Here is a 110,042-nt window from a genome sequence, read left to right as displayed (position 1 = left end):
TCCCGGTGGAGCTGGCCGAGGACGAGGTGGACCGCTACTACGAGGGCATGTCGAACGCGTCGCTGTGGCCGCTCTACCACGACGTCGTCGAGAAGCCCGAGTACCACCGGAACTGGTGGGACACCTACGTCCAGGTCAACAAGCGCTTCGCGGAGCGGACCGCCGCCGTGGCCGCGGAGAACGCGATCGTGTGGGTGCACGACTACCAGCTGCAGCTGGTACCGGCACTGCTCCGCCAGCAGCGACCCGATCTGACGATCGGGTTCTTCCTGCACATCCCCTTCCCGCCCTACGAGCTGTTCACCCAGCTGCCGTGGCGCTCGGCGATCGTCGAAGGGCTGCTCGGCGCGGACCTGGTCGGCTTCCAGCGGCCCTCGGCGGCGACGAACTTCGTCCAGCTGGCCCGCCGCCTGCACGACCTGCCGGCCCGCAAGAACACCATCGAGTACGACGGCCGCACGGTGGCAGCGAAGGCCTTCCCCATCTCGATCGACGTCGCCGCCTTCGACGAGCTGGCCCGCTCCCCGAGGTGCTGGCCCGCGCCGAGGAGATCCGCAAGGAGCTCGGCAACCCGGAGAAGATCATCCTGGGGGTCGACCGGCTCGACTACACCAAGGGCATCAGCCTCCGGCTCAACGCCTTCGAGGAGCTCCTCGAGGACGGCGCCGTCGAGGCGCCCGGCACCGTGCTGGTCCAGGTGGCCACGCCGAGCCGCGAGCGGGTGGAGCACTACGTGCACATGCGCGAGACCATCGAGCAGCAGGTGGGGCACATCAACGGCGTCTTCGGCTCCATCGCCGGTCCGGCGGTGCACTACTTCAACCAGTCGATGCCGCGGGAGGAGCTCGCCGCGCTGTACCGGGCGGCCGACGTCATGCTCGTGACGCCCTACCGCGACGGGATGAACCTCGTGGCCAAGGAGTACGTCGCCGCCCGCTCCGACCTCGGCGGGGCGCTCGTGCTGTCGGAGTTCGCCGGCGCCGCGGCGGAGCTCAAGCAGGCGTTCCTGGTCAACCCGCACGACATCGCGGGCGTGAAGACCCAGCTGGTGCGGGCGCTCCGGGTCGACCCCAGCGAGGCCGCCTCCCGCATGCGGGCCATGCGCCGGCACCTGGCCAAGAACGACCTGGACCACTGGGCGACCTCCTTCTTCGACGCTCTGAAGGCCCAGGACGGCGGTCAGACGAGCGGGCGGGCCGCCGGCCGGTCGGCCACGCCGCTCTCCGACGGCCGGGGCGGAGCACAGGGATGACCACCTCCACCGGCTCGCTGCCGGCCGACCTCGGCGAGGCCCTCGCCGAGCTTCCCGGACGGCGCCCCTGCTCGTCGCCTCCGACTACGACGGCGTCCTCGCCCCGTTGGTGGACGACCCGTCCGCAGCATTCCCTGCGCCAGGCGTCGCCGAGGCCCTCGAGCGCCTCGGGGCCGTCGAGGAGTCACCGTCGCCCTGGTGAGCGGCCGCGGCGTGGCCGACCTCCGGGTGACCAGCGGCTTCAGTGGCCCGTACCGATGGGTGGGCAGTCACGGTGCCGAGTTCGACGGACCGCTCGCAGGGGAACTCGCCGCCCGCCGCGACGCGCTGGCCGCGGAGCTGGAGCCCGTCGTCTCCCGGGTGTCGGGCGCGCGGCTGGAGGTCAAGCCGGCGAGCGTGGCCGTCCACGTGCGACAGGTCGTCGACCGCGATGCCGCCGCCGCGCTGCTCGACGAGGCGAGGTCGATCGCTGATTCGTCACTGACGATGAAGCCGGGCAAGGACGTCCTCGAGCTGGCCGTGACCGATGCGGACAAGGGCAGCGCGCTGCTCCGTCTGGCCGGCGAGCTCGGTGCGGCGGCGATCGTCTACGTCGGTGACGACCTCACGGACGAGGATGCCTTCCGCGCGCTCGGCGCCTCGGACGTCACGGTCAAGGTGGGCGAGGGCGACACCGCAGCGCGGTACCGGGTGCCCGACACGTCCGGTGCTCTCGCCGTCCTGGAGCGCCTGGCCGATCTGCTGGCCTGAGGCGACCGGTCCGTGTCGCCGATGACGAAAGAGGACGAAAGTCCTGGGTGCCCGGTCGACGTCCCGCAGTTGTCGACAATTCGTGCATCCGCCCAGGTCGCGGCTTTCTGAAACCATTCCGTAGAGCGCATCGCCGGATCGGCCGAATCGACACATGGCCGATCGGAAGTAGTTGACCCGCCGTGCACATCACGTTTCGCCTGACCTCGGGTACGGAGACCCGCGCGGGAGCCTGGAGTCACAACAATGACCGCGTCAGCACATCCGACGCGTGCATCACCACTTCCACCTCCAGGACGGTCGTCAGTGAATCCCACCCCCTCTCCCCTGCTACCGGGCGGCGAGCCGGCTGGTTCGCCGACCGTCCGCTCGCCGTCAAGTTCGGCGTCCTGCTGGGCGTCGTCGTCCTCGCCCTCGGCGGCGTCCTCGGCGCCGTCCTGATCGGCAACGCCGACGTGCGCGAGGCCAACACGTCGCTCGAGCAGCTCAACCAGGCCGAGAAGCTCGTGCTCCAGCTGGACACCCGGGCCAGCGAGCTCAAGGTCGACGGCTTCAAAACGATCACGCGGGAGGACCCCGCGGCGCAGCTGCCGGAGCTGGCCGACGACATCGCCACGCCCCAGGCGATGCTGGCCGAGCTCGCGACGATCCCGCTGACCGGCCGCGCGGCCGAGTCGGTGGCCGGGCTCTCCGACGCCTTCGGGGCCTACACCGACGCGATCTCCGCCTGGGTGGACCTGGCGGTGGCAGATCCGGTGACGATGCGTGGCCGCTGGGAGGAGATCCAGACGGCGAACGACCTGTCCGACGGCGCCGTGGGTGCGGCGAAGGACGCGCTCGCGGCCGAGAGCACCCTGGCCCAGGAGCGGCTGGACGACGCGATTGCCCGCTCCCAGCTGATCGGCAGCTCGATCACGCTCGGCGGGCTCGTGCTCATCGCCCTCGTCTGCTGGGGCACCATGCGCTCCATCACCCGGCCGGTGCAGCTGGTCAAGGCATCCCTGGAGGCGCTGGCCGCCGGTGACCTCACCAAGGGAACCGGGGTCACCGCCAAGGACGAGGTCGGTCAGATGGCCGCCGCCCTGGACGCGGCGCAGGCCAGCCTGCGTGAGGTGCTGTCCGGCGTCGCCTCCTCCGCCCACGCCGTCGCCTCCTCCTCGGAGGAGCTGAGCGCCAGCTCCGCCCAGATCGCCGCCTCGGCGGAGGAGACCTCGACGCAGTCCGGCGTGGTCGCCTCCGCGGCCGAGGAGGTCTCGCGCAGCGTGGAGACCGTCGCCGCGGGCGCCGAGCAGATGGGCGCCTCCATCCGGGAGATCTCCCAGAACGCCGCGGAGGCCAGCGAGGTCGCCAACCGTGCCGTCGACGCCGCCGCGACGACGAAGGTGACGGTCGACAAGCTGGGCGCGTCGTCGGCGGAGATCGGCAACGTCGTGAAGGTGATCACCAGCATCGCCGAGCAGACCAACCTGCTGGCGCTGAACGCCACCATCGAGGCCGCCCGGGCGGGCGAGGCCGGCAAGGGCTTCGCCGTGGTCGCGAACGAGGTGAAGGAGCTGGCGCAGGAGACGGCGAAGGCGACCGAGGACATCGCCAAGCGGGTGCTCGCGATCCAGGGCGACACCACCGCGGCGGTGGCCGCGATCGACGAGATCTCCAGCATCGTGGCGCAGATCTCCGACCGGCAGACCACGATCGCCAGTGCGGTGGAGGAGCAGACGGCCACGACCAGCGAGATGTCGCGGTCGGTGCAGGAGGCGGCCGGTGGCACCGGGGAGATCGCCGCGAACATCACCGGTGTCTCTACGGCCGCGGACTCCACCACGCAGGCGCTGACGCAGACCCGGACGGCCGTCGACGAGCTGTCCCGCATGGCCGCCGACCTGCGCACCACCGTCGGGAGGTTCACCTACTGAGCGGACTCCCCGCGGATGCCCGGGGGAGTTCGGGACGACGGCGCACACCGGCGCCGACCGGACGATGGCGAGGAGCGCACGACCTTCGGGTCGTGCGCTCCTCGCCATTCGCGGTGCGATCCCGTTTCCCCGGAACGGCTGGCGATTGTCGACAAGGGCATCGAGAAAGGTCGCTCGCCCGCCTTTCTGGAGTGGTTGCCGCGACACGCGTTTGATCCTGTCTCGAATCATTTTTCGATCAGTCATTCTTCCCATGTCGGGCGTCCGCCTCCGACGTCCACCTGATCGCGAAGCCCCGCGTCCATCCCAGGAGTCCTCATGACCGTCCCCGCCCGCACCACTCGATCCGGGCGTCCGGGTGGATGGTTCGCCGATCGCCCGATCAGCGCGAAGATCGGTGCCGTCGTCGGGCTCCTCGTGGTGGTCCTGTCGGGCACCACGGCCCTCTCCGTCTCCCGCATGACGGAGATGGCCGACGACCAGCAGCGGATCTACGACGAGAACCTGCTGCCGCTGAACGCCCTGTCCGCCGTCCAGCGCGCCACGGCCGCCCACCGCGCGCGGGTGCTGGAGTACGCCGTCTCCGACCCGGCTCGCCGCGTGGAGCTGCTCGGTGAGATGGACGAGAAGCAGGCCGACGTCGAGACCGCTCTGGCCGAGTACCAGCCCTTCATCGTGGACCAGGCGGCGATCGACAAGTACCTCGGTGCGCGGGAGCAGTTCCTGGCGTCGAACGCCGCGCAGCTCTTCCCCGCGGCGGACGCCGGTGACCTCGTCACCTACGCGCAGACCTACCGCGAGGTGTCCAGCCCGCTGCTCACCGACATCGCCGACGGACTCGAGGAGGAGGGCGTCGCCCAGTCCACCGAGGCCGCAGAGCGCAACGAGGAGGCACGGGACGACGCCTCCTCGGCCACCCGGATGCTGCTCCTGGCCACGGTCCTCTCGGCCCTCGTCGCTGTCGGTCTCGCGGTCTACGTCGTCCGCCGGATCACCCGCACGGTGCGGGCCGTCCAGGCCTCCGCCGAGGCGATGGCGGCCGGCGACCTGACGGTGAGCACCGGCGTCACCTCCCAGGACGAGCTCGGCCGGATGGCGTCCGCCCTCGACTCCGCGCAGGACAGCCTGCGCGGTGTGCTGTCCTCGGTGGTCGCTTCCGCGGACGCCGTCGCGGCGTCCTCGGAGGAGCTGAGCGCGAGCTCGGCGCAGATCTCGGCGTCGGCGGAGGAGACCTCGGCGCAGTCCGGGGTGGTGTCCTCGGCGGCCGAGGAGGTCAGCCGGAACGTGCAGACCGTCGCCGCGGGCGCGGAGCAGATGGGTGCGTCCATCCGGGAGATCGCGAGCAACGCGGCCGAGGCCAGCGACGTCGCAGCCCGGGCCGTGACGGCGGCCGAGACCACCACCGCGACGGTGGCGAAGCTGGGCGACTCCTCGGCGGAGATCGGCAACGTCGTCAAGGTGATCACCAGCATCGCCGAGCAGACGAACCTGCTGGCGCTGAACGCCACCATCGAGGCCGCCCGCGCCGGCGAGGCCGGCAAGGGCTTCGCCGTGGTCGCGAACGAGGTGAAGGAGCTGGCGCAGGAGACGGCGAAGGCGACCGAGGACATCGCCAAGCGGGTGCTCGCGATCCAGGGCGACACCACCGCGGCGGTGGCCGCGATCGACGAGATCTCCAGCATCGTGGCGCAGATCTCCGACCGGCAGACCACGATCGCCAGTGCGGTGGAGGAGCAGACGGCCACGACCAGCGAGATGTCGCGGTCGGTGCAGGAGGCGGCCAACGGCACCGGGGAGATCGCCACCAACATCACCGGGGTCTCCTCGGCCGCCGACTCCACCACGCAGGCGCTGACGCAGACCCGCACGGCCGTCGACGAGCTGTCCCGCATGGCCGCGGACCTGCGCACGGCCGTCGGGACGTTCACCTACTGAGAAATCTCAGAGACCCCACGGGGCGGTGGCCGGTTTCGACCGGTCGCCGCCCCGTCGGCGTCCGTGGCGCAGCTGCGGCACCGAATGGTCAAGTCGACGTGTCCGAAATGGTCGCCGCGCTATTCGAGACAGTGGGTGCGACACGCGCGATCGGTAACAGTCCGTTCATCTTCGGTTCGTAGCTTCGCCGTCGCGTTCCGCTCGTGCGGTCATTCCGGCGGAGCGTGCGACCGACCATCCAGTGCTGACCTAGGAGTTCAACCGTGCCCGAATCCGTCGAACACCCGCGGCCGAGCCGCAGCCGCTGGTTCACCGATCGCCCGGTGGGGGTGAAGATCCTGGCGGCCGTGACGGTCGCCTCCCTGACCGCCGTCGGCGTCGGCGCCCTGGCGGTGGCCGACCTCGACAGCTTGCGGGAGACCCGCGCGCAGGAACTCGCCACCTCGATGCCGCACACCAACGCGCTGCACGCGATCGGCCTGACCGCGAAGGCAACGGCCAACGACGAGCGGGGCTACCTCCTCAGTGGGGATCCGGAGTTCCTCGCCGAGGTGGAGGAGCGACTGGCCAAGGTCGGCGTCCTCGTCGAGGAGGCTCGTGCGACGGCTCCGAACGAGGAGCAGACGGCCCTGGTCGACGACCTCGGGGTCGCCATCGACGCCTGGGCGGTCAGCCTGGAGTCGGAGTTCGCGCTGTACGGCACTGACCGGGACGCGGCGGTGTCCCTGGCCATGTCCGAGACGCGTGATCTGCGCAAGATCTACGAGACCGTCCTGGCCGAAGCGGTCGAGGGCGCTGACGCGTTCGTCATGGCAGGCGCCTCCTACGACGACGCGGTCGACACCGCCATCCGCGACATGGTGGTCGTCTGCATCCTGGGCGTGGGCTTCGCGGTCGGGCTGGGTGTCGTGGTGAGCCGGTCGATGGCCCGTGCGGCCGGCCGGCTCCGGACCGCCGCCGGGCGTCTCGCCTCGGGTGATCTGACCGGCGAGACCGGTGTGCGCCAGGGGACGAGATCGGCCAGGCGGCCTCGTCCTCGACGCCGCGCTGACCAACCTCCGTGCGGTGATGGCGTCGGTCGGCGGCTCGGCCGATGCGGTGGCCGCCTCCTCCGAGGAGCTCAGTGCGTCGTCGGCGCAGATCTCGGCGTCGGCGGAGGAGACCTCGACGCAGTCCGGCGTGGTCGCCTCCGCGGCCGAGGAGGTCTCGCGCAGCGTGGAGACCGTCGCCGCCGGCGCCGAGCAGATGGGCGCCTCCATCCGGGAGATCTCCCAGAACGCCGCCGAGGCCAGCGAGGTCGCCAACCGTGCCGTCGACGCCGCCGCGACGACGAAGGTGACGGTCGACAAGCTGGGTGCGTCGTCGGCGGAGATCGGCAACGTCGTCAAGGTGATCACCTCGATCGCGGAGCAGACGAACCTGCTGGCGCTGAACGCCACCATCGAGGCCGCCCGGGCGGGCGAGGCCGGCAAGGGCTTCGCCGTGGTCGCGAACGAGGTGAAGGAGCTGGCGCAGGAGACGGCGAAGGCGACCGAGGACATCGCCAAGCGGGTGCTCGCGATCCAGGGCGACACCACCGCGGCGGTGGCCGCGATCGACGAGATCTCCAGCATCGTGGCGCAGATCTCCGACCGGCAGACCACGATCGCCAGTGCGGTGGAGGAGCAGACGGCCACGACCAGCGAGATGTCGCGGTCGGTGCAGGAGGCGGCCAACGGCACCGGGGAGATCGCCACCAACATCACCGGGGTCTCTACGGCAGCCGACTCCACCACGCAGGCGCTGACGCAGACCCGCACGGCCGTCGACGAGCTGTCCCGCATGGCCGCGGACCTGCGCACCACCGTCGGGAGGTTCACCTACTGACACCGGTGGGGAGCGATCCATGAACGGCGGTGGCGACCGGACGATGTCCCGGTCGCCACCGCCGTTCTCGTCGCTGTCCGCCCGATCCGTGGTCGCCGGAAAGGCGCCATGTCGACTTCCGGATTGCGGTCACCGACCAATCTTCTGCACGGGTCCAGACACGCCGGGAATACGGACGAATCGGATTCGGACGTGCCCTACCTTTCCTCGTGTCACGAACCCCGCTCGGCCTGATGGACCGACGTGGTCGCCACCATTCCGGCGAGGCGAAGCCCCGTCCGCCGCGTACGTCGCCCTTTATCAGGAGAACCACGATGACTGTCCCCGCCAACACCACCCGGTCCGGACGGGCGGGCTGGTTCACCGATCGCCCGATCAGCGTCAAGATCGGCGCCGCCCTCGCGGTCCTGGCGATCGTCGCGTTCGGGCTGACCGCCCTGGCCGTCCAGCGGATCGGCACCTCGCCGACGCCGGGGACACCCTGTACAGCGACTCGATCGTGCCGCTCAACAAGCTGGCCGGGGCGCAGCGCACCTTCCAGGGTGACCGCTCGCGCAACAACATCATCGGCTTCGTCGACGAGGCCACCCGCGCCGACCTCCACACCCAGCTGACCGAGCGCCGCGCGCAGTTCCGCGAGCAGATGGACGCCTACACCGCGACGCTGAACGATCCGGCCGACTTCGCGCCGGTCCTGGAGGCGGCCGACACCTACTACGCCACCGTCGACCAGCAGCTGTACCCCGCCGCGGACGCCGGCAACGTGCCCGCTGTCCAGCAGCTCGTGAGCGGCTCGCTCGCTGAGGCCGGACGCGGGCTCTCGGACGCCTTCGGGGCCGAGCAGGAGCGCCAGGCCGCCGACGCGCAGGTGGACGCCGCCGCCGGTCAGGACCTGGCGTCGTCGGCGCGCTTCACCCTGTGGATCGCGCTCGCCATCGGCATCAGCGCCGCAGCCCTGCTGGCGCTCTTCGTCGTCCGCCAGATCGTCTCCACGGTGCGGTCGGTGCAGAAGTCGGTGGACGCCCTGGCCACGGGCGACCTGACCGTCGTCCCCGACGTGCGCTCGGGTGACGAGCTCGGCCGGATGGCCGCCTCGCTCGGCACGGCGCAGGAGAGCCTGCGGTCCGTCATGGCCGGTGTCGCTGCCTCGGCGGACGCGGTGGCGGCGTCGTCGGAGGAGCTGAGTGCCAGCTCGGCGCAGATCTCGGCGTCGGCGGAGGAGACCGCCGCGCAGTCGGGTGTGGTGTCCAGTGCCGCCGAGGAGGTCAGCCGCAGCGTGCAGACGGTTGCTGCCGGTGCCGAGGAGATGGGCGCGTCGATCCGGGAGATCGCCAGCAACGCCGCCGAGGCCAGCGAGGTCGCCGCCCGTGCCGTGACCGCCGCGGAGACCACCACCGCGACCGTCGCCAAGCTCGGCGAGTCGTCGGCGGAGATCGGCAACGTCGTCAAGGTGATCACGAGCATCGCGGAGCAGACGAACCTGCTGGCGCTGAACGCCACCATCGAGGCCGCCCGGGCCGGCGAGGCCGGCAAGGGCTTCGCGGTCGTCGCCAACGAGGTCAAGGAGTTGGCGCAGGAGACGGCGAAGGCCACCGAGGACATCGCCCGGCGGGTCCTGTCCATCCAGGGTGACACGACGGCCGCCGTGGCCGCCATCGAGGAGATCAGCTCGATCGTCGCCCAAATCTCCGACCGTCAGACCACGATCGCCTCGGCGGTCGAGGAGCAGACGGCCACGACGAACGAGATGTCGCGGTCGGTGCAGGAGGCGGCCGGTGGGACGACGGAGATCGCCAGCAACATCACCGGCGTCTCCACCGCGGCCGACTCCACCACGCAGGCACTCACCCAGACCCGCACCGCGGTCGACGAGCTCTCCCGCATGGCCGCCGACCTGCGGACCACGGTCGGCAACTTCACCTACTGAGCACCAGCCTCCGGACGGGCGGGTCTCCGCCCGTCCGGAGGGTCGGTTCCAGCACCGCGGGTGCCGATAACTGCACCGACGGCCATGCCGGCGGGGTTCACCTTGACTCCGCCCGGCACCGGTCGAAGACCCAACCGGGCGGGCTCCCAGCCCGGTCGCAACGTGAGAGAGAAGGCACCAACGGTGGACGGTCTGGACGACATCGTCGAGGAGTTCCTGGTCGAGAGCCACGAGAACCTCGACCAGCTGGACTCGGACCTGGTGGCGCTCGAGCAGGACCCGAACTCCCGCGAACGGCTCTCCAGCATCTTCCGGACGATCCACACCATCAAGGGCACGAGCGGCTTCCTGGCGTTCAACCGCCTGGAAGAGGTCACCCACGTCGGGGAGAACATGCTCTCCCGCCTGCGGGACGGCGAGCTCGACCTGACCCCGGCACGCACCAGCGTCCTGCTGCAGATGGTCGACACCGTGCGCGCCCTGCTCACCTCGATCGAGGCCAGCGGCGGGGAGGGTGCCGTCGAGGTGTCCGGCGTCGTGGCCGCCATCACGGCCGCCATGGAGGACGCCCCGGCAGCCCCGGTCATCCCGGCCCCCGCGCCGCTGCGCCGGCGAAGGCCCCCGCGGCCGCCCCCGCCAAGACCTCCGCCAAGGCCCCCGCCAAGGCCCCCGCCAAGGCCCCCGCCAAGGCCTCCGCCAAGGCCCCCACGAAGGCCTCCGCCAAGGCCCCCGCCAAGGCCGCCTCTGCCACGACGCCTGCGAAGGCCGCCGTCACGGCCCCGGCCGCGAAGACCACAGCGCGCACGACGCCTGCGCGCGCGAAGACCACCCCGGCGGCGCCCGCCACCGGCCCGCAGGACGACGCCCCGGTGGCCGTCCTCGCCGACGAGCTGCACGAGGGAGCGAACGCAGTCATGCCCGAGCCCACCGTCGAGGAGCCGGTCGTGCCGGCGCCCGCCGCCGACCAGGCCGAGACCGAAGCCGCCCCCAGCGGCGGGGACGGGCAGGCGCGGCGCGGGGTCGCCGACAGCACCATCCGCGTCGACGTCGACCTGCTGGACGAGCTCATGCTGCTGGTGGGCGAGCTGGTCCTCACCCGCAACCAGATCGTGCAGAACGTCGCACGCCAGACCGACACGGACCTGATCCGCGCCTCCCAGCGGCTGAACCTGATCGCCAGCGAGCTGCAGGAAGGCGTCATGAAGACGCGGATGCAGCCGATCGACCACATCTGGTCCAAGCTGCCGCGCGTCGTCCGCGATCTCGGCCTGCAGTGCGGCAAGAACGTCCGCCTGGAGATGGAGGGCCGGGAGACCGAGCTCGACAAGACGCTGCTCGAGGCCGTCAAGGACCCGTTGACCCACCTGGTCCGCAACTCCGTGGACCACGGCATCGAGGCGCCCGACGCCCGCAAGCAGGCCGGCAAGCCGGCGGAGGGCGTGCTGACCCTGCGGGCGCGGCACGAGAGCGGCCAGGTCGTCGTCGAGGTGGCCGACGACGGCGCGGGAATCGACCCGGTCAAGCTGGGCGCCAAGGCCGTCCAGCGCGGCCTGGTCACCCCCGACGCCCTGGCCCGCATGAGCCCGGCCGACATCCTGCAGCTGATCTTCCTGCCCGGCTTCTCCACCGCTGCGGCCGTCACCAACGTCTCCGGCCGCGGCGTCGGCATGGACGTGGTCAAGACCAACATCGAGTCCATCGGCGGCACCATCGAGGTCGAGTCCGACGCGGGGGTGGGCACCGTCTGCCGGCTGCGCATCCCCTGACGCTGGCGATCGTCCCGGCGCTGACGGTCGAGTGCGCCGGCGACCGCTACGCCATCCCGCAGATCAGCCTCCAGGAGCTGGTCAGCCTGGACGCCGAGAAGGCTGCGAACGCCGTCGAGGAGGTCGGCGGCGCGCAGGTCTACCGCCTCCGCGGTGAGCTGCTGCCCTCGTCCGGCTCACCGACGTCCTGGGCCTGACCTCCGAGCGGCACGACGGCCACGTGGTCATCGCCGTGCTGCGGTCGGAGGGACGGCGTTTCGGTCTCGTCGTCGACCGCGTCATCAACACCGAGGAGATCGTCGTCAAGGCGGTCGGCGGCCAGATGAAGGCGATCGGCCTCTACTCGGGTGCGACGGTCCTCGGAGACGGCACCGTCGCCCTCATCCTCGACGTCCAGGCCCTGGCGCGCCGGGCCCTGCGCGCCGAGACCAACGAGCGCCAGGACTCGCAGAAGGCGGCCGCGCACGCGGCGGCGGCCAGCGAGACCGAGCGCCAGCGCATGCTGCTGGCCGCGATCGGCGGCGGCCGGCGCGTGGCCATCCCGCTGGACACGGTCACCCGCCTGGAGCAGGTGCGCACCGAGTCGGTGGAGAAGGTCGGCAACCGCGAGGTCGTCCAGTACCGCGGCGCGATCCTGCCGATCGTCCGGCTCGACCGGCACCTGGGCGCATACGGCGAGACTGACCGAGAGGTCCTCGAGGTGATCGTCTACGCCGACCACGGGCGCAGCGTCGCGATCGTCGTCGAGGAGATCCTCGACATCGTCGACGGCGAGGCCGCGGTCCGCAGCGACATCGACGACCTCGGCCTGCTCGGCTCCGCCGTCCTGGGCGACAAGGTGACCGAGCTGCTCGACGTGCGTGCCGCGATCCTGGCCGCCGACCCGCAGTTCTACTCGGGCCACCCCACCGCTCTCCACTCCTCCTCGACGCCGACCGGCGTCTCCGACTCCTTGCTGGAGGTCTGACGTGACCGCCCCTTCCCTGACCAGCACCGCGCCCGCCACCAGCGGGCAGCTGGCCACCTTCCGGCTGGACGGTGACCTCTACGGCATCGAGGTCGAGCACGTGCAGGAGGTGCTGCGCAGCCAGCAGCTCACCCGCGTGCCGCTGGCCCCGACCGCCGTCGCCGGGCTGATCAACCTCCGTGGCCAGGTGGTGACCGCGATCGAGCTGCGCGAGCGCCTCGGCCGGCCGCCGCGGCCGGAGGGCACCGACCCCGTCGTCATCGTCGTCCGGCTGCACGGCGAGGCCGTCAGCATGCTGGTCGACTCCATCGCGGACGTCGTCGACGTCCAGGCGGGCGACTTCGAGGCGCCGCCGGACACGCTCGAGGGCCCGGCCCGCGAGCTGATCCGCGGGGCGTACAAGCTGCACGGCCAGCTGCTGCTGGCCCTCGACGTCCAGAAGGCGGTCAGCGCCTGAGCGTTCGACCGACGTCCGGCCCCTGTCCTCCGTCTCGCGCGGAGGGTGGGGGCCGGCGGCATTTCACGGGTGATCGTCACAGAGAGCGATGCGTCCTACACGCAGATAGACCGAACACGCGATCCACCCCCGGCCCGTCTCCCGCAAAGGGGTGACGGTCGCATGGCGTTCCGGCCCGATCACCGCCAGCATGGTCTGACCCACCTCTGGAGGCGACCGTGCCCTACTCCCTGGTCAGTGCCGCAACGCTCGGCTTCGACCTGGTCCGCCTGCCCGCGGGCCGTGCCGTCGCCGGGGTCCTGCTGACCGGGCTGGGGGCCGACGCCGTGGGCCTGTCGGGCGTCGCGGCCATGAACCCGGACCGTGGGCTCTCCCGCGACGAGCGCGGGGTGCACGCCGTCCGCGGCCGCCGCGCCCGCGAGATGGCGGCCTCCGTCCCGCACGTGCGCAGCGCGGCGGCCGCGGGGATCGCGCCGCCGTCCTGGTCACCCAGCTCGAGCAGGGCACGATCGGTGACGCGCCGACGCTCGAACGGCTGCTGCGCGACGACGTCCTCGGCCCCGAGCACCCGGCGGCGGCCCAGCTGCCCGCTGACGAGCGGGACGAGGCCGTGGCCGTCCTGGCCGACGCCGCCGTCGGCTACTGGGCCGCAGGTGTCCTGCCCCCGCTGGTCCGCCGGGAGCTGACCGGCCCCTACGACCGCGCCGTGGAGCGCGCCCTGGTCGCCGTGCCGGCGGTGGGTGACGACCTCGGCCCGGCCGCCGCCGAGCTCGCGGACCTGCTGGACGCGATCAGCTCGTTGGACGAGGCCGGCCGGTCCGCGTGGCGGGCGGCCGTCGACGAGGGCGTGCCGAGCGCCGCCCCTGGGCCACCGCCATGCACGAGGCGTCCTGGGCCGCGCACGTCTCCGGTCGCACCCGCTCCCTGGCGACCGCCCAGCTGCACGCCGTCCAGGCGTTCCTCGACGGCGGCTTCGACCTGCACGACGGGGCCGCCGGGGTCTGGAACGCCGTCGCGGGCTGCGTGCAGGCGTGCGCCATGGGTGATCTGCTGGACGAGGCCTCTCAGGCCGTCCTGCAGGCGCCGTGGCGTCGCGTCACCGGCGCCTGAAGGGGCGCTCCGGGACCTGACGTCCCCAGCGGCGGGGCAGAGGCGTCGCGGGTGGGGTGACGACCGCGTCGCCCTCTGGCGGCGGACGGCGCACCGGGGCCGGCCCGGCGACGGCGGCCCGTGACGGCGTCTCCCTGACCTGCACTTTCGAGGACGATCCGGCGACCGTTCCGCTCGAGTCGACACATGGACGAAATGCCATTCCGACTCCGCTGGAACGGTCGCCGATGAATTGTGTAACGAGTTCTGCGCGACCCTTTCCTTTTCTCTGCTGCCACCCGAAGCTCATCCTTGTCGGCATCCCGGCGGCACCGTTCGGAGCCGCCTCCGGAAAAGGATCACCGCCCGCCCGCTCAAGGGTCGAGGGCAGGTGCCGATAAGGAAGTGGCAGCCTGCCGGGCTGAGCCTGTGCAGGGAAACTGGAGGACACACGTGAACCCGATCAGGGTGATGGTCGTCGACGATTCCGTCGTCGTCCGGAAGATCGTGACCGACGTCCTCTCCGCCGACCCGGACATCGAGGTCGTCGGCACCGCGGTCAACGGCCGGATCGCGGTGGGCAAGCTCGAGCAGCTCAAGCCGGATCTCGTGACGATGGACATCGAGATGCCGGAGATGAACGGCATCGAAGCGGTCCGTGCGATCCGCAGCGGTTCCGGCGGCCAGCCGCACAGCCGGGTGCCGATCGTCATGTTCAGCACGCTGACCGAGCGTGGCGCCTCCTCCACCCTGGACGCCCTCTCCGCCGGCGCCAACGACTACGTCACGAAGCCGGCCAACGTCGGCAGCGTGGGGCAGTCGATGGAGAGCGTCCGCGAGCAGCTGATCCCGAAGATCAAGGCGCTCACCGGGCGCCCGGTCGGCCTGAGCCCGGCCCGCGCCGCCGCACCCGTCCCCCTCCGCCCCCGCCGCACCCCGGACCGGCCCCGGCAAGAAGCCGGCCGTGCTGGTGATCGGGTGCTCCACCGGCGGGCCCGAGGCCCTGGCCAAGGTGCTCCCCAGCTGCCCGCCTCCCTGCCCGTGCCGGTGCTCCTGGTGCAGCACATGCCGCCGGTGTTCACCCGGCAGTTCGCCCAGCGCCTCGACCGGCTGTGCCAGCTCCGCGTGGTGGAGGCCTCCGACGGCACTCCGCTCCTGCCGGGGACCGTTTACCTGGCGCCGGGTGACCACCACCTCGTCGTCCGTGCAGCCGGGCCCCGGAGCAGCCGGCAGGGCCTGAGCACCGGGCTCAACCAGGGCCCCCCGAGAACTTCTGCCGTCCGGCCGTCGATCCGCTCTTCCGTTCGGCCGTGACCGCGTTCGACGGTGCCGTGCTGGCCGTCGTCCTGACCGGCATGGGTTCCGACGGACGCAACGGCGCCGGGGAGATCCGCGCCGCTGGAGGCACCGTGCTCGTGCAGGACCAGCACAGCTCCGTCGTCTGGGGATGCCCGGCGCCGTCAGCCAGGCCGGCTACGCCGACGAGGTGCTGCCCTCGACCGCATCCCCGAGGCGATCAACCGGCACCTGTCCGGCGTTCCGGCCGCCCGCCCGGTCGCGACCTTCGCGGGCGGTGCGCGATGACCCTCACGGCCACCAGCTTCGACTGGGTGCGCGCGCTCGTGCACAAGGAGAGCGCGATCGTCCTCCAGCCGGGGAAGGAGTACCTCGTCGAGGCGCGGCTGCTGCCCATCGCCCGGGAGAAGGGCATCCCGGACGTCTCCCAGTTCGTGGACTCGGTCCGCACCCGGCCCGACGCAGACTGCAACCGCCGCATCGTCGAGGCGCTGACGACGAACGAGACGTCGTGGTTCCGTGACGGGGACCCGTTCACGGCGCTCACCTCGACGGTGATGCCGTCCCTGCTGGCCGCACGCGGGCCGAACGAGCGCCTGCAGATCTGGTCGGCCGCCTGCTCCAGCGGGCAGGAGCCGTACACGATCGCGATGCTCCTCGAGGACGCTATCCCCAACGCCGCGACGCGGGTCGCCATCACCGCGACCGATCTCTCCCGCGAGATGGTCACGCGGACCCGGGCGGGTCGCTTCTCCCAGCTCGAGGTCAACCGTGGCCTGCCCGCGCCGATGCTCGTCCGGCACTTCGTGCGGGCCGGCAACGAGTGGGAGGTGGCTCCCCAGCTGCGCCGGATGGTGACCGCCACCGAGTGCAACCTGGCAGCACCGCTGCCGCGGATGGGCCCGTTCGACGTGGTCTACCTGCGCAACGTCCTCATCTACTTCGACCTGCCCACCAAGCAGGCGATCCTCCGCCGCGTGCGCGACCTCATGCGCCCCGACGGATGGCTGTTCCTCGGTGCGGCAGAGACGACGCTCGGGGTGGACGACTCCTGGGAGCGGGTCGTCGTCGGCCGTAGCTCCGCCTACCGCCCGCTGAAGGGAAAGTGATCGTGCGCGCTCTGGTGATCGACGATTCGAAGGTCATGCGCCGGATCGTCGCCGGGATCCTCGAGGGTCTCGGGTACGAGGTGCAGCAGGCCGGCCACGGCCGCGAAGGGCTCGACGTCCTCGAGGGCGGCTACGTGCCGGACCTGGTCTGCGTCGACTGGAACATGCCGGTCATGGACGGGCTCCAGTTCGTCTCCGCCGTCCGTTCCAACCCGGCCTGGCGGCAGGTGACGATCATGATGGTCACCTCCGAGAGCGAGCACGGCCAGATCGTGCGGGCCCTGGCGGCCGGCGCACACGAGTACGTCATCAAGCCGTTCACCGCCGATGCGATCCGCGACAAGCTCGCGCTCCTCGGCCTGCTCCCCAGGAGGTCGTCCTGTGAGTGCGCTGCCCACGGACTTCGGCGACACCGGCGAGCGCCGTCGCACCAGCGACGCACCGCTGCTGATCACCGGGCTCATCGACGAGGAGACCGTCCAGAGCATCACGCAGGAGGCCTGGTCTGCCCTCATCGGGGACGACGAGTTCCTGGTGCCGCTGCCCGGCGGCCTGCCCGACGACGCGATCAGCTCGTGGGTCGAGATCGTGGGGCCGTGGACCGGCGCCGTCGTCCTCACCTGCGGTCGCGCGACGGCGGAGGAGCTCTCCCGCTGCCTCCTGGCCCAGCACGCCCCTCCCGTGCTCGACGACGAGGACGTCCAGGACTCCCTGGGCGAGCTCGCCAACGTCCTCGGAGGAAACGTGAAGGCCCTCCTCCCCGGCCCGTCGGTCCTCGGCCTTCCCGAGGTGGGGACCGACTCCCCGGCCGCCCACCCCGCCGCAGACCCGGCCGACACCTGCCGCGTCGACGTCCTGTGGCGAGGCCAGTCCCTGACCGTCACCGTCCAGGGCTCCGCCGGAGCCCCGTCCGTCCCCGAGAACAACCAGTACGAGAATGAGGTGCCGCTGTGAAGATCCTGGTCGCCGACGACAGCCGCGTCATGCGGCAGATCGTCATCCGCACCCTGCGCCAGGCCGGTTACGACGATCACGACATCGTCGAGGCGGAGGACGGCGCCGACGCGCTGGCCAAGGTCTCGTCGGAGAAGCCGGATCTGGTCCTGTCCGACTGGAACATGCCGAACATGACCGGCATCGAGTGCCTGCAGGCCATGCGCGCCTCCGGCTCCGCCGTGCCGTTCGGCTTCGTGACCTCGGAAGGTTCCCCCGAAATGCGGGAGAAGGCGGCCAACGCCGGCGCGATCTTCCTGATCGCCAAGCCCTTCACCGAGGACACCTTCAAGGAGCACCTGGACGGGGTGATCGCATGACCACCGGCACGGTGCAGCTGCCCGCTGCCAAGGACGTCCGCGACATGCTCTCGGGTCTGGTCGGCAAGCCGGTGGCGGTGAACCCCGGCGCGCCCGTCACGCCCACCCCCGACAAGCCGGTGTCCGTGGCGGTCTACGTCGACCCGCACATGGCCATCAATGCCCTCTGCGTCATGGACCTGGGAGCGTCGGCCTACACCGGCGCCTCCCTGGCCCTGCTGCCGCCCGGCGGTGCGCAGGACGCGGTCGAGGAGGACGGCGAGCTCAGCGGCATGCTGGTCGAGGCGCTGCACGAGGTGGTGAACGTGCTCTCCGCGCTGTTCAACACCCCGGGAGCGCCGCACTCCAAGCTGCACAAGCTCTACGCCCCCGGCGAGGACCTGCCGGGCGACATCGTGGGCATGCTCGCCAACTTCAACCGGATCGACCTCGCCATCGAGGTCCCCGGCTACGGCAAGGGCGGACTCTCCCTCGTCCTGCCGTGACAACGATCAGCTGACCTGATCACGATGGGACGCTCCTATGACGTGTCAAGGCGTCGTGGGGACTGTTTCGAGGCGGCGGTAGAGCTCGCGGGCGATGTAGCGCTTGAGGATGCGTTTGATCTCTCGGTCGGTCTTGCCCTGGGCGCGGCGGCGGTCGGCGTAGGCGCGGGTGCGTGCGTCGCGTTGTAGCCGGACGAGGGCCACGGTGTGCAGGGCGCGGTTGAGCTGTCGGTCGCCTGCTCGGTTGAGTCGGTAGCGGACGGTCTTGCCCGAGGACGCCGGGATCGGTGCGGTGCCGGCGAGCATGGCGAAGGCGCCATCGTCGCGGCAGCGGCCGGGGTGGGACCAGGCGGTGAGCGCGGTGGCGGCGACGATCGGGCCGACTCCGGTCAGCTCGAGCAGATCGGGCCGCCAGGACCGCACGATGGCGCGGATCTGGGTCTCGTGCCCGCGGGCTTCTTTCTCCATGAACCGGATCCGGCGGGCCAGATCGCGCAGCACCGTCAACGCCGTGATCACCTCCAGCTCCCCGGTGGCCGCCGTCGGTCGCAGCCGGGCAGCGGTGGTGATCATGGTGCGGGTGGACTGTCCGCGGAACTTGCCCCGGACCACCTCGGGGGCGGTGGTGACCAGCGCGTGCAGCTGCCGCTGGGCGGCTGTGGCGGCCTCGATCGCGGCCCGGCGGGCGGTCAGTCGCATCTGCAGCGCCGCGCGCTGGCCACCGGTCTTGGGCTGGGCCAGGTGGGTGCGGGCCAGCGCATCCCGGGCGGCGCGTTCGGCGTCGATCGGATCAGACTTCGCTCCGGCCTTGCGCGCCGGGCGCTTGGGGCGGTCCAGTTCGATGACCAGTTCACCGAGCTCGGCCAGGTGCCGGGCCAGGCCGGCGCCGTAGCCGCCAGAGCCTTCCATCGCCCAGGCCCGCAGCCCGGGTGCTCCTGCGCCACCGCGCTGAGCCGGGCATAACCGTCCGGGTCAGCCGGCACGGTGATCCGGGCCAGCACCCCGCCGGTGCCGGTGTCGATCACGGCAGCGGTGTGGGTGTCTTTGTGCGTGTCGACGCCGATGACGACCTCGACCAGTTCTGCCAGCATGGACATGCGTTCTTCTCCTTGACCGGGGGACGCGGCAGGTCCCGGTCCGGTGCGGAGATGGCAGGACTGTGATGAGACACGCCAGCAGCTACTGGCGGTCAAGCTCCTGATCAGGCCAACGTCTCCCGCCGGGCCGGTGCCGACAGCAGCAGGCGGACAGGTCCCATGCAAGGCACGAAGCCAGTCCTCCCTGGAGTCACACCCACTGCTGTCGGCCGTCAGCCCATCACCGATGTACCGACCCGGCCACACTCACAGTCCTGATCCGAAAATGACTGGGGTAGGGCGAACGGGACCGTCGGCTCGGGGTAGGGCTGCGCCGAGTCGGGGACGGGCGAACGGTTGTGGGTCAGGCGGCCGGGGTGAGGGTGACGGTGTAGCCGAGCGCTTGGAGTTGGTGAACGTAGGCGCGGCGGCGGCGGTCGGGGTCGGTGCGTTTGGCGTGGAAGTCCGAGCCGAGGTCGATGAAGTGTGCGTCGGGATCGGACAGCAGATGCCAGATGATCACCAGCATGGAGCGGCCGACGGCGACGACGGCCCTCTTCCCTCCTCGGCGGCGGGCCAGGCGGCGATATCGCTCACCGAGGAAGGTGTCGGTCTTCGCCGCGCCAGCGACGGCCTCGCCGATGACCTTGGCCAGATAGCGGTTGCCGTGGCCGGTGCTGCCCGGTCCCTTCTTCTTGCCGGCCGATTCCTTGGTGGCCGGAGCGAAACGGGCCCAGGCGCACAGGTGTCCGGGGTGGGGAACCTGCCCATGTCCAAGCCGATCTCGGCCACGATCGCGCTGGCGGCGGCGCGGCCGATGCCCGGAATCTCATCCAGCTTCGCCACCGCGTGGCCGAAAGGGGCGACCATCTCCTCGATCATCGCCTCGAGCCCAGCAATATCGGCGGTCAGACCGTCGATGCGAGCCAGCATCGTGGTCAGCAGCCGCGCGTGGTGATCGGTGAAGTAGCCGGTGAACGCCTCTTCCAGATCGGTGAGCTTGCCCCGCATCCGCCCCCGGGCCAGCTGGGCCAGCACCTTGGGGTCCCGCTGCCCGCCGATCAGCGCGGCGAGCATGTCTCGCCCGGAGACGCCGAAGATGTCGCTGACCACCACCGACAGCTTGATCTGGGCGTCTTCGAGCAGCTTCTCCACCCGCTGCTTCTCCGCGGTACGCACCTCGACGAGATCGGCCCGGTACCGGGTGACATCCCGCAGCCGGCGGATCGGCGGCGGCGGCACGAAGCTGGGCCGCAGCATGCCGCGCTCGGCGAGCTTGCACAGCCACACCGCGTCCAGCTTGTCGGTCTTGGGCCGCCCGGGCAGGTGCTTGACGTCGCGGGCGTTGACCAGTTCAGGGTTCAGCCCGTGGGCCTCCAGCAGATAGAACGGAGGCTTCCAGTAGTCGCTGGTGGCCTCCATGACCACCTCGGTGACACCCAGCTCGGTCAGCCGGTCGACCATGACCAGCAGTGAGCGGGTCATCGTGCGGTAGGTGACCACCTCTTGCATCCGCCTGCCCGCGCGTTGCGGATGCGGCACTCGCACGCAGCACACCAGCTCGGCCTTGCCGATATCGAGCGCCGCGACCCGGGCGACGATCTCCTCGACCTGTTCGTCCTCGTTCAGCACCACGGCCTCCTCACCGGCGCCACCGTCACGGCGTCACCCGCGAGGACCGCTGGGCAAGAACTGCAATCTGATCCGCGTGCTCGAAGCGACAAGGAAGCGCCCACGACGCGGCCCTCGGCACCCTGCTCCCTCACGACCTCCCACGATCAAGGACAACCGGCGTCAGCGGGTGACCGACACATTTTCAGCGCGGAACGCGCGGCCGCCAAGGCCACCGATGCTCCCTCGTGGTCGACCGTGAGGGGGACCCTTCGTGATCAGGAGACCTGGTCATCCAGGGCCGGGGCTCACGCCATCGCGGGCTGGCGGTCTCCCATCGTGGTGGGCAGGCAGGCCCACACGTGCTTGCAGCCCTGGTCGACGTACCAGCCGTGGGCGACCGAGAGCCGCGCGACGAGGTGCAGCCCCATCCCGCCCTTGGCGGGATCGCGGTCGACCGCCGGCGCGGGCATGGTCTCCGGAGCCCGGTCGCTCACGTCCAGCAGCCACCCGCCGCTCCCGGCCACGACGGTCGCCACCACCGGTGACTCACCGTGCCGCAGCGCGTTCGAGGCGAGCTCGTCGAAGGCCAGGACCAGCCGCTCCCCGCGGTGTCCTCCTCCGCCGGCGGAAAGCCGGCCACGCCCAGCCGGTTGCGCAGGGCCGCGCGCGCCTTCGGCAGCTCGGAGAGCCCGCCGAGGTCCCAGCGCCACACCTCGCCGCGCCCGTCCGGCAGCGGGCGCAGTGGCCATGCGAGTCGACCCATCGACCTCTCCCCGGTTCGGCGCATCCAGGGCCAGGGGTGCCCAGCCGATACCGGCGTCAACCCTGCGGCGGTGGGCTTCCTGCCCCGTCGGGGTGTGCGGGGCCGGCCGGACGGCCACCAGCGCGACGTCGTCCTGCGGGGTGCCGCGCAGCATCCGGCGCAGGACGCCGTCGCACAGCTCCTCGAGCGGTGTGCCGGCGAGCTCCCGCAGGTGCCCGGCGAGCGCCGCGCTGCCCTCGTCGAGGCTGCTCCCTCGACGCTCCACCAGGCCGTCGGTGTGGAGCAGCACGGTGGCGCCGGCCGGGAGCGGCATCGTCGACTCCGTCCGGACGGCGGCGGCGTCGACGCCGAGCATCAGATCGCCGATCTCCTCGCCGAGGATCGTCACCGTGCCGTCGCCGGCGAGCACGATCGGCGGCGGGTGGCCGGCGTTGGCCCAGCGCAGCACGCCGCGCCCGCTCCCGTCGCGCTCGAACCGCGCGACGGCCGCCGTCGCGAACGTCTCGTCGTGCATCTGGGCGATGGCCTCGTCCAGCCCGCGCAGGACCTCGGCGGGCCCCCGCCGCTGTAGTGCGCGATCCCCGCAGCAGCCCGCGCAGCTGGCCCATGGCCGCGGCTGCGGCGGTGTCGTGCCCCACGACGTCGCCGATCACCACCATCAGGGACCCGTCGCGCTGGAGGAAGGCGTCGTACCAGTCGCCGCCGACACTGGCGGCCTCGGCGGCCGGGACGTACCGGACGACGACGGCGGTCTCCTCCAAGGCGGGAGGATCGGTGAGCAGGCTGCGCTGCAGCGCCTCGGCGAGCTGGGCCTGCTGGCTCTGGCGGTGCACCCGCACGATCGCCCGTGCCGCCTCCGCCGTCACCTGCCGGGCCGTGTCCATGTCCTCGTCGGACATGACCCGGCCGGCGTCCTGGTACAGCGTCAGCACCCCGACCGTGCGGGCCTCCGCCGTCAGGGGCAGAGCGACCGCGGTGACGGGGGCGAGCCGGGCGAGCAGATCGCGGGCGGGGCCGTCCTCCATCAGGTCGAGGACGGCGCCCACGGACTCGGTGACCGGTGTGCCCTCCCGCAGCGCCTGGGCCACGGGCGAGGTGCCGGGCAGCGTGTCCAGCCTGATCTGGGCGTATCGCTGGATCATCCGTCGTCGCGCCGGATCGCCGTGCCACGAGCCGACGTCGCTGGCCCGTCCTTCCCGGTCGACCAGCGTGACGATGCAGGCGTCGGCCAGGACCGGCACCACGAGCTCCGCCAGCCGGCCGAGTGCCGAGAGGGTGTCGAGCTGGCCGGACAGCTCCGCGGTGACGCGGGCGAGCAGCGAGGCACGGGCCGTGGCGCGGCGCGCGGCGTCCTCGGCGTCGCGCCGGTCGGTGACGTCGAGGACGTAGATGGCCAGCCCGTCCGAACCGGGCCACACCCGGATCTCGAACCAGCCGTCCCGGGCGCCGGGGTAGGCCGCCTCGAAGGTCGAGGGCCGCCCGGTGGCCGCTGCCGTGCGGTAGTTGGTCTCGAACACGCTCCCGACCATCCGGGGAACGCCTCCCACAGGGACTCGCCGATGAGCTGCGCCCGTGGCCGGCCCATCAGCCGCTCGGCCTCCGCGTTCACGTAGCGGAACCGCCAGCCGGCGTCCAGGAAGCAGAAGGCGGCCGGCATCGTCTCCAGGAAGCGCACGAGGTCGGTGTCCGAGCGTGGTCCGGCGCCCTCTCGCTGCCGGAGTTGCCGGTCGTCCCCCACGGTTCCCCCAGGTCGTCCTCGGTCCGGAGGTCCCGTGCGAAGCGTCCGGACCGGACCGCCTGGTCCCGACGAGTGTGATTGTGTCCATCCCCTCGGCGGCTGCCAAGGAGGCGCGGAACGGCCGCGACGGAATCCCGGCACACCGGATGGAGTGAGTCGAGGTGCTCGATCCCCGTGGTTTACGACGTAGACCCGGGCATGGGGCAGAGTGGCGCCATGATCCCGCACGAGGCGGCGCCCCCGCCCGGCGACCTCCTGGTGCAGGCCGTCGAGGGCATGGAGCGCCCGCTCTTCGTCCTGGACGAGAACTGGTGCGTCGCCTACATCAACCCCGCCGGCGCACGGGCCCTCGACCGCACGGTCGAGGGGCTGGTCGGCCGTCCCATCTGGGACGAGTTCCCGGACGCGGTGGGAGGTCCGTTCGAGCAGCTCTACCGCGGCGTCCGGGTCACTGGCGTCACGGCCTGTACGGAGGCGTGGTTCGAGCCGCTCGGCAGGTGGTTCCGGGCCGACGCCTTCCTCACCGAGGCGGGCCTGGTCGTCACCTACGACGACGTCACGGAGCGCCGCCGGGTGCTCGAGGAGCGTGCGGCGGCGATGTCCGCCCGCGAGGACGCCGCCGCGATGGCGGCGGCCGCCGAGGCCGCGGAGGAGGCCGGACGGCACCTCATGCTCCTGGGCGACATCAACCTGGCCATGACGTCGACGCTCGACACCGACGAGGCGGTCGCCCGGTTCGCGCACCTCGTGGTGCCGCTGCTGGCCGACATCTGCCTGGTCAGCGTGATCGACGCGGACGGGACCCGCCGCGACGTGGGGCGGGCGCACCGTGATCCCGCCAAGGTCGAGGCCCTGGACCGCTACACCGACGCGCGCGTCGCGTCCAACCGCGCGACCGCTCCGGTGCCGACCGCCCTGCGCGACCTGCGGCCGGTGATCATGCCCGCGCTGGCCGACGCCGACATCGACGCGATGGTCGCCGACGTCGAGAGCCGGGCTGCGCTGGCCGTGCTGGACGTCCGCGCGGTCGCGACCTTCCCGCTGGTCGCCCGGGGCGAGGCGTTCGGCGCCTTCACCCTGGCCAACACCTCCGGCCGCGGCGCGCACACCCAGGTGGAGCTGCGCACGGCCGAGATCGCCTCCCGGCGCGCTGCCCTCGCGCTGGACAACGCCCGGCTGGCCCGGGCCAACCAGCAGGTGGCCGAACGGCTGCAGCTGAGCCTGCTGTCCCCGCCGGTGCAGCCGGAGAGCCTGGAGCTCGCGGTCCGGTACCGCCCGGCGACCCAGGGCGTGTCCATCGGGGGCGACTGGTACGACGCCTTCCTGCAGCCCGACGGCGACACCGTCCTGGTGATCGGTGACGTCATGGGCCACGACATCGAGGCCGCCGCCGCCATGGGTCAGGTGAAGACGCTGGTGCGGGGATCGCCTTCGACCGGCTGGAGGAGCCGGCCGGGGTACTGCGCCGGGTGGACCACGCGCTGGTGGGTCTGGCCGTCCCGGCCATGGCCACCGCGCTCGTCTGCCGGATCGAGCAGGGGCCGGAGGACCGGGCGGCCGGAGTGCGCCGGCTGCGCTGGTCGACCGCCGGCCACCCGGAGCCGATGATGCTCCTGGCCGACGGCGCGGTCGAGGACCTGTCGGCCACCGTCGGTCCGCCGCTCGGCATCGGCTGGCTCGGGCCCCGCTCCGACGGCATCGCGGTGCTGCCCGAGGGAGCACCCTGCTGCTGTTCACCGACGGGCTGTTCGAACGCCGGGGGATGCTGCTCGACGAGGGGCGCGACCGCCTCCGCGACGTCCTCGGGGCCTGCGCCGGCCTGGACCTCGACCGGCTCTGCGACCGGCTGCTGGCCGAGATGCTCGGCGACGGCGTCGAGGACGACGTCGCGGTGCTCGCCGTCCGGGCTCACCCGGTGGGCGCCGGGCGTCCCGCGGAGGCCGGACCAGAGGTCCTCCCGCCCGCAGTGCCGCACCCGGTCTGACGGCCCCGTCCAGGGCACGGCCCCGAGCCTGCGAGCGCATGTGGCTCCGTCCAGAGGCTCGCCGCGAGCGTGCGAGCGGTGAGGAGGAGGGGTCCTTTCGCTAGTCGGGGTGGCGCAGCAGGTAGCGGCCGAAATGGGGGACCGTGAACGCGATCTGGCCCCGTTCCGCCGAGTAGACCAGTCCCTTCTTGATCAGCGAGTCGCGCGCGGGGAGAGGGACGCGGGCTTGCGGCCCAGGGAGACGGCGACCTCGGACGTCGCGACCGCGGCGCCGTGCGGGCCCCGAGCTCGGCCATCGCGTGCATGTACTCGCGCTCGGCCGGGGTGGCCCGGTCGTACCGGGAGCCGAAGAAGCCCACCGCCAGCTCGGCCTCGGCGACCGGTGCGGCCATGGCGACGTCGGCGGCGGTGATGGGGGAGGAGGCGGCGACGTCCCAGGTGACCTTGCCGTAGGCCTGCACGAAGTACGGATAGCCGTCGGCCGCCTCGTACAGGGAGTCCAGTGCGCCCGGCTCGAACTCCACGTCCTCCCGCTCGGCCGGCGCGATCAGCGCGCGGTCGGCGGCCTCGCGCTCCAGCCGGTCGATCCGCAGGTAGCGGAACAGGCGCTCCGAGTAGCTCTTCGAGGCGGACAGGACGGCGGGCAGGTGGGGAGTCCGGCGCCGACGACGATCAGCGGCGCACCCTGCTGGGAGAGCTCGTGGCAGGCGGCGCAGATGGCCGAGACGTCGTCGCTCTGCACGTCCTGCATCTCGTCGATGAACAGCGCGATGCCGCTGCCGATGTCGGCGGCCACGCCCGCGGCGTCGCTGAGCAGCTCGACCAGGTCGATCTCCATGTCGCCGGAGTCGGCCCGCCCGGTGGCCGCCGGGACGTCGATGCCGGGCTGCCAGCGGTCCCGCACCTTGGCGGCTGTGCCGTCGGAGCCCACCGATCCCCGCTGGGCGAACGCCTTGACGACGCCCAGGACCTCCTCCATCGACTCCTGGTCGCGGTGCCGGGGACCGAGCTCGCGCAGCGCCATGTGCAGGGCGGAGGACACCGGACGGCGCAGCGACTGCTCGGGTCGGGCCTCGATCTTGCCGGTGCCCCAACCGCGGGAGATGGCGGCCGAGCGCAGCTGGTTGAGGAGCACCGTCTTGCCGACCCCCGCAGGCCGGTGAGCACCAGCGACCGCTCGGGGCGACCGTGGGCGATCCGCTCGAGGACGACGTCGAAGGCCGACAGCTCGGTGTCCCGACCGGCCAGTTCGGGCGGTCGCTGGCCGGCGCCGGGCGCGTACGGGTTCCGCACGGGATCCATGTCGAGCACCGTATGGCGTTCTCTAGCCGGATCCGTAGAGATCGGTAGAACGGTGTAGCGCGTGTCGCGGAGGATCAGCGGGACGGCGGGTCGCGACCGTCGAGCCAGCAGCGGATCGCGGCGACCTGCCGGTCGAGCGTCGCCGAGGAGGGGCCGAGGAACGGCACCTCGGTGACGTCGAGGCGCAGGCGGGTGCCGTCGTCGAGCAGCAGACCGACGGCCCAGCCGCGGGTTGCTCGGTCGACCCCGACGCCGTCGATCCGGTCGCGGGGGACGACGTGGGTCGACCAGGCGTTGCGCACGGTGAGCCGCCCGTCCGCGGTGCCGACGACGCCGGCGAAGAGGAGGCGGCCGACGACGGCGGCCACGAACAGCGCGACCACTCCGCCGGCCACGAGGAAGCCGGTCGCCTGCTCCTGCAGGAAGAACACCGACAGCCAGGCGACGAGGAGGACGGGGCCCAGCACGCGCACCCAGGCCGGCGGCCGGATGCTGAGCGGCTCCTCCCTCTCCCTCACGGCGCGATCATCCCGGCGCGGGCGGTCACCTTCCATTCCCGCGCTCGGACGGCGGGACGATCGACGGCGTGCCGCGCAGGCCGGCGAGGTGCGCCTCGAGGACCGCGCGGGCCCGATCGGCCGGCAGCGCCGCCGGGCGGGTGAGCGCATGCAGGGCGAGCCCGTCCAGGACGGCGTACAGGCGTTCTGCCTCCAGCGGGACGTCCACCCCGAGGGGCTCCTCCGCCGCCTCGGTCAGGGCGACCACGACCGCCGAGCACAGGCCGTGGAGGTCCGCCGCGGCACGGTCCCGCAGCGCGGCGAGGTCGGGGTCGACGAGCGCCCGTGCGACCAGGGCGAGCCAGACCTCGGCCTCGGCGCGTCGCTCGTCGTCCAGGGGCAGGGTCTCCTCGAGCACGGCGAGCACGTGGCTGGGCAGCAGCGGGCCGTCGCCCACCACGGCCTCGATCCGGGCCCGGGCCCGTTCCGTGACCAGCAGCATGGCGAAGCGGAGCAGCGCGTCCTGGGTGGCGAACCAGTGCCGGAGAGCGCCCATCGAGGTGTCGGCCTCCCGAGCGACGGCGCGGACGGAGGCGCCGGTGACGCCGTCCCGCCGGATCACCCGCCAGACGGCTGCGGCGAGCTCCCGGCGGCGCTGCTCGGCGTCGACGATCCTGGGCACGCCTGTTGATAGCACAGTCGTGCTACTTTCCGTATGGCAGCACACCTGTGCTGCTGAGCCAGGAAGGGCTGCATGGGCATCGAGCTGCTGGTCGCGCTCGCGGGGCTGGCCCTGGTCGACAGCACGAGCATCGGCACGCTCCTCCTGCCGCTGTGGTTCATGCTCAGGCCCGGCCGGGTCCGGGTCGGCCGGATGGTGCTGCTCCTGGGCACGGTGGCCGGCTTCTACCTGGTCCTGGGCATCGCGCTCCTGCTCGGTGCGGGATGGCTGCTCGACCCGCTCGCCAGCGCCCTGGAGAGCACCGCAGGCCGCTGGGTCCAGCTCCTCGTCGGCGTGGTGCTCGTCGTCCTGGGCGTGACCATCGAGCCGTGGACCGCCGCGGGGAAGGAGCGGAAGCGGGCCGCTCGAGCCCGCCGCGGTCCCGGTCGGCTGGCCCGGATGCGGGACCGGGCGCGCGCCGACGGTCCGCTCGGGGCCGTGGTGGCTCTGGGACTCGTGGCGGCCGCCCTCGAGGCGGCCTCGATGGTCCCCTACCTCGCCGCGATCGCCCTGCTCGCGACCTCCGGCTCCGGCCCGGGTGCCTCCACGGTGGTACTCGCCGGGTACTGCCTGGTCATGGTGCTGCCGGCCCTGGTCCTGCTCGTCGTCCGGACGGCGCTCGACGAGCGGCTCACCCCGGTGCTCGCCCGGCTGGAGGCGTGGCTGTCCCGGAACTCCCGGGAGACGCTGGCCTGGGTGTTGTTCCTGCTCGGCCTGTACGTCGCCGGTGGTGCGCTCCCGCTCTCGTAGCCGCCCGGCAGGCCCGTCCGCGACGTCCGGCACCTGAGCCGGACGCGGGCAGGCGCCCCGAGGTCCCCACTCGACGGGCCGCCGCCGCTAGCGTCGCCGGCGTGATCACGTTCCTGCTCAAGGTCGTCGTCTTCGCGGCCGCCTTCTACGGGCTGACCTATTTCGACGTGCTGCCCGGTCTCGAGGTGATCCCGAACCCGGACGGGCCGATCGGTGAGTACGGCAGCTACCTGTGGATCGGGCTGATCTTCGGCGTCGTGAACGCGATCGTGGGTCCGATCCTCCGGGTGCTCTCGCTGCCGTTCGTGCTGCTCACCCTGGGGCTCTTCCTGCTGGTCATCAATGCCGCGCTGCTCGCCCTGACGGCCGGGATCACCGACCGTCTCACCATCGACGGGTTCGGCACCGCGGTCATCGGTGGCCTCATTCTGGCGGTCGTCGGCTGGGTGGCCGACCAGTTGCTCGACCGCTGAAGAACACCCCGTCCCTCCAGCCCTTCGCAGGCTCGGAGCGAGACTCTGGACGGGGCTCCGGCCACGGGTCCGTAACGAATCCGCGTCGCCAGGAGAAGTGGCCCGGATCGCAGTAGCGTGGCCTGACATGGCCAGCACCACCGTCGTACCGGCGTCGCCGGTCCGCGGACAGGACGGCGGGCCCTCGGGCGGTACCCAGACCGAGCTCGCCGCACTCGAGGCCGCCCGCGACGAGAAACGGCAGCTCCTGGAGCGGGCGGCCGCCGCCGCACGGTCGTCCGGGCGCGAGCTGCCGACGGGGTGCACCGCCGACGACCTGCCGGCCCTCCTGCAGCGCTACTACTGGAGCGAACCGGCGGCCGAGGTGCTCGGTCACGATCCCGCAGAGCTCGCCGAACTCGCGCTCGGCCACCTGCGCCTCGCCGAGGTACGGCCCCGGGATCGGCGACGGTCGGCGCGCACGCGCTGCCCGATGGTTCGGCCCGGGGCGGTGGGGTGGGTGGCAACACCGTGGTCCGGCTGGTCACCGACGACATGCCCTACCTGGTCGACTCGGTCACCGCCGAGGTCGTCCGGCAAGGCTTCGCCCTCGCCCACGTCGTGCACCCGATCGTCGTGGTCCGCCGGGATCTCCGGGGGCAGATCCTGGCGTTCTGCGACAGCGGCGTGGCCGCGGGGTGCGGCGCCGACGCGCTTACCGAGTCCTGGATGGCCGTCGTCCTGGACGGGCCGCTGGACGACGAGGCCTGCTCCGACCTGGTCTCGGGCCTGCGCACCGTGCTGGACGACGTCCGGGCGGTCGACGAGGACGCCGAGCGCCTGCGGGCCCGGCTCCTCGAGCTGGCCGGCCGGCTCGACGAGTTCGTCGGCAGCTCCTCCCGCTCCGGGGCGGACGCCGACCCCGCAGACGACCCCGTCGAGGCCGCCGAGCTGCTGCGCTGGCTGGCCGACGGCAACTTCGTCCTGCTCGGGGCGCGGGAGGTGGAGCAGACGACGGGGCGCGGGAAGCCGACCGCCGCCGTCGTCCCCGGCAGCGGACTGGGCGTGCTGCGCAGCGACACGGACATGAGCGAGCCGACGGTGCGGCTGCCCGAGGCCGTCCGGACCCTGGCCAGCGCCTGCTCACGGTGACCAAGGCCGACACCCGCTCGCCGGTCTACCGGCGGGCGTGGCTGGACCTGATCGCGGTGACCCTGCCCGCGGACCGCCAGGGACGCGGGCGGCAGTTCCGCTTCGTCGGGCTGTTCCCGTCCACGGCGTACACGACCAGCGTCATGGACGTGCCCCTGGTGCGCCGGCGGGTGGCCGAGGTCATCGCGCGCTCGGGCGTGCCGGCCGACAGCCACACCGGCAAGGAGCTGCTCGAGGTCCTGGAGACCTATCCGCGCGACGAGCTGCTCCAGGTCGGCACCGACGAACTCCTGCCCGTGGCCAACGCCGTCCTGCACCTCCAGGAGCGCCGGCAGACCCGGCTGTTCCTCCGGCAGGACCCGACCGGCCGGTTCTGGTCGGCGCTGGTCTACCTGCCCCGCGACCGGTACACGACGGAGGTCCGGCTGGCCATGCAGCAGCTGCTGCTGGAGCGGCTCGGCGGCGGCAGCATCGAGTACAGGGCGCGGTCCACCGAGTCCGTCCTCGCCCGGTTGCACTTCGTCGTCCGCGTGCCGCAGGGCCGCCGGGGCTCCTCCCCGAAGCCGATGACCGTCGACGTCGAGGCCCTGCAGGCCGAGCTGGCCGCGGCCGCCCGCAGCTGGACCGACGAGCTATCCGAGGCCCTGCACGCCCGCTACGGCGCCGAGGCCGAGAAGCTCCTCGCCCGGGTGGCCGACGCCTTTCCCTCCGGCTACCAGCAGGACTTCTCCGCCGAGCAGGCAGTCGACGACCTCGCCCGGCTGGACGGCCTCACCGCCGGGCAGCTGTCGATGCGGCTCTGGACCCCGAAGGGCGCCGCGGCGGGGAGCGGCGGCTGAGCATCTACCGGGTGGGGCAGCGGCTGCTGCTGTCGGAGGTGCTGCCGGTCCTGCAGAACATGGGCGTCGACGTCGTCGACGAGCGGCCCTACGAGATCGACCGCATCGGCGCACCGCCGACCTGGATCTACGACTTCGGCGTCGCCGTGCCGGCGGTCGAGCTGCCGCTGCTGCGCTCGCTCCCGGAGCGGTTCACCGAGGCGGTCGGCGCGGTGTGGCGCGGCGACGCCGAGGACGACGGCCTCGGGGCGCTGGTCCTCCTGGCCGGCCTGAACTGGCGGCAGGTCACCGTCGTGCGGGCCTACGTGCAGTGGCTGCGGCAGGCGGGGCTGCCGTTCGGGCAGGCCTACGTGGAGCAGACGCTGGCCGCCCATCCGGACGTCGTGGCCCGCCTGGTGCTGCTGTTCGAGACCCGGTTCTCCCCGGGCCGGGTCAACGGCCGGGCCAAGCGCCAGGAGGAGCTGGTCGAGGCGCTGCAGGCCTCGATCGGTGAGGTGGCGTCGCTGGACGCCGACCGCGTGCTCAGCTCGCTGCTCGCCGCCGTCATGGCCACCCAGCGCACCACGTACTACGCGGGCGGCCCGCTGGCGCTGAAGCTCGACCCGCACGCCGTGCCCGACCTGCCCGAGCCGCGGCCGGCCCGCGAGGTGTGGGTCAGCTCGCCGCGCGTCATGGGCATCCACCTGCGCTTCGGCGCCGTCGCCCGCGGCGGGCTGCGCTGGTCCGACCGCCGGGAGGACCTGCGGACCGAGGTGCTCGGGCTGGTCAAGGCGCAGATGGTGAAGAACACCGTCATCGTGCCGACCGGGGCCAAGGGCGGCTTCGTGGTCAAGCAGTCGCTGCCGGACGGGGCCTCCCGCGACGCCGTGCTCGCGCAGGGGCAGGCCTGCTACCGGGAGTTCATCGGCGCGCTGCTGTCGCTCACCGACAATCTGGTGGACGGGAAGGTCGCCCCGCCGGAGAAGGTCGTCCGGCACGACGGCGACGACACCTACCTCGTCGTTGCGGCGGACAAGGGGACGGCGACCTTCTCCGACCTGGCCAACTCGATCGCCATCGAGCGCGGGTTCTGGTTGGGTGACGCGTTCGCCTCGGGGGGTCGGTCGGCTACGACCACAAGGCCATGGGTATCACCGCCCGCGGGGCGTGGGAGTCGGTCACCCGGCACTTCCGCGAACTCGGGATCGACGTCCAGGAGCAGGACTTCACCGTCGTCGGCGTCGGTGACATGTCCGGCGACGTCTTCGGCAACGGGATGCTGCTGTCCGAGCACATCCGGCTGGTGGCTGCCTTCGACCACCGCCACGTCTTCGTCGACCCCGATCCGGACGCGGCGGCGTCCTTCGCCGAGCGCACGCGGCTGTTCGGGCTGCAGCGCTCCTCCTGGGCGGACTACAACCGGTCGCGGATCAGCGCCGGGGGCGGGGTGTGGCCGCGGACGTCGAAGGCGATCCCCGTCTCGGAGCCCATGCGGGCCGCGCTCGGCATCGCCGACGGCGTCGAGACGCTCACCCCGGTCGAGCTGATCCGGGCCATCCTGCTGGCGCCGGCGGATCTGCTCTTCAACGGCGGCATCGGCACCTACGTGAAGGCGTCGACCGAGAGCGCCCTCGACGTGGGAGACAAGGCCAACGACGCCGTCCGGGTGGACGGCGAGCAGCTGCGCGTGCGGGTGGTGGGCGAGGGCGGGAACCTCGGGCTGACGCAGCGCGGGCGCGTGGAGTACGCGCTCACCGGTGGCCGGGTGAACACCGACGCCATCGACAACTCGGCGGGCGTGGACACCTCCGACCACGAGGTGAACATCAAGATCGCCCTGAACCGGGTGGTGGACGACGGCGAGATCGACGCCGCCGGCCGGGCCGCGCTGCTGGGCGAGATGGCCGACGAGGTCGCCGTCGCCGTCCTCACCGACAACCACGACCAGAACGCCACCCTCGCCGTCGAGGCGTCCTCGGCACGCAGCCTGCTGGACGCCCACGAGCGCTTCCTCCGCGCGCTGGAGCGGTCCGGACGGCTGGTCCGCAGCGTCGAGGCCTTGCCCGACGACCGCGCGCTCACCGAGCGCCGGCGGGACGGGCAGGCGCTGACCAGCCCCGAGCTCTCGGTCCTGCTCGCCTACGCCAAGCTCGAGGCCGGCGACGTCGTCCTGCAGACCGACCTGCCCGACGACCCCGCGCTCGAGGACCTGCTCGCCGGGTACTTCCCCACCCGGCTGCGGGAGCGCTTCCCGGCCGCGATCACCGGTCACCCGCTGCGGCGGGAGATCGTCGGGACCGCGCTGACCAACCGCGCGGTCAACATCGCCGGCACCACCGGGTTGTTCCGGCTCTCGCAGGAGACCGGTGTGCCGCTGGACCGCGTGGTGCGGGCGCACGTCGTGGCCCGTGCGGTGTTCGACGTCGACCGGCAGTGGGATGCGGTGGGCAGGCTGGACAACGCCGTCTCGGCGACGACGCAGGTCGAGCTGCGCACCGAGGCCACCAGGCTGGCCGAGCGGACGGCGCGCTGGCTGCTGCGCCAGCCCGACCTCGTGGCCGATCCTGCGCCGCCGGTCGCCGCCGTGCGGGACCGGTTCGCCGCGTCCGTCGCGGCCGTGCGCGCCGGCCTGCCGGACTGGCTGCTCGGGAAGGAGGCCGAGGGCTACACCGCTCGCGTGGCCCGGCTGGAGGAGTCCGGGGTACCGCCCGAGCGCGCCGCCGAGGCCGCCGCGGCGCCCCTGCTGCCGGCCGCCCTCGACCTGGCCGTCGTCACCGAGCGGACCGGTGCGCCGATCACCCTGGCCGGGCCGGTCATGCAGTGCCTGTCGGAGCGACTGGGGCTCGTGCCGCTGCGCGAGCTCGTCCTCGCACTGCCGCGCGACCGACGCTGGCCGTCGATGGCGCGGGCCTCGCTGCGCGACGATCTCGCGGCGGAGACGGCGTCGCTGACCGAGGACGTCCTGGGCGCGCGCGGTTCCGACGACGACGACCCGCAGGAGCTGGTGGGCGCCTGGGCGGAGGGCTGGGACGCCACCCAGGCGCGCTCGGCCGCCCAACTGGGCGACATCGCGTCCGGTGACCGGCACGAGCTCGCCGAGCTGCTGGTCGCCGTCCGGACGCTCCGCGGACTGCGCAAGCGCCGCCAGGCCCGCCGCATCCCCCGCCCCGCCGAGAAGTGACCCGCGCGATTCGCCGACTGCGACGAACTCGTGGCCATCACCCCCTGATCGCCACGACTTCGCATGACTCGAACCCGGAACGTCCGTGCCACCCGGTGCCTGCCAGGCGAGTGGTTCCCCGGCCATGGCCGCAACGCCGGCCGGAATGGCTGGTCGTGCCTTCGCCTGGAGGGAGGAACAATTCCGTCGCCCGGTGGAGCGGGCGACGTGGCCCACGGGGCGAGGCGCGACCGCGCGGATGTGGCGTCTCGCGGACACGGGTGCTCCGTCCGTGGTGACGGCGCTGCAGACGAGCTCCGGGAACGGCGCTCCGCGGAGTCCGAGACCGGCTCAGCTGAGGAGTCTGCACGATCATCGAGTTGTCTAGGGCTTGCGCTAGAGAGCTGTAGAACACGGCATTCACGAGACCGTCACGCGGAGCGGGTTCACTCGGCCGGCACGGGTACAGGTCCGGGCGACCTGTCATCCAGCCGAGGATCTCTCTTGCCGTTGCGCCCTCTCGTCCGAACCGACGGATACCTGCCCATCGAGGACCACGGGCTGATCGGCGACGGGCTCACCTGTGCCCTCGTGGCGCGGGACGGGTCCATCCCTGGCTGTGCCTGCCGAACTTCGACAGCCGCCCGTTCCTGGCGGGGATCCTCGACGTCGACCGCGGCGGCACCCTGGACGTCACCCCGGTCGGACTCCAGGGCTCTCGGCAGCGCTACCTGCCCGACACCGGGATCCTGGTGACCGAGATGCAGGGCCCGGACGGACGGCTGGAGCTGACCGACTGCCTGACGCTGCGGTCGGGTGCCGATCTCTCCGAGCCGGTGCCTTCCGGCCGCGGCGAGCTGCTGCGCCTGGCCCGGGCGGTGGGAGGCACGGTCGAGGTCGACGTCCGGCTGACCCCCATGGACGGCGTGCTCGTGCGTTCGGAACTCGGTGCGTGGCGGATCCACTGGGCCGCCCAGCCGGCACTGGAGATCCTGTTCTCCGCCTCCCAGCCGCTCACCGTGGCAGGCGACGGGTCCATCCGCGGGCGGGTCACCCTGCGCGAGGGCGAGCAGCTGACCGTCGCGCTGCAGTGGTCGGGGCAGACCCACACCCGGATCCGCACCGAACCTGAGCGGCTCATCGAGCAGACTGCGGCCGCCTGGCGCAGCTGGGCCGACCGCCTGGAGTACGCGGGGCCGCAGACCGAGCTGGTCCGCCGGTCCGCCCTGACCCTGAAGCTGCTCGACCACGCGCCGACCGGGGCGATCATGGCGGCGGCGACGTCGTCCCTGCCCGAGGAGATCGGCGGCGTCCGGAACTGGGACTACCGCTACACCTGGGTGCGGGACGCGGCGTTCTCCAGCTACGCGTTGCGACGCATCGGTATGCAGGACGAGTCCGACGCCTTCCTCGCCTGGACGCTGCGCAACATCGAGCGCGACGACCGCGCCAGCATCGTCTACACCCTCGACGGCAAGCGCCCCGGCATGGAGTGGCAGGACCTGGCGCTGTCGGGCTACCGGGGTTCGGCGCCGGTCCGCTGGGGCAACGGCGCGGCACGGCAGGTCCAGAACGACGTCTACGGCGAGCTGCTGGACGTCGCCTACCAGTGGGTGCGCGCCGGAGGCGCGCTCGACGAGCCGCTCTGGGGTGCGCTCCAGGAGCTGACCGAACAGGCGATCGGCCAGTGGTCGACGCCGGACAACGGCATCTGGGAGATCCGGGACGCCGGGCGGCCGTTCACCTACTCGGTCGCGATGTGCCACGTCGCGGTCGACCGGGCGCTCCGCATCGGCGAGATCTGCGGTCTGCCGCATCCGCGCGAACGATGGCGCCACGAGGCCGACCGGATCCACGCGACCCTCCTCGAGTCGTCGTGGGACCCGGACCGGGGAACCTTCACCGAACACCTCACGCCTCCGGGGCAGGGCGACCGCGGCGGGCTCGACGGCTCGCTGCTCACCCTGCCGCTGCGCGGGATCGTCCGGGCGGACGATCCCCGGATGGTGGCCACGACGGAGGCCGTGCGCCGCTATCTCGATGCCGGCGACGGGCTCCTCTACCGGTACCTGCACACCGAGTCCCCCGACGGCCTGGCGGGAGGCGAAGGTGCCTTCCTGCTCTGCAGCTTCTGGCTGGTGGACAACCTCGTCGGCCAGGGACGGCTCGAGGAGGCGCACGAGCTGTACGACTCGCTGTGCGGGCGCGCCACCGAGCTCGGCCTCCTGGCCGAGGAGATCGACCCGGCGACCGGGGCGTTCCTCGGCAACTTCCCGCAGGCGTTCAGCCATGTCGGGGTGATCAGCAGCGGGTGGAACCTGGCCCGGGCCGAGGCCGCGGCAGCGGGCGGGACCGCACGATGACGCAGGCGACGTCCCGGTCGTTCGTGATCCTCGGGGGCACAGGAGACCTCACCGGCCGGCTGCTGCTGCCGGGACTGACCGAGCTTGTCGACGCGGGCGTCCTCGCCGACGGGGTGGACGTCCTCGCGGTCAGCCAGGAGGACTGGACCGACGACGAGTACCGGGCATGGGCCCGCGAGCGGCTGGCCGAGCACGCCGGCCACGTGCCCGAGGCGTCACGCGACCGGATCGTCGCGCGGCTGGGCTACCGGCACGGCGACGTGACCCTCGCGGCCGACCTGCGGGCCGCCCTGGCGCGCGTCGCGGGAGCCCCGGTCGTCTACCTGGCGTTGCCGAACACCGTGTTCCTGCCCACGTTGGAGGCGCTGGCGGAGGTCGGGCTTCCGGAAGGCGCCGTCGTCGCCGTCGAGAAGCCGTTCGGACGGAACCTCGCCGACGCGCGCCGGCTCAACGCCGTCCTGCACCGGCTCCTCCCCGAGGAGTCGGTCTTCCGCACCGATCACTTCCTCGGCATGCAGACGGTGCTCAACATCCTGGGGCTGCGGTTCGCCAACCGGGTGTTCGAGCCGCTGTGGAACGCGACGCACATCGAACGGGTCGACATCGTGTTCGACGAGACCCTCGGCCTCGAGGGGCGGGCCGGCTACTACGACACGGCCGGTGCGCTGAAGGACATGCTGCAGAACCACCTGCTGCAGATGCTGGCCGTCGTCGCGATGGAGCCGCCGGCCGCGGTGGACGCCCGCAGCCTCGCCGCGCGGAAGGCCGACGTGCTGCGGGCCGTGCGCGCACCCGAGGACATGCGGCGGGACACCGTGCGCGGCCGGTACATCGCCGGGACGGTGCAGGGTCGCCCGCTGCCCGCCTACGCGACCGAGGACGGCGTGGAGCCCGACCGCGGCACCGAGACCTACGCCGAGTACACCGTCGGCATCGACAACTGGCGGTGGGCCGGCGTCCCGTTCCGGCTGCGCTCCGGGAAGGCGCTGGGCGCCGACCGGCACGAGATCGTGCTGCGGTTCAAGCCCGTGCCGCACATGGCGTTCGGCGGCGGGGCGCCCGAGCCCGACGTCCTGCGGCTGCGGCTGGACCCCGACGGGATCGCGCTGGAGATCAACCTCAACGGCGCGGGGGACCCGTTCGACGTCGAGCGGCGCTCCCTCGACATCGCGCTGCCGCCCACCCGGCTCTCGGCCTACGGGCTCCTGCTCAAGGAGCTGCTCGACGGCAACGCCGCCCTGTCGATCAGCGACGTCGAGGCGGAGGAGTCCTGGCGGATCGTCGAGCCCATCCTGGCCGCATGGGCCGCAGACGAGGTGCCGCTGCAGGAGTACCCGGCCGGCTCCGACGGTCCCACGTCGCACCTCTGACGTCCCGCCTTCGCCGCGCCCGGCGTTCCCGCCGTCATGCGCCTGGTGGCGGTCATCCGCGCCGCATAACCGCGTCCATTCGCATATCGGCGGTTCTCGCGCCCTCTAGCGCCACGGCTAGAGAATCGTAGAACGCCTCAGAGAGCGGGACGGCGCTCGCCGAAGCGGGTGGCCTGCTCGAAGGCATGACCCACCTCGAGCACCCGGCGGTCGGCGCGCGGTGCCCCGATGACCTGCAGGCCGACGGGCAGCCCGTCCGGCGTGAAGCCGCCCGGGACCGACAGCGCCGGGCAGCCGGTCGCCGAGATGACGGTGCAGGAGCGCATCCACTCCAGGTAGTTGTCCTGGTGGACGCCGGCGATCTCGGTCGGGTACTCGATCTCCACCGGGAAGGGCAGCACCTGCGTCGTCGGCGCCAGCAGGACGTCGTACCGCTCGAAGAACGCGACCATCCGCTCGTAGAGCTTCGTGTGCAGCTGCTCGGTGCGGGCCAGGTCGGAGCCGGTGAGCTTGGCACCCAGCCCGGCGTTCCAGCGGATGGACTCCTTGACCTTGTCGGGCGACCGCCGCGAGATCTCGCCGAAGGACGCGTCGAACAGCCAGGCCCGCAGCGTCCCGAACACGTCGTCGGCGCCGGACAGATCGGGGCAGGCCTCCTCCACGGAGGCACCCAGGGACTCGAAGACGTCGACCGACGGCGCCAGCACCGCGGTGATCGCCGGGTCCACGGTCACCTGGCCACCCAGGTCCGGCGCCCAGGCCACGCGCAGGCCGTCGAGCCGGTCCGGCAGCGGAGCGGCGAAACCCGCCGGGTCGTCGGGGAGCGAGATCGGGACCCGCCGGTCGGGCCCGGCCAGCGCCGACAGCTGCAGGGCGACGTCGGCGACAGTACGGCCCATCGGCCCCTGCACGGACAGCTGCGACCAGGCCATCGGTGCCGGCCAGGTGGGCACCCGGCCCGGCGTCGGCCGCAGCCCCACCACGTTGCAGAACGCCGCAGGGTTGCGCAGCGAGCCACCCATGTCGCTGCCCTCGGCCAGCGGCACGAACCCAGCGGCAAGTGCCGCCGCCGCGCCGCCCGACGAGCCGCCCGCCGACAGGCCGTGCCGGTAGGGGTTGTGGGTTGCGCCGAACAGCGGGTTGAACGTGTGCGAGCCGGCGGCGAACTCCGGCACGTTCGTCTTGCCGACCCGGATCGCCCCTGCCCCCACGAGCCGGGCCACCACCAGCTCGTCGCGCAGCGGCACGGTGTCGGCGTGCAGGGAGAGCCCCAGGTGGTGCGCATGCCGCCCGTCGCGTGCGTGTCCTTGTGCGCGACCGGCAGCCCGTGCAGCGGGCCGACCGGGTCCCCGGCGGCCAGCGCCGCATCGGCCGCGTCGGCGGCAGCCCGGGCACCCTCGGCGTCGAGGGTGACGACGGCGTTCACGGCGGGGTTCAGCCGGTCGATGCGGTCCAGGTGGGCCTCGAGCAGTTCGCGTGCGGAGATCTCGCGGGTGCGCAGCAGTGCGGCCAGCTCGGTGGCCGGCCGGTTGCACAGGTCGTCGGTCGTCACCGGACGAGCCTGTCATGTTCTCCCCGCCCGCCCGACCGATCCCCCCAGTGGCGCGGGGGAACAGCCACGGGGAACGATGGTCGTGATGGACGGCGAACGAGACACCGGCGCGACGGCCGCGAACCAGGCCGGGACCACCTTCGAGGAACTGGGGCTGCGGCCCGAACTGCTGGCCGCCCTGGCGGGGCTGGGCTATGAGGAGGCCACCCCGATCCAGCAGGAGGCGATCCCCCGCTGGTGGAGGGGCGGGACCTGCTCGGCCAGGCCGCCACCGGCACCGGGAAGACCGCAGCCTTCGCGCTGCCGGTCCTCCAGCGGCTGACCGCCCACCGCAGGGACCGGCCACCGGTGGCCCTCGTGCTCGTCCCCACGCGCGAGCTCGCCGTCCAGGTGTCGGAGGCGCTGCACCGCTACGGCAAGGACCTCGGTGCCCGCGTCCTCCCCGTCTACGGCGGCGCCCCGATCGTGCGCCAGCTGCGCAGCCTGGAGTCCGGCGTCGACGTCGTCGTCGCCACGCCCGGCCGGGCGCTGGACCTGCTCAACCGCGGCAGCCTCCAGCTCGGCGACGTCGCCACCGTGGTCCTGGACGAGGCCGACGAGATGCTCGACATGGGTTTCGCGGAGGACCTCGAGGCGATCCTCGACGAGACGCCGCAGGACCGGCAGACGGTGCTGTTCTCGGCGACCATGCCGCGGCGGCTGGACTCCCTGGCCCGCCGCCACCTCCGCGACCCGGTCCGCATCACCATCGCCAAGGAGCAGACAGCGGCCGGGGAGGCACCGCGGGTCCGGCAGACCGCCTACGTCGTCCCCCGGGCGGCCAAGCCCGCCGCGCTCGGCCGGATCCTCGACATCGAGGCGCCGACGGCGGCGCTCGTCTTCTGCCGCACCCGGGAGGAGGTCGACTCCCTCACCGAGACTCTCAACGGCCGCGGCTACCGCGCCGAGGCGCTGCACGGCGGGATGAGCCAGGAGCAGCGGGACCGGGTGATGGGCCGGCTGCGCGGCGGGACGGCGGACCTGCTGGTCGCCACCGACGTCGCGGCCCGCGGCCTGGACATCGAGCAGCTGACGCACGTCGTCAACTACGACGTCCCGTCGGCGCCGGAGTCCTACGTGCACCGCATCGGACGGGTGGGCCGGGCCGGACGGGAGGGCGTGGCGATCACCCTCGCCGAGCCGCGCGAGCACCGGATGCTGAAGACCATCGAGCGGGTCGCCGGAAACCCGATCTCGGTGCAGACCGTCCCGACCGTCGCCGATCTCCGGGCCCGCAAGCTCGACCTCACCCGGGGTGCGCTGCGCGAGACGCTGCTGGGGAGCGACCTCGACGGGTTCCGGGTCGTCGTCGAGAGCCTGGCCGACGAGTTCGACCTCATGGAGGTCGCGCTCGCCGCGGTGAAGCTGGCCCACGAGGCGGGAGGCGGCGGGGACGACGACGAGGAGATCCCGCAGGTCACCTTCCGTCCCGACTCCGGCACGCGGCCGGGCGCCCGGGGAGCGGACGGGACGCCGGCGGCACCCGGCCGCGGCGATCGGCCGGTGGCCCGGCGGCGCGGTTGTTCGTGGGGCTGGGCCGGGAGGCAGGGATCCGCCCGGGCGACCTGGTGGGCGCGATCACCGGCGAGACCGGGCTGACCGGCCGCGACATCGGCGCGATCGAGATCCACCAGCGGTTCGCCCTGGTGGAGGTCCCCGAACCGGCCGCGAACGAGGTGATCCAGGCGTTGAAGGCCACGATGATCAAGGGCCGGAAGGCGACCGTGCGCCGCGACAAAGCCTGACACCCCGGGGCATAGGTACCTATACCTGCGTTCTGGCCCCCGATCCGCAGGTATAGGTACCTATGCCTCAGGCGGGAGTGTGCCTCAGGCGGGAGTGCGGGCGTCCGGGACGTCAGGCGGCACTCGGTTCGGGCCCGCCTCCGCCGGACGCGGCCGGTCCTGCCGGTGCAGCCGGACGGCGACCAGCGCCACGTCGTCCTCGGGTCGGCCGTGCACCAGCCGTTCGAGCAGTTCGTCGAGCATCTCCTGCAGCGGCAGGCCGGCCAGCTCGATGAGGGCGTCGCGCAGCCGGACCAGGCCCGAGTCGAGGTCGGCGTCCCGGCGCTCGATGAGCCCGTCGGTGTAGAGCAGCACCGTCGAGCCGCGGTCGAGCGTGACCACGTTCTCCCGGCGGCGGGTGTCCGCGTCCACTCCCAGCAGCAGGTCGCCCCGCCAGGTGGCGAGCTCGGCCACGGTGCCGTCCGGGTTCACCACCAGCGGCGGCAGGTGGCCGGCGTTCGCCCAGCGCATCCGGGTGAGGCCGCGCTCGTACTCCTCGGGGGTCTGCTCGAACCGGGCGATGGCCGCGGTGGCCAGGGTCCCGGTCTGCAGGGTGGCCATGGAGGCGTCCAGGCCGCGGAGGACCTCGACCGGCCCGGCGTCGCTGTAGGTCGCGATCCCGCGCAGCAGGCTCCGCAGCTGCCCCATCGCGGCGGCAGCCTCGGTGTCGTGCCCGACGACGTCGCCGATGACGAGCATGGTCGTGCCACCTGGCTGCAGGAAGGCGTCGTACCAGTCCCCGCCGACGCGCGCGGCCTCGGCGGCCGGGAGGTACCGGACGGCGATCTCCGCGTGGTCGGGCTCCGGTGGCTCGGTGAGCAGGCTGCGCTGGAGGCCCTCGGCCAGCTGTTGCTGGGCGTTGTAGAGCCGGGCGTTGTCCAGTGCGAGCCCGGCGCGGTCGGCGACGTCCTGGGCGGTGGCCAGGTTCTCGTCGGCGACCTCGGTCCCCGGCCGGAAGTAGACGGTCAGCAGGCCGAGGGTGCGTCCGCGACCCCGCATGGGGAGAACCACCGCGCTGTGCGGGTCCAGGACACGCACCACGTCCCGCGCCTCGCCGGGAGGGAGCATGGTGCGCACGGTCTCGCTGCACTCCCGGACCGCCTCGCCGCTGACCAGGGCCCGGGCGGCCGGTGAGACGGCCGGCATGGAGTCCAGCCGTACGGCGGCGTACCGCTCCAGCAAAGGGCGGGCCGCTGGGTCGGAGTGCCAGGATCCGACGTCGCGCGGCCTGCCGTCGGGGTCGACGACGGTGACGATGGCGAAGTCCGCGAGGGCCGGGACGACCACCCTCGGGAGGTGGGCGACGGCCGCGGGCACGTCGAGCGTCCGGGCGAGCTCGGCGCTGACCTGGGCGAGGATCGCCAGGCGGCTCGCCGAGCGCTCCGCCCGGTCCTGCATCCGCCGCCGTTGGGTGATCTCCAGGAAGTAGACCGACAGCCCGTCGGGAGAGGGCCAGGCGCGCAGCTCGTACCAGCCGTCGAGGGGGCGGGGTAGTAGGCGTCGAAGGACACCGGCGCACCGGTGCGGACGGCGTCGCGGTAGCTGTCCTCGAAGATGCTGTTCACCGCGGCGGGGAAGGCCTCCCAGATCACCCGGCCGAGGAGCTCGTCGCGGGTGGCCCCGAGCAGTCGCTCGCCCTCGGCGTTGACGTGGGTGAACCGCCACTCGCGGTCGAGACTGTAGAAGCCCGCGGGCATCGCCTCGAGCACCCGGGTGACCAGGGCGGCGCCCTCGCGCTCGCCGGTGGTGTCGTAGGCGGCGCCCAGGACCCGGACCGCGGTGCCGGCGGAGCCCACGAGAGCGCGGCCCCGGGCGTGCACCCAGCGGGTCTCGCCGTCCGGCCGGACGACCCGGTACTCGGCGTCGTACTCGCCGCAGGTGTCGATGCACTGCTGGAGCGCCTCGGTCACCCGCTCGAGGTCGTCCGGGTGCAGCCGCTCGTTGAACGCGTCGATGGTCTGCTCGAACGTCTCGGGCTCGTACCCGAACATCGTGATCAGCTGGTCGTCCCAGGACAGCAGCCCGCTCGTCAGTTCCCAGTCGAAGGTGCCGATCCCCGCGGCGTCGATCGCCAGGCCCCATCGCACGCGGTCGTTCTCGTACTGCTGCACGAGGGCGGAGAGCTCGAGCTCGGTCACGGTCGACTCGGCCAGCTGGTGCAGGGTGGCGATGTCTGCCTCGGACCACTCGCGGGCCGCCGGGCCGAACACGCACAGCGCGCCGATCACCAGTCCGGCGGACGTCGTCAGCGGCGTGCCGAGGTAGGCGCCGATCTGGCCGGAGGCCACCGGCGGCAGGTCGCGCACCCGCTCGTCGCCACGGGCGTCGTGGACGACGAGGGCGGTGGCGCCGGCGGCGGTCACCGTGCAGAGGGAGTTCTCGAGCGGACCCTCCTGCCCCACGGAGCCGGGCGGCAGCCCGCCGCCGGCGGCGACGACCTGGACGTCGGTGAGCAGCGAGATCTGGCTGCCGGGCGTGCCGAGCAGCCGACCGGCGAGCTCGGCCAGCCGGTCGAGGGCATTGCTCCCGCGGTGCAGGGGACGCAGTCGCCGGGCCTCGTCGAGCCGGGCGGGTTCGCGGCGCAGTTCCGCCGCCGCACGTTCACCGGATCGCGAGAGCCCGGAGAGCGTTCGGTCTGCCGTTCGGTCCACGATGCCCTTCCACCCGGAGCAGCCGGGGAGTGCAGCGGGGCGGCCCCCGAGCTGGAGACGCACCCTGTCGGGACAGTTATTGCACGTGAGTTCCGTTGGACGCAACCAACCCGGAGAAAGGTGACGTCCCCGACACCGACGGCGGCCGTCAGGGAGCAGGGACGACGAGGGTCAGGGCCCGTCCACCCTCATGTTCCACGTGCAACCCCGCCCGTCGCAGGAGCCTCCTGAGTCGCACGACGTCGTCGGGCTCGGCGGTCGTCAGGGCGAGCAACCGGGCGACCCGGCCCTTGTGCGCCTTGTTGAAGTGGCTCACCACCGACCGGGACCCGTCGGGCCGCTCGCTGAGCACCTCGAGGGTCACGGCGCCCGGAACCGGCGCGAGAGCGGCGTAGGAGCCGCTGCGCAGGTCGACCACCAGTTCTCCGATCGACGCCAGGACGGGGGACAGCGCCGGCCGCCACAGCGCCCGCAGGGTCGGCAGGCCAGGGAGCGCCGAGCCGGCGGACAGCCGGTAGGCCGGGATCGGGTCCTCGCCCCGGACGAGGCCGAACAGGGCGGAGCCGACCGCCAGTCGCCGTCCGGCCCGGGCCCGCTGCACCCGCGTCATGGCCCCGACGTCCAGGGCGTCGTAGAGGACCCCGGTGTAGCGCTCCAGTGCCGGGCGGGTGGGGCTGGTCCACAACTCGGCGTTCCTGGCGATCTCGGCGTCCTGCTTCGGCGAGAGGCCGAGGGCGGCGCGGGAGGCCGGGACGTCGCCGGCGAGCTTCACCACTGCCTCGGCGATCTCGGTCCGCACGCCGGTGAGCTCGGGCGCGGTCAGTGCGGCGAGTTCGAGCGGTCCCCTGTCGCCACCGGGGGCCTTCGTCTCCGACGGCGGCAGCAGCACGAGCACGAGAGGCGAGGTACGTGCCGCCGGCGTCCGCCCGGGAGGTTCCGCGTCGTGCAGGCGGAGAGCCAGACCATCCAGGCGACCCATCCGCCACGTTCCCGCTGTCAGGCGGCCGCAGCCAGGACGGCGGGCCCGACCGTGCTCCGGGGATGGAAGGCGAGGAAGTTGAAGCCGCGGACGGTGTCGGTCTTGATTCGCGCCACGTCGGTGAGCTGGCCGATCTCGACCGGCCCGTTCCTGGTGCAGGCGTAGACCCGGAAGCCGAGGCCCTCGAGCACCGCCCGGGTCGAGGTGTGCTCGGTGTCGCTGCCGTGGTCCTCGTAGATCAGGACGACGTCGCGGTCGGCCAGCGTGTCCTTGCCGCCGGCGAGCGCGGCGGACTCGGCGCCCTCGACATCGAGCTTGATCAGCAGCGGCCGCTCGTCCGGCCAGTAGCGGCGCGCCACGCGGTCGATCGTCGTGGTGGGGACGCGGGTCGTGTACTGCCCCGCGGACGCGCCCGTGGGCCGTGCAGCACGCGCGACCCGGCGTGCCACTGCGGATGGCTGGCCATGGTGAGGTCCACGTCGGGCTCGGACCAGAGTGCCGCCTGCTGGCACGCGAAGCGGTCGGCGTTGAGCCGGGCGTTCTCCCGCAGCCGGGCGAAGATGGCCGGCACGGGCTCGACGGCGACCACGCGCCCGGGCTCGTCGCACTCGTCGCTGGCGAGGACGCTCCAGTACCCGAGGTTCGCGCCGCCGTCGAGGAACGCGCAGCCGGCCCGCATGGCCGCGCCGAAGTACCGCTCGAGCTCAGGTTCGTAGTGATAGGTCGGATCGAGCAGCTTGACCGCGTACCCGTCGCCCAGCGGCACGAGGAACCGGCCGTGGCCGGTGTCGACCACAGCGCCGTTCTGCGGCTCGAACAGGCGGGCCAGCCGCCAGGTCACCCGGTGTGCGCCGCGTTGGCCGAGCGGCCGCGCGGCCAGGACCACCACCCGGAGGATCGCGAGCTGCACCTGCGCCTGCGCGCCACCACGGACGTCGTGCACCCGCCGCCACGGGCGCAGGACGCGCCGGATGCGGTCCAGCAGGATCCCGGAGCGCTCAGGAAAGGGTCGAGGCACGGTGCTGGGCCTCCAGCATCAACGTTCGTTCGTTCGTCCGACGACGAAGCGGCAACTCTACGGTCGATTCGCTGATCTTCGCTCGGACGGGGATCCGCCCCGTCGATCCGCACCGCCTGCCGCGGCACCGCCCGCACTGCTGGCAGGTGCTCGGTCGACCCCGCCCGGCACTCGCCCAGCCGTCGGCATCGAGGCCACCTGTGTCCCCAGCACGCCCGGCCGGTCCGCTAGTTGGTCGGCCAGTTCCACCACCACGGGGGCGTGGTCGCTTGCGCCCTTGCCCTTGCGCTCCTCGCGGTCGATGCGCGCCGCGGTCACCCGATCGGCGAAGGCGGGCGAGCCGAGCACGAAGTCGATCCGCATGCCCTCCCGGCGGGGAAGCGCAGCTGGGTGTAGTCCCAGTACGTGTAGACACCCGGACCCGGCGCGTGCGGGCGGACGACGTCGGCGAACCCCGCGTCGACGACCGCCCGGAAGGCCGCCCGCTCGGGCGGGGACACGTGCGTCGAGTGCGCGAACACCGCCATGTCCCAGACGTCGTCGTTCTCGGGGGCGATGTTCCAGTCGCCGACAAGGGCGACCGGGGCGCCGGGGTCCTCGGCCAGCCACGCCTCCCCGCGGTCCGCAGGGCCGCGAGCCAGTCGAGCTTGTACTGCAGGTGCGGGTCGGCCAGCGTGCGGCCGTTCGGCACGTAGAGGCTCCAGACCCGGACGCCGGCGCAGGTGGCGCCCAGCGCGCGCGCCTCGGGGGCCGGGTCCTGCCCTCCTTCGACGACCAGGACGGCATGCCGGGGAAGCCGACGGTCACGTCCTCGAGGCCCACCCGGGACAGGATCGCGACGCCGTTCCACTGCGAGTGCCCCACGTGCGCCACCTCGTAGCCCAGCGGGCTGAACACCATCTCCGGGAACTGGTCGTCCCGGCACTTGGTCTCCTGCAGTGCGAGTACGTCGACGTCGCTGCGCTCCAGCCAGGCCGCGACCCGGTCGGCGCGCGAGCGGATGGAGTTCACGTTCCAGGTCGCCAGGCGCATGGCAGGGCACGTTACGTGCGGAGTTCGGGCGGGCGTCGGAGTGTTGGTCGGCCGGCGCCGGGCGGGGTCCACCCCGGCACCTGACGTCCAGCCGCGTCACGGCGCGGCTGGACGTCCGTCCGGCCGGCTCAACCCGCGGCGTCGTCCCGTGAGCCGACGTCAGACCTGGACGGGGACCTGTCCCTTGGCTGCCATGCGGGCGCGCAGCCGCTCCCGGCTCTCGACGAACTTCGTCGCCTGGGCGTCGAGACCGGCGAGGAATTCGGCCAGCTTCTCCCGGGCCTGCTCGCCCTCCGGGCCGAGGTCGGTGCGCTCGAAGACCTTCCAGGCGCGCAGGATCGGGCTGACCACCTCGTCGTGGTGCAGTCGCAGGTCGTAGATGCCGGCCTTGGCGATGATCGTCGAGTTCTTCCGGAAGTTCGCCATGTTCGCGCCGGGCATCTCGAAGTTCATGACCTCCGTGGCCACGGCCTTCATCATCTCGTCGGGATCGATGTCGAACGCCGCCGTGACCAGGTTCCGGTAGAAGATCATGTGCAGGTTCTCGTCGGTGGCGATGCGTGCGAGCAGCTTGTCCGCAATCGGGTCGCCGGTGGCCTTGCCGGTGTTGCGGTGCGAGACCCGGGTGGCCAGCTCCTGGAAGGACACGTAGGCGACGGCCTCGAGCGGGCTCTTGTCGCCGGAGTCGTAGCCGGTGGTCATGTAGTCCATCCGGGCTCGCTCCAGCTCGACCGGGTCGACGCCGCGGGTGACCACCAGGTAGTCGCGCAGCGCGACGCCGTGGCGGCCCTCCTCCGCCGTCCAGCGGCCGACCCACTGGCCCCAGGCACCGTCCCGGCCGAAGCGCGTGGCGATCTCGCGGTGATAGCTGGGCAGGTTGTCCTCGGTGAGCAGGTTCACGAACATCGCGGCCTTGGCCGTCGCGTCCAGGCGGGACTGCTCGGGTGACCAGTCCTCGCCGCCGAGGAAGGCGAAGTTCCGTCCCTCGTCCCACGGGACGTAGTCGTGCGGGTGCCACTCCTTGGCGATCGCGATGTGGCGGTCCAGGTTCTCGGCGACCACGGGCTCGAGCTCGGTCAGCACGGCTGCCTGCGGGGACGTCTGGGGCATCGGGACCTCCGGATCGACTCGACCTGCGCCGACGCAACCTACGCCGCCGCGACCTCCGGTCGTGCTCGTCCGGTGAGTTCCCCGTCCGGCCCGTCGCTACCCCTCCTGCCGGCATCGGCGTCGCGGTCGTCCGGCAGCAAGAACTTGTCCAGGCGACCCTGCTCGCGCAACGGTGCGATCATGAAGCCATGACCCGGCGGTGCATGGCGACGGTCGGCGCGTGAGCGCCGGTCCCGACTCCCTGCCGACGGTCCCGCAGGCGGGTCCCGCGCGCTGCGACCACCGGTCGCCCGGCACCGCCCCGAGCGCAGCTTCGGCTCCGCGGTCGGCCTGGGCACGCTCGGTGCTCTGGTCCCCGGCACGGCGTTCCTCGCCGCGGGCCGCCGGGTGCTCGGCGCGGTCGTCCTCGTGGTCTTCGTGGTCCTGGCCGCCGGTGGCGTCTGGCTGGCGACCGGCGGACGGCGGACGGCACTGCGGACCGCGGTCGACACCGACCAGCTGCTCTGGGTCGTGGGAGGCGTGGGTCTGCTGGCCCTCCTGTGGGCGGCCGTGGTCGTCGCCGGGTTCCGGATGCTCCTGCCGCGGCGGATCTCCCGGGGTCGACGGGCGCTCGGCGCGCTGGTCGTGACGGTGCTCGTCGCGGCGGTCGTGGTGCCCGCGGTCTGGGCCGGACAGCTGCTCCTCACCCAGCGGGAGCTCATCGCCGGCGTCTTCGACGACGGGGACTCCGCCACGGTGGACGACTCCCCGACCCGTTCGGCGACCAGGAGCGGGTCAACGTCCTGCTGCTCGGCGGGGACGGTGGCGAGAACCGCGAGGGGTGCGCACCGACACGGTGATCGTGGCCAGCATCGACACCGACACCGGTGACACCACGCTGTTCAGCCTGCCCCGCAACCTGCAGGACCTGCCCTTCCCCGCGGACAGTCCGCTGCGCGAGGTCTATCCCGACGGCTTCGAGGGCGCCAACGAGTCCGACAGCCTGCTCAACGCCGTGTACCGCACCGGACCGGCGTGGTACCCGGGCATCCTGGGCCCGAGCGACGACCCGGGCGCCGACTTCCTCAAGCTCGGTGTCGGGGAGGCCCTCGGGCTGGACATCGACTACTACGTCCTGGTCAACCTCGACGGCTTCAGCCAGCTGGTCGACGCCCTCGGCGGCATCACCGTGAACGTCAACTACTACGTCCCGGTCGGCGGCGACCCCGGCACCGGGGCGCTGCCCGACGCCTACATCGCCCCGGGCCCGAACCAGGAACTGGACGGGTTCACCGCGCTGGCCTACGCCCGCGGACGGTTCAACCTCACCGACTACGACCGCATGGCCCGCCAGCGGTGCGCCATCCAGGCGATCATCGACGCGGCCGACCCGATCACCCTGCTCCGGCAGTACCAGGAGCTCGCGTCCACGACCCAGGACATCGTCAGTACCGACATCCCCCGGTCGGCCCTCGACGACTTCGTCGACCTGGCCTTCCTGGTGAAGGACGCCACGACCACCAGCGTCGTCTTCGACGACTCCCTGATCGACCCCGCCTATCCGGACTACGACCAGATCCGGGCGATCGTGGACCAGGCGATCGCCCCCGCCCCGCCGCCCGGCGGCGGTGGGACGACGGCACCCTCCGAGCCCGCCGGGGAGCCGACGGAGGAGCCGGCCGGTGAGCCGACCCAGCCCGCCGGTGATCCGGTCGCCGACATCGGGGATGCCTGCGCGTACGACCCGGAACAGGCCGAGGCCGCGCTGGCGCAGGGGCAGCCGCCCACCCGCAACGGCTGAGCCGCGGCAGGCCGGACGCTCAGCCCAGGGCGACGTCGCGACGGCGGAAGCCGGTGAAGCCGACGCCGTGCAGGACGGCGGCGACGGCGGCCAGCCCGATCAGCGGAGCCAGGGTCCACTCCTCCAGCGGCACCGTCGGGATCCAGCTGATCGGGGACAGATCGCTCACCCAGCCCGGCCACTCGAACGACTCGGCGAACATGGTGATCAGCAGGAAGAGGCCGACCGCGGTCCACGCCACGGTCGCGGCCAGCCGGGGAGCAGTCCGAACAGGGCGACCGCCACCCCGGCTACCACCCAGATCGCGGGGACGTAGGAGAGGGCGGCGCCCACCATCCGGCCGAACGCGGCGGACTCCCCGGTCTGCGCCATCCGCACCAGCCCCGTGGTCACCCCGGACGCGGCCATCGCCAGCGCCGAGCCCGCGAGGGCCACGGCGACGTGGCTGCCCAGCCAGGTAGCCCGGCTGGTCGCGGTGGCCAGCAGCACCTCGGCCCGGTCGCCCGACTCCTCGGACCTGGCTCGCAGGACCGCCGACACCGCGTAGGCCGAGGCCAGCAGGGCGGTGATGGCGAAGGTGGTGCCCAGGTAGGCGTCGACGAGCTGGTCGACGTCGGGATCGCCGAACATCGCCAGGGCCTGCTCGTTCTCCCCGATCAGCGTCTCGACCGACTCCGCGAGCGCGCCGTAGACCACCCCCAGGAGCGCCAGGCCGACCGTCCAGGCGATCAGGGCGCCGCGGTGCAGCCGGACGGCGAGCCCGAGCGGCGAGAGCAGCGCCCGCCGGGCGACCGCCCTCCCGGGCCGCGGCTGGGTGAGCCCGGAGCCGAGGTCCCTGCGGTCGAGCAACGCGAAGCCGGCGACGACGAGGACGGCGGCCACGACTGCGCACAGCAGCAGCGGGAGGACGGCGTCGTCGGTGAACGGGTGGGTGGCCTGCGCCCAGCCGACCGGCGACGTCCACACCACCCCGTTGCCCTCGATGTCACCGATCGCCCGCAGCACGAAGGCGACCGCGAACAGGCCGCCGACCAGGCCGTAGACGGCTCGGGTGTGGCCGGTCACCTGCGCGGCGACGGCGGAGATCCCGGTGAAGACCAGCCCGCACGCGCCCACCGACGCGCCGAGCACGAAGGAGCCCGTGGCCGGCAGCCCGGAGGCCGTCGTGGCGGCACCGATGGCGAGGGCGAGCGCGATGCACGCCAGCGAGGAGAGCAGGACGGCCGCCAGCAGGGGGCGTGGCGGCCGACGCGTGCCGACCGGAGCAGCTCGGTGCGGCCGGCTTCCTCGTCCGCCCGGGTGTGCCGGGTGACGGTGAACATGGCCATCAGCGCGGCGATCAGCATGACGGTCGCGGAGATCTCGAAAGCGACCGCGCCGGCGACGGTGTCCAGCCCGACCGGGGGCCCGGCCAGCGCGATCGTCGCCGCGTTGCTGCCCACCGACGCCCGGTAGGCAGCCAGGTCCGCGGACGTCTCGTACAGCGCCTGGCTGGTGACCGACTGCGTGAGGACCATGAACGTGCCGACGCCGATCCAGACCGGCAGGCGCAGCCGGTCGCGGCGCAGCGCGAAGCGGAACAGCGCGCCGGTGCCGGCGAGCGTGCCCGACCCGGTGCTCATGACCGCCCCACCTCCTGGGCCACCGTCGCGCCGTCGGCGGTGAGGCCGTCGCCCAGGTCGTCGCCCAGGTCGTCGCCCAGGTCGTCGCCGTAGTGGCGCAGGAACAGCTCCTCCAGCGTGGGCGGGGTGCTGGTCAGGCCGCGCACGCCCAAGGGGTGAGGTGCCGGAGGACCTCGTCCAGCGCCTCGGTGTCGACGTCGAAGTGCACCCGGCCGTCCTCGCGACGCAGGTCGTGCACCCCGGTGAGGAGTCCAGGCCGTCGGCGGGCCGCTCGGTCTCCACGACCATGGACATCCGCGTGAGGTGGCGTAGCTCGGCCAGGGTGCCGCTCTGCACGGTGCGCCCGAGCCGGATGATGCTGACCCGGTCGCAGAGGGCTTCGGCCTCGGCGAGGATGTGGCTGGACAGCAGCACCGTGCGGCCCTCGCCGCGCAGCTCGCGGATGCACTCCTGGAACACCGCCTCCATCAGCGGGTCCAGCCCGGAGGTGGGCTCGTCGAGGACGAACAGCTCGGCGTCGGAGGCCAGCGCCGCCACGAGGGCCACCTTCTGCCGGTTGCCCTTCGAGTAGGTGCGTGCCTTCTTCCGCGGGTCCAGGTCGAACCGCGCCAGCAGTTCCGCGCGTCGGCGGGGTCCAGGCCGCCGCGCAAGGCGCCGATCAGGTCGATCGCCTCGCCGCCGCTGATGCTCGGCCACAGGGTCACGTCGCCCGGGACGTAGGCGAGCCGGCGGTGCAGCGCGACGGCGTCGCGCCAGGGATCGCCGCCGAGCAGCTCCGTCCGGCCGGCATCCGGGCGCAGCAGGCCCAGCAGGACGCGGATGGTCGTGGATTTCCCGGAGCCGTTCGGGCCCAGGAAGCCGTGCACCTCCCCGGCGGCGACCTCGAGGTCGAGGCCGTCGAGGGCGCGCGTGGCGCCGAAGGTCTTCACCAGGCCGGAGACGGAGATGGCTGTCGTCACGCCGGAGAAAACTACATGTGTTTCACAAAGTTGTGAAGATTATTGCATCGGCAATCGCTCCGGTACCGTGGGGAAGGTGACCAGCACGGACACCACGGCGCAGGAGCGCGCCACCCTGCTGCGGTTCGTCGAGCGGTTCGCCCTGGCCCTCCGCGAGTCGGGCATGGCGCCGATGCCGGCGCGGGTCTTCGCCTACGCCCTGGCGGACGACGCCGACCGGTACACCGCCGCCGAGCTGGCCGAGGGGCTGCAGGTCAGCCCGGCCGCGATCAGCACGGCGGTCCGGCAGCTGGTGCAGGTCGGGTTCCTCGTGCGCGAACGGGAGCCGGGTACCCGCAGCGACCTCTACGTCCTCGACGACGGGAACCTGTGGACCCGCTTCACCGGCGCGGAACTGGCGGCACTGGAGCGGTTCGAGGACGTCGTCGCGGCCGGTATCGAGCTGATCGGCACCGACCGGCCCGGCGGCCGGCGGCTGGCGGAGACACGCGACTTCTTCGCCTTCCTCCGCGACGTGCTCGCCGACGCGGTCGCCCGCTGGCCAGAGGAGCGGGCCCGAAAGGCCCGGGAGGGGACACCGGCTGACCTCGTCACTGCCGGGGAGCCCTCAGCCGGCGAGGACCAAATCGTCGAGGGACGAGAGCTCCCGCCAGCCGGCGTTGACGCCGCCTGGCGCCGGCGCCTCCCCGGTGGCCGCCGCGCCCATGAGGTCGGCGAGGACGAGCCGGTCCAGAGCGAGGCCGGCGATCGCCGCGATGTCGGCCACGGGCACCTGGAACGTCCGGAACGGTCCCAGCGGCGGCAGCTGACCCGTCGGTGTCTCCGCGATCGCCGCAGCGAGGTCGTCCACCAGCGGTGTCTGGTCGAGCAGGTAGCCGGTCGCGGCGAGGGCGCCGTCCTGGACGAACGCCACCACCTTCCAGAACCGCAGCGGGACCTGGATCCCCCGGTAGGGCGGGTCGGCCGGATCGAGCACCGGGCCGGCGAGCACCACCAGCTTGCGGTCGAAGGCGCCGGCGTGGTCCTGGAGGTGCTCCTCCAGGCCCAGCCACAGTTCCCTCCCTGGTTGAACGACTTGTTCTGGGGGCGGCGTTCGGGAAGTAGAACGTGTCGGCCTCGGCCTGCCGCGCCTCCTCCTCCGTGTCGCCCCAGGTGGACGACGCCCGCATCACCAGGTGGCCGCGGTCCAGGTCGTTGTGGGCGTAGACCGGTGGGCCGGCCTGGAGCTCGGCCGCCAGCCGCGGGTCCAGGCGCCAGCTGTCGGTGCGGTCCACCTGGACCAGCCGGGCCCCGTCGAGGTCCAGCGCCGTCACGGCGGCGAACCGGCGGTCGGGTCGGAACAGCACGCTGTAGTGCAGGTAGCGCAGCAGCACCGTGGGGAGGGGCGCCGTGGGCGCGGGGATGGGCACCGGCGGGCCGAGGAAGGCGGGGTCGTGGCCGGCCCGGTCGTCCAGGTCCTGCGCCGTGGGAGCGGCGGACAGGTCTGTCATGGGGGAACGCTAGGACCCCTTCCCCGGGCCGGTAGGCAGTCGCGCGCGGGCCGCGCGGGAGGATGGGTGCGTGGGTGCCGAGGTCCGTGCCGTGTCCGACGTCGACGAGCTGCTGCGGCAGGAGCTGCTCACGTGCTGGACCGAGGTGACCAATGCCGGCGGTGCCGTCGGCTTCGTCCCCCGGTCACCGAGGACGACGTCGTCCCGCTGCTGGACAAGCTGCTCGAGGGCGTCGCCTCCGGCCGTGACGTCCTCGCACTGCTCACCGTGGACGGCGCGACGGCGGGGTTCGCCAGCGTCGTCGGCTCGCTGAGCCCGCTGCGCCGGCACTGGGGCGCGGTCCTCCGGGTGCAGGTGCACCCCTCGCGGCAGGGGCAGGGCCTCGGTCGGGTGCTCATGGCCGGCGTGCACCGCCTCGCCCGCGACCGCGGCTGGGAGTTCCTGCACCTGACCGCCCGCGACGGCACCGGCGTCGACGCGTTCTACCGCGGCCTGGGCTACGCGGAGGTCGGCCGGCTTCCCGGCGCGATCCGGGTCGCGCCGGGGACGACCGCGACGAGATCATCATGGCCTGCCGCCTCTGATCCGCGCCGTCCGGCGTTTGGCAGGCTGGGGTCATGACCGACCCGGCCCCCGGCACCCCCGTCTCCCGCAACGCCCGCCGTGAGCGGCTGATCGGACTGCTCGTCCTCGGGGTGGCTCTGGTGCTGCTGGTGTCCTCACCCACCTGGTTCGCCAGCGACTCCGTTGCTGTCGGCATCGCCCAGCTCGTGCTCGGCGTCGCCCTGGCCGGCGTGGGCGCCTTCCTGGTCCGCCGCTCCGGCCGGGGCTGACCAGCTGGGTCACTCACCGGGCTGCGTCACCGGCGCCATGACCACCGGGGCGCCGGAGTCGTCGAGAACGCGCACCTGCGCCGGTTTCTGCGGCGGCAGGACTCCTGCCCCCGCCCCCTGGACGAGGGGCACGGTGGTGAGCAGCGCTCCGGTGGCGTCGTAGACCTCCGCCCGAGTGCCCGCGACCGGCCCGCTGACGGTGAGGACCTCGGCGAGCTCCACGGCGAAGACACGGTCGAGCAATGCGGTCCCGGCCGGTGCGGTCCCGGTCGAGGTCATGCTCTGGTAGACGAGCGGAGCCTGGGGCAGGCTCGATTCGCCCGGGTACACCGCGAGGTGCCCCACGGTGGCCCCCGAGGGGAACGTCGCCCCGAGCAGCAGCGTGTTGGCAGCCAGCCCCTCCACCGGGCCGGCGGCCAGGATCGTGAGGCCCAGCTCCGACGGGGGCGCCCCGAACCTCCCGGCCAGGTGCTCCACCGACGTGCGCAACTGCGTCTCGTCGACGAGACCTCTCAGGCCGCGCGGATCGGCGAGGTCGAGCAGGTCGGCCCGTTCTGCGTCGACAGCCCGGTCGGTGAGGCGAGGGAGAACCGCTGCCCATCGTCGCCGGCCGGCGTGATCCGGAGCTCGACCCCTGCTGGACCCAGGTGATCGGGACGTCGAGGTCGAGTGCTCCGGCTCCGGCATCGGTCGGCATCGGCTCCCAGCGTTCGCGGATCTCGCCGGACGCCGTCACTTCCAGGCGGTCCGCACCTCGATGTCGTCGCCGGGAAACGCCACGACCACGAGCACGCCTCGCCCCGTGACCGGGTCAGGAACGTCGAGCAGTGCCACGGGCTCTCCCGGCGGTGCGCCGTCGAGCTCCGCCAGCACCATGTCCGTCGGGGCGGCGCCCGACGGGCCGGTGAACCAGGCCTGGAGCAGGTCGCCGTCTCGCAGCCGGGCGACGACCAGCGCCACCCGGCTCCCAGGTACATCCCCGGCGAAGGCGGTCGTCCTCAGGTCGATGGACTCCTCCGGCACAGCGTCCGTCGGCGGTTCGGCCGTCGGGTCGTCAGCCACGAGTTCGCGTGCGGCGATCCCGGAAAGCCACTCCTGGTCGTCAGCGAGCGATCCCTGGTGGGCTGCTCGGCGAGCATCCGCTCGGCCCGGCCGGGGGACTGTTCCGATCGATCCGCGGTTCCCGGGTCGGCGCACCGATCGACGACGCGACCACGGGCACGCCGATGACCAGCAGTGCTGCGGCCAGCCCGGCCGCAGCCAGCCGCCGCTGGGCACGGCGTTGTGCCCGGTGGCGGGCCCGCACCGAGGCGGCCAGCTGAGGGGAGACGGGGGCGCGGCGTCCGCGCGGACGCGGAGGTCCCGCAGCCCGCGTTCCAGTTCGTTGTCCGACAGCGTCATGTCAGCGCTCCTCCAGGAGGACGGCCGTCGCGGTTGCGCCCAGCGCGGTGCGCAGGCGGGCCAGCCCGCGGACGGTCTGGCTCTTGACGGTGGCCACGGCGCAGCCCAAGACTTCGGCGGTGGCCGCCTCGCTCAGATCCTCGGCGTAGCGGAGGACGAGGACGGTCCGCATGCGTGGCGGCAGACTCGCCAGCGCGGTGACCATCCGCGCCCGCTCGGTGACCTCGTCGGTGGGGTCCGAGGCGGCCGGCTCGCCCGCCGGCAGGGAGACGATCTCCTGCGTGGTGCGGCGGCGACGCCAACTCGCGGCGGTGGTGACCAGTGCTCGCCGGACGTAGGGATAGGGATCGTCCCCTCGATCCGGCCCCAGCGCCGGTACGCCTTGACGAGCGCGGTCTGCAGGAGGTCCTCGGCATGACCACGGTCGTGCGTCAGCAGTACCGCCGTCCGCATCAGGTCCCCGGATCGTGCGGCGACGAATGCTTCGAAGTCCGTCTCGTCCCGAGCTGCCATGGGGCACCCCTCGTCACCCTGTACGACGCCCGAGGGAGCGGAAGAGAACGCCGCCGTGACCGAAACGTGACATTCGCAGGCCGCGTGCGTTGCGGCTGGTGTCGGCTCGCACCAGACTCCGGACGACGGGTGACGGTTGGAGGACCGGTGAAGCTGGACAAGCAGGAACTGCTGCGGATGCTGCGCACTCAGGGCGACAACGACACCGCGGACGAGGCGGATCGGACGCTGCCCGACGAGGTGGACACCGACCGGGACGGCGACGCTCTCGACGCGCTGGGTCTCGATCGCACCCAGCTCATGGCGAAGCTGGCCGGCGGAGGGTTCGGCGGGACGATCGCCCCTGAGTCAGGCGTCCCACGCGCCGGCCGCGGCGGCCGTACTCCTCGCGGGGCGTGACCGGCCGGCCGGTCAGTCGGTGGACGACGTCGCCGGGGACGTCGTCGCCTCGGGCCGCCAGTGCCTGGAACGCCGCCACCTCGGCCTCGCCCTCGGCGCGCTCCCGCCCGAGGTCATCGGTGCACGGGGACGTGCTCGGTCAGCAGGGCGTCGACGTCAGGAGGGACCTCGGAACTCTCCGGCACGGCCGGATCGTGCACCCGACCACCGACGGTTCAGCCCGTGTAGGGGCGCTCCCGGGCCAGCTCCTCCTTGGCCACGCCGCGGATGTGCACGGCATCCGGTCCGTCGACGATGCGGAGGGTCCGGGCGCTCGCGTAGAAGCGGGCCAGCACCGTGTCGTTGCTGACGCCGGCGCCGCCGTGCACCTGGATGGCGCGGTCGATGACAGCCAGGGCCACCTTCGGGGCGGCCACCTTGATCGCGGAGATCTCGGTGCGGGCACCCTTGGCGCCGAACTTGTCGATCAGGTCCGCCGTCTTGAGCACGTACAGGCGGGCCTGGTCGATCTCGATGCGGGACAGGGCGATCGCCTCGCGGACGGTGCCCTGCTCGGCGAGCGGGCGGCCGAAGGCCACCCGGTTCTTGGTGCGCTCCACCATGAGCGCGAGCGCGCGCTCGGCCATGCCGATGGCGCGCATGCAGTGGTGGATGCGGCCGGGGCCGAGCCGGGCCTGGGCGATCATGAAGCCGTCGCCCTCGCCGGAGAGGATGTTCGACACCGGGACCCGCACGTCGGTGAACCGCAGCTCCGAGTGGCCGTGCTGGTCCTGGTACCCGAACACCGGGAGGTGCCGGATGATCTCCAGCCCGGGGTGTCCCGGGGGACGAGCACCATCGACTGCTGGCGGTGCGGCGCGCCTTCCGGGTCGGTCTTCCCCATGACGATGAAGATCTGGCAGCGCTCGTCGGCGGCCCCCGAGGTCCACCACTTGCGGCCGTTGATCACGTACTCGTCGCCGTCGCGGACGATCGACGTCTGGATGTTCCGTGCGTCCGACGAGGCCACATCGGGCTCGGTCATCGCGAAGCCCGAGCGGATCTCACCCTCGAGCAGCGGCTGCAGCCAGCGCTGCTTGTGCTCCTCGGTGCCGAAGAGCATGAGCGTCTCCATGTTGCCCGTGTCGGGCGCGCCCACGTTCATGGCCTCGGGGGCGATGGTCGGCGACCAGCCGGTGATCTCGGCGACGGAGGCGTACTCGAGGTTCGACAGACCGCCGACCTCGTGGTGGAAGAGGTTCCACAGCCCGCGCGTGCGGGCCTCGGCCTTGAGCTCCTCGAGCACGGGCGGGTGCTCGTGGTTGTCGTGGCCGCGCTCTGCGCGCCAGGCGTCGTAGACGGGCTCGGCGGGGAACACGTGCTCGCGCATGAAGTCCCATGCGCGGGCGCAGACGTCCTCGGCCTTGGCGGAGAGAGCGAAGTCCATGACCGCAACGTATCGCCGGACGTGACCGCCGTCGCACCGGGGTCCTTCCCCGGTCCGGCTCAGGGCCGCTGCGGCCCGGGCGGGTCGACGGTGCAGAGCCAGCAGACGGCCGGCGGTGCGGCCGCGGCCAGGAGCATCGCGAACGCACCGACCGCCACCGTCGGAGGCAGGAGGAGTGCGGCTGTTCCGACCGGGACGAGCAGCAGGAGGGCGAGCAGCGCCCGCACGCCCCGCCGCCGGACGGCGGGCGGGCTGCCCTCGAGCAGGGCGGCCAGCCGGGGGTCGTCGCGGGCGAGGTCCTCGCCCAGGGTGCGCAGGACGGGGTCTGTGTCCATCTGCTGGTCCCTCGCGTCCCCTCGGGGTCCGGGGCCGGCGGGCGCTCCGCGGCGCACCGCTCGCGGACAGTCTGCCGCCGGGGAGCCCGTTCCGGAAGACGCCGAGAGCCGGGCCCCGGCCCCCGGAGAGAGACGGGACCCGGCTCTGCGGAGCGTCCGGCCGAGGCCGGACCAGGGTCAGATCAGTGCCGGCTGTCGACGGCGTTGCGCACCGGCAGCAGGGCGATCACCAGGCCGACGAGGGCGGTGGCGATGTGCAGGACGTTGTCAGCGGCGTTGATGCTGAGGAAGTCCCAGGTCTCGCCGATGGCGATGAGGCCGTAGACGAACGCGGCGCCGTAGCCGACGGCCAGCAGCCAGCCGTAGGTACGGGCGCCGGCCAGCGTGTTGCTCAGCGCGAGCCCGGCAACACCGATCACGATGTGCACGACGTTGTGCATGCCGTTGATCTCGAACCAGAGCAGCGTCTCGTTGGTGTCGTGGGCGAAGAAGTCGTCGAAGCCGGTGATGAAGAAGCCGACGATCCCGACCAGCAGGTAGACGGCCCCGAAGGCCAGCCCCAGGATCTCCGGAACGGTCTTGCCCCGACGAGCTGCGTTGTTGCCGGTTGCGGCCATTGGTGTCCTCCCGAACGTGAGCCCACCGGTTCCCGGTGGGGGTTGATCGTTCCGGTACCCCGGCGCCCGCCGGCGTAACGGCCCCTCCCCGTCCGAGGGACAGTCGTGGCCGAATCGTCACCGGCTCGATGCCCTGCTGTGGACGGGTCCGCGAGGAGTTCGCCGTCCGGCCTCCGGGCGGTTCAGGTGCTCACCCGTTCAGCGCAGGGTCGACCGGCTCCGCCGGACGGTGAAGGGGCCGATCGCCAGCAGGTCCACCGGCGCCGAGCCGAAGCACTCGAGGGCGTCCCGCGGGTCGTCGACCATCGGCCGCCCGGCGGTGTTGAGGCTGGTGTTGACCACGATCGGCAGCCCGGTGCGCCGCTCGAAGCACTCGAGCATCCGCGCCACCAGCGGCTCTTCGGCGCGGTCGACCGTCTGGATCCGCGCCGTCCCGTCGACGTGCGTGACCGTCGGGATGCGCTCGCGCCACTCCGGAGCGACGTCGTGCACGAACAGCATGTAGGGCGACGGGATCGGGCCGCGGCTGAAGATGTCGGCCGCCCGCTCGGCCAGCACCATCGGCGCCACCGGGCGGAACTGCTCCCGGCCCTTCACGTCGTTCATCCGCTCCAGGTTGGCGTCGTGGCCGGGGTGCGCCAGCAGCGAGCGGTGCCCCAGCGCGCGTGGGCCGTACTCGCTGCGGCCCTGGAACCAGGCCACGATCCCGTTGTTCGCGAGCACCTCCGCGACGGCGTCGGCGACGTCGCGCGGGCGCTCGTACTCGATCGCCGCCGTCCGCAGGAACTGCTCGATCTCCTCGTCGGACCAGCCGCGGCCGAGATCCGCACCGGGCATCGGCTCGGTGGTCTCGCCGAGCCCGCGCGCCACGTGCAGGGCGCTGCCCAGCGCCGTGCCGGCGTCCCCGGCGGCCGGCTGCACCCAGACCTGCTCGAACGGCGTCTCGGCGAAGATGCGGGTGTTGGCCACGCAGTTGAGCGCGACCCCGCCGGCGAGGGTGAGCGTGCGGTCGCCGGTCCGCTCGTGCAGCCAGCGCGCGAGGTCGAGCAGGACCTCCTCCGTGCGCTGCTGGACACTGGCGGCGAGGTCGGCGTGGTCGGAGGTCCAGTCGTCGCCCTTCGTCAGCCGGGGCGCGAACTCGGCGAAGTCGATCTTCGGCGTCCGGAAGCCGCCGTCGTCGGTGGCCACGATCAGCTCCGACAGCTCTCCGGCGAAGCGGGGCTTGCCGTAGGAGGCCATCGCCATGACCTTGAACTCGTCGCTGCTGCGCAGGAAGCCGAGGTGGTCGGTCAGGTCCTCGTGAAGCAGGCCGAGGGAGTGGGGCAGCGTCTGGCCGGCGAGGATCTCCAGCTGCCCGTCGACGTACCGCCCGGCGAGGTGGCTGTGCGCCTCACCGCGGCCGTCGAGCACCAGCACGGAGTTGTCCTGCGTGGGCGCGGCCAGCCCGGCGGACGCGGCGTGCGCCACGTGGTGCTTCACGAAGCGGACCTTGGCCGGGTCGAGTCCGGGCAGGGCGTGCGCCAGGAACTCCGGGGCCTGCTGCGCGTACATCTTCCGCATGACGTCGCCGGGGTCGTTCAGGCCGGATTCTCCCGGCGTCCCCATCAGGGCGGGGTCGAAGGAGTAGGCGACCGCGTCGAGCTCCTCGGGATGGACGCCGGCCTCGGCCAGGCACCAGGCGGCCGACAGCTCGGGCAGCTCCCACGCGCTCCAGGGAGGGGCCGCTTGCCGTGCTTGCGCCGGCTGAAGCGCTCCTCCTCCGCGGCGGCGACGATCCTCCCGTCGACGACGAGTGCCGCCGCAGGGTCGTGGTAGATCGCGTTGATGCCCAGGACCTTCACGCGTGCTCTCCTTCGTCTGGGTCTGTTCCCGTCGGTTCCAGGCGCCGACCCGTCGTCGTGCTGATGATCAAGCCCTCGCACCGAACCCGCAGCTCGAAGCCGCGGTCCGGTCAGCCGCGGGTGCGCAGCAGGCCGTGCTCGAGGATCGCGGCCAGGCCGAGCGTCTTGTAGCCCACCTCGTCGAACAGCACGGTGACCCGGTCGTCCTCGACCCGCATGACCACCCCCGCGCCCCATTCGCTGTGCTCCACCGGGGTCTCGACCGGGAACGGGGTGTCGTGGTCGTCGGGGCCCGGGTGCTCCTGGGCGGTGCCGGCGGAGCAGGTGTCGCAGTTGCCGCACGGCTGGTCGAGCTGCTCGCCGAAGTAGCCCAGCAGGAACTGCCGGCGGCACTCGGTCGTCTCGGCGTAGCCGCGCATCATCTCCACGCGGCTCTGGTCGACCTTCTCGTGGTGCTCGGCCAGTTCCCGGGCGGCCGCGGCGGCCTCCGCGGCGCCCGGCCCGTCGTCGGCCGGGTGAGCGGCGCCGTCCTCGTCGAGGACGACGGCCGACACCTGCTCCAGCAGGTTGAGATCGCGGGCCAGCGGGGTGGCGGCGCGGCCGGTCTCCTCGCGGAGGTCCTTGACGTCGACCCCTCCTCGATGCCCGCGGCAGCGGCCGCCTGGACCAGCCCCGCGACCTGCTGCAGCTCCTCCTCCGCAGGTGTCCCGGCGGCGAAGAACCGGCGGATGCCCAGGTCCTCCTGCCGGTAGACGAGCACCGCGAGCGCGGGCTCCCCGTCCCGGCCTGCCCGGCCGATCTCCTGGTAGTAGCTGTCGACGGAATCGGCCGGCTCGGCGTGGATCACGAAACGGGTGCCCGGCTTGTCGATGCCCATGCCGAAGGCGGTCGTGGCGACGACGACGTCGAGCTCGTCGTCCATCCACGCGCGCTGGGTGTCCTCGCGGTCGACCCTGTTCAGGCCTGCGTGGTAGTGCCGGGCGCGGAGCCCGCGGTCGGTGAGCTCGCCGGCGATCTCCTCGGTGCCCCTGCGCGTGGCGCTGTAGACGATGCCCGGTCCCCGGCCGTCGCCGATCTCGGCCAGCACCCGCTCGAGCACGCCCAGCTCCTTGCCTCGCGCATCGGCGTGGTGGTCGACCTCGAGGCGGATCTCCGGCCGGTCGAAGCCCGCGACCACGATCTCGGGGTCGCGCATCTCCAGCCGTTCGACGATCTCGGCCCGCACCGGCGGGGCCGCCGTGGCGGTGAGCGCGAGCACGGTCGGGTGGCCGAGCTGCTCGATCACCCCGCCCAGGCGGAGGTAGTCCGGTCGGAAGTCGTGCCCCCACGCCGAGACGCAGTGCGCCTCGTCGACGACGAACAGCGCCGGCTTCGCCTCCGCGATCGCGTCGACGACCTCGGGCCGGGCCATCTGCTCCGGGGCGAGGAAGACGAAGCGGACCGTTCCGTCCTGCAGAGACTCCAGCACGTCGTGCTGGTCGCCGGCCGACATCGTGGAGTTGAGCTGGGCGGCGCGTCCCGCGCGGTCCGCGACCTCCGCCAGGCGTTCGACCTGGTCGCGCTGCAGGGCGATCAGCGGGGAGACCACGACGACCGGCCCGTCGAGCAGGTGCCCGGCGACTTGGTAGACCGCGGTCTTGCCCGCCCCGGAGGGCAGCACGGCGAGGGTGTCGCGGCCGGCGACGACCGACTGCATCGCTGCCTCCTGGCCGGGGCGGAACTCGTCGAAGCCGAGGACGCCGCGCGCGAACTCCCGGATGCGGCGGGTGCGCACGGCAGCGGTCGCGCCGGCGGGATTCGCGTCCCCGTCGTCGGCAGGCGTGGGGTCCTCGGAACGACCGGCGCGAGAGCGTGGTGACACCCGACCGTGGCTGCCCCTGGCCCACCAACGGCAAACGGCATGCAGCTGCGACCGCGGTCGCAGCTTCCGCCCGAGGGTGTCCGTCGAGGTCAGGGCGTGGTGCTGCGCGCGATGCCGGCGAGGGCCAGGTCGCGGGGATCCAAGTCGAACACGATGTTCGGTGGATCGCCGTTGGTCTCGGGCGGTGGTTCGCCGATCGTGATTTCGCTGCCATCGGGCCGATAGGTGTGCCATCGGCCCTGGGAATCTCGCTGGATGCGGAACCCGTGATGCACCTTCGTGTGATGGCGCTCGCACAGCAGCGCTGAGTTCTCCAGCGAGGTCGGGCCCTCGTCGAGGACCCATTCCAGGACATGGTGGACGTCGCACCAGTGGGTCGGGGCTCCGCAGCCGGTGAACACGCAGTGCCGCTGCTGCGCCTCGACGGCCCGGCGCAGGCCGGGCGGGACGATCCGCTTGGTTCGCCCGTGGTCCAGCACCTCACCGTCGGGCCCCATGACCACCCGGCTGATGTTCCCGTCGCAGGCCAGCCAGCGCGCCCGGGCGGCGGAGATGGTGGCGCCGAACCCGGTATCGGCGGCGGCCGGGCCGGTCGCGGGGTCGACCAGGTCGTCGATGCCGATCCGAACGATCACGTGCGGCTTGACGGTGCGCATGATCGGTAGATCACCGGACGCGAGAACGTTGTCGGCGAGCTGTACCAGCGCGTCGGCGGACTGTTGGGCCCTGGTGCGGTCGTCACCCGCGCACCGGCCGGCCTGCAGAATCGACTCGATCGCGGTGAGGAACTTCTCCCGCCGACGGCGTCGAGGTCGAACCGGCCGGTGACCGCGCCGTCGGCGTGCCGGGACCAGACCAGCGAGCGGCCCTCGGTGGGGTCCGGCTCGGGTCCGTCCGGGTCGAGACGCTCGAGGTAGTGGTGCACGACCTGCCGGAGATCGTCGTAGGGCCGGGTGGCGGCCATCTCGGCCAGAGCGGCGTCCACACCGGAAAGGTCCACGCTCTGCGCGGCGGCCGCGGCCAGATTCTCCGCTCTCGCCACCGGCGCGATGGCGGCCACCTGCTCGGCGGTCACCGCGCCGCGCCCGAACGCCTCCTGCACCGCAGGCAGCTGCGTCAGCGCCCGGCCGGAGCGCACCAATCGCGCGGCCGCCGGCGGGGAGAGCCGCCCGTGCCCGCGCAGCCACGACTGCATCGTCTTCAGCCCGTCGTGCTCGGCCGCCTGGGTGACCTCGCACTCGCGCACTCGCCGGGTCAGCTGTGCCGCCAGCCGGTTCTGCGCGGCAAGCAATCCGCGCAGCCCCTCGAGCAGCTGCGGCCCGAACTGGCTGGAGAGGTCCTCAGCTCCGAGGTCGTCCAGCGCGGCCGTCAGCCGGCGCAGCGCATCGACGCAACCACTCGAACACATGTACGAAGGATAGTCGAGTACACGGGACCGAGCAACCTGAAACCGCAGGTCACCAGGGGGTGGAGGCACCCGCGGGCGGTCGCGCATTCCAGCACGGGAGACGCATGAGGCAGGGGGCGGCACGGCGGCATCGTCTTCACGACCATCCAGAAGTTCGCGCCGGAGACCGCCGGCGACACGCATCCGGTGCTCAGCGACCGGCGCAACGTCGTCGTCGTCGCGGACGAGGCGCACCGCTCGCAGTACGGCTTCCAGGACGGCTACGCCAAGCACCTCCGCGAAGCCCTGCCCGGCGCCACCTATCTCGGGTTCACCGGTACGCCCATCGAGTCGCAGGACAAGTCCACGCGCAGCGTCTTCGGCGACTACATCGACGTCTACGACCTCACCCGCGCCGTCGAGGACGGTGCGACCGTGCCCATCTTCTACGAGTCGCGGCTGGTCAAGGTCGCCCTGCCGGAGGACGCGCACGAGACCCTCGACGAGCTGGCCGACGAGATCACCGCCGAGGAGCGCCTGGACCTCGTCGCCCGCGATCTCGTCGGACACTGGGAGCTGCGCCGCGGCGCCATGGTCGGCAAGGCCATGGTCGTGACGATGAGCCGCCGGATCGCCGTGGAACTGTACGAGCGGATCGTGGCGCTGCGACCCGAGTGGCACGACGACGACCCAACGCAGGGTGCCATCAAGGCGATGCACACCCTGTATGTGGACAAGCCCGTGCAGGGCGCGGGCCTGATGCAGGCAATCGCCCGGGTCAACCGCACCTTCCGCGACGAGAACGGTGGGCCGATCGTCAACTGCATCGGCGTGGCCACCAACCTGCGTCGTGCGCTGGCCGAGTACTCGCCCACCGACCGCGACCAGGCCGGCGTGCCCATCGAGCAGATGGTCGCCGTGATGCAGGAGAAGCACGGCATCGTCGGCGACCTCCTACACGCTGCGCGCACGACTCCTCCCTGCGCTCGGCCGCCGATCGGCTGGCGCAGCGCGCCGCCGTCCTGGACTTCGTGCTGGCCGAACCCGACCGCACCAGCCGGTTCCTCGCTCAGGTGCTCGCCCTGACGAAGGCGTTCGCATTGGCGGGCAGTCGTACGGAGGCTGCCGCCATCCGGGACGATGTCGCTCTGTTCGCCGACGTGCGGGCCGCCGTCCTCAATATCCAGCACCCCGACTCCAGCACCCCGACTCCGGCAGCGGCGCGCCGGAGATGGAGACGGCGATCCGTCAGCTGGTCGACGAGGCGGTGACCGGCGAGGGTGTCGTCGACGTGTACCGCCTGGTCGGCATCGAGACCCCCGAGCTGTCGATCCTCTCCGACGAGTTCCTCGACGGGCTGGCGACCAAGGAGAAGCCCAACCTGCAGATGGGCTTGCTGCGCCGCCTGCTGGCCGACCAGGTGCGCACCGTTCGCCGGACGAACGTCGTCCAGGGACGGCGGTTCTCCGAACAGCTCGACGAGGCGATCAACCGCTACACCAACCGGGCCCTGACGACGGCCGAGATCATCGCCTAGCTGGTGCGGCTCGCCAAGGAGATGCGCGGCCAGGCGCAGCGGCATGAGGAGCTGGCCCTCTCGGTCGCGGAGACGGCGTTCTACGACGCGATCGCGTCCAACGAGTCCGCCCTCCTCACCATGGGCGACGAGACGCTGAAGCAGATCTCGGTCGACCTGGTCTGGACCGTGCAGCAGAGCGCCACCATCGACTGGAACCTCGAGGACTCGGTCAAAGCGGCCATGGGGCCAAGATCCGCCGTCTGCTGGCGAAGTACGACTACCCGCCGGACCTCGAGGACGCCGCCGTCGAGCTGGTGCTCCAGCAGGCTCAGCAGTATGCGCTGGCCGCCTGACGACCGGCCCCCTCCAGGCGCTGGCGTCAGCAGCGCTCCTCACCGCCGTACCGCGTCCCGGCCGGAGCCGAGGTCGGCGTTGTCGGCGGCCAGCTGGCCCGCATACCAACCGCGGGCGTCGAGACCACGCGTCGTGCTCGCACGCGTCCGGGGAAACATCTGCGCGAAGACGTCGTCCACCGCCTCGCTGCGCGCCCGCAGCACCGGCACCAGATCCGTGCCGCGGGTCCCCGACACCTCCTCGGTCACGTGCTCGCGTGCGGCACTCAACCGCTCACCGATGCGCAGACCGTAGGAGGTGAGGAACGCCCGCCGAAACGCTGGTGACCGGGTGCGCCCCGCCCCGGCCCGGCCGGTGTCGGTCATGGCCCGGGTGGCCTGCACCAGCAGCGAGGTGAAGAGGAGATCGATGGCATCCAGATCCGCAGGCAGCCCCACCATCGTGGCGATGCCCAACTGTTCGATCCAGATGACCCGGACCGCGTTGACCCGGCCGACGGCGTCGAGGAGCTGCACCTTCGCTCCGGGGTAGGGATTGTCGAGGTGCACCCGGCGGGCCAGTACCTGATCGGTGAGCGAAGTTCCGTGTTCGGCGTCGAGCACCGCGGCATCGACGGCGTGCCGGGTCATCAGTTCCTGGGCTTTCGCGCTGAGAGCCTCGGCCTCTTCCGGGAACTCGGTGCGCTCGGCCTTGGCCAGCAGGCCGCGAATGCGGCCAAGGATCCGCGCGTCGGCCGCGGAACCCGTTCTCCTCGGTGGCGTCCGGTGCTGTCCCCACCGCGACGGCGGCGCAGACAGTTGCTGCAGCTCGCCGAGCCCGGTGAGCGCGGCGAACAACCGGAGCACGTCGCGCCAGGCGTCCCGCCCGGGCAGTCCTTCGGTGCGCCGCCAGGTGGTGACCACGGCCGGCCCCGGGCTGTCCAGGGCATCCAACGCCGCCAGCTGGGCCAGCCAGTCCTCGGGTGCCCGCGTCGCCGCCGCGACCGCGCGCGCTCCCTCGGCGATGACGCTGATCCCCAGGCGGGCCACCCGCTGCGTGGCGGACCGGCGGACCACATGGGCGACGTCCGCAGGCTGCCACCCCCGTTCCCAGAGACCGTGGACCAACCCGACGAGCAGGCTCGCGGCGAGACCGTCCTCGTCCACCCCGGGATCGAGCAGAGCCAGCTGGGCGGCGGCCTGCTCGAACGTGTACTCGTCGTCGGCGAACATGGCGGCGTGGATGAACTGCCGCCGCAGGTACTCGAACTCCTGCTCGTCTGCGCGGGCTCCGGATCCGGGCCCCGTATGGGTCCCGGTCCCGGGCCGGCGCAGGTTCCGATCCTGATGCTTGCGCTTACGGGTGGCACGCCGTTCGGCCGCGGTCTTCCCCATGGCAGCCATCGTTCCTGACGGCATCCCGTCCGCGGAGATCGGGGACATTCTGTGGATACAGCCTGATCCTCCGCATCCGCGTGGGATGGAAGCATTGAGCTTTCCGCATACGCGGATCTACAGTGCCGCACGTGCCTACCAGCTACCGCATCGCCGAGGCCGCCGCGCTGCTCGGCGTCAGCGACGACACCGTGCGCCGCTGGATCGACAGCGCGCGGCTGCCCGCGCGCCGGGAGGGCAGCGGGCCCGCCACCGTGGACGGGGCCGATCTCGCCCGGCTCGCCACCGGGCTGCGCGAGGCACCCGAGCCGGGCGCGACGCCGTCGTCCGCCCGCAACCGGCTCACCGGCATCGTCACGCGCGTCGTCCGGGACACGGTCATGGCGCAGGTGGAGATCCAGGCCGGCCCCTTCCGGCTGGTGTCGCTGATGTCGCGTGAGGCCGCCGACGAGCTGGGCCTGGAGATCGGCGTCCGGGCGGTCGCGACGGTGAAGGCGACCCAGGTCAGCGTGGACGTGCCGTGAGACGGGTGGCCGCGGTGGGCGCCATGGCGCTCGGACTGGCCGGATGCACCGGCGCTCCCGCGGCGACGAGTCCGGACGACGGGGGCTCGGCGATCGGGGGACGCTCACCGTGTTCGCCGCGGCGTCGCTCACCGATGTCTTCACCGAGCTCGGCGAGCAGCTCGAGGACGAGCACTCCGGCCCGACGTGCAGATCAACGCCGCCGGCAGCTCGGCGCTGGCCGGCCAGTTGGAGCAGGGCGCCCCGGCCGACGTGTTCGCGTCCGCCGACGAGGCCCAGATGGCCCGGTTGGAGGACGGCGGCCTGGTCGACGACGCCGTCGTCTTCGCTCGCAACCCGCTGATGCTCGCTGTCCCGCTGGACAACCCGCGGGGCATCGCCCTCCCGGAAGGGCGCGCGGGGATCCCGTCCCTGGCCGACCTGATCACGGCGGACATGACCGTCGCGGTCTGCGCCCCGGAGGTGCCGTGCGGTGCCGCCGCCGCCGAGGTGCTCGACGCCGCAGGGCTCTCGAATGCCCCGGACACCTACGAGGACGACGTCCGCGCGGTGCTGACCAAGGTGCAGTTGGACGAGGTGGACGCGGGGCTGGTCTACGTCTCCGACGTCCACGCCGCGGAGGACGCGATCCTGGCCTACGCCTTCAGCGAGAGCGAGCGGGCGATCAACTCCTATCCGGTCGGCGTCCTCACCGACGCCCCCAACCCGGCGGCTGCCCGCGCCTTCGTCGACCTCGTGCTCTCCGACGCCGGGCAGGAGGCGCTGGCCGACGCAGGTTTCCAGCCACCGGCGTGAGCAGGGCCCGGAGGGACGCGCGCATCCCGGCTCCGCTGCTGGTGCCGGCGGCGCTGGGCGTGGCGTTCCTCGTCCTCCCGCTCGTCGGACTGCTGGTCCGCGCCCCTGGTCGTCGGTGGGCGAGCAGCTCGCTGCGCCCGGGGTGGGCCAGGCCCTGCGGCTCTCGCTGGTCTCGGCCACCCTTGCCACGCTCCTGTCCCTCGTGCTGGGCGTCCCCTCGCCTGGGTCCTGGCGCGGTCGAGCATCCGCGGGCGCAGCGTGCTCAGGGCGCTGGTCACCGTCCCGCTCGTGCTGCCGCCCGTGGTCGGCGGTGTCGCGCTGTTCCTGGTGCTCGGCCGCAACGGGATCGTCGGCTCGTGGCTCGACGACGCCTTCGGGATCACCATCCCGTTCACCACCACCGCGGTCGTCATCGCCGAGACGTTCGTGGCGATGCCGTTCCTCGTGGTCAGCGTCGAGGGCGCCCTGCGGGCCGCCGACGCGCGCTTCGAGGACGTCGCCGCGACGCTGGGCGCCGACCGGTGGACGACGTTCCGCCGGGTCACCCTCCCGCTGGTGGCGCCGGGCGTGGCCGCCGGTGCGGTGCTCTGCTGGGCCCGGGCGCTCGGTGAGTTCGGCGCCACGATCACGTTCGCCGGCAATTTCCCCGGGACGACGCAGACCATGCCGCTCGCCGTCTACCTGGCGCTGCAGAGCGAGCCCGAGGCGGCGATCGTCCTCTCGCTCGTGCTGCTGGCGGTCTCGCTCGCCACGCTCCTGCTGCTGCGCGAGCGCTGGTTGGGCCGGGCGGCGCCGTGAGCCTCTCCGCGCGCGTGGTGGTCCAGCGCGGCTCCCTCGCCCTCGACGTCCCCGTGGAGGTCGCCGACGGGGAGGTCCTCGCCGTCCTCGGGCCCAACGGGGCGGGCAAGTCCACGCTCCTGCGGGCGCTCGCCGGGCTGTTGACGCCCGACGACGGGCGCGTCGCCGTCGACGGCACGACGTGGGACGACGTTCCGGCGGGAACGCACCTGCCGGCGCACCGGCGGCCGCTCGGCGTCGTCTTCCAGGATGCGCTGCTCTTCCCGCACCTGAGCGTGGGGGAGAACGTGACCTTCGGGCTCCGGACCCGCGGTGTCCGGAAGGCCGAGCGCCGGACGGCGGCGGCCGCCTGGCTGGACCGGGTGGGCCTGGACGGCCTCGGCGACCGGCGACCGGCGCAGCTCTCCGGCGGACAGGCACAGCGCGCGGCCCTGGCCCGCGCGCTGGTGGGCGACCCCGCGCTGCTGCTCCTCGACGAGCCGCTGTCGGCGCTGGACGCCCGCACCCGGCTCGTCGTGCGGGCCGAGCTCCGCCGTCATCTGGCCGCGTTCCGGGGAGCACGGTGCTGGTCACCCACGACCCCGTGGACGCGATGGCGCTGGCGGATCGTGTCGTCGTCGTGGAGGAGGGGCGCGTCGTCCAGACCGGCACCCCGGACGAGGTGAACCGGCGGCCGCGCACCGACTACGTCGCCCGCCTCGTCGGGCTGTCCCTGCTGGCCGGTGCGGGGAGGGGACCACCGTCCGGCTGGATGCCGGGGGCGTGGTCGCCGTGGCCGAGGAGGCGACCGGACCGGTGTTCGCCGCCGTCCGGCCCGAGTCGGTGGCCCTCTACCTGGCCCGGCCGGAGGGCAGCCCGCGCAACGTGTGGGCGGCCCGGCTGGCCGGCGCCACCCCGCACGGGGCGACGGTCCGGTGCGAGCTGGACGGCGAGGTGCCCCTGGTCGCCGACGTCACCGCGACCGCCTTCGCCGAGCTGGGGCTGGTCCCGGGCGCGCAGGTGTGGGCGACCGTGAAGGCCTCCGAGATCGCCGTCTACGCCCGCTGATGATCAGGAGACCTGATCGTTCGGGGTCCTCCCCACCGTCGACCGCGAGGGAGGACCCCTGATGACCAGGAGACCTGATCATCACGGCGGCCCTGAGAGGGTGGGGGATGAGCGCACCGGTCCTCGCCGCCGTCGTCCTCGCCGCGGGGGAGGCCGGCGGTACGGGATGCCCAAGGCCCTGGTGGAGTACGAGGGCAGTCTGCTGGTCGAACGGGCGGTCGGGACGGCCGCGTCGGCCTGCGACCCGGTCCTGGTCGTCCTCGGCGCGCGGGCGGTCGACGTCTGGCGGACCGCCCGGCTGGAGAACGCACTGGTCCTGGCGAACAAGGACTGGGAGACCGGCATGGCCTCCTCGCTGCGCACCGGTCTGGAAGGGCTGCGCGGCTGGCCGGGCCGGGTGGACGCCGCGCTGCTCCTGCTGGTCGACATGCCCGGCATGACGACGGCCGCACTCGCGCGGATGGCCGAGCACGCGGCACCGGACGCCCTCGCCGTCGCCACCTACGACGGGGTGCGGGCGCACCCGGTGCTGATCGGTCGGGATCACTGGGCCGGGGTGATCGAGACGGCGACCGGTGACGAGGGCGCCCGCCGCTACCTGGCGACCCACGAGGTGACCGAGGTCGACTGCACGGGGCTGGCAGATCCGACCGACCTCGACGTCCCGCCGTCCGGAGTACCTTCGGCGCCGTGATCGCCCAGGTCGTGGACGCCCCGCTGTCCGTCGCCGAGCACGAGGACGCCGTCGCCGACAAGGCCGCAGGCGCGGTCGTGTCGTTCGCCGGTGTCGTCCGCGACCACGACGGCGGCCGGTCGGTGACCGAGCTCGAGTACGTGGGCCACCCGACGGCGGCCGAGGTGATCACCCAGCTGGCCGAGGAGTTCGCGGCGCGGCCGGACGTGCACGCCGTCGCCGTCTCCCACCGCATCGGCCTGCTGGGGATCGGCGACGTCGCGCTGGCCTGCGCGGTCAGCGCCTCCCACCGCGGTCAGGCGTTCGCGGCCTGCGCCGAGCTCGTCGACGAGGTGAAGAAGCGGCTGCCGATCTGGAAGCGGCAGGTCTTCACCGACGGCGAGGAGGAATGGGTCGCCTGCCCCTAGGTCAGCCGGCGAACGCCCTGACCGGCAGTCCGCGCACACCGGTGTCCACGCGGAACAGCGCGCCGGCGAGCGGGTCGTCGCCCGGCTCCATGCCCTGGCGCGAGGTCGTGACGAAGAGCTGGTCGCGCTGCGGTCCACCGAGCGCGCAGGCGGTCACCTGCGGGGTCGGCACCTCCACCACGGCGTCCAGCCGCCCCCGGCGTCGTACCGGTGCACCGCACCCCCGCCGTAGAGAGCGACCCACACCCCTCCGTCGGCGTCCACGGTCAGCCCGTCAGGGTTGTCGTCGTCGCCGAAGGTCACGAAGGGCCGCCGGCCGGTGAGGCCGGTGTCCCGGTCGTAGTCGAAGACGTCGATCCGGTGGGTCGCGGTGTCGTTGTAGTACGCCGACGTCCCGTCGGGGCTCCAGTCCAGCCCGTTGGAGACGGTGAGGTCGCCGAAGACCGGCCGCACGCTGCCGTCGGGGTCCAGGCGGTACATCGACGCCGCGCCCGGCGTCTGGTCGTAGGCCATCGAGCCGCACCAGAGGCGCCCGTCGGGGTCGCAGCCCCGTCGTTCATCCGGACGCCGGGGTCCGTCCAGACGGCGTCGAGGTGGGTGCGCCTCCCGTCGGCGTCCTCCAGGACGAAGCCCCGCTCGACGGCGAACACCGCGCCACCGCCCCGGCGCGGGCGGACGACGGCCGCCACGGTGCCGACCGCGGTCCGGCCCACGGTTCCGTCGGCGGCGAGGGAGAGGACGTCGCCGGCGAGCATGTCCACCCAGCGCAGTCCGCTGCCGTCGGGCCACCAGACCGGACCCTCCCCGTGGACGGTGACCGCCTCGGTCAGCTGCTCTGCCTGCACCCGACGATCTGACCGCATCGGGGGCCGGTGCGCCACGCGCGGCTCAGCCGCCGGCGGACCGTTCCGGCGGGGGCGGCGGGGGCGGCGGGGGAGGGGCGCCATCCCGGCCGCCATCACGGTGCTGAGCATGCGCGCGGTCGCCTCGACCACGCGCAGGTCGCGCCCGCACTGCGCGGCTTGGCGCGGTAGGCCAACCCGCAGAGCGTCCCGAACAACGTGCCGTCGGCCCGGATCAGCGGCACCCCCACGTAGGCGGCGATGTCGCGCAGCGGGCCGGTGGTCCGCGAGGCGTAGGCGGGGACGGCGGCGGTGACCGTGGCGAGCCGGGGCGCGTTGCCCTCGATCATCTGGCGGCAGAAGCTCCGCTCCCACGGGAGCTCGATGCCGGGCCGGACGGCATCGGGTGGCTGCGCCAGGAGCACCACCTGCCGGTCGTCGACGACCTGGGTGACCAGCCAGACGTCCCAGCCGACGTGCTCGGCCAGGAACCGCAGGGCTCCCTCCGCGGCGGAGCACCAGTCCCGCCACGGCGCGACGTCGGCGACATCCGCCGGAACCATGCCGATCGTTATGCCCCCGCGGGGCGGGCCAACCGCGATCGCGGCAGGTCAACGGGCTCCGGCGAGGCCGTCGTCGTCCGGGTGCCGCCGATCGCGGTCGTGCTCGGAGCGCTCGAGCTGCTCCTCCTCGGCCTCGATGACGTGCGACTCACCGGCGACCGTGGCCGCGGCGTCGCCGTGCGACTCCCCGTAGACCTGCTCGGCCCGTCCCAGCAGTTCCTCTGCCTTGGCCTTCGCCTTGCCGAAGATGCTCATGGCGTCATCCTTCCCCAGGCCACCCGCCGGTCATCCACCGGCAAAGGGCGGCAGCACGTCGACCACCGCTCCGGGTGACAGCACCAACGACCGGTTCCGCGTCGTGGTTCCGTCCACGAGGAAGGAGCACGCGGTGAGCACCCGCTCCAGGCGCTCCCCGTGGGCGTCGACGAGCTGGCCGACCAGCTCGTCGAGGCTGCCGGCCTCTCGGGTCTCGGTGTCCACGCCAGAGGCTGCTCGCGCCCCGGCGAAGTAGCGCACGGTGACCGTCGGGGCGGTGGGGTGGGCGGACGACGGCGGGGCGGTGGGGTGGGCGGACGACGGCGAGGCGGTGGGGTGGGCGGACGACGGCGGGGCGGTGGGGTGGGTGGAAGACGGCGAGGGGCGGACACGCTCAGCCGCCGATCGCCGACATCGGCCGGCTCGGCTGCAGGAAACTCGGGTCGTCGATCCCGTGCCCGGGCAGCTTGCCGAGCGTGGCGATCCGCCAGCGATCGGCGATCTCCTCGTCGGTGGCGCCCGCGCGCATCGGCGTCCGCAGGTCGGACTCCTCGCGGGCGAACAGGCAGTTGCGGATCTGCCCGTCGGCGGTGAGCCGCGTGCGGTCGCAGGAACCGCAGAAGGACCGGGTCACCGACGCGATGACGCCGACCGTCGCCGGGCCGCCGTCGACCAGCCAGCGCTCGGCCGGGGCGGACCCGCGGGCTTCCGTGTCAGGGGTGAGCGTGTGCGCCGCCGACAGCCGCTCGAGGATGTCCTCGGCGGTGACCATCTCGCCCCGGGTCCAGGCGTGGTGGGCGTCCAGCGGCATCTGCTCGATGAAGCGCAGCTGGTACTCGTGCTCGAGGCAGAAGTCGAGCAGGGGGACGGCGTCCTCCTCGTTCATGCCGCGCAGCAGCACGGCGTTCACCTTGACCGGGGTCAGACCCGCCGCCCGCGCGGCGGCCAGGCCGGCGAGGACGTCGTCGAAGCGGTCGCGGTGGGTGAGCTGCTTGAAGCGGTCGCGGTCGACGGTGTCGAGGCTGACGTTGATCCGGTCCAGGCCGGCGGCGGCCAGCGCCGGGGCCACCCGGGCGAGCCCGATCGCGTTCGTGGTCAGGCTGACCTCGGGACGGGGCGTCAGGGCGGTCGCGCCGGCCACGATGCCGACCAGGCCGGGGCGCAGCAGCGGCTCGCCGCCGGTGAAACGGACCTCCTCGATGCCGAGCTGCTCGACGCCGATGCGCACCAGCCGGACGATCTCCTCGTCGGTGAGCACCTCGACCTTGGGCAGCCAGTCCAGCCCCTCGGGCGGCATGCAGTAGGTGCACCGCAGGTTGCAGCGGTCGGTCAGCGACACCCGGAGATCGGTGGCGACCCGGCCGTGGCGGTCGACCAGCCCACCGCTCCCAGGGGCGGCCGCGTCGGGGGCGTACCCAGGGGTCGGGCAGCGAGCTGCTGGTCATGGGCCCGAATGTAGTAGCGAGGACCGACAAATGGGGCGGGGATGTCCGACGGGCGCAGCTAGGCTCCTGACGCCACCCGAGAGACCGGCGGAGGACCACCCCGCACTCGCTCGTGGCCAGAGAGCGCGAGAGCACCGTGTCACCCCGCACCGTCTTCAGTCCCTACGCCCGCCTGTTCGCCGTCCCCGGGGCGGCAGCCTTCTCCTTCGCCGGCTGGGTCGGCCGGCTGCCGGCACCCATGCTCGGCCTCGGCGCGGTCCTCCTCGTCGAGGGCGAGACGGGGAGCTACGGCCTCGCCGGGGCGGTCTCCGGAACGCTCGCGCTCTGCTACGGCCTCGCCGGTCCGCAGTGGGCGCGAGCCATGGACCGCCGTGGTCAGGCTCGGGTGCTGCGCGTGGCGATGACGGCCTTCGCGCTGTCCGGCGTCGCCTTCGTCGCGTCGGTCGTCGCCGGCGGCCCCGGTGGAGCTGGTTCCTGCTCGCCGCACTGGCCGGCGCCAGCGGCCCGAACGTCGGCTCGATGGTCCGGGCGCGGTGGTCGGCCCTGCTGGACCCCGCCGCGCGGCAGACGGCCTACGCCTTCGAGGCGGTGGCTGACGAGGTCGTGTTCGTCCTCGGGCCGCCGCTGGTGACGCTGCTGGCCACGCTGATCGCCCCGCCGGTCGGCTTCCTCACCGGCGTCTTCTTCGGCGTCGTGGGCGGGCTCTGGCTGGCCGCGCAGCCGGCGACCGAGCCGCCCCTGCACCCCGTCGACGCCGCGGCCCCGACCCGGCGGCTCGCGGCGCTCACGCCGACGCTGCTCGTCGTCGTCGTGACCTACTTGGGCGTGGGGACGGTCTTCGGCGGCCTCGACGTCGTGGTGATCGGTTTCGCCGAGGAGCAGGGTGCCCCGCGCTGGCCGGTGCCGTGCTCGCCGTCTTCGCGGGCGGGAGCCTGGTGGCGGGGCTGGCCTACGGCCTGGCTCGGCTGCCGGGCACGCTCGCCGCCCGGTTCGTGGCGACGGCGGTCGCCTTCGGGCTGGCCGCCCAGCTGCTGTGGGGCGTCGGCTCGCTTCCGGTGCTCATCGGCTGTGGCTTCCTCGCCGGCCTCACCATCGCCCCGGTGCTGGTGTCGGGCACCTCGCTGGTCGAGTCGCGAGTGGCCCCAGGCGTGCTCACGGAGTCGCTGGCCTGGACCATCACCGGTCTGACGCTGGGAGTCACGGTGGGCTCGGCAGTGGCCGGCGCGGCCGTGGACGCCTGGGGCGCCGAGCGGGCCTTCGCCGTGCCGGCCCTGGCCGCCGGCCTGGCGGCGCTGCTCGCGCTGGCCGGGGCCGTCCTGCTGCGGTCCCCGCAGTCGGCGCCCGTGATCCCTCCGCTGATTGAGGACGACGTCAAGGGGTAGCCCGGAGCGGGGTCCATTGCGCACGACCGATCGTGCAGGACGCGGACCCCATCCCCGATCCGGAAAGGACAGCCTGTGGCTCCCGCACCCGCCCTCGGAGTGCCCACGATCACCCTGAACAACGGCGTCGAGATCCCCCAGTTGGGATTCGGCGTCTACCAGGTCCCGCCCGAGGACACCGCCGACGTCGTCGGCACCGCCCTGGAGGTCGGCTACCGGCACATCGACACCGCGCAGATGTACGGCAACGAGAAGGGCGTCGGCGAGGCGGTCGGTGCGTCCGGCATCGACCGGAGCGAGATCTTCGTGACGAGCAAGCTCAACAACGGTTTCCACCGCCGCGACGACGCGCTGCGGGCGTTCGACCGGTCGCTCGGCGACCTGGGCTTCGAGCAGCTCGACCTGTTCCTCGTCCACTGGCCGTTGCCGGGCATCGACGTCGACTACGTGGAGACCTGGAAGGCGATGGAGGAGATCTACGCCGACGGCCGGGTCCGGGCGATCGGCGTCTCCAACTTCCAGCCCGCCCACCTGCGCCGGCTGTTCGCGGAGTCGGAGATCCGGCCCGCGGTGAACCAGATCGAGGTGCACCCCTACCTCGCGCAGGACGACGTCCGGGCGTTCGACGCCGACCACGAGATCGTCACCGAGGCCTGGTCGCCCATCGCCCAGGGCAAGGTGCTCGACGACCCGGCGATCACCGCCATCGCCGAGCGGCTGGGCCGCACACCCGCCCAGGTCGTGCTGCGCTGGCACGTGCAGCGCGGCGACGTCGTCTTCCCGAAGTCGGTCTCGCGCGAGCGCATGGAGCAGAACATCGGGCTGTTCGACTTCGAGCTGGACACCGGGGGCATGGCCTCGATCAGCGGCCTGAACCGGAACGAGCGCACCGGCCCGGACCCCGACACGTTCAACTACATCCCGCGCTGAATGACGTCACCAGACCCGGCGTCGTCCGCGGCCCCCGGCGGGGAGGTCTCCCGGACCCCGAGCCGTGGGCCGCGAGCGGCGCGCCGACGGGGATGGTCTGGTCAAGGACATACCGAGTATGCATACTCCGTATCCATGTCCATCCGACACGGCCTGCTGGCGCTCCTCGAGCGCGGGCCCAGCCACGGCTACCAGCTCCGCGCCCAGTTCGACGCCGCCACCGGCGCGACCTGGCCCCTGAACGTCGGGCAGGTCTACACCACTCTCGACCGCCTCGAGCGGGACGGGTTCGTCACCCAGGACGGCCAGGCCGACGGTGACGGTCGCATCGCGTACCGGATCACCGACCTCGGGCGAGCGGAGGTGCGCTCGTGGTTCGGCTCGCCCGTGGCCCAGAAGACGGCTCCGCGCGACGAACTCGCCATCAAGCTGGCTCTCGCGGTGACGACGCCGGGCGTGGACGTCGTCTCGGTCGTCCAGACCCAGCGTTCGGCGACCATGACCTCCTTGCAGGAGTTCACCCGCCTCAAGACCCGCGCCGCCGACGGCGATCTCGCCTGGTCGCTGGTCCTGGACTCCCTGGTCTTCCGGGCCGAGGGGAGATCCGCTGGCTGGACCACTGCGAGGCGCGGGTCGCCCGGGCCGCGGCGACGCAGCCGCAGAACACGGTCGCCCCCGGTGTGCCGACCGACGTGGCGGTCCGGCGATGACCGCGCCGGTGCTGGTGCTCTCCGGCGTCACCAGGGACCACGTGCAGGGCGACGTGACCGTGCACGCCCTGCGCGGGGTCGACCTGGTCGTGCGCCCGGGCGAGCTGGTCGCGGTGATGGGCCCATCGGGATCGGGGAAGTCGACCCTCCTGCACGTCGCCGGGGGCCTGGACACGCCGACCTCGGGGCGGGTGCTGGTCGAGGAGCGTGACCTGGCCACGCTCTCGGTGGCTCAGGTGGCGGCCGTCCGGCGGCGGAGCGTGGGCTACGTCTTCCAGGACCTCAACCTCCTGCCGTCGCTGTCCGCCCTCGAGAACGTGGCGCTGCCCCTGGAGCTGGACGGCGCCCGCGGCGGGATGGCCCGGCGGGCGGCACGGGACGCGCTCGACGAGGTCGGTGTCGGGCACCTGGCCGGCCGCTTCCCCGACGAGATGTCCGGCGGCCAGCAGCAACGCGTCGCCATCGCGCGGGCCCTGGTGGGCCCGCGGCGGCTGCTGCTCGCCGACGAGCCCACCGGCGCGCTGGACTCCACCACCGGGGAAGAGGTGCTGCGGGTGCTCCGCGCCCGGTGCGAGGCGGGTGCCGCCGGTGTCCTCGTCACCCACGAGGCCCGGCACGCCGCCTGGGCCGACCGGGTGGTGTTCCTGCGGGACGGCGTCGTCGTCGACCAGAGCGGACCGGTCGCGGCGGCGGAATCCCTGCTCCCGGCCGGCGGCGCCGGGTGAGCACCTGGCTGGTGCGCTGGCGGCTGGCGCTGCGGATCGCCCGCCGCGACGCCCTCCGCTCCCGGGGCCGCACGGTCCTGGTGCTCCTGATGGTGGGACTGCCCGTCCTGACCGTCGTCACCGCCGACACGTTGTTCCGGACCGGTGAGGTCAGCGCCGTCGAGGCGCTGCCGACCACGCTCGGCGCCGCGGACGCCCGCATCGAAGGCGTCGCCCGCAGCCCGATCGAGACCGACCCGCTCTCCGGTGACCCGCTCGTCTACGAGCCGGACGACGACGTGCCGGCGTGGTCGGCGGCGGAGGTGCTGGACCGGTTGCCCGGCGGCTCGGTGATTGCCGAGCGCACCGTCGGCCGGCTGGCCTACCGGACCGGCCACGGCTACGCCGACGTCGAGGCCTACGCCGACGACCTGCGGCGGCCGATCCGGGACGGCGCCGCCGACGTCCTGGCGGGCCGGACGCCGCGGACCGACGGCGAGGTGGCCGTCAGCCTCGGCGTGGCCGACCGCGGTGTCGCGGTCGGGGACACGATGGAGGTCACCGCCGAGGACGTCGCCCTGACCGTCGTCGGGATCGTCCGGGCCGGTGCCGGCGGTCCGGAGCGATTCCTCGTCGTGTCGCCGGAGGACGCCGACCTGCTCCGCCGCCCCCGGACGGAGTTCTTCGTCTCGGTGCCGGGCGAGCTGGCCTGGCCGGCGGTGCGGGAGCTCAACGAGCAGGGTCTCGCGGTGGTGTCCCGGCCGGTGGTCGAGGATCCGCCGCCGGGCGAGGAGGTCGCGTCCGGGTACTCCGCCGAGGGCATGGGTTCCGCGCAGCTGGCCGTGCTGGCCCTCGTCGTCACCGGCGTCGTCCTCGAGGTCGTGCTGATGGCCGGTCCCGCCTTCGCTGTCGGGCTCCGCCGCCAGCGGCGCGACCTCGCCCTCCTCGCCGCCGCCGGGGCGGCCCCGCCGACCTCCGCCGCACCGTGCTGGCGTCCGGCGTCCTCCTCGGCGGTGGCGCCGCAGCGGCGGGCGCGGTGCTGGGCGTCGGGCTGGCGTGGCTCGCCGTCCCGGTGATCGACGCCTGGTGGGGTGTCCGGTTCGGGCCGTTCGACGTGCCGCTGCTCGACGTCCTCGTCGTCGTGGTCATCGGTGTCCTGGCCGGACTGGCGGCGTCCGCCGTGCCGGCGCGGCAGGCCGCTCGGACCGACGTCGTCCCGACCCTGAGCGGCCGGAGGGGCAGGTGCGCACCTCCTGGCGGCTGCCGGTCGGTGGGCTCGCCGCCGCCGTCGCGGGGCTGGTCGTCATCGCCCTGGGAGCGACCGGCGGCGAGTTCGGCGTGGCCATCGGGGCCGTCCTGCTCGTGCTCGGCGTCGTGCTGGCGACGCCGTGGCTGGTCGGACTGCTGGCCCCGCTGGCCCGCTGGCTACCGACGTCGCTGCGGCTCGCCCTCCGGGACGCCACCCGGAACCGGACCCGCACCGCCTCGGCCATCGCGGCCGTGATGGCCACCGTCGCGGGGGTGACCGCGCTGGGGATCGGCAGTGCGAGCGACAGCGCCCAGGCCCGGCGCGACTACGTCCCGCAGGCGCCGATGGGCGCTGCCGTGGTGAGCGTCTTCCAGAGCGGGACGTCCGGCTGGGACGCCGTCGAGCGGATCGCCGCCGAGCAGGTGCCCGGCCGGCCGGTCGGGCGGGTGCAGACCGTGGCGTCCACCCAGGAGGAGACGCGTTCGCTCTGGCCCGCCCGTGCCGACTGCGCCGGCGGCCTGCCGGAGTGCAGCTGGTTCCCGGACGACGGGCCCTGGATCATGCCGACCTTCGGGGGCGAGGTGGTCGTGGTGGACCCAGCCGCTGCCGTGGCCGCCACCGCCGACCCGTGGCGGGGCCAGGTGCGCACCGCGTTGGCGGAGGGCCGAGCGGTGGTCTTCGGCGAGGGAGCCGTCGACGCCGCGGGCGAGCTGACCGTGGTCGGCACCGTGTGGGACGGGTCGACGGACGTGGTCCTCGGGCGCACCCGACTGCCCGCCACCGAGGTCGCGATCAGCTCCACCGCAGATCTGCGGGTCCCCGCTCTGGTGGTGGTCCCCCGGTGCTGGCCGACCGGCTGCCGGTTCCCCTGGCGACCACGGCGATGCTGATCGGGAGCGCGGACGCGCCGATCAACCCGGCCGAGGAACGACGGCTGACCGAGGCGGTGCAGGCGATCACCGACCGCGCCTCGGTGTACGTCGAGCGGGGCTGGACCGACGAGCTGGCGATCGGACGCGTGCTGCTGTTCGTGGTCGGCGGCGTGCTGGTGCTCGTGGCGACGCTCACGGCCACCGGCCTGGCGCTGGCCGACGCTCGGCCCGATCTGGCCACCCTCGCCGCGATCGGGGCGGCGCCGCGCACCCGCCGTCTCATCGCCATGGGCGCGACGGCCGTCATCGCGGGCGTGGGGGCCGTGCTCGGTCTGCTCGTCGGGCTGGCTCCCGGTATCGCGGTGGCCTACCCGCTGACCAGCACCGACTACGGGCTGGGGGCGCGTCCCCTGGTCGACATCCCGTGGCTGCTGCTCGGCGGTGTCGCGGTGCTGGTGCCCCTGGTGGCCGTGGCGGTCACGGGCATCGTGGTCCGTTCACGGCTGCCGATGGTGGCGCGCGTCGCGGGCTGAGCCGCTATGCCCCGCGCCCGGTCGGCCGGTCGGCGTGAGTCCGGCCCGTCCGGCCGGTCCGCCTGGTTCTTCCGGCCGCTCCCTGGTCGTCAGGGGCGCATGGGTGGCGTCCTCTCCGTGCCCCCGTGCGTTGCCCTCCCCAGGGGCCCGACCCGAGCTCGCGAGGGGTGGGGAGGGAGGGTGCTTCTCAGTCGGTGGTGACGAAGTCGATGAGCTCCTCGACCCGGCCCAGGAGCGCCGGTTCCAGGTCGGTGAAGCTGTTCACCCGGGCGAGGATGCGCTGCGCCCAGACGTAGCCGGTGTCGTCCTCCCAGCCCAGCCGCTTGCAGACGCCGGTCTTCCAGTCCTCGCCCTTGGGCACGGTCGGCCAGGCCGCGATACCGACGACCGACGGCTTGACCGCCTGCCAGATGTCGATGAACGGATGACCCACGACGAGGGCGTGCGCGCCGGTGATCTGCTGGGCGATGCGGGACTCCTTGGAGCCGGTCACGAGGTGGTCGACCAGGACGCCGAGCCGTCGTCCCTGGCCGGGGCGGAACTCCTTCACGATCGCCGGCAGGTCGTCCACGCCGTGCAGCGGCTCGACGACGACGCCTTCGATGCGCAGGTCGTGGCCCCAGACCTTCTCCACCAGTTCGGCATCGTGCTTGCCCTCGACGTAGATGCGGCCGGCGCGCGCGACCCGCGCCCGGGCGTTCTCCACGTACAGCGAGCCCGATGCGCTGCGGAGCGGCCCGGAGGGAGCGGCGTGCTTGGGCCGCACGAGCACGACCGGGCGGCCGTCGACCCAGAAACCGGGACCGAGGGGATACCCTTCACGCGGCCGAAGCGGTCCTCGAGGTGGACGACGTCCTTCTCGCACCGGACCACGGCGCCCACGAATCCCGAGCTCGGGTCCTCCACGACGAGGTCCTTCTCGGCCTCGACCTGGGGGACGGGCTTCTTCTGCGTGCGCGGGTGCACGAGGTTGTCGTACGGCGAGCGGGGAGGCACCTCCCGACGCTAAGCAGACGACACCGCCGACCCGGGGAGGACGCGCCGAAGCGATCCGGGAGCGACACGCCGTGGCGACGTCCCCTCACTCAGCGTGCCCGACCTCGCGCGACAGTTGTGCTCGACAACGGCGGTGGGAGGAGGATCCGGGTGCGCTTCGTGACCAGCGCGAACACCGCCACGACGGTGGTAGGCGTGTCGGAATGTCACGCCCATACGGATGCATCGTCACCCCGCGCCCGGGCGTGGCGCAACGGCCGAGATCGTTTCGCCTCCTCGGTGTCGGTCACCCATTGACCTGACCGCACCAACCTCGTGCAGAGATAGGAGCGCAACGACGATGATCGGTACCGACACCATCAGCCGTGTGATCGGCCAGGACGTCTACGACGAGTCCGGCGACAAGATCGGCTCGGCCGCGGAGGTCTACCTGGACGACGAGACCGGCCAGCCCGAGTGGGTGACCGTGCGCACCGGCATGTTCGGCACCAAGGAGTCCTTCGTCCCCATCCGGGACGCGAACCTCACCGACGACGGCGTCCGCGTGCCCGTCAGCAAGTCCAAGGTGAAGGACGCCCCGAAGATCGACACCGACGGGCACCTCTCCCCGCAGGAGGAGCAGGAGCTCTACCGCTACTACGGCATGGGCACCGGCACGGACACCGCGCAGACCATGACGACGACCACCGAGACGACGACCGGCATGGCCGACACGGGCATGGCCGACACCGGCCGCACCGACACCGGCCGCACCGACACCGGCCGCACCGACACCGACCGCACCGACACCGACGCCCGCGGCACCGTCGGCCACGACATCTCCGGTCCCACCACGGACGACGCCATGACGCTGTCGGAGGAGCGCCTCAACGTGGGCACCCGTCAGCAGGAGGTCGGCCGTGCGCGGCTGCGCAAGTTCGTCGTGACGGAGAACGTCACCCAGACCGTTCCCACCTCCCACGAGGAGGCGCGCCTCGAGCGCGAGCCGATCACCGACGCCAACATCGACAACGCGATGGACGGGCCCGCCATCTCCGAGGAGGAGCACGAGGTCGTCCTGCACGCCGAGACCCCGGTCGTGGACAAGGAGGCCGTGCCGGTCGAGCGCGTCCGCCTGGACAAGACCACCGTCACCGACCAGGAGACGGTCAGCGAGGCCGTCCGCAAGGAAGAGGTCGAGATGGACGGCGACAACGCCCGGGACCGCGACGGCCGCATCTGAGCAAGGACCCTGCTGCCCCCACGCCTCGCTCCGCTCGGCGCGGGCCCCTGCAGCAGGGCCATGAACGGCGGCGGCCGGTCGAGGACGTGCCTCGACCGGCCGCCGCCGTTCTCCATCCGGGTGGGATGTTGGCGAGTGTGAGCGAGCCCGGCGGCCGCCCCGGCAGGAGGACTACCTCGCGGCCGACCTGGCGGGGGTCTGCGGTGGTACTCTGTATGCAACTGCATACAGAGGAGTTGACCATGAGCGTCGGCATCGCGGACGACCACGTCGACGTCCTCGTCATCGGCGGCGGGAACGCCGGCTTCTCGGCCGCCCACGCGGCGGCCGAGCGAGGTCGTGAGGTGTTGCTCCTGGAGCGGGGCAGCCCGCGGGAGGCGGGTGGCAACTCTTATTTCACCGCCGGCGCCTTCCGGATCGCCCACGAGGGTTGGACGACATCCGGGACCTCCTCGACGACGAGCCCGTCCTGGCCCGAGCGGTGCTGCCGGCCTACGGCCGAACCGCTTTCCTCGCGGACATGCAACGGGTGACCGATGGCCGCACCGACCCCGTCCTGTCCGCCGTCCTCGTCGACGAGAGCCAGGACGCCCTGCGTTGGTTGCATCGGCATGGTCTCCGCTTCCGGCTCATGGACGAGCGGCAGTCCTACCCCGATGCGCACGGTCGCCTCGTGTTCTTCGGTGGGCTGGCGGTCGGAAGTGCCGGAGGCGGCAAGGGGCTCATGGAGCAGCACGCCGAGGCCGCACGGCAGGGCGGGGTTCGCGCCCGGTACCAGGTCCGCGCCCGGTCGCTCGTCCTGAGCGACGGGCGGGTCACGGGGTAACGTGGACCGGCCCCGACGGCGAGACGGGGACGACGACTGCAGAGTCGGTCGTTCTCGCAGCAGGCGGCTTCGAGGCGAATCCGGCGCTGAGGCGGGAGCACCTCGGGCAGGGCTGGGAGCGGGCCAAGGTGCGGGGAACGGCGCTCAACACCGGTGACATGCTCCAGGCAGCGCTTGCCGCGGGGCTGCACCCGGCGGGGACTGGGGCAGCTGTCACAGCGTCGCCTGGGACGCGCGCGCGGAGAACAACGAGAGCAACCGCGAGCTGACCAACCGGCTCACCCGGCAGAGCTACCCGATCGGCATCGTCGTCAACGCCGACGGCCGCCGGTTCATCGACGAGGGGCGGACTTCCGCAACTACACGTACGCCAAGTACGGAGCAGCGATCCTCGCCCAGCCCGACGGCGTCGCGTTCCAGCTCTTCGACGCCCGCACCCGGTCCATGTTGCGGACCGAGGAGTACGACAGCCCGGGCGCCTCCGTCGTCACCGCCGACACCCTGGATGCCCTCGCCGAGGGATGGGCGTGGACGCGGCGGTGCTTCGGGAGACGGTCGCCGACTTCAACGCGTCGATCGACCCGGCCATCCCGTTCGACCCGGCCGTCAAGGACGGTCGCCGAGCCGACACCCGCCCCCGAAGAGCAATTGGGCTCTGGCCTTGGACGAGCCGCCCTACTTCGCCTTCCCGGTGACCTGCGGGATCACGTTCACCTTCGGCGGACTGCGGGCCGACGAGAACGGTCGCGTGCAGGACCGTGACGGCGCCTCCATGCCCGGCCTGTTCGTCTGCGGGGAGATGCTCGGCGGTCTGTTCAGCGGCAACTATCCCGGCGGTACAGGGCTCACGGCCGGTGCGGTCTTCGGCCGGCGGGCGGGCGCTCTGGCCTGACGAGACGCCTGCTTCACCGTCCTGCGAGCTCCCGAACGAGTACGCGACCGCTGCTGACGCCGGTGAGCTGTTCCGCCGCTTCGGACATGGATACCGCGGCTCAGGACGCGACGATGTGCGGATGCTGCCACGCTTGGCGCGACGACTGCGCTGGGTGGAATCAGCGTCAGGGAAGCCGGCCCGACGCGAACCTGGTCTGGCACGATCACACGACGGTGCCATCACTCCTCCTGCCAGAGCTGCAGTCGGATGTCACGCGCGGCCGTGAAGTGCTGCATCGCGATCTGGGCGGCAGCTTCGGCGTCACGGTCGCTGATCGCCGAGACCAGCGCCACGTGTTCTTCGAGCGCGGCCTGGTGACGACCAGGGAACGCCAGCGTCGTCAGGGGATAGCGACCCAGGTGCATGTCCAGCCGTTCCAGCAGGTCCACGAGCGCCGCGTTGTGGCTGGCCGCCCAGATGGCGCGATGGAAGTCACGGTTGCGCTCGGCCAGTGCCTCGGCATCCTGCAGATCGACCGCAGCGAAGCGATCATCGGCACGTCGCATGGCCATGAGGTCGGCAGCGGTGTGCCGTTCCGCCGCGACAGCTGCCACTTTGCTCTCCAGGACGATGCGGGCCTCGTAGATGTCCATGATCTCCCCGGGGCTGCTCTCGCGGACCACGAGTCCCCGTTCGGTGCGACGTGCCAGCCCGTCCTGCTCCAGGCGCGTCAGGGCCTCGCGGATCGGTGTGCGGCTCACCTGGCACCACTTCGCCAGAGCGATCTCGATGAGCTGCTCGCCGGGCAGCAGTTCCCCGGACATGATCGCTTGCTTCAACCGCTCGTAAGGGCTGGCGCGGCGAGCTACGGCGGCCTTCCTGGGGTGACTGATGAGCCTCGGTTCGGACATCCAAGCTCCAGGGGCCGGGGGATGGACGGTACGGCAGATCTAAGGGTGCGTAACCAATCCGTTATACCTCGTTACTGCTCCGAGGGTTCCAGCACCAGGCGGTGGCCGGCCCTCCTCGAGCTGAGCTCCTCCCAGGCGATGCGCCACTCGGAGAGCGGGCTCACGGTGCTCTCGGGCGGCTGCACGCGGCCCTCGACGCACAACCCGAACACCTCTCGGTAGCACTCCTTGACCAGCTCTGGCGCGCGCTTCCGGTAGTCGCTGATCTGCAGGCCGGAGATCTCGATGTTCTTCAGCAAGGGGTAGTTGGCCTTCAGTACGGGGATGCGCCCGGCGGCGAAGCCGACGACCACCAGACGACCGCGCCAGGCAAGCGATCTCACCGCGCCGTCGAACGCGTCACCGCCCAGTGGATCGATCACGATGTCGACCCCGGCCCCGGCCGTTGCGTCGAGGACCTCTTCGCGCACGCTGGTGCGCAGATCCGACCCGGAAAGATCCACCACCCCGTCCGCTGGACCGGTGGGACGTCCCGGGCGGGACACCCCGGCGAGCACCGTGCCTGCGCCCAAGGCGTGGGCCAACTGCACCGCAGCCTGGCCCACCGCACCGCTGGCGCCCAGGACGAGAACCGATTCGCCGGGTACGAACCGGCCCCGCTCCCGCAGCGCCATCCATGCCGTGTCGTAGGCCAGGGACATGGCCGCCGCATCGGTGAAGGTCAGCGCGTCGGGGAGGTGGTGGACCTGTCGGTGGTCGACGACGACCGCCTCGGCGTATCCCCGTACTCGGCCATCGCGAGTACGCGGTCACCCGGCGCGAAGTCGGTGACGGCCGCACCGACCGATCGCACGACGCCGGCGGGTCCCTTCCCCGGGATGTACGGCAGGTCGGGCACGAACTGGTACTCACCGCGGAACGTCACCAGGTCGACGTAGTTGACCGGGACGGCTCGGACCTCCACCAGGACGTCGTCGTCACCCGGCACCGGGTCCGGGTGGTCCTCGAGACCGACGGCGTCCAGATCACCGAACCGGTGGATCGTCACAGCTCGCACGGAATGTTCCTTCCAGCGTGTGGTCAGGCGGACGTGGTCGTGGGAGGGGATCGCACGGGTCGAGGGCTCAGCCGCCCCTCCTCGATCCATTCGAGGAGTCGCCGCTTGAGCACCTTCCCGGACGGCATGAGCGGAAGATCGTCGACCGTCGCGAGGTACTCGGGCATGTCGTACTTGGACAGACCCGCGTCCGCCAGGTGGACGAGCAGATCACCGGACGAGACGTCCCGGTCGGGCTTAGGCTGGACCACGAGGCACACCCGCTCGCCCAACCGTTCGTCGGGGACGGGCACGGCCGCTGCCTTCGCCACGTCGGGGTGCTGCATCGCGAGGTTCTCGATCTTCGCCGGGAAGATGTTGTGCCCACCCCGGATGATCACGTCCTTCTTCCGTCCGGTGATCCGGAGGTAGCCCTCCTCGTCCATCCACCCGAGATCGCCGGTGAGGAACCAGCCCGAGGCGTTGAAGCTGCCCTCGGTGGACGCCTGATCGTCGAAGTAGCCGAGCATCAGGGAGGCACCTCGGCCGCCGATCTGCCCGACCTCGCCCGCCGGCAGCTGCTTCTCGGGGTCCTCCCGGGAGAAGATCGCCACCTCGTAGCCCGCGCACGCCCGTCCCGACGTGCCCACGACGAGTTCCGTTGCGTCATCCGGACGCGTGTAGTGGTGCGACCCGGCTTCGGTCATCCCGTATCCGCTCTGCGGGATCACGCCGACGTCCAGCAGTCCCTGTGCGACGACGGACGGCACGGCCGCCCCGAGATGCGGAAGCCGCGCAGTCGCGGCAGGCGCTTTCCGGTGCCGTCGCGCAACTCGGCGAGTAGGTCGATCGCGTGGGTCGGGACGCCGAAGGCGAAGGTCGAGCCGGTGTCGCGGAGCCGGTCGGCCAGGCTGGCCCCCGCGGCAGGTCGTGGACGACCAGCTCCGCGCCGGTGGTCAGGGCCAGGATCATGGCGCCGAAGCCGAGGTTGTGGCTGAGCGGTGACAACGAGTAGATGCACGACTCCTCGGTCAGCGACCAGTCGGCGGCCAGCGCCCGGGTCGGCGACAGCAGCGTGTTGTCCGAGTGCATGACCCCTTCGGCTGGCCCGTGGTACCGGAGGTGAACGCCAGGTAGGAGACGGTGTTGGGGTCCGTCCGCTCGGTCCCGGGGGCACCCGCGGGCAGGTCAGGGAACAGTCCGCCGGCCGGTACGGGATCGAGGACCCGGATCATCCGGAGGTGCTCGAGGTCCTCGACCTCCGCGACGATTTCCTCGCCCTCCGCGTCCGCGCCGTAGCCACGCTGCACCAATAGCGCAGACGCCCGCATACGCTTTACCAGCTCCGCGATCTCCGCGACGGTGTGGTCACGGTGGAGGGACGGGCAGGCGACGTACCCGCTGCGCGAGCAGGCCAGCACCGCCACGACCGTCTCGGTCCGGCTCGGCAGCCAGACGGCGACGCGGTCACCGCTGCGCAGGCCACGGGCGGCCAGGGCGGACGCGAGGCGATCGACCGCCTCGATCAGGTCACCGTAGGTCGTGGACCGGTCCCGCTCACGCACCGCAATCTTGTCGGGACCGCGACGCGCATGGTCGCGAACGAGGCCGTAGATGGTGCGGTCGCGCCAGTGACCAGCGGCCGCGAAGGAGCGCAAGTTCTCCTCGCTCAGCAGCGTAAGCAGGGTGTTCATGGGTCTCCTAGATGTGGTCGAACATGTCCTGGAGGCGGTCGGGGTCGGATGTTCGTGGCAGGCACAGGGCCAGGAGGATCCGCGCCTTCCACGGGGGAGGTTGTCGGCGGTCACCAGGCGCCGTCGCGCCATCTCCGGTGATCTGGGCACCCGGCCGCCGCCCACCCTGCTGGCCTGGCAGACCACCACGCCGGCGGCCACCGCCCGGTCCAGGCTGAGGTCTTCGGCTGCCGTGGGGCGACCGGCCCCGGTCCCGGCGCTCACCAGGCCACGGGCACCGGCCGCGACGGCTGCGTCCACGAGCGCGCCGTCAGCCCCCACGTAGGACACGACCACGTCCACCCGCGGCAGCCCGTGGAGTTCGTCCGGGGAGAAGCGCAGGTCGGCGGGAACGGGACGCGGCCGGTGGTAGAGCACCACCCGTCCGTCCGCGTCGGCGTAGCCGAGCGGCCCGGTGTCGGGCGACCGGAAGGCGTCCACGCGGAAGGTGGCGGTCTTGGTCACCTGCCGTGCGGCGTGCACCGTGTCGTTGAGGACGACCAGGACACCGTGGTCGTGCGCTTCAGGCGCGGCGGCGACCTGGACGGCACGCAGGAGGTTGAGGGCCCCGTCGCTGCCCAGGGCCGATGCCGGGCGGAGCGCACCGACCAGGACCACCGGCTTGGGGAGCGGACTGTGAGGTGCAGGAAGAAGGCGGTCTCCTCCAGCGTGTTGGTGCCATGGGTGATCACCACGCCGTCGTGGTCCCCGTCGAGCAGATCCTGCACGGTCCGCGCGAGGCGGATCCAGTCCTCCGTGGTCAGGGCATAGCTGGGGACCCGGCGGTAGGGCACCTCGTCGACCGCTGCCACGGTGCCCAGTTCCGGGAGTGACCGGAGGAGCTCGCCGTCGTCGAGACGGGCCCGCGTCTCGGTGTAGTGGGCGAGGTCCAGACGATCCAGGCCAGTCGCGTCGATCGTCCCGCCGGTGGCGATCAGCGCGACCCTGGCCCGGTCGCTCACCGTCCCGCCTGTCTGCTGCAGTGCTCGACTACGTCCGACGGGGAGGCGAACCAGACCTCGCCGGCATCGCGGAGGTGTCGTAGAGCGCGCTCGAGCGAGGCCGCACGGAACCCCTGGCCGGAGAGCCAGGGCTGCAGGTGCAGGCTCAGCAGGCGACCACCCTCGCCGTGCAGCGTGTCGAACGCCGCGACGACGCTGTCCGCCCAGGTCTCGGGCGCGACCATCCGGTGGTACGCCGCGGCGAGGTCGCTGAGCTCCCAGGAGAGCGGGAACGCCCACAGCTGCGCGCCGGCGCCGGTCATCCGGTAGGGCAGCTCGTCGTTGGCCCAGTCCGCCTGATAATGCAGTCCCGCCTCGGCGAGGAGGGCGGGGTGCGCTGCGACTCGCTGTGCTCAGGTCCGAGCCACCCGGTCGGCCGGCGCGACAGGGCCTCGGACAGCCGGTCGAGGGAGGTGCCGATGTAGTCGCGCTCCTCGTCCTCGGTCATCAGTGACGTGATGGGTCGGCTCGCGCTGAGGCCGCCGGCGATGATCTCGGAGACAGCGGGCTGGAGATGCCGGATCAGCGGCTCGTACCGCTCGGCGGTCAGGACGTCGACCACGGCCGAGGGGAAGATGTCTGCGGCATCGAAGATCCGCAGCAGCCGGAAGATCCCGACGCGGTGACCGAACTCGCGGTGGGACATGCGGGGACGTCCGGCGGTCTGCCAACACCCCGCCCCCGGGCGGTCGCGGGCCGGTACCGGTGGTGTCCTCCCACTCGACGGCACCGAGGTGCACCACCACGCTGACCGCGGTCCGGGCGCCGCCGGGCCAGGCGACGGGCGGCCGGTCGGGCAAGGGGCTCCAGGGAAACCATTCGTGGTCGTACCCCGCACGAGCCGGCCGGCCGGCATCCTCGCGGACCACGTTGGGCGTCAGGTCAGGCACGGGAACCACCCTCGGGACGTCCCACGTCGTGGCGCTGGGTGAGGTAGTGCCCGACGATGTCGCTCGCCCGGGCGATCCAGGCGCCCTGCGCCCGGAGGTGCGCCAGCACTCGATCGAGACCGTGGACGCGGTGGGGCTGCCCGATCGCGAACGGGTGCAGGGGAGCGCCATCATCCGTCCGCTCCCTTCGCCGGCGGCGTCCTGCGCCAGTCGGTCGAACTGGGCGATGCAGCGGCGGGCGTACTCGTCGGCCTCGACGTAGGAGCGCATGAGCAGCGGTGCGTCGTTGAGCTCGTAGCTGTACGGCAGAGCGACCATCTCCCGCCCGGAGGCGGTGCGCAGCGGGGTCGGCTGCTCGTCGTGCACCCAGTCGGCGTGGTAGGTCATGCCGACTTCGGCCATGAGATCAGGCGTCCACGGGTTACCGGTGATGTTGGGGCCCAGCATGCCCGCGAAGTCCCTGCCGATATGGCGCTGGAGGACGGCGTTGCACGTGGCGAGGAACTCCCGCTCGCCTCCTTGGTCCAGCCCGGTGAGGTACCGGGTGTTGTACAAGCCGTGGCTCATGAACTCCCAGTCACGGCCGACCATCGCCTCGGCGACCTCGGGATAGTGATCGAGCACCGCCACGTTCAACGACACGGTGGCGGGCACCTCGTACCGGTCGAGGACCTCAAGCATCCGCCAGAATCCCACCCGGTTGCCATAGTCGTGGTAGGCGTACTTGCGGACGTCGGGATGCGGTGTGCGCGGATAAGGGTCCACCGCTCCGGCCGGCGGCAGGTACTCGTAGTGCTCGACGTTGGGGACGACCCACACCGCCACGCCGGCGTTCGCGGGCCAGGAGAGAGGGCCCCGGTCGATGATCGGGGAGTACGGGATGCGGTCGTGCACCGGCCGGAACGGCCGGTTGTGCGCGTAGCTCATGGCGCGCCGCACCGAACGGGGCTCTTCGACCTCACCTCGGCATCCTTTCTGGGAGGACCGATCGGCGGCGACTCCGTCGCGCCCCGTGCAGGCAGGCGCGGCGGACGTCCGCTCAGCTCGTTCCCGACACCACCTCACGCGATACCTGGACCTCGCCCCTGGTGGCTGCGGCACCCTCCCAGCTATCCGGCCGAAGACTGCGCCGTTGGTCAGGCCGCTGCCGCCGGGATAGTTGAAGTAGAAGACCCCACCGACGGCTTCGCCGGCGGCGAAGAGGCCGGGGATGGGCGCCATGTCGGTGTCGAGAACCTGCGCGGAGGTGTTGATGCGCAGGCCACCGAAGGTGAAGGTGATGCCGCACGTGACCTGGTAGGCCTCGAACGGGCCCTGGTCCAGGCGATTGGCCCAGTTGCTCTTGGGCACGTCGAGGCCCGGCGTACCGCGGCCGTCCTTGACGTTGGGGTCGAAGGGGTGGCCGTGTCGACGGCGGCGTTGTAGCGCTCCATCTCGTCCAGGAAGCCCGCGGGGTCGACCCCTTCCAGCTTGCCCGCCAGTTCCTCCAGGGTGGGCGCGGTGACCTTGGTGACCTGGCGGATCCGGTATTCGTCGCGCAGCAGGTGCACGACCTTCTGGTCGAAGACCTGCCAGGCCATCTGCCCGGGCTGCTCCAGGATGCGACGGCCGTACTTGGCGTACGTGTAGTTGCGGAAGTCGGCACCCTCGTCGACGAACCGCTGGCCCAGGGCGTTGACCATGACCCCGAACGGGTAACTGTGCTTCTGGAAGCCGTCGCCGACGGCCAGGTCACCGAACTCCGGGGCGTTGCGCTCCCAACCGACGGCGTGGCAGCCCGACCAGTTGCCGTGGGGGCTCGCGCCGGCGTCCAGGCTCATGCGGATCCCGTCGCCGGTGTTGAACATCGTGCCGCGCACCTTCGCCAGTTCCCAGCCGGGGCCCAGGTACCGGGTTCGCCACTCCGTGTTGGACTGGAATCCGCCGCTGGCCACCACGACCGCGTCGGCGCGTTCCTCACGCGTGCGCCCGCCTTGCCGCACCCGGACGCCGTGCACCCCGTCGTCGTCGCTGATCAGCGACGACACGCGGGCGCCGTACTCGATCCGGATGCCGGCCGCTTCGGCGGCAGCGCAGAGGAGTCGACCAGACCCGGCCCGCCGCCGGCGACCTCGACGGTCAGCCCACCCCAGAACTTGAATCGACCGTCGACCTTGAAGGCCTGCCGACCGTAGATGGGCATGAACCGCACGCCCTTCTCGCGCATCCACAGCAGGGTCTGATAGCTGTTGCTCACCAGCGTGTCGGCCAGCTCGGGGTCAGTGCGGTACTCGGTCACGCGGGCGAGGTCGTCGAAGAACTGCTCTTCGCTGTAGCTGCCGAAGTCGGTGACGGCCACTTCCTCGTCGCTGAGGTCGGGCATCAGGCGACGCAGGTCGTCCACTCCGGCGTACGCCACCCGGATCGCGCCGGCGGTGAACGCGCTGTTGCCTCCGCGGCGCATCCGGTCGGCGCGCTCCAGCACCAGGACCTCAGCACCTTCCTCCCGGGCGGATAGAGCCGCGCAGAGAGCCGCGTTGCCGGCCCCGACAATGATCACCCGGCGCTGATCGGGCACGTGCACCTCCGGATACCGTTGTATACAGGCGAGTGACTCATTAGACCACGCCGTCGGGCTCGACGGGAGGCCCAGTCCGCCCGGCTTCATCTTCCGCGCCGACCGAGTCGGGCTATCGGCAGCAGCAGAGCCAGGCCGACGACGCCCAATGCCGCGGCGATGCCGGCTACCTGGAGGAGCCCGGAGACCGCCAGGGGCGAGCCGAACATCGCGGCGGCACGGACCGTCCCGGTCATGGCGATGGCTTGGCCACGCTCCTCGCGGTGGACGGACTCGCTCGCAACGGAGTAGCCGAGGACCTGGAGGACTCCGGCGCCCAGCCCGCTGATCACGAGGCAGGCGCCGGCGGCGGCGCCGGACCGGCCCGCCAGTCCGAGGAGTCCGACCCCGAGGGCAACGGCGAGGCAGCTGGTGGCGAGCGTCGCCGGTGCACTCCTCACGCGAACGCGCGTGAGGGCTGCTGAAGACGCCGTGTTGGCGGCGTTCGCCAGGGCCACGAGGACGCCCACCACGCCGGCTGCATGTCCCGCTGCACCGAGGACGGCCGGCACGTAGGAGCCGAGGAGTCCCTGCCACGCTCCCGCAACGCCGGCGGCCGCGGACCCGGTCACCACGAGGGGCGGCGCCACACCGGCGATCTCGCCGGGAGATCCGCAGTCGCGAAGAGCGGTAGGCGGCGCATGCCCAGCGACAGGACGGTGGCCGTCCCGGCCAGCGCCACGCCGAGCAGGAGTGCAGCTCCTGTCGACCTCTCCAACACGAAGCCGGCGGCCACGGGGCCGAGCAGCAGGCCGAGGTTCGCGATGGTCAGGTTGCGGGCCAGGCTGCTCGTGACGGGGCGGTCGTCCCGCACCACATGCGTCTGCATGCCGGTCCAGAAGCACGCGCGAGAGACGCCTTGGGCCGCCTGTGCGAGCAGGAACAGCACGACGCCGGTGGACGCCGCCACGGCAGCGAAGGACGCGCACAGCAGTACGCCGGCGGACGTGACCAGAAGGCGGTCCGGGTAGCGCCGGAGCACGGCTCCGAGGCATGCGCGTACCGCGATCTGGGCCAGTGCCGAGACCGCGGTCAGGACGCCGACCTCTGCGAGGAGTAGCCCGCGTCCACTGCGAGGAGCGGCAGTGTGATCGAGCTGGCGCCCAGGCCGGTGCCGTAGACGATCGTCGCCGCGTCAACCGTCCGTGGTGACGACCGGCCTCCGCTCACCATGGGCGCGCACCTCCGGTTGTCGCCGCCGACGCCGTCGGCCGGCCGTCGACGCCGCGATGAGCCGCATCCCGGTGTATACACCGATGTTCGTGCACCCCTGGCCCCGGCATGGTTCCGCGGTGGTGCTGGGGGCGCCGGCGGAGGATGGTCGTCACCCCGGGAGCGTCGCGAACGGCTGCGGCGACGGATCGAATCCGAGACATGCACCCTGGCGATTTACTGCATGCTGCGGTATACAAAGCGTTCCGAGGAGGCGCCATGGAATTCAGCAGACCGGAGAGCCTGGACGAGGCGCTCCGACTACTCGCCGACGGTGGTGAGGACTGCACCGTCATCGCCGGGGGCACCGCAATCATGCTCATGATGCGCAACGGTCTTCTGCATCCGGAGCATCTGATCTCGATCGACCGCTTGCCGGAGCTCGACTTCGTCGACACGGTGGACGGAGACGTCCGGTTGGGGGGCTCACCAGGCTCCGGACGATGGAGCGATCCCCAGCCCTGCACTCGGCCCTGCCGACCCTTGGGCAGACGCTCGGACTCGTCGCCAACCACCGTGTCCGACAGCAGGCGACTATCGGCGGCAACGTGTGTGAGGCCGACTACGCCTCCGACCCGCCGGCGGTCCTGGTCACCCTGGGGTGCCGTGTTCGACTCGTCTCCGCGCGGGGGAGCGGTGGCTGCCCTCGGCGAGTTCCTCGTGGACTACTACACGACGGCCAAGGAGCCCGACGAGCTGGTCGTCGAGGTGGCCGTCCCGCGTCCCTCCCCGACGGCGCACACCACCTACATCAAGTACGTGAGCAGGTCGAGCGAGGACCGGCCCTGCGTAGGGGTGGCGGCCTACGTCGACCTGGACGAGGGAGGGCGGTGCACCGATCTGCGGGTTGCCATCGCCGGCGCCACCTCGACGCCTTTCGTGCTCTCGGAGGTCACCGACGCCTGCAAGGGCGCGACCTTCGACTCCGCGGCCCGCCGGGAGGTCGCCCGGGGTTACGAGGACGAGATCCGCCCCATCGGCGATGTCCGTGGTTCCGCCCAGTACCGCAAGCACGTGACCGGTGAACTCGTGTTCCGCGCACTGGAGGCGGCGTCGTCGGCACAACCGAACGGAGCGATGAGGCTGTGAACAACCAGGAAGTGGCCGTCGGGGTCGAGGTGGGGGACGTCGTCGGTCGTCCCGTGGACATGTTCCAGGCGCGCGCGAGGGTCGACGGCAGCCTGAACTTCGCTGTCAACGCCGAGCTGCCGAACATGGTCTTCGCCCGGCTGCTGCGCAGCCCCGTGGCTCACGCACGCATCCTCTCGGTCGACACCAGCGCGGCCCAGGCGATGGACGGCGTAGTCGCGGTCCTGACCGCCGCTGACTTCGAACGCAAGGGAGCTCCGCACCGCCACTTCGGCCCTGTGCTGCAGGACCAGCCGGTGCTCTGCGGGAGCAAGGTGCGGTTCGCCGGCGACCCCGTCGCGGCGGTCGCCGCGGAGACGGAGGAGATCGCCGAGGCCGCGCTGCTGGCCATCGACGTCGAGTACGACGAGCTGCCCGTGGTCGCCGAGCTGGACGACGCCTTGGCCGACGGGGCAGCACTGGTCCACGACCGGCCGCCGGAGCCGCGGGGCCGCGTGTACCCCGACATCAACCTCGTCGGCCGCGAAGGCAACATCTGCACCAAGTTCCAGCTGCGCAAGGGCGACCTGGAGGCCGGGTTCGCGCAGGCTGACCACATCGTCGAGAGCGTGTACGAAAGCCCCGCCGTCCAGCACGTCCCCATGGAGCCGCATGTCGTGCTCGCCTCCTTCGAGGGCAAGCGGCTGACGGTCACGACGGGGACGCAGACCCCTACGCCGTGCGTGACACGCTCGCCGAGATGTTCGGGGTGCCGTCGTCGGCCGTGCGCGTCATCGTCCCGCCCCTGGGCGGGGGCTACGGGGCCAAGACCTACGCCAAGGTCGAGCCGGTGACGGCGGCGCTCGCCTGGAAGGCGGGTCGGCCGGTCAAGCTGGTCCTGTCGCGGGAAGAAGAGTTCTTCACCATCACGAAGCATGCGGCTCGGATCCACATGCGCACCGGCGTGATGAACGACGGCCGTCTCGTCGCCCGGGACGTCCAGGTGCACTTCAACGCCGGGGCCTACGCGGACATCAGTCCACGGTTGATCAAGAACGGCGGGTACAGCTGCGTCGGGCCGTACGACATCCCGCACGTCCGAGTCGACTCCTATGCGGTCTACACCAACAGGCCGCCGGCCGGTGCCTACCGTGGATACGGGGTCTCGCAGGCGGCCTGGGCGTACGAGTCGCAGATGGACGAGATCGCCGACCTGCTCGGTATCGATCCGGTCGAGCTCCGGCACCGGAACCTCCTGACCGAGGGGTCCACCTTCGCCACCGGCGAGGTGATGCACGAGGCGCGCTGGAAGGATCTCCTGGACCGCAGCGCCGCCGCGATCGGCTGGCCGGACGACCGGCGCGTGCAGGTGAGCGACACCCGTGTCCGGGCCAAGGGCATCGCCGTCATCCTGAAGTCGACGATCACGCCGTCGACGTCGAACGCAGCGGTGCGCCTGGACGCTGACGGAAGCCTGCAGGTGCTCACCTCCTCGGTGGAGATGGGGCAGGGCGCGCACACGGTGCTCGGCCAGCTCGCGGCGGATCGGCTGGGTCTGCCGATGGGGGCGGTGAACGTCGCGGCGCCGGACACGCAGTACACGCCTTACGACCAGACCACGAGCTCCAGTCGCACCACCCGCGCCATGGGGGTGCCGTCACGCATGCGGCGAACATGGTCCGCGCGAAACTGCTCGATCTGGCCGCCGACGTGCTGGAGGCGGCGCCCGAGGACCTCGTCATCGGCAACGGGGAGATCTCCGTGCGCGGCACCCCTCGTCGAGCCTGACGATCCAGGAGGTGCTCTACCGCACCCGCACCGGCAGCATCACCGGCGACGGCGAGATCAAGACCGTCGGCGGCCTCGACCCGGAGACCGGGCAGGGGATCGCCAGCGACCACTGGCACCAGGGCGCGGTGGGAGTGGAAGCCGAGGTGGATCTCGGAACCGGCAAGGTCTATCTCCGCCGGCTCCATGCCATCGCCTACGCGGGTCGGGTCGTGAACCCGAAGATGGCCCGACTGCAGATGCACGGCAGCGTGTTCTTCGGTATCGGGCACGCGCTCTACGAGGAGATGGTCTTCGAGGACGGGATCCTCACCAACCCGAATCTCTCGGACTACGCCTTGGTCGCGATGGGGGACGTGCCCCCGAGCTCGAGGTGGAGCTGCTCGAGGACGAGGGCAGCGCACACATCCACGGCCTCGGTGAAACCGTGCTCCCGCCGGTCATCGCGGCCATCGGCAACGCCGTGAGCGCCGCAGTCGGGGCTCGCGTCAGATCCCTTCCGATGACCCCGGAGCGGGTCCTGGCAGCGAGGAGGACGTGATGCAGGAGGACGACCGCAGCAGCACGGTCACGTGCACGGTGAACGGAGCGGAGACCTCCCTGACCGGGAGGCCGGCCACCGCTGCCAGCGCGGCGCTGCGCCAGCAAGGACTGTTCAGCGTCCGCGAGACGTGCGGACTCGGCGTCTGCGGGACGTGCACCGTCCTGCTGGACGGTGAGCCGGTCAGCACCTGCATCACACCCCTCTACATGTTGGAGGGGCGCGATGTGCGCACGGTCGAGGGGCTGGAGGAGGACGGCGAGCTCAGTGACCTGCAGACCCAGTTCACCGAGTCGCAGGCGTTCCAGTGCTCCTTCTGCACGCCCGGGTTCCTGCTGAGCGCGTCCGCCCTGCTGGAGAGCAGCACCGGCGATCTGGACGACGCCGCGATCGAGGAGGGGCTGCAGGGTCACCTCTGCCGGTGCGGGTGCTACGAGAGCATCAAGGAAGCCGTCCGGTCCTGCGCCGCGCGCAGCGCGTCCCGCCGGGCTGGGTCCCTGTGACGGGCGACGAGGGTCTCGGGCGTCAGCCGAGTGCCTCTGTTCGACGTTCCGTCCCTAGTCCCGTACGCCTCGTGAGGCGGCACATCGAGAGGAACTCGTCATGATCGAGCTGCGCAACACCTTCAGCATCCCAGCAACCGTCGAGGAAGCCTGGGCGGTGCTTCTCGACATCGAGAGGGTCGCCCCGTGCATGCCGGGTGCCAAGCTCGACCCTCAACGGGGACGAGTTCGAGGGGTCGGTCAAGGTCAAGCTGGGCGCCATGGTGCTGACCTACCGGGGTACGGCCAGGATCGTGGAGCGGGACGAGGCCGCACACAGGGCCGTGATCGAGGCGGCTGCCAAGGAGTCTCGCGGAGCCGGGACGGCCAAGGCCAACGTCATCGCATCTCTGCACGCCCGGGGGATCAGACCGAGGTCGAGGTCGTCACCGAGCTGCACGTCACCGGTAAGCCGGCCCAGTTCGGTCGCGGCGTCATGGCAGACGTCTCCGAGCGGCTGATCGGCCAGTTCGCGGATCGGCTGCGCGAAGAGATGGTCGCGCCGGCACCTTCGGCGCCTTCGGAACCCTCCGCGGCCCCTGCCGACCAGCAGGCGAGCCCTGGGGATACCGCGCCGGCGAGCACGCCGGAGCCGGTCCGCCCAGCGCAGCACAGCGACGAGCCGATCGATCTGCTGGCTGTCGCAGGTGGTCCGCTCGCCAAGCGGGCGGCCGGGGCGGCTGCGGCCGTGCTCGCGCTGCTCGTCGTATTCCGCGTGGCCCTACGGCGCTCAGGCGGATCTTCTGGCCGACGGGGCGGGCTGCCGGAGGGCATCACCGTGCTGTGTTCCTGCGGGCACGAGGGCCGCGTCGTCTGAGCCCCGCCATGCGCCGCTGATGGCGGGCGGCACGGCGTGACGACCGCGGTTCTCAGCGGCTCGTGACGCGGGCGGTCCGCCGGCTGAGCGGCCCGTCCCGCCTGAACTGGCGACGACCGGGCACGCGGACGTGGGATGACCGTCGTGGATACCCCTCGCCCGGCCGCCGAGGAACGTGGAGTCGGGCGGGCGTCCTGGCCGCGTGCTGCCGGGTGGTCCGGATCGGCTGGTCGGTCCCGTCCGTCCTGATCGGCCCACCGTCCCGCCCGGTCACCGCCAACGCGCGGTCCCGGGCCGGTCGCGCGGCTCGCAGGGAGTCGGGGCGGCACGAAGCTGCGCGACCGGTGGGGATGTGTCGTGCGCTCGGCCGCGGCCCCGGTCGATCCAGTCGCGGTCCTGATCCACGGGAGCGCGAGACATCGGTCAGGAGGGCGCGGCGTGGGACTACGACGAGGCCGGCCGCGGCCCTGGCGATGCCCCGCGCTCGGAGAAGAGCCGCCCGGCGGCCTTCCTACCAGGAACCCGAGGACGTGAATCGGTGACCGCGTCGATGACGCGTCCGCGACGAGTCGCCTTCGCCGCCACGCTGACATTGACGATGGCGGGCCCACCGCTCGTCGTGATCGCGCTGAGTGCATTCGGGCCATGGGTCGTGGCCGACCTCGACCTCACGCGTGCGCAGTTCGGCTCCTTCGCGACGGTGGCCTTCGCCGTGGCCGCGGCGCTCTCGGCCGTCGGTGGTCGACTGGTGGACCGCGTGGGTGGTCGCCCCGCGGCGATGGTGGTCTGCGGGGGGCCTGCGTCGTCCTGTTGCTGGTAGCACTGGCCCGGACGTACGGGGCGGTGCTTGCAGCGGTTGCCCTGTCCGGGTTCCTGCTGGCCCTCGCCAACCCGGCGACCAACCTGCTCGTATCGACGCACGTGCCCCTGGACGGCGGGGCGCCCTCGTCGGGCTGAAGCAGAGCGGCGTGCCGTTGAGCCAGGTCGTCGGCGGCGCGCTGCTGCCGGGCCTGGCCGTGCTCACCGGCTGGCGCACTGCGGCCACGGTGGCCGCGCTCATCCTGGCGCCCACGCTGGTGATGTCGTACTTCTTCGTCCCGTGCACGTCCGTCCGTGCGAGCCGTCTCCCGGGATCGGCCCGGCGGCCGGTGCCCGCGAACGTGTGGTGGATGACCGGATACGCCTTTCTGCTGGGCTGTGCGCTACAGCCCACGATCGTCTACCTGCCACTGTTCGGGCACGAGGATCTCGGTCTCAGCGTGGGCATGGCCGGGCTGACCGTCGCTGTGATGGGAGCGATCGGACTGGTGGCCCGGGTCGCCTGGGGCCGACTCTTCGAGCGGGTGCGCCGGCCCCAGCTGCTCCTCGCGGCCCTCCCGGTCGTGGCGACAATGGCCGTGGGCGTGCTCGTCACGGCCAGCGTCGTCGAGGCTCCCGGCCTCGTCTGGATGGCCGCCGTCCTGCACGGAGCCAGCGCCGTCGCTGCGACCGCGGTGATCATGCTGGCCGTGGTCGCCACGACGGACGCGGCCGTCGTGGGGTCGGCGACGGGACTCGTCGCCACCGGCCAGTTCACCGGGTTCGCCGTGGGCCCGATCGCGTTCGGCGCACTGGTCGACGGCACGGGCGCCTACGGCCCAGGATGGCTCGTGGTAGGCGGGGTGTACCTGCTGGCGGCGCTGGTCATGGTGCTGGCGGCATGGCAACAGCGGCGTCCTGCAGGTCGCGGCTGAGAGCGTTCCCGGACTGGCCTGGTGCGCGCAGGGGTGCATCGTGGACATCGAGCGCGTTGGTGCCCTCGTCCCGCAGCGCCACCCCCGGGCTGAGTCAGCTGTAGGCGGGGGCACTGCGGCAGCTCGCCGACTGCACCGCCAGCCAGGTCTGCGGATGCCGGTGGAAGCTGGTGCACAGCAGGGGCACCACGACGTCGGTTGACGGCTGAATGACCATTCGTTACCTTCGTCGCATCCACTGGCGGGAGGCGGCAAGGTGAGCAAGAAGGCATTGGTGATCGGCGGCACGGGACCCACAGGGCTGCCGATCATCCAGGGGTTGGAGGAGCGCGGCTACGACGTCGCCATGCTCCACAGTGGCAAGCACGAGCTGCCGGAGCTCCCGGAGACCCGGTTGGAGCACATCCACGCGAGCGCTCACTTCGCCGAGACGCTGGGCGAAGCTGTCGGTTCGCGGACCTTCGACCTGGTCATCGCCACGTATGGCCGGCTCCGGGTGCTGCCCGAGGTCTTCGGCGGACGCGTCCCGCGGCTGATCACCGTCGGCGGGACAATCTATGAGACCCCGCTCTCGCGTCCTGCCGTCGAGGACTCCCCGCGCGACCTGAACCACAAGATCTACCAGAAGATCGTCGAGACCGAGCACACGCTGATGGATGCTCACGACGCCGGCGAGTTCTCGCTCACCCACCTGCGTTACCCGAACCTCTACGGACCGCGTCAGCTCGCCCCTCGGGAGTGGTCGGTGATCCGTCGCCTGCGTGACGGGCGGCGCCGGATCCCCGTGCTGGACGCCGGTCTGACGCTCGAGAGCCGCGCCTTCGTCCGGAACGCGGCCCATGCGGTGCTGCTCTGCGTGGACCACCCGGAGGCCGCGGCGGGGCAGTTCTACAGCGTCGTGGACGAGCACACGCCGTCGGACGCCGACCGGGTCCTGGCGATGGCTGAGGTGATGGGGATCGACGATGTGGAGCTCGTCTCCTTCCCGCCGCAGCTCGGTCGACCCGCCTGGTACTGGGGGATCGGTCGTAGCCTGCGGTGGGGCAGCGATGGCACGCCGCCCCCACGGGCCATCTGTTGATCTCCATGGACAAGATGAAGCAGCAGGTGGGGTACCGCGACCTGGTCGACTTCCCGGCTGCCACGAAGGAGACCGTCGACTGGTATCTCGAGAACCCGCCGGTCGCCGGTGGTGAGGAGGAGCAGCAGCTGAGCGACGCCTTCGACTACGACGGCGAGGACCAGTTCCTCGCGGCGTACGACGACTTCGCCCGCCGCTGCGCTCAGATCGAGTACACCGACGTGGAGTACCGGCACCAGTACGAACATCCGAAGAAGCCGGGAGACAGCGCGACCGGCTCCCACTGATGGACACCACCCTCGGGCGAGCAGGAAGCCCCTGGAGGGTCTGCGAGTGGTCGCCTTCGAGCAGGCGGTCGCGATGCCCTACTGCACGTTCCTGCTCGCTGAGCTCGGGGCCGACGTGGTCAAGGTCGAGCGCCCCCGCGCGGTGACGTGATCCGGGGCTGGGACGACGCGGTCAAGGGGCTCTCGACCGGCTACGTGTGGCTGAACAGCAACAAGCAGTCGGTCGGGCTCGACCTCAAGTCGGATGCCGGACGTGAGGTGCTGCTCCGGTTGGTCGCCGATGCCGACGTGTTCGTCGAGAACTTCGCGCCGGGCGTGATGCGCCGGCTCGGGCTGGACTTCGAGGCGATGCTCCAGGTGAACCCGCAACTCATCTTCTGCAGCCTCTCCGGGTACGGCCAGACGGGCCCGTACGCGGAGGCGAAGGCCTTCGACCTGCTGATCCAGGGGAGTCCGGGCTGATCAACGTCAGCGGGCAGCCGGATGCCCCTGCGAAGATCGGCATCCCGATCACCGACCTGGTCGCCGGCTCCAATGCCACGATCGCCATTCTCGCCGCACTCCAGCAGCGACAGCGGGATCGCGCCGGGCAGTACCTCGACGTGGCGATGCTCGACAGCATCATGCCCTGGTTGGGCTATTACCCCCACCACGTCTGGCACCACGACGAGGAGCCGGAACGGACGGGCATGCATCACCAGTACATCACCCCGTACGGGCCGTATCCAGCCGGCGACGGCAAGCTGGTGAACCTCGCAGTCGCCGACGACAGGCAGTGGCGCTCGTTCTGCCTCGAGGTGATCGAGGCGCCCGAACTCCTCGACGACCCCGCTTCGCGACGGTCATCTCCCGCCACCGGCATCGCGACGTGCTGCGCCCGCTGATCGAGGACGCCCTGAGCCGCGAGGACAGCGGCTTCTGGCTGGACCGGCTGGCGCGCGCCGGCATCCCGAGTGGGCGGGTGCGCTCGGTCAAGGAAGCCCTCGACCACCCTCAGGTGGTGGCCCGCGGCATGCGGGTCACGGCGGATTCCGCCGTCGGTCCGCTGCCCGTGTTCCGGGCGCCCTTCGAGGCCGCCGCGGGCGGCGAACGCCATATCCCGGAGCTCGGGGAGCACACCGACATCGTCCTCGAACAACTCCGCTACACCCCCGCCGAGATCTCGCGCCTGCGTGAGTCGGGCACGGTCTTGTGATCAGGAGAAACGCATGGCAGCCATGGAAGAACTCACGTCCGTCCGCCAGGCGGTGCGGCAGATCTGCGCCCGCTACGACGGCAGCTACTGGCAGGGTCTCGAGCGCGACGGCGGCCGCTATCCCGAGGACTTCATCCGGGAGCTGACCGAGTCGGGCTGGTTGGGCCTGCTCATCCCCGAGGAGTACGGCGGGGGCGGCGCCGGTGTCACCGAGGCCGGGGTCGTGCTCGAGGAGATCCACCGGTCGGGCGCCAACGCCAACGCCTGCCACGCGCAGATGTACACGATGGGAGTCCTGCTCCATCACGGCAGCGAGGAGCAGAAGCGCCGTTACCTGCCGGAGATCGCCAGCGGCAAGCTGCGGCTCCAGGCCTTCGCCGTCACCGAGCCGGACGCCGGGTCCGATACCAGCCGGATCCGTACCCGGGCGGTGCGCACCGACGACGGCTTCGTCGTCAACGGCCAGAAGATCTACATCTCCCGGGTGGCGTACTCCGACCTGATGATCCTGCTGGCCCGCACCAGTGACGCGCCCGAGGGCCGCGGCACCCAAGGCCTGTCGATCTTCCTGGTGGACCTGCGCGAGGCCGGCGACGCCGTCACGCTCCAGCGGATCCCCATGACGTTCAACCACCACACCTACCAGGTGTTCATCAACGACCTCCGGCTGCCGCACGACGCCCTGGTGGGCGAGATCGACAACGGTTTCCGGCACATCATCGACGGCTGGAACGTCGAGCGGATCCTGGTCAGCTCGGAGGCGATCGGCGACGCCCGCTTCTTCGTGGACCGGGCCACGGAGTACGCCAAGCAGCGTCAGGTGTTCGGCCGCCCGATCGGGATGAACCAGGGCGTGCAGTTCCCACTGGCCCAGGCATCCGCCCACCTCGAGGCGGCCGACCTGATGCGGTTCGAGGCCGCCCGGCGGTTCGACGCGGGCGAGAAGTGCGGCCCGCAGGCCAACATGGCCAAGCTCCTCGCCTCCCAGGCGTCCTGGGAGGCCGCGAACGCGGCTGTCACCACATACGGGGCAACAGCTTCGCTGTCGAGTACGACATCGAACGGAAGCTCCGCGAGACGAAGCTGCTCGAGATCGCCCCTGTGAGCAACAACCTGATCCTGTCCTACCTGGCCCAGCACGTCCTCGGGCTGGATCGCTCGTACTGAGGGAGACGACCGTGTCAACCAAGCCCATGCGCTCGTGGATGTTCGTGCCCGGGAACAGCAGCCGCTATCTGGCCAAGGCAGCCGGAAGCACCGCGGACGCGGTCTTCCTCGACCTCGAGGACGGCGTGCCGCCGGCCGACAAGGTGGCGGCCCGTGAGCTGGTCGCGCAGACCCTGCAGACTGCGGATTTCGCGCCCCAGCGCTTCGTCCGTCTCAACGCTGTGGACACCCCTGGTTCGCCGACGACGTCCAGGCGCTCCTCCGGCACCGCCCGCGCGGCTTCTGCGTGCCCAAGGTCGACGACCCCGAGACCGTGCGGGAAGTGGCGTCGATGCTCGAGACGCTCGAGGCCGAGGCCGGGGTGCCCACGGGCTCGACGGAGCTGATGCCCGCCATCGAGAGCGCCACCTCCCAGCTCAACGCTCCGGCGATCGCCGCGGCCCATCCCCGGGTGGTCGGCATCATGTTCGGCGCCGAGGACTACGCGCTGAACCTGGGCCTCGGGACGGTCCGCAAGAACGAGGCTGCACAGCTGCTCTACGCGCGCTCCGCGATCGTCGTCGCCGCTGCGGCCGCCGGCGTGATGAGCGTCGACGGGGTCTTTCCCGACCTCGACGACAACGACGGGATGCTGGCCGACATCCAGCGTTCGCGGGACCTGGGCTTCACCGGCAAGTCGACGTTCAACCCGCGCCAGCTGGAAGACATCAACCGGATGTTCAGCCCTCAGCCCGACGAGCTGGAGTACGCCGGACGCGTGGTCGCCGCCTTCGACGAGGCGCAGGCCCGTGGCGACGGTTCGGTCGCGGTGGGCGGTCAGCTCGTCGACCTGCCGATCGTGATGCGCGCCCAGCGACTGCTCGAAACCCACAAGACGCTGCAGGAGGCATGAGATGGGCACCGTGAAGCCTGGGTGGAACGGCCGGTTCCTCGAGGACTACGAGGTCGGCGACATCTACGAGTGCTCCTACGGGCGCACGATCACCGAAGCCGACAACATCCAGTTCACCCTGCTCACCAACAACTCCAACCAGATCCACTTCAACCGCGAGTACGGTGCGCAGACCGAGTGGAAGAACACGCTCGTCAACAGCGCTCTGACGCTGTCGGTCGTCGCGGGCATGAGCGTCGCGGACGTCAGTTACAACGGCTTCGCGCTGGGCTGGGACGAGATCAAGCTGCCCAACCCCGTCTTCCCCGGCGACACGCTCTACTCCGCCTCCGAAGTGCTCGAGGTGCGCGAGTCGAGGTCCCGGCCCGGCCAGGGGTGGTCAAGGTGCGCACCATCGGTCGCAAGCAGGACGGAGTCCTCGTCATCGAGTACGTCCGCTCCATCATGGTCTGGAAGCGCGATGCAGCGCCGAAGGCGCACTCCATGCCGCAGCCCGAGGTCGGCCGGTGACCCGTTGACCGGCGTCATGACGAGCACGCTCGGCGGGTTGGCGGACTACGTCGTCGGGGCCGACCTCGAGCGCGACACCGTCCTGAGGCCGGCAGCACGTGCGGTGGTGGACACGGTCTGCTCGGCGCTGGCCGGCCGGACGGAGGCCACTACGCTGGCCGCCGGCACGCTGGCCGCGGAGGCGCTCGGCGTCGAGGGTGCCCCGGTCGCGCGCGCATGGGCGACCGGGACAGAGACGATGGTCGGAGAGGCCGCGTTCGTCAACGGCGTGGCAGGTCATGCGCTCGACCTCGACGACGTCAGCATGTCGATGTGGGGCCACCCGAGCACCCTTCTGGTGCCGGTGGTCCTCGCCCTCGGGGAGGCGCAGGGACGCTCGCTCGGTGACGCGCTGACGGCCTATGCCGTCGGCCTGCACGTCGACGTGGCATTGGCGGCCGGGTTCGACCTGGTGCAGCACTACGCGAAGGGCTGGCACGCATCGGTCACGGTCGGGTCCGTCGGCGCCGTCGCGGCCGGTGCCCGCCTGATGCGGCTCAGCCGTGAGCAGACCGGGCACGCCCTGGGCATGGCGGTGTCGATGGCCTCGGGCACGCGGCAGAACTTCGGCACGATGACCAAGCCGATGCACATCGGGCTGGCCGCCGAGAACGCCGTCCGGGCGTGCCGGCTGGCGGCGCTGGGCGTGGACTCCAGCGAACAGGCCCTGGACGGCCCGATGGGGTTCTTCGCGCTGTACGGCGACTCCGAGCCGCAACCGGCCCGGGTCGGGGCGACGCTGGCGAGGCCGGAGGAGGAGTCGTTGCGCAGCCTCAACGTCAAGCGCTTTCCTGCTGCTACCAGACGCACCGGGCGATCGACGCCGCTCTGGAGCTCCGCGACGGAATGGGCTCCGTGCGAGCGGACGAGGTCGTGGAGGTGGTGGTCCACGTCAACCCCGGGAGCGACAACTCCTTGATCCATCCCTATGCCACGACCCCAGCGCAGGCCCGGTTCTGCATGCGGTACGTCGTGGCAGCGGCGCTGCTGGACGGGCGCGTGGACTTCGCGACGTTCTCGCCCGACCGCGTCCTGGCCGAGGACGTGCAGGCGCTGATGCGCAAGGTCCGGCTCGAGCACGACGCCGAGGTGCCTTACGGGGTGGGAGCTACAGCCTCGACTACGCAGCGGTCCTCGTCGAGCGCTCGGGCGGTTCTTCGTCGGAGCACCGCATCTGCACGGTGCCACGCGGCAACGCGGACAGGCCGCTGGACGACGACGAGCTGGTCGCGAAGGCCGATGCCTGCCTGGCTTACGGCGGCTTCCGGGCCGGCGGTCGCCAGCTCCTGACGGCGTTGACCGACCCCACGGCCCCGGTCTCCGCGTTCGTGGCGTCGCTCCGCGGCCTCGATCCCACCGCTGCTACCACACCTGAGAGGACGACGTCGTGACCGAAGCCCTGGAGATCTCACCGGTCGGACGTGCCGCCCTGTACGCGCGCGAGGTCCCGCAGGGATCCGCCATCGACACGATGGGCATCCGGCCGACGTGGGCCGCCGACGGGACAGCGCGGGCCGAGATGGTGGTCGAGGATCACCACCTCAACCAGGTGGGCGTGGTGCAGGGCGGCGTCTACGCGCTGCTCGCCGACGCGGTGGCCGGCTGGGCCGCGATGTCGGTGCTCCCGGAGGGCAAGTCGTTCGTGACCCTCGACCTGCGGATCAACCTGCTGCGGGCGATCCGATCCGGCAGCCGGCTCATCGCCGAGGCGCTGCCGGTCCACAGCGGGAGCACCACGCTGGTCTTCGAGGTCCGCGTGCACGCCGACTCGGCGACGGCCGCGAAGCCGGCTGCCTTCTTCGTGTGCACCCAGCTGGTGGTGAGCGGGTGAAGCTCGCGACCGTCGACTGGCGGAGCACCACCACCGCGGCCCTGGTCGAGGGTGACCGCGTTCTGCCGGTGGCCGCGCTGCCGGGCCGGGAGTCATGCCGGGACGTGCTCCCCTGATCGAGCGCCCGCTGACCCCCGCCGAGGTCGAGGCGCTGCGCGTGGGCGAGGCGCTGGGGGCCGGCGACGTGGTGTGGCGGCCGCCGATCCTGCGCACGCCCAAGAACATCTTCTGCGTCGGCGTGAACTACCACGCCCACCTCAGCGAGAGCACGACCGTGCGGGCGTCCGACGGACCCACCGTCGGGCCCTGCTGGTTCACCAAGCCGTCCACGAGCCTCGCCGGCAACGGTGTGCCGGTGACGGTGGCCGAGGGGCAGGACGAGGTCGACTTCGAAGGGAGGTGGCCGCGGTGATCGGCCGCCGGTGCAGCGGCCTGAGCGAGGCCGCGTCGCTCGACGCCGTGTTCGGCTACACGTTGATCGACGACGTTTCCAACCGTGCCCTGCAGCGCGAGCGGGAGCAGTGGTTCCTCGGCAAGGCCGCCGACGGGCATGCCCCTGCGGTCCGTGCATCGTCACCGCCGACGAGATCGGCGACCCACAGAACCTCACGCTCACCACTCGCGTGAACGGCGAGGTGCGGCAGAGCGCCTCGACCGCCCTGATGATCAACGGCTTCTCCCGGCTGATCGCCGACCTGTCCAGCGTGGTGACCCTCGAGCCAGGGGACATCGTGGCCGGTGGCACCCCTGCGGGGTGGGTATGGCCGACGGCCGGTACCTGCGCCCGGGCGACGAGGTCGTCGTGTCGGTCCCCGCGATCGGCGAGCTCCGCACGCCGATCCTGGCTCGGGGATGACGTGACGGACCGGTCCGCATGCGCCTCGCCGGGCGCGACGTGCGGCCGCCGACGACCAACCGATGACCTGATCCTGCCAAGCGAGGAGGCACGCCATGACCAGTGAGGGCTCTGCAGCGTATGTCGAGCGGCTCGAGCGGGCCCGCGAGGAGTTGGTGAGCCGTGGCCTGGAGGCGGCGGTGATCACCCGACCCGAGAACATCTTCTTCCTGACCGGCTACCGGGCCGCGGGCATCGCTGCGGCGACCGCGAAGCTGCACGCGCTGCTTCTCCCGGCGGAGGGCGAACCGAGCATGCTGGTGCGATCGCTGGAGCGCCGGACGTCGGAGGCGATGGTGTCGGTGGATCGGCTGGTCTACGACGACGCCGAGGACCCGTTCGCCCTGCTCGCGGAGCGGATGGCCGAGATCGTCCGGGGGCCGGGAGCGCCGGTCGGGGTGGAGCTCCAGCGGATCAGCGCGTACCGGCTGCAGCGGCTCCTGGACCGGCTGGACGAGTCGGGATCGGGAGTGCTCCCCGTCGACGTGTCCGGATTGATCGAGGCCCATTCGCTGATCCTCGGCACGCCCGAGATCGCCAGCATGCGCCGGGCCGCTCAGGTCAGTGCGGCCGGCCTGCGCACGGGCCTGGCGGCGAGCGGCCCGGGAGTGGCGGCCGCCGACGTCGTCGGCCAGGTGCAGGCGGCGATGTACGCCGCGGGGCAGACCGATTTCGAGAAGTCGTTCGTGGCGCTGTGGAGCGGCCCCCACGGCGGGCTCATGCACGACACCCGCCTCGACCGGACGCTCGCTTCGGGCGACGTGGCGACGGTCGAGGTGATGGGCGTGGACAACCACTACATCGCCTGCGCCCAGGCCACGGTGCCCGTCGGGAACGCGCCGGACGGTT

The 110,042-nt window shown here is 72.2% G+C and carries 118 protein-coding genes and 29 pseudogenes (2 of these 147 only partly in view); 86 read left to right on the top strand and 61 right to left on the bottom strand.

Going from position 1 to position 110,042, the window contains the following annotated elements; translation table 11 throughout:
• The 20 genes and pseudogenes from U6N30_RS34900 to U6N30_RS29245 form a co-directional block, all read left to right on the top strand.
• Positions 1-1,252: pseudogene (locus U6N30_RS34900) on the top strand (alpha,alpha-trehalose-phosphate synthase (UDP-forming)); it begins 262 nt to the left of the window's first position.
• A 198-nt stretch (positions 1,253-1,450) separates the two neighbouring features.
• Positions 1,451-2,002, top strand: a complete 552-nt coding sequence (otsB, locus tag U6N30_RS29335) for a trehalose-phosphatase (RefSeq protein ID WP_324275044.1) — start codon at positions 1,451-1,453, stop codon at positions 2,000-2,002.
• Positions 2,003-2,184: 182 nt separating this feature from the next.
• Positions 2,185-3,915, top strand: a complete 1,731-nt coding sequence (locus U6N30_RS29330; RefSeq protein ID WP_324275043.1) for a methyl-accepting chemotaxis protein — start codon at positions 2,185-2,187, stop codon at positions 3,913-3,915.
• A gap of 318 nt (positions 3,916-4,233) precedes the next feature.
• Positions 4,234-5,850, top strand: a complete 1,617-nt coding sequence (locus U6N30_RS29325) for a methyl-accepting chemotaxis protein (RefSeq protein ID WP_324275042.1) — start codon at positions 4,234-4,236, stop codon at positions 5,848-5,850.
• Between the two features lie 446 nt (positions 5,851-6,296).
• Positions 6,297-6,530 (top strand): annotated as a pseudogene (locus tag U6N30_RS29320) (CHASE3 domain-containing protein); the annotation flags it as partial.
• Between the two features lie 316 nt (positions 6,531-6,846).
• Entirely contained in the window at positions 6,847-7,716 is an 870-nt protein-coding gene (locus U6N30_RS29315; RefSeq protein WP_324275041.1) for a methyl-accepting chemotaxis protein, read from the top strand.
• Positions 7,717-8,030: 314 nt separating this feature from the next.
• Positions 8,031-8,330 (top strand): hypothetical protein, encoded by a 300-nt coding sequence (locus U6N30_RS29310; protein WP_324275040.1) that lies wholly within the window; start codon positions 8,031-8,033, stop codon positions 8,328-8,330.
• The gene (locus U6N30_RS29305) at positions 8,216-9,643 is read left to right on the top strand and encodes a methyl-accepting chemotaxis protein (protein WP_324275039.1); all 1,428 of its coding nucleotides are present in this window, start codon (positions 8,216-8,218) and stop codon (positions 9,641-9,643) included. The genes U6N30_RS29310 and U6N30_RS29305 overlap by 115 nt, the downstream gene beginning before the upstream one ends.
• 183 nt (positions 9,644-9,826) lie before the next feature.
• On the top strand, positions 9,827-10,789 hold the full coding sequence (locus tag U6N30_RS29300; protein ID WP_324275038.1) for an Hpt domain-containing protein: 963 nt from the start codon (positions 9,827-9,829) through the stop codon (positions 10,787-10,789).
• A complete protein-coding gene (locus tag U6N30_RS29295; protein ID WP_324275037.1) occupies positions 10,711-11,409 on the top strand; it encodes a chemotaxis protein CheA in 699 nt (232 codons plus the stop codon). Before U6N30_RS29300 ends, U6N30_RS29295 begins: the two co-directional genes overlap by 79 nt.
• 220 nt (positions 11,410-11,629) lie before the next feature.
• Complete coding sequence (locus U6N30_RS29290; RefSeq protein WP_324275036.1) at positions 11,630-12,376, top strand: chemotaxis protein CheW; 747 nt, start codon at positions 11,630-11,632, stop codon at positions 12,374-12,376.
• A gap of 1 nt (position 12,377) precedes the next feature.
• A complete protein-coding gene (locus U6N30_RS29285) occupies positions 12,378-12,833 on the top strand; it encodes a chemotaxis protein CheW (protein WP_324275035.1) in 456 nt (151 codons plus the stop codon).
• A 218-nt stretch (positions 12,834-13,051) separates the two neighbouring features.
• The gene (locus tag U6N30_RS29280; RefSeq protein WP_324275034.1) at positions 13,052-13,519 is read left to right on the top strand and encodes a hypothetical protein; all 468 of its coding nucleotides are present in this window, start codon (positions 13,052-13,054) and stop codon (positions 13,517-13,519) included.
• 190 nt (positions 13,520-13,709) lie between these two features.
• Positions 13,710-13,943 carry a hypothetical protein gene (locus U6N30_RS29275; protein ID WP_324275033.1) on the top strand — a complete coding sequence of 78 codons (234 nt, stop codon included), beginning with the start codon at positions 13,710-13,712 and terminating at the stop codon, positions 13,941-13,943.
• Between the two features lie 450 nt (positions 13,944-14,393).
• Positions 14,394-15,319, top strand: a pseudogene (locus tag U6N30_RS29270) (chemotaxis protein CheB); the annotation flags it as partial.
• Positions 15,320-15,502: 183 nt separating this feature from the next.
• Positions 15,503-16,327: a CheR family methyltransferase gene (locus U6N30_RS29265; RefSeq protein ID WP_422678160.1), complete on the top strand. Its 825-nt coding sequence runs from the start codon at positions 15,503-15,505 to the stop codon at positions 16,325-16,327.
• Positions 16,328-16,362: 35 nt separating this feature from the next.
• Positions 16,363-16,614 (top strand): annotated as a pseudogene (locus U6N30_RS29260) (response regulator); the annotation flags it as partial.
• A 94-nt stretch (positions 16,615-16,708) separates the two neighbouring features.
• A complete protein-coding gene (locus U6N30_RS29255) occupies positions 16,709-17,281 on the top strand; it encodes a chemotaxis protein CheX (RefSeq protein ID WP_324275030.1) in 573 nt (190 codons plus the stop codon).
• The gene (locus U6N30_RS29250; RefSeq protein WP_324275029.1) at positions 17,278-17,640 is read left to right on the top strand and encodes a response regulator; all 363 of its coding nucleotides are present in this window, start codon (positions 17,278-17,280) and stop codon (positions 17,638-17,640) included. Before U6N30_RS29255 ends, U6N30_RS29250 begins: the two co-directional genes overlap by 4 nt.
• Complete coding sequence (locus U6N30_RS29245) at positions 17,637-18,125, top strand: hypothetical protein (protein ID WP_324275028.1); 489 nt, start codon at positions 17,637-17,639, stop codon at positions 18,123-18,125. The genes U6N30_RS29250 and U6N30_RS29245 overlap by 4 nt, the downstream gene beginning before the upstream one ends.
• Before the next feature lie 45 nt (positions 18,126-18,170).
• Here U6N30_RS29245 and U6N30_RS29240 read toward each other — a convergent pair whose 3' ends face one another.
• The 7 genes and pseudogenes from U6N30_RS29240 to U6N30_RS34880 form a co-directional block, all read right to left on the bottom strand.
• On the bottom strand, positions 18,171-19,034 hold the full coding sequence (locus U6N30_RS29240; RefSeq protein ID WP_324273226.1) for a transposase: 864 nt from the start codon (positions 19,032-19,034) through the stop codon (positions 18,171-18,173).
• A 531-nt stretch (positions 19,035-19,565) separates the two neighbouring features.
• Positions 19,566-20,836, bottom strand: a pseudogene (locus U6N30_RS34895) (IS110 family RNA-guided transposase).
• Positions 20,837-21,120: 284 nt separating this feature from the next.
• Positions 21,121-21,375 carry an ATP-binding protein gene (locus tag U6N30_RS29220; RefSeq protein ID WP_324278533.1) on the bottom strand — a complete coding sequence of 85 codons (255 nt, stop codon included), beginning with the start codon at positions 21,373-21,375 and terminating at the stop codon, positions 21,121-21,123.
• Positions 21,306-21,578 (bottom strand): hypothetical protein, encoded by a 273-nt coding sequence (locus U6N30_RS29215; protein ID WP_324278628.1) that lies wholly within the window; start codon positions 21,576-21,578, stop codon positions 21,306-21,308. The genes U6N30_RS29220 and U6N30_RS29215 overlap by 70 nt, the downstream gene beginning before the upstream one ends.
• A gap of 166 nt (positions 21,579-21,744) precedes the next feature.
• A pseudogene (locus U6N30_RS34890) lies at positions 21,745-22,092 on the bottom strand (PP2C family protein-serine/threonine phosphatase); the annotation flags it as partial.
• Between the two features lie 106 nt (positions 22,093-22,198).
• Positions 22,199-22,819: pseudogene (locus U6N30_RS34885) on the bottom strand (GAF domain-containing protein); the annotation flags it as partial.
• Positions 22,717-23,253: a PAS domain-containing protein gene (locus tag U6N30_RS34880; RefSeq protein WP_422677998.1), complete on the bottom strand. Its 537-nt coding sequence runs from the start codon at positions 23,251-23,253 to the stop codon at positions 22,717-22,719. The pseudogene U6N30_RS34885 and the gene U6N30_RS34880, both read right to left, overlap by 103 nt.
• Before the next feature lie 261 nt (positions 23,254-23,514).
• Between U6N30_RS34880 and U6N30_RS29205 the strand changes: the two are divergent.
• The 4 genes and pseudogenes from U6N30_RS29205 to U6N30_RS29195 all read left to right on the top strand — a co-directional run.
• Positions 23,515-24,732 (top strand): annotated as a pseudogene (locus U6N30_RS29205) (PP2C family protein-serine/threonine phosphatase); the annotation flags it as partial.
• 53 nt (positions 24,733-24,785) lie between these two features.
• Positions 24,786-24,926: pseudogene (locus U6N30_RS34875) on the top strand (histidine kinase); the annotation flags it as partial.
• Positions 24,893-25,300 (top strand): SpoIIE family protein phosphatase, encoded by a 408-nt coding sequence (locus U6N30_RS29200; RefSeq protein WP_422678159.1) that lies wholly within the window; start codon positions 24,893-24,895, stop codon positions 25,298-25,300. The pseudogene U6N30_RS34875 and the gene U6N30_RS29200, both read left to right, overlap by 34 nt.
• A 273-nt stretch (positions 25,301-25,573) precedes the next feature.
• Positions 25,574-25,753, top strand: a complete 180-nt coding sequence (locus U6N30_RS29195) for a hypothetical protein (protein WP_324275025.1) — start codon at positions 25,574-25,576, stop codon at positions 25,751-25,753.
• A 94-nt stretch (positions 25,754-25,847) separates the two neighbouring features.
• Here the strand turns inward: U6N30_RS29195 and U6N30_RS29190 are convergent, their stop codons facing one another.
• The 3 genes from U6N30_RS29190 to U6N30_RS29180 all read right to left on the bottom strand — a co-directional run bounded on the left by U6N30_RS29190 (position 25,848) and on the right by U6N30_RS29180 (position 27,781).
• Positions 25,848-26,435: an ATP-binding protein gene (locus U6N30_RS29190; RefSeq protein ID WP_324275024.1), complete on the bottom strand. Its 588-nt coding sequence runs from the start codon at positions 26,433-26,435 to the stop codon at positions 25,848-25,850.
• Between the two features lie 241 nt (positions 26,436-26,676).
• Positions 26,677-27,120 (bottom strand): hypothetical protein, encoded by a 444-nt coding sequence (locus tag U6N30_RS29185; RefSeq protein WP_324275023.1) that lies wholly within the window; start codon positions 27,118-27,120, stop codon positions 26,677-26,679.
• 25 nt (positions 27,121-27,145) lie between these two features.
• Positions 27,146-27,781, bottom strand: a complete 636-nt coding sequence (locus U6N30_RS29180) for a TetR/AcrR family transcriptional regulator (RefSeq protein WP_324275022.1) — start codon at positions 27,779-27,781, stop codon at positions 27,146-27,148.
• Between the two features lie 72 nt (positions 27,782-27,853).
• On the opposite strand from U6N30_RS29180, the gene U6N30_RS29175 reads away from it, so the two are divergent.
• From U6N30_RS29175 to U6N30_RS29135, 9 genes and pseudogenes are all read left to right on the top strand, one after another.
• Complete coding sequence (locus tag U6N30_RS29175) at positions 27,854-28,570, top strand: GAP family protein (protein WP_324275021.1); 717 nt, start codon at positions 27,854-27,856, stop codon at positions 28,568-28,570.
• A gap of 101 nt (positions 28,571-28,671) precedes the next feature.
• Positions 28,672-29,043, top strand: coding sequence for a phage holin family protein (locus U6N30_RS29170; protein WP_324275020.1), 372 nt, complete (start codon positions 28,672-28,674; stop codon positions 29,041-29,043).
• A 495-nt stretch (positions 29,044-29,538) separates the two neighbouring features.
• Positions 29,539-30,174, top strand: coding sequence for a hypothetical protein (locus tag U6N30_RS29165; RefSeq protein WP_324275019.1), 636 nt, complete (start codon positions 29,539-29,541; stop codon positions 30,172-30,174).
• Complete coding sequence (locus U6N30_RS29160; protein ID WP_324275018.1) at positions 30,171-31,013, top strand: hypothetical protein; 843 nt, start codon at positions 30,171-30,173, stop codon at positions 31,011-31,013. The genes U6N30_RS29165 and U6N30_RS29160 overlap by 4 nt, the downstream gene beginning before the upstream one ends.
• Before the next feature lie 11 nt (positions 31,014-31,024).
• Positions 31,025-32,898 (top strand): annotated as a pseudogene (locus U6N30_RS34870) (NAD-glutamate dehydrogenase domain-containing protein); the annotation flags it as partial.
• A complete protein-coding gene (locus U6N30_RS34865) occupies positions 32,893-34,173 on the top strand; it encodes an NAD-glutamate dehydrogenase (RefSeq protein ID WP_422678158.1) in 1,281 nt (426 codons plus the stop codon). The pseudogene U6N30_RS34870 and the gene U6N30_RS34865, both read left to right, overlap by 6 nt.
• A gap of 483 nt (positions 34,174-34,656) precedes the next feature.
• Positions 34,657-34,908 (top strand): hypothetical protein, encoded by a 252-nt coding sequence (locus U6N30_RS29145; protein WP_324275016.1) that lies wholly within the window; start codon positions 34,657-34,659, stop codon positions 34,906-34,908.
• Between the two features lie 5 nt (positions 34,909-34,913).
• A complete protein-coding gene (locus U6N30_RS29140; RefSeq protein ID WP_324278531.1) occupies positions 34,914-36,515 on the top strand; it encodes a glycoside hydrolase family 15 protein in 1,602 nt (533 codons plus the stop codon).
• A complete protein-coding gene (locus U6N30_RS29135) occupies positions 36,512-37,885 on the top strand; it encodes a glucose-6-phosphate dehydrogenase (RefSeq protein WP_324275015.1) in 1,374 nt (457 codons plus the stop codon). Before U6N30_RS29140 ends, U6N30_RS29135 begins: the two co-directional genes overlap by 4 nt.
• 137 nt (positions 37,886-38,022) lie before the next feature.
• On the opposite strand, the pseudogene U6N30_RS29130 reads toward U6N30_RS29135, so the two are convergent.
• Positions 38,023-39,311, bottom strand: a pseudogene (locus tag U6N30_RS29130) (amidase family protein).
• 211 nt (positions 39,312-39,522) lie between these two features.
• On the opposite strand from U6N30_RS29130, the gene U6N30_RS29125 reads away from it, so the two are divergent.
• The 3 genes from U6N30_RS29125 to U6N30_RS29115 are packed head-to-tail and all read left to right on the top strand — an operon-like array spanning position 39,523 to position 41,221.
• The gene (locus U6N30_RS29125) at positions 39,523-39,759 is read left to right on the top strand and encodes a DEAD/DEAH box helicase (protein ID WP_324275014.1); all 237 of its coding nucleotides are present in this window, start codon (positions 39,523-39,525) and stop codon (positions 39,757-39,759) included.
• A complete protein-coding gene (locus U6N30_RS29120) occupies positions 39,675-41,075 on the top strand; it encodes a DEAD/DEAH box helicase (RefSeq protein ID WP_324275013.1) in 1,401 nt (466 codons plus the stop codon). The genes U6N30_RS29125 and U6N30_RS29120 overlap by 85 nt, the downstream gene beginning before the upstream one ends.
• Positions 41,045-41,221 (top strand): DbpA RNA binding domain-containing protein, encoded by a 177-nt coding sequence (locus U6N30_RS29115; RefSeq protein WP_324275012.1) that lies wholly within the window; start codon positions 41,045-41,047, stop codon positions 41,219-41,221. The genes U6N30_RS29120 and U6N30_RS29115 overlap by 31 nt, the downstream gene beginning before the upstream one ends.
• An 84-nt stretch (positions 41,222-41,305) precedes the next feature.
• Here the strand turns inward: U6N30_RS29115 and U6N30_RS29110 are convergent, their stop codons facing one another.
• From U6N30_RS29110 to U6N30_RS29075, 9 genes and pseudogenes are all read right to left on the bottom strand, one after another.
• Positions 41,306-42,658, bottom strand: coding sequence for a PP2C family protein-serine/threonine phosphatase (locus U6N30_RS29110; RefSeq protein WP_324275011.1), 1,353 nt, complete (start codon positions 42,656-42,658; stop codon positions 41,306-41,308).
• Positions 42,659-42,804: 146 nt separating this feature from the next.
• Positions 42,805-43,911 (bottom strand): annotated as a pseudogene (locus U6N30_RS29105) (PAS domain-containing protein); the annotation flags it as partial.
• 148 nt (positions 43,912-44,059) lie between these two features.
• Positions 44,060-44,806: a peroxide stress protein YaaA gene (gene yaaA, locus U6N30_RS29100; protein WP_324275010.1), complete on the bottom strand. Its 747-nt coding sequence runs from the start codon at positions 44,804-44,806 to the stop codon at positions 44,060-44,062.
• A 101-nt stretch (positions 44,807-44,907) separates the two neighbouring features.
• A complete protein-coding gene (locus U6N30_RS29095; protein ID WP_324275009.1) occupies positions 44,908-45,339 on the bottom strand; it encodes an FkbM family methyltransferase in 432 nt (143 codons plus the stop codon).
• A pseudogene (locus U6N30_RS29090) lies at positions 45,327-45,569 on the bottom strand (FkbM family methyltransferase); the annotation flags it as partial. The gene U6N30_RS29095 and the pseudogene U6N30_RS29090, both read right to left, overlap by 13 nt.
• Before the next feature lie 653 nt (positions 45,570-46,222).
• Positions 46,223-46,435 (bottom strand): hypothetical protein, encoded by a 213-nt coding sequence (locus tag U6N30_RS29085; RefSeq protein ID WP_324275008.1) that lies wholly within the window; start codon positions 46,433-46,435, stop codon positions 46,223-46,225.
• A gap of 160 nt (positions 46,436-46,595) precedes the next feature.
• A pseudogene (locus U6N30_RS34860) lies at positions 46,596-46,940 on the bottom strand (exodeoxyribonuclease III); the annotation flags it as partial.
• A 159-nt stretch (positions 46,941-47,099) separates the two neighbouring features.
• Positions 47,100-48,050, bottom strand: a complete 951-nt coding sequence (locus U6N30_RS29080) for an acyl-ACP desaturase (protein ID WP_324275007.1) — start codon at positions 48,048-48,050, stop codon at positions 47,100-47,102.
• Between the two features lie 38 nt (positions 48,051-48,088).
• The gene (locus tag U6N30_RS29075; protein WP_324275006.1) at positions 48,089-48,232 is read right to left on the bottom strand and encodes a hypothetical protein; all 144 of its coding nucleotides are present in this window, start codon (positions 48,230-48,232) and stop codon (positions 48,089-48,091) included.
• A 205-nt stretch (positions 48,233-48,437) separates the two neighbouring features.
• Here U6N30_RS29075 and U6N30_RS29070 point away from each other — a divergent pair, with 205 nt between their 5' ends.
• Together U6N30_RS29070 and U6N30_RS29065 are read left to right on the top strand one after the other, a co-directional pair.
• On the top strand, positions 48,438-48,920 hold the full coding sequence (locus U6N30_RS29070; RefSeq protein ID WP_324275005.1) for a hypothetical protein: 483 nt from the start codon (positions 48,438-48,440) through the stop codon (positions 48,918-48,920).
• Entirely contained in the window at positions 48,871-49,830 is a 960-nt protein-coding gene (locus U6N30_RS29065; RefSeq protein WP_324275004.1) for an LCP family protein, read from the top strand. The genes U6N30_RS29070 and U6N30_RS29065 overlap by 50 nt, the downstream gene beginning before the upstream one ends.
• A 19-nt stretch (positions 49,831-49,849) precedes the next feature.
• On the opposite strand, the gene U6N30_RS29060 is transcribed toward U6N30_RS29065, so the two are convergent.
• The 7 genes and pseudogenes from U6N30_RS29060 to U6N30_RS34840 all read right to left on the bottom strand — a co-directional run.
• Positions 49,850-50,071: a hypothetical protein gene (locus U6N30_RS29060; protein ID WP_324275003.1), complete on the bottom strand. Its 222-nt coding sequence runs from the start codon at positions 50,069-50,071 to the stop codon at positions 49,850-49,852.
• Positions 50,038-50,961, bottom strand: a complete 924-nt coding sequence (locus U6N30_RS29055; protein WP_324275002.1) for a hypothetical protein — start codon at positions 50,959-50,961, stop codon at positions 50,038-50,040. The genes U6N30_RS29060 and U6N30_RS29055 overlap by 34 nt, the downstream gene beginning before the upstream one ends.
• Positions 50,892-51,989, bottom strand: coding sequence for a hypothetical protein (locus tag U6N30_RS29050; protein ID WP_422678157.1), 1,098 nt, complete (start codon positions 51,987-51,989; stop codon positions 50,892-50,894). Before U6N30_RS29050 ends, U6N30_RS29055 begins: the two co-directional genes overlap by 70 nt.
• Before the next feature lie 6 nt (positions 51,990-51,995).
• Positions 51,996-52,148 (bottom strand): annotated as a pseudogene (locus U6N30_RS34855) (hypothetical protein); the annotation flags it as partial.
• Positions 52,133-52,381: pseudogene (locus U6N30_RS34850) on the bottom strand (ATP-binding cassette domain-containing protein); the annotation flags it as partial. The pseudogenes U6N30_RS34850 and U6N30_RS34855, both read right to left, overlap by 16 nt.
• Before the next feature lie 637 nt (positions 52,382-53,018).
• Positions 53,019-53,453: a DNA/RNA non-specific endonuclease gene (locus U6N30_RS29040; protein ID WP_324278530.1), complete on the bottom strand. Its 435-nt coding sequence runs from the start codon at positions 53,451-53,453 to the stop codon at positions 53,019-53,021.
• 40 nt (positions 53,454-53,493) lie between these two features.
• Positions 53,494-53,901, bottom strand: a pseudogene (locus tag U6N30_RS34840) (DNA/RNA non-specific endonuclease); the annotation flags it as partial.
• 132 nt (positions 53,902-54,033) lie between these two features.
• On the opposite strand from U6N30_RS34840, the gene U6N30_RS29035 reads away from it, so the two are divergent.
• Both U6N30_RS29035 and U6N30_RS29030 read left to right on the top strand, forming a co-directional pair.
• On the top strand, positions 54,034-54,522 hold the full coding sequence (locus U6N30_RS29035) for a GNAT family N-acetyltransferase (RefSeq protein ID WP_324275000.1): 489 nt from the start codon (positions 54,034-54,036) through the stop codon (positions 54,520-54,522).
• The gene (locus tag U6N30_RS29030; protein WP_324274999.1) at positions 54,519-54,734 is read left to right on the top strand and encodes a hypothetical protein; all 216 of its coding nucleotides are present in this window, start codon (positions 54,519-54,521) and stop codon (positions 54,732-54,734) included. Before U6N30_RS29035 ends, U6N30_RS29030 begins: the two co-directional genes overlap by 4 nt.
• A 9-nt stretch (positions 54,735-54,743) precedes the next feature.
• Here the strand turns inward: U6N30_RS29030 and U6N30_RS29025 are convergent, their stop codons facing one another.
• From U6N30_RS29025 to U6N30_RS29015, 3 genes are all read right to left on the bottom strand, one after another.
• On the bottom strand, positions 54,744-55,223 hold the full coding sequence (locus U6N30_RS29025; RefSeq protein WP_324274998.1) for a hypothetical protein: 480 nt from the start codon (positions 55,221-55,223) through the stop codon (positions 54,744-54,746).
• A gap of 243 nt (positions 55,224-55,466) precedes the next feature.
• A complete protein-coding gene (locus tag U6N30_RS29020) occupies positions 55,467-55,796 on the bottom strand; it encodes a baseplate J/gp47 family protein (RefSeq protein ID WP_324274997.1) in 330 nt (109 codons plus the stop codon).
• A gap of 340 nt (positions 55,797-56,136) precedes the next feature.
• Complete coding sequence (locus U6N30_RS29015; RefSeq protein WP_324274996.1) at positions 56,137-56,655, bottom strand: sigma-70 family RNA polymerase sigma factor; 519 nt, start codon at positions 56,653-56,655, stop codon at positions 56,137-56,139.
• Between the two features lie 140 nt (positions 56,656-56,795).
• Between U6N30_RS29015 and U6N30_RS29010 the strand changes: the two genes are divergently transcribed.
• Complete coding sequence (locus U6N30_RS29010; RefSeq protein ID WP_324274995.1) at positions 56,796-57,047, top strand: EF-hand domain-containing protein; 252 nt, start codon at positions 56,796-56,798, stop codon at positions 57,045-57,047.
• A 215-nt stretch (positions 57,048-57,262) separates the two neighbouring features.
• On the opposite strand, the gene U6N30_RS29005 is transcribed toward U6N30_RS29010, so the two are convergent.
• The 9 genes from U6N30_RS29005 to U6N30_RS28965 form a co-directional block, all read right to left on the bottom strand.
• Positions 57,263-57,781 carry an acyl-CoA dehydrogenase family protein gene (locus U6N30_RS29005; RefSeq protein ID WP_324274994.1) on the bottom strand — a complete coding sequence of 173 codons (519 nt, stop codon included), beginning with the start codon at positions 57,779-57,781 and terminating at the stop codon, positions 57,263-57,265.
• Positions 57,730-58,473, bottom strand: a complete 744-nt coding sequence (locus tag U6N30_RS29000) for an acyl-CoA dehydrogenase family protein (RefSeq protein ID WP_324274993.1) — start codon at positions 58,471-58,473, stop codon at positions 57,730-57,732. The genes U6N30_RS29005 and U6N30_RS29000 overlap by 52 nt, the downstream gene beginning before the upstream one ends.
• Positions 58,474-58,532: 59 nt before the next feature.
• Positions 58,533-58,808: a DUF3040 domain-containing protein gene (locus U6N30_RS28995; RefSeq protein ID WP_324274992.1), complete on the bottom strand. Its 276-nt coding sequence runs from the start codon at positions 58,806-58,808 to the stop codon at positions 58,533-58,535.
• Positions 58,809-58,990: 182 nt separating this feature from the next.
• The gene (locus U6N30_RS28990) at positions 58,991-59,425 is read right to left on the bottom strand and encodes a DUF4383 domain-containing protein (RefSeq protein ID WP_324274991.1); all 435 of its coding nucleotides are present in this window, start codon (positions 59,423-59,425) and stop codon (positions 58,991-58,993) included.
• Between the two features lie 198 nt (positions 59,426-59,623).
• Positions 59,624-61,030: a carbamoyltransferase family protein gene (locus U6N30_RS28985; protein ID WP_324274990.1), complete on the bottom strand. Its 1,407-nt coding sequence runs from the start codon at positions 61,028-61,030 to the stop codon at positions 59,624-59,626.
• The gene (locus U6N30_RS28980) at positions 61,030-61,266 is read right to left on the bottom strand and encodes a carbamoyltransferase N-terminal domain-containing protein (RefSeq protein WP_324274989.1); all 237 of its coding nucleotides are present in this window, start codon (positions 61,264-61,266) and stop codon (positions 61,030-61,032) included. Before U6N30_RS28980 ends, U6N30_RS28985 begins: the two co-directional genes overlap by 1 nt.
• Positions 61,267-61,376: 110 nt before the next feature.
• Complete coding sequence (locus tag U6N30_RS28975) at positions 61,377-61,688, bottom strand: RecQ family zinc-binding domain-containing protein (RefSeq protein ID WP_324278529.1); 312 nt, start codon at positions 61,686-61,688, stop codon at positions 61,377-61,379.
• Positions 61,685-63,040 carry a RecQ family ATP-dependent DNA helicase gene (locus U6N30_RS28970; protein WP_324274988.1) on the bottom strand — a complete coding sequence of 452 codons (1,356 nt, stop codon included), beginning with the start codon at positions 63,038-63,040 and terminating at the stop codon, positions 61,685-61,687. Before U6N30_RS28970 ends, U6N30_RS28975 begins: the two co-directional genes overlap by 4 nt.
• 176 nt (positions 63,041-63,216) lie before the next feature.
• Entirely contained in the window at positions 63,217-64,314 is a 1,098-nt protein-coding gene (locus tag U6N30_RS28965) for an HNH endonuclease signature motif containing protein (RefSeq protein WP_324274987.1), read from the bottom strand.
• Positions 64,315-64,664: 350 nt separating this feature from the next.
• Between U6N30_RS28965 and U6N30_RS28960 the strand changes: the two genes are divergently transcribed.
• The 4 genes and pseudogenes from U6N30_RS28960 (at position 64,665) to U6N30_RS34830 (ending at position 66,386) form a co-directional block, all read left to right on the top strand.
• Entirely contained in the window at positions 64,665-65,600 is a 936-nt protein-coding gene (locus tag U6N30_RS28960) for a DEAD/DEAH box helicase family protein (protein ID WP_324278528.1), read from the top strand.
• Positions 65,546-65,785, top strand: coding sequence for a type I restriction enzyme endonuclease domain-containing protein (locus U6N30_RS34835; RefSeq protein ID WP_422677997.1), 240 nt, complete (start codon positions 65,546-65,548; stop codon positions 65,783-65,785). The genes U6N30_RS28960 and U6N30_RS34835 overlap by 55 nt, the downstream gene beginning before the upstream one ends.
• Positions 65,743-66,264 (top strand): annotated as a pseudogene (locus U6N30_RS28955) (DUF3387 domain-containing protein); the annotation flags it as partial. The gene U6N30_RS34835 and the pseudogene U6N30_RS28955, both read left to right, overlap by 43 nt.
• Entirely contained in the window at positions 66,213-66,386 is a 174-nt protein-coding gene (locus U6N30_RS34830) for a type I restriction enzyme endonuclease domain-containing protein (RefSeq protein WP_422678156.1), read from the top strand. The pseudogene U6N30_RS28955 and the gene U6N30_RS34830, both read left to right, overlap by 52 nt.
• Positions 66,387-66,425: 39 nt before the next feature.
• On the opposite strand, the gene U6N30_RS28950 is transcribed toward U6N30_RS34830, so the two are convergent.
• Positions 66,426-67,760, bottom strand: a complete 1,335-nt coding sequence (locus tag U6N30_RS28950; protein WP_324274986.1) for a DUF2786 domain-containing protein — start codon at positions 67,758-67,760, stop codon at positions 66,426-66,428.
• Positions 67,761-67,891: 131 nt separating this feature from the next.
• On the opposite strand from U6N30_RS28950, the gene U6N30_RS28945 reads away from it, so the two are divergent.
• The 7 genes from U6N30_RS28945 (at position 67,892) to U6N30_RS28915 (ending at position 72,025) form a co-directional block, all read left to right on the top strand.
• Positions 67,892-68,284: a TOBE domain-containing protein gene (locus tag U6N30_RS28945; RefSeq protein WP_324274985.1), complete on the top strand. Its 393-nt coding sequence runs from the start codon at positions 67,892-67,894 to the stop codon at positions 68,282-68,284.
• A 186-nt stretch (positions 68,285-68,470) separates the two neighbouring features.
• Positions 68,471-69,079, top strand: coding sequence for a molybdate ABC transporter substrate-binding protein (gene modA, locus U6N30_RS28940; RefSeq protein WP_324274984.1), 609 nt, complete (start codon positions 68,471-68,473; stop codon positions 69,077-69,079).
• A gap of 258 nt (positions 69,080-69,337) precedes the next feature.
• Positions 69,338-69,877 (top strand): molybdate ABC transporter permease subunit, encoded by a 540-nt coding sequence (gene modB / locus U6N30_RS28935; protein WP_324274983.1) that lies wholly within the window; start codon positions 69,338-69,340, stop codon positions 69,875-69,877.
• Positions 69,874-70,542, top strand: a complete 669-nt coding sequence (locus tag U6N30_RS28930; protein ID WP_324274982.1) for an ABC transporter ATP-binding protein — start codon at positions 69,874-69,876, stop codon at positions 70,540-70,542. The genes modB and U6N30_RS28930 overlap by 4 nt, the downstream gene beginning before the upstream one ends.
• 97 nt (positions 70,543-70,639) lie before the next feature.
• Positions 70,640-70,924: a TOBE domain-containing protein gene (locus U6N30_RS28925; protein ID WP_324274981.1), complete on the top strand. Its 285-nt coding sequence runs from the start codon at positions 70,640-70,642 to the stop codon at positions 70,922-70,924.
• 166 nt (positions 70,925-71,090) lie between these two features.
• Complete coding sequence (locus tag U6N30_RS28920) at positions 71,091-71,618, top strand: nucleotidyltransferase family protein (protein ID WP_324274980.1); 528 nt, start codon at positions 71,091-71,093, stop codon at positions 71,616-71,618.
• On the top strand, positions 71,615-72,025 hold the full coding sequence (locus U6N30_RS28915; RefSeq protein ID WP_324274979.1) for a molybdenum cofactor biosynthesis protein MoaE: 411 nt from the start codon (positions 71,615-71,617) through the stop codon (positions 72,023-72,025). The genes U6N30_RS28920 and U6N30_RS28915 overlap by 4 nt, the downstream gene beginning before the upstream one ends.
• A gap of 1 nt (position 72,026) precedes the next feature.
• Here the strand turns inward: U6N30_RS28915 and U6N30_RS28910 are convergent, their stop codons facing one another.
• The 6 genes and pseudogenes from U6N30_RS28910 to moaA all read right to left on the bottom strand — a co-directional run bounded on the left by U6N30_RS28910 (position 72,027) and on the right by moaA (position 75,024).
• A complete protein-coding gene (locus U6N30_RS28910) occupies positions 72,027-72,182 on the bottom strand; it encodes a hypothetical protein (RefSeq protein ID WP_324278627.1) in 156 nt (51 codons plus the stop codon).
• 3 nt (positions 72,183-72,185) lie between these two features.
• Positions 72,186-72,780: pseudogene (locus U6N30_RS28905) on the bottom strand (SMP-30/gluconolactonase/LRE family protein); the annotation flags it as partial.
• Between the two features lie 203 nt (positions 72,781-72,983).
• A complete protein-coding gene (locus tag U6N30_RS28900) occupies positions 72,984-73,430 on the bottom strand; it encodes a GAF domain-containing protein (RefSeq protein WP_324274978.1) in 447 nt (148 codons plus the stop codon).
• 48 nt (positions 73,431-73,478) lie between these two features.
• Positions 73,479-73,685 (bottom strand): hypothetical protein, encoded by a 207-nt coding sequence (locus U6N30_RS28895; protein WP_324274977.1) that lies wholly within the window; start codon positions 73,683-73,685, stop codon positions 73,479-73,481.
• Positions 73,686-73,715: 30 nt separating this feature from the next.
• Positions 73,716-73,946, bottom strand: coding sequence for a MoaD/ThiS family protein (locus U6N30_RS28890; protein ID WP_324274976.1), 231 nt, complete (start codon positions 73,944-73,946; stop codon positions 73,716-73,718).
• A gap of 133 nt (positions 73,947-74,079) precedes the next feature.
• Positions 74,080-75,024, bottom strand: coding sequence for a GTP 3',8-cyclase MoaA (gene moaA, locus U6N30_RS28885; protein WP_324274975.1), 945 nt, complete (start codon positions 75,022-75,024; stop codon positions 74,080-74,082).
• 242 nt (positions 75,025-75,266) lie between these two features.
• On the opposite strand from moaA, the gene U6N30_RS28880 reads away from it, so the two are divergent.
• The 9 genes and pseudogenes from U6N30_RS28880 to U6N30_RS28840 all read left to right on the top strand — a co-directional run bounded on the left by U6N30_RS28880 (position 75,267) and on the right by U6N30_RS28840 (position 81,510).
• Positions 75,267-75,761 (top strand): hypothetical protein, encoded by a 495-nt coding sequence (locus tag U6N30_RS28880; protein ID WP_324274974.1) that lies wholly within the window; start codon positions 75,267-75,269, stop codon positions 75,759-75,761.
• Positions 75,719-76,318 carry a hypothetical protein gene (locus tag U6N30_RS28875; protein WP_324274973.1) on the top strand — a complete coding sequence of 200 codons (600 nt, stop codon included), beginning with the start codon at positions 75,719-75,721 and terminating at the stop codon, positions 76,316-76,318. Before U6N30_RS28880 ends, U6N30_RS28875 begins: the two co-directional genes overlap by 43 nt.
• 14 nt (positions 76,319-76,332) lie before the next feature.
• On the top strand, positions 76,333-76,512 hold the full coding sequence (locus tag U6N30_RS28870; RefSeq protein WP_324274972.1) for a hypothetical protein: 180 nt from the start codon (positions 76,333-76,335) through the stop codon (positions 76,510-76,512).
• Between the two features lie 75 nt (positions 76,513-76,587).
• On the top strand, positions 76,588-77,442 hold the full coding sequence (locus U6N30_RS28865) for an aldo/keto reductase (RefSeq protein WP_324274971.1): 855 nt from the start codon (positions 76,588-76,590) through the stop codon (positions 77,440-77,442).
• Positions 77,443-77,979 (top strand): annotated as a pseudogene (locus U6N30_RS34825) (helix-turn-helix transcriptional regulator); the annotation flags it as partial.
• Between the two features lie 169 nt (positions 77,980-78,148).
• On the top strand, positions 78,149-78,877 hold the full coding sequence (locus U6N30_RS28855; protein WP_324274969.1) for an ABC transporter ATP-binding protein: 729 nt from the start codon (positions 78,149-78,151) through the stop codon (positions 78,875-78,877).
• Positions 78,874-79,932, top strand: a complete 1,059-nt coding sequence (locus tag U6N30_RS28850) for an ABC transporter permease family protein (protein WP_324274968.1) — start codon at positions 78,874-78,876, stop codon at positions 79,930-79,932. The genes U6N30_RS28855 and U6N30_RS28850 overlap by 4 nt, the downstream gene beginning before the upstream one ends.
• Positions 79,842-80,360, top strand: coding sequence for a hypothetical protein (locus tag U6N30_RS34820; RefSeq protein ID WP_422677996.1), 519 nt, complete (start codon positions 79,842-79,844; stop codon positions 80,358-80,360). The genes U6N30_RS28850 and U6N30_RS34820 overlap by 91 nt, the downstream gene beginning before the upstream one ends.
• Positions 80,361-80,946: 586 nt before the next feature.
• Complete coding sequence (locus U6N30_RS28840) at positions 80,947-81,510, top strand: FtsX-like permease family protein (protein WP_324274966.1); 564 nt, start codon at positions 80,947-80,949, stop codon at positions 81,508-81,510.
• A 187-nt stretch (positions 81,511-81,697) separates the two neighbouring features.
• Here the strand turns inward: U6N30_RS28840 and U6N30_RS28835 are convergent, their stop codons facing one another.
• Positions 81,698-82,282 (bottom strand): DUF3097 family protein, encoded by a 585-nt coding sequence (locus U6N30_RS28835; protein ID WP_422677995.1) that lies wholly within the window; start codon positions 82,280-82,282, stop codon positions 81,698-81,700.
• A 564-nt stretch (positions 82,283-82,846) separates the two neighbouring features.
• Between U6N30_RS28835 and U6N30_RS28830 the strand changes: the two genes are divergently transcribed.
• From U6N30_RS28830 to U6N30_RS28820, 3 genes are all read left to right on the top strand, one after another.
• Complete coding sequence (locus U6N30_RS28830; protein WP_324274965.1) at positions 82,847-83,728, top strand: PRC and DUF2382 domain-containing protein; 882 nt, start codon at positions 82,847-82,849, stop codon at positions 83,726-83,728.
• A 242-nt stretch (positions 83,729-83,970) separates the two neighbouring features.
• The gene (locus U6N30_RS28825; RefSeq protein WP_324274964.1) at positions 83,971-84,261 is read left to right on the top strand and encodes an FAD-dependent oxidoreductase; all 291 of its coding nucleotides are present in this window, start codon (positions 83,971-83,973) and stop codon (positions 84,259-84,261) included.
• Positions 84,258-84,554 (top strand): FAD-binding protein, encoded by a 297-nt coding sequence (locus U6N30_RS28820; RefSeq protein ID WP_324274963.1) that lies wholly within the window; start codon positions 84,258-84,260, stop codon positions 84,552-84,554. Before U6N30_RS28825 ends, U6N30_RS28820 begins: the two co-directional genes overlap by 4 nt.
• Before the next feature lie 359 nt (positions 84,555-84,913).
• Here the strand turns inward: U6N30_RS28820 and U6N30_RS28815 are convergent, their stop codons facing one another.
• The gene (locus U6N30_RS28815; protein WP_324274962.1) at positions 84,914-85,045 is read right to left on the bottom strand and encodes a hypothetical protein; all 132 of its coding nucleotides are present in this window, start codon (positions 85,043-85,045) and stop codon (positions 84,914-84,916) included.
• Positions 85,046-85,059: 14 nt separating this feature from the next.
• Between U6N30_RS28815 and U6N30_RS28810 the strand changes: the two genes are divergently transcribed.
• Positions 85,060-85,446 carry an FAD-binding protein gene (locus U6N30_RS28810; protein WP_324274961.1) on the top strand — a complete coding sequence of 129 codons (387 nt, stop codon included), beginning with the start codon at positions 85,060-85,062 and terminating at the stop codon, positions 85,444-85,446.
• Between the two features lie 221 nt (positions 85,447-85,667).
• On the opposite strand, the gene U6N30_RS28805 is transcribed toward U6N30_RS28810, so the two are convergent.
• From U6N30_RS28805 to U6N30_RS28750, 13 genes and pseudogenes are all read right to left on the bottom strand, one after another.
• Complete coding sequence (locus U6N30_RS28805) at positions 85,668-86,339, bottom strand: GntR family transcriptional regulator (protein ID WP_324274960.1); 672 nt, start codon at positions 86,337-86,339, stop codon at positions 85,668-85,670.
• A gap of 71 nt (positions 86,340-86,410) precedes the next feature.
• Complete coding sequence (locus U6N30_RS28800) at positions 86,411-87,040, bottom strand: zinc-binding dehydrogenase (protein ID WP_324274959.1); 630 nt, start codon at positions 87,038-87,040, stop codon at positions 86,411-86,413.
• A gap of 20 nt (positions 87,041-87,060) precedes the next feature.
• A complete protein-coding gene (locus U6N30_RS28795; RefSeq protein WP_324274958.1) occupies positions 87,061-87,396 on the bottom strand; it encodes an alcohol dehydrogenase catalytic domain-containing protein in 336 nt (111 codons plus the stop codon).
• 23 nt (positions 87,397-87,419) lie between these two features.
• Positions 87,420-88,145 (bottom strand): class I adenylate-forming enzyme family protein, encoded by a 726-nt coding sequence (locus U6N30_RS28790; RefSeq protein ID WP_324274957.1) that lies wholly within the window; start codon positions 88,143-88,145, stop codon positions 87,420-87,422.
• 261 nt (positions 88,146-88,406) lie between these two features.
• The gene (locus U6N30_RS28785) at positions 88,407-89,201 is read right to left on the bottom strand and encodes an AMP-binding protein (protein ID WP_340371376.1); all 795 of its coding nucleotides are present in this window, start codon (positions 89,199-89,201) and stop codon (positions 88,407-88,409) included.
• A pseudogene (locus U6N30_RS28780) lies at positions 89,178-90,070 on the bottom strand (asparaginase); the annotation flags it as partial. The pseudogene U6N30_RS28780 and the gene U6N30_RS28785, both read right to left, overlap by 24 nt.
• The gene (locus U6N30_RS28775; protein WP_324274956.1) at positions 90,067-90,372 is read right to left on the bottom strand and encodes a polysaccharide deacetylase family protein; all 306 of its coding nucleotides are present in this window, start codon (positions 90,370-90,372) and stop codon (positions 90,067-90,069) included. The gene U6N30_RS28775 and the pseudogene U6N30_RS28780, both read right to left, overlap by 4 nt.
• A gap of 90 nt (positions 90,373-90,462) precedes the next feature.
• Positions 90,463-91,926 carry a polysaccharide deacetylase family protein gene (locus tag U6N30_RS28770; RefSeq protein ID WP_324278526.1) on the bottom strand — a complete coding sequence of 488 codons (1,464 nt, stop codon included), beginning with the start codon at positions 91,924-91,926 and terminating at the stop codon, positions 90,463-90,465.
• Between the two features lie 276 nt (positions 91,927-92,202).
• A pseudogene (locus U6N30_RS34815) lies at positions 92,203-92,349 on the bottom strand (FAD-binding protein); the annotation flags it as partial.
• Positions 92,350-92,408: 59 nt separating this feature from the next.
• Positions 92,409-93,646, bottom strand: a pseudogene (tcuA, locus tag U6N30_RS28765) (FAD-dependent tricarballylate dehydrogenase TcuA); the annotation flags it as partial.
• The gene (locus tag U6N30_RS28760; protein WP_324274955.1) at positions 93,643-94,440 is read right to left on the bottom strand and encodes an MFS transporter; all 798 of its coding nucleotides are present in this window, start codon (positions 94,438-94,440) and stop codon (positions 93,643-93,645) included. The gene U6N30_RS28760 and the pseudogene tcuA, both read right to left, overlap by 4 nt.
• Positions 94,381-94,604, bottom strand: a pseudogene (locus U6N30_RS28755) (hypothetical protein); the annotation flags it as partial. The gene U6N30_RS28760 and the pseudogene U6N30_RS28755, both read right to left, overlap by 60 nt.
• A gap of 23 nt (positions 94,605-94,627) precedes the next feature.
• Positions 94,628-94,768 (bottom strand): hypothetical protein, encoded by a 141-nt coding sequence (locus tag U6N30_RS28750; protein ID WP_324274954.1) that lies wholly within the window; start codon positions 94,766-94,768, stop codon positions 94,628-94,630.
• Positions 94,769-94,876: 108 nt separating this feature from the next.
• On the opposite strand from U6N30_RS28750, the pseudogene U6N30_RS34810 reads away from it, so the two are divergent.
• The 21 genes and pseudogenes from U6N30_RS34810 to U6N30_RS28620 form a co-directional block, all read left to right on the top strand.
• Positions 94,877-95,430: pseudogene (locus U6N30_RS34810) on the top strand (FAD binding domain-containing protein); the annotation flags it as partial.
• A 13-nt stretch (positions 95,431-95,443) separates the two neighbouring features.
• Entirely contained in the window at positions 95,444-95,896 is a 453-nt protein-coding gene (locus U6N30_RS28745) for an FAD binding domain-containing protein (protein ID WP_324274953.1), read from the top strand.
• Between the two features lie 59 nt (positions 95,897-95,955).
• Positions 95,956-97,463: pseudogene (locus U6N30_RS34805) on the top strand (molybdopterin cofactor-binding domain-containing protein); the annotation flags it as partial.
• A gap of 211 nt (positions 97,464-97,674) precedes the next feature.
• Positions 97,675-98,130 carry a molybdopterin cofactor-binding domain-containing protein gene (locus tag U6N30_RS28730; RefSeq protein WP_324274950.1) on the top strand — a complete coding sequence of 152 codons (456 nt, stop codon included), beginning with the start codon at positions 97,675-97,677 and terminating at the stop codon, positions 98,128-98,130.
• A 73-nt stretch (positions 98,131-98,203) separates the two neighbouring features.
• Complete coding sequence (locus U6N30_RS28725) at positions 98,204-98,707, top strand: (2Fe-2S)-binding protein (RefSeq protein WP_324274949.1); 504 nt, start codon at positions 98,204-98,206, stop codon at positions 98,705-98,707.
• Between the two features lie 197 nt (positions 98,708-98,904).
• A complete protein-coding gene (locus U6N30_RS28720) occupies positions 98,905-99,207 on the top strand; it encodes an SRPBCC family protein (RefSeq protein WP_324274948.1) in 303 nt (100 codons plus the stop codon).
• A complete protein-coding gene (locus U6N30_RS28715; protein ID WP_324274947.1) occupies positions 99,183-99,563 on the top strand; it encodes a hypothetical protein in 381 nt (126 codons plus the stop codon). The genes U6N30_RS28720 and U6N30_RS28715 overlap by 25 nt, the downstream gene beginning before the upstream one ends.
• 538 nt (positions 99,564-100,101) lie before the next feature.
• A complete protein-coding gene (locus U6N30_RS28710; RefSeq protein WP_324274946.1) occupies positions 100,102-100,383 on the top strand; it encodes a hypothetical protein in 282 nt (93 codons plus the stop codon).
• On the top strand, positions 100,374-100,520 hold the full coding sequence (locus tag U6N30_RS28705; protein ID WP_324274945.1) for a hypothetical protein: 147 nt from the start codon (positions 100,374-100,376) through the stop codon (positions 100,518-100,520). Before U6N30_RS28710 ends, U6N30_RS28705 begins: the two co-directional genes overlap by 10 nt.
• A gap of 11 nt (positions 100,521-100,531) precedes the next feature.
• Positions 100,532-101,296: an MFS transporter gene (locus U6N30_RS28700; protein ID WP_324274944.1), complete on the top strand. Its 765-nt coding sequence runs from the start codon at positions 100,532-100,534 to the stop codon at positions 101,294-101,296.
• Between the two features lie 256 nt (positions 101,297-101,552).
• Positions 101,553-102,377 (top strand): NAD-dependent epimerase/dehydratase family protein, encoded by an 825-nt coding sequence (locus tag U6N30_RS28695; RefSeq protein ID WP_324274943.1) that lies wholly within the window; start codon positions 101,553-101,555, stop codon positions 102,375-102,377.
• Between the two features lie 5 nt (positions 102,378-102,382).
• Positions 102,383-102,664: a hypothetical protein gene (locus tag U6N30_RS28690; protein WP_324274942.1), complete on the top strand. Its 282-nt coding sequence runs from the start codon at positions 102,383-102,385 to the stop codon at positions 102,662-102,664.
• Entirely contained in the window at positions 102,624-102,815 is a 192-nt protein-coding gene (locus U6N30_RS28685) for a CoA transferase (protein ID WP_324278525.1), read from the top strand. Before U6N30_RS28690 ends, U6N30_RS28685 begins: the two co-directional genes overlap by 41 nt.
• Positions 102,812-103,859 (top strand): annotated as a pseudogene (locus U6N30_RS34800) (CaiB/BaiF CoA transferase family protein). Before U6N30_RS28685 ends, U6N30_RS34800 begins: the two are co-directional and overlap by 4 nt.
• A gap of 22 nt (positions 103,860-103,881) precedes the next feature.
• Positions 103,882-104,964, top strand: a complete 1,083-nt coding sequence (locus U6N30_RS28665; protein ID WP_324274939.1) for an acyl-CoA dehydrogenase family protein — start codon at positions 103,882-103,884, stop codon at positions 104,962-104,964.
• A gap of 88 nt (positions 104,965-105,052) precedes the next feature.
• Positions 105,053-105,918, top strand: a pseudogene (locus tag U6N30_RS28655) (HpcH/HpaI aldolase/citrate lyase family protein).
• A gap of 1 nt (position 105,919) precedes the next feature.
• Positions 105,920-107,386: an MmgE/PrpD family protein gene (locus U6N30_RS28650; RefSeq protein ID WP_324274938.1), complete on the top strand. Its 1,467-nt coding sequence runs from the start codon at positions 105,920-105,922 to the stop codon at positions 107,384-107,386.
• A complete protein-coding gene (locus U6N30_RS28645) occupies positions 107,314-107,757 on the top strand; it encodes a hypothetical protein (protein WP_324274937.1) in 444 nt (147 codons plus the stop codon). Before U6N30_RS28650 ends, U6N30_RS28645 begins: the two co-directional genes overlap by 73 nt.
• A gap of 97 nt (positions 107,758-107,854) precedes the next feature.
• A complete protein-coding gene (locus tag U6N30_RS28640; protein WP_324274936.1) occupies positions 107,855-108,298 on the top strand; it encodes a PaaI family thioesterase in 444 nt (147 codons plus the stop codon).
• A 94-nt stretch (positions 108,299-108,392) separates the two neighbouring features.
• Positions 108,393-109,260 (top strand): annotated as a pseudogene (locus U6N30_RS34795) (fumarylacetoacetate hydrolase family protein).
• Positions 109,250-110,042: the 5' portion of a M24 family metallopeptidase gene (locus tag U6N30_RS28620; protein ID WP_324274932.1), read on the top strand. The gene runs 227 nt beyond the window's last position; 793 of the gene's 1,020 nt are visible here — the first part of the coding sequence; the start codon lies at positions 109,250-109,252; the stop codon falls past the right edge of the window. Before U6N30_RS34795 ends, U6N30_RS28620 begins: the two are co-directional and overlap by 11 nt.

Source organism: Blastococcus brunescens (assembly GCF_035320885.1).
Taxonomy (GTDB): Bacteria; Actinomycetota; Actinomycetes; order Mycobacteriales; family Geodermatophilaceae; genus Blastococcus_B; species Blastococcus_B brunescens.
The sequence above is the reverse complement of the archived record's forward strand: the minus strand, read 5'-3'. Positions and strand labels throughout refer to the sequence as shown.

Coding starts and splice junctions, on each gene's coding strand:
- U6N30_RS29325 (WP_324275042.1), top strand. CDS start 4,234: ATGACCGTCCCCGCCCGCACCACTCGATCCGGGCGTCCGGGTGGATGG.
- U6N30_RS28830 (WP_324274965.1), top strand. CDS start 82,847: ATGATCGGTACCGACACCATCAGCCGTGTGATCGGCCAGGACGTCTAC.
- U6N30_RS29125 (WP_324275014.1), top strand. CDS start 39,523: ATGGACGGCGAACGAGACACCGGCGCGACGGCCGCGAACCAGGCCGGG.
- U6N30_RS29085 (WP_324275008.1), bottom strand. CDS start 46,435: ATGGCGGTGTTCGCGCACTCGACGCACGTGTCCCCGCCCGAGCGGGCG.
- U6N30_RS28665 (WP_324274939.1), top strand. CDS start 103,882: ATGGAAGAACTCACGTCCGTCCGCCAGGCGGTGCGGCAGATCTGCGCC.
- U6N30_RS28900 (WP_324274978.1), bottom strand. CDS start 73,430: ATGGTTCCGGCGGATGTCGCCGACGTCGCGCCGTGGCGGGACTGGTGC.
- U6N30_RS29140 (WP_324278531.1), top strand. CDS start 34,914: ATGCAGGGCCCGGACGGACGGCTGGAGCTGACCGACTGCCTGACGCTG.
- U6N30_RS29275 (WP_324275033.1), top strand. CDS start 13,710: ATGCACGAGGCGTCCTGGGCCGCGCACGTCTCCGGTCGCACCCGCTCC.
- U6N30_RS28725 (WP_324274949.1), top strand. CDS start 98,204: ATGCAGGAGGACGACCGCAGCAGCACGGTCACGTGCACGGTGAACGGA.
- U6N30_RS29245 (WP_324275028.1), top strand. CDS start 17,637: ATGACCACCGGCACGGTGCAGCTGCCCGCTGCCAAGGACGTCCGCGAC.
- U6N30_RS28985 (WP_324274990.1), bottom strand. CDS start 61,030: ATGGGGACGCCGGGAGAATCCGGCCTGAACGACCCCGGCGACGTCATG.
- U6N30_RS28775 (WP_324274956.1), bottom strand. CDS start 90,372: ATGACCGGCGCCGGCGCGCAGCTGTGGGCGTTCCCGCTCTCCTGGGAG.
- U6N30_RS28690 (WP_324274942.1), top strand. CDS start 102,383: ATGGACAAGATGAAGCAGCAGGTGGGGTACCGCGACCTGGTCGACTTC.
- U6N30_RS28650 (WP_324274938.1), top strand. CDS start 105,920: ATGGGCACCGTGAAGCCTGGGTGGAACGGCCGGTTCCTCGAGGACTAC.
- U6N30_RS29175 (WP_324275021.1), top strand. CDS start 27,854: ATGGGCATCGAGCTGCTGGTCGCGCTCGCGGGGCTGGCCCTGGTCGAC.
- U6N30_RS28895 (WP_324274977.1), bottom strand. CDS start 73,685: ATGAGCATCTTCGGCAAGGCGAAGGCCAAGGCAGAGGAACTGCTGGGA.
- U6N30_RS28785 (WP_340371376.1), bottom strand. CDS start 89,201: ATGGCGCGACGGCGCCTGGTGACCGCCGACAACCTCCCCCGTGGAAGG.
- U6N30_RS28800 (WP_324274959.1), bottom strand. CDS start 87,040: ATGTCCCTGGCCTACGACACGGCATGGATGGCGCTGCGGGAGCGGGGC.
- U6N30_RS28805 (WP_324274960.1), bottom strand. CDS start 86,339: ATGTCCGAACCGAGGCTCATCAGTCACCCCAGGAAGGCCGCCGTAGCT.
- U6N30_RS28810 (WP_324274961.1), top strand. CDS start 85,060: ATGCCCTCGCCGAGGGATGGGCGTGGACGCGGCGGTGCTTCGGGAGAC.
- U6N30_RS29240 (WP_324273226.1), bottom strand. CDS start 19,034: ATGGAAGGCTCTGGCGGCTACGGCGCCGGCCTGGCCCGGCACCTGGCC.
- U6N30_RS29030 (WP_324274999.1), top strand. CDS start 54,519: ATGACCGACCCGGCCCCCGGCACCCCCGTCTCCCGCAACGCCCGCCGT.
- U6N30_RS28645 (WP_324274937.1), top strand. CDS start 107,314: ATGGGCTCCGTGCGAGCGGACGAGGTCGTGGAGGTGGTGGTCCACGTC.
- U6N30_RS28995 (WP_324274992.1), bottom strand. CDS start 58,808: ATGGACACAGACCCCGTCCTGCGCACCCTGGGCGAGGACCTCGCCCGC.
- U6N30_RS28715 (WP_324274947.1), top strand. CDS start 99,183: ATGGCAGACGTCTCCGAGCGGCTGATCGGCCAGTTCGCGGATCGGCTG.
- U6N30_RS29000 (WP_324274993.1), bottom strand. CDS start 58,473: ATGGACTTCGCTCTCTCCGCCAAGGCCGAGGACGTCTGCGCCCGCGCA.
- U6N30_RS28825 (WP_324274964.1), top strand. CDS start 83,971: ATGAGCGTCGGCATCGCGGACGACCACGTCGACGTCCTCGTCATCGGC.
- U6N30_RS28920 (WP_324274980.1), top strand. CDS start 71,091: ATGCCCAAGGCCCTGGTGGAGTACGAGGGCAGTCTGCTGGTCGAACGG.
- U6N30_RS29110 (WP_324275011.1), bottom strand. CDS start 42,658: ATGCAGGACCGGGCGGAGCGCTCGGCGAGCCGCCTGGCGATCCTCGCC.
- U6N30_RS28990 (WP_324274991.1), bottom strand. CDS start 59,425: ATGGCCGCAACCGGCAACAACGCAGCTCGTCGGGGCAAGACCGTTCCG.
- U6N30_RS29310 (WP_324275040.1), top strand. CDS start 8,031: ATGACTGTCCCCGCCAACACCACCCGGTCCGGACGGGCGGGCTGGTTC.
- U6N30_RS29265 (WP_422678160.1), top strand. CDS start 15,503: ATGACCCTCACGGCCACCAGCTTCGACTGGGTGCGCGCGCTCGTGCAC.
- U6N30_RS29075 (WP_324275006.1), bottom strand. CDS start 48,232: ATGATCGCACCGTTGCGCGAGCAGGGTCGCCTGGACAAGTTCTTGCTG.
- U6N30_RS28855 (WP_324274969.1), top strand. CDS start 78,149: ATGACCGCGCCGGTGCTGGTGCTCTCCGGCGTCACCAGGGACCACGTG.
- U6N30_RS29215 (WP_324278628.1), bottom strand. CDS start 21,578: ATGGGTCGACTCGCATGGCCACTGCGCCCGCTGCCGGACGGGCGCGGC.
- U6N30_RS34865 (WP_422678158.1), top strand. CDS start 32,893: ATGGCCGACGAGGTCGCCGTCGCCGTCCTCACCGACAACCACGACCAG.
- U6N30_RS29080 (WP_324275007.1), bottom strand. CDS start 48,050: ATGCCCCAGACGTCCCCGCAGGCAGCCGTGCTGACCGAGCTCGAGCCC.
- U6N30_RS28950 (WP_324274986.1), bottom strand. CDS start 67,760: ATGGGGAAGACCGCGGCCGAACGGCGTGCCACCCGTAAGCGCAAGCAT.
- U6N30_RS29135 (WP_324275015.1), top strand. CDS start 36,512: ATGACGCAGGCGACGTCCCGGTCGTTCGTGATCCTCGGGGGCACAGGA.
- U6N30_RS29295 (WP_324275037.1), top strand. CDS start 10,711: ATGCTGCTGGTGGGCGAGCTGGTCCTCACCCGCAACCAGATCGTGCAG.
- U6N30_RS28750 (WP_324274954.1), bottom strand. CDS start 94,768: ATGGTGAGCGGAGGCCGGTCGTCACCACGGACGGTTGACGCGGCGACG.
- U6N30_RS28770 (WP_324278526.1), bottom strand. CDS start 91,926: ATGAGCTACGCGCACAACCGGCCGTTCCGGCCGGTGCACGACCGCATC.
- U6N30_RS28975 (WP_324278529.1), bottom strand. CDS start 61,688: ATGATGCGCGGCTACGCCGAGACGACCGAGTGCCGCCGGCAGTTCCTG.